The organism is Streptomyces sp. NPDC088261 (assembly GCF_044740805.1).
Lineage (GTDB): Bacteria > Actinomycetota > Actinomycetes > Streptomycetales > Streptomycetaceae > Streptomyces.
Genome location: NZ_JBIURL010000007.1, coordinates 1 through 115,343, shown reverse-complemented (window position 1 = coordinate 115,343; position 115,343 = coordinate 1). Strand labels below are relative to the sequence as shown.

General features: G+C 71.3%; 85 protein-coding genes, 1 tRNA gene, 1 rRNA gene and 2 pseudogenes (1 of these 89 running past the window's edge). 26 read left to right on the top strand and 63 right to left on the bottom strand.

Annotation, left to right across the window (positions count from 1 at the left end):
• A protein-coding gene (locus ACIODU_RS16080; RefSeq protein ID WP_401767977.1) for an ATP-binding protein crosses the window boundary here: on the top strand, positions 1–912 show its 3' portion. The gene continues 756 nt to the left of window position 1, outside the view; the window shows 912 of its 1,668 coding nt (coding positions 757–1,668); its start codon lies beyond the left edge, outside the window; it ends in the stop codon at positions 910–912.
• The gene (locus tag ACIODU_RS16075; protein WP_401767976.1) at positions 909–1,583 is read left to right on the top strand and encodes a response regulator; all 675 of its coding nucleotides are present in this window, start codon (positions 909–911) and stop codon (positions 1,581–1,583) included. Before ACIODU_RS16080 ends, ACIODU_RS16075 begins: the two co-directional genes overlap by 4 nt.
• Positions 1,584–1,691: 108 nt before the next feature.
• Here the strand turns inward: ACIODU_RS16075 and ACIODU_RS16070 are convergent, their stop codons facing one another.
• From ACIODU_RS16070 to ACIODU_RS16045, 6 genes are all read right to left on the bottom strand, one after another.
• Entirely contained in the window at positions 1,692–3,311 is a 1,620-nt protein-coding gene (locus ACIODU_RS16070) for a cation acetate symporter (protein WP_401767975.1), read from the bottom strand.
• Positions 3,308–3,853, bottom strand: a complete 546-nt coding sequence (locus ACIODU_RS16065; RefSeq protein ID WP_401767974.1) for a DUF485 domain-containing protein — start codon at positions 3,851–3,853, stop codon at positions 3,308–3,310. The genes ACIODU_RS16070 and ACIODU_RS16065 overlap by 4 nt, the downstream gene beginning before the upstream one ends.
• 97 nt (positions 3,854–3,950) lie before the next feature.
• Positions 3,951–4,667 (bottom strand): response regulator, encoded by a 717-nt coding sequence (locus tag ACIODU_RS16060; RefSeq protein WP_401767973.1) that lies wholly within the window; start codon positions 4,665–4,667, stop codon positions 3,951–3,953.
• A complete protein-coding gene (locus ACIODU_RS16055) occupies positions 4,664–5,839 on the bottom strand; it encodes a sensor histidine kinase (RefSeq protein ID WP_401768273.1) in 1,176 nt (391 codons plus the stop codon). The genes ACIODU_RS16060 and ACIODU_RS16055 overlap by 4 nt, the downstream gene beginning before the upstream one ends.
• Entirely contained in the window at positions 5,839–6,348 is a 510-nt protein-coding gene (locus tag ACIODU_RS16050; protein WP_401767971.1) for a DUF1453 domain-containing protein, read from the bottom strand. Before ACIODU_RS16050 ends, ACIODU_RS16055 begins: the two co-directional genes overlap by 1 nt.
• Positions 6,349–6,528: 180 nt before the next feature.
• The gene (locus tag ACIODU_RS16045; protein WP_401767970.1) at positions 6,529–8,655 is read right to left on the bottom strand and encodes a type IIA DNA topoisomerase subunit B; all 2,127 of its coding nucleotides are present in this window, start codon (positions 8,653–8,655) and stop codon (positions 6,529–6,531) included.
• Positions 8,656–9,112: 457 nt separating this feature from the next.
• Between ACIODU_RS16045 and ACIODU_RS16040 the strand changes: the two genes are divergently transcribed.
• Positions 9,113–9,343, top strand: a complete 231-nt coding sequence (locus ACIODU_RS16040; protein WP_167025966.1) for a hypothetical protein — start codon at positions 9,113–9,115, stop codon at positions 9,341–9,343.
• Positions 9,344–9,509: 166 nt separating this feature from the next.
• Here ACIODU_RS16040 and ACIODU_RS16035 read toward each other — a convergent pair whose 3' ends face one another.
• From ACIODU_RS16035 to ACIODU_RS16015, 5 genes are all read right to left on the bottom strand, one after another.
• Positions 9,510–10,364 (bottom strand): S1 family peptidase, encoded by an 855-nt coding sequence (locus tag ACIODU_RS16035; protein WP_401767969.1) that lies wholly within the window; start codon positions 10,362–10,364, stop codon positions 9,510–9,512.
• Positions 10,365–10,533: 169 nt separating this feature from the next.
• Positions 10,534–12,087 (bottom strand): RNA polymerase sigma factor, encoded by a 1,554-nt coding sequence (locus tag ACIODU_RS16030; protein WP_327234126.1) that lies wholly within the window; start codon positions 12,085–12,087, stop codon positions 10,534–10,536.
• 340 nt (positions 12,088–12,427) lie between these two features.
• Positions 12,428–13,315 (bottom strand): FCD domain-containing protein, encoded by an 888-nt coding sequence (locus tag ACIODU_RS16025; RefSeq protein WP_161311003.1) that lies wholly within the window; start codon positions 13,313–13,315, stop codon positions 12,428–12,430.
• A 160-nt stretch (positions 13,316–13,475) separates the two neighbouring features.
• Positions 13,476–15,251 carry an ATP-binding cassette domain-containing protein gene (locus ACIODU_RS16020; protein ID WP_401767967.1) on the bottom strand — a complete coding sequence of 592 codons (1,776 nt, stop codon included), beginning with the start codon at positions 15,249–15,251 and terminating at the stop codon, positions 13,476–13,478.
• A gap of 140 nt (positions 15,252–15,391) precedes the next feature.
• Positions 15,392–16,204: an NUDIX domain-containing protein gene (locus tag ACIODU_RS16015; protein ID WP_356427777.1), complete on the bottom strand. Its 813-nt coding sequence runs from the start codon at positions 16,202–16,204 to the stop codon at positions 15,392–15,394.
• A gap of 87 nt (positions 16,205–16,291) precedes the next feature.
• On the opposite strand from ACIODU_RS16015, the gene ACIODU_RS16010 reads away from it, so the two are divergent.
• From ACIODU_RS16010 to ACIODU_RS16000, 3 genes are all read left to right on the top strand, one after another.
• Positions 16,292–16,606 (top strand): hypothetical protein, encoded by a 315-nt coding sequence (locus ACIODU_RS16010; protein ID WP_401767964.1) that lies wholly within the window; start codon positions 16,292–16,294, stop codon positions 16,604–16,606.
• Between the two features lie 11 nt (positions 16,607–16,617).
• Positions 16,618–17,514 carry a hypothetical protein gene (locus ACIODU_RS16005; RefSeq protein ID WP_401767963.1) on the top strand — a complete coding sequence of 299 codons (897 nt, stop codon included), beginning with the start codon at positions 16,618–16,620 and terminating at the stop codon, positions 17,512–17,514.
• Between the two features lie 96 nt (positions 17,515–17,610).
• Positions 17,611–18,540 (top strand): hypothetical protein, encoded by a 930-nt coding sequence (locus ACIODU_RS16000; RefSeq protein ID WP_401767961.1) that lies wholly within the window; start codon positions 17,611–17,613, stop codon positions 18,538–18,540.
• 83 nt (positions 18,541–18,623) lie between these two features.
• Here ACIODU_RS16000 and ACIODU_RS15995 read toward each other — a convergent pair whose 3' ends face one another.
• Positions 18,624–19,958, bottom strand: coding sequence for a DUF4192 domain-containing protein (locus ACIODU_RS15995; RefSeq protein ID WP_401767959.1), 1,335 nt, complete (start codon positions 19,956–19,958; stop codon positions 18,624–18,626).
• A 96-nt stretch (positions 19,959–20,054) separates the two neighbouring features.
• Positions 20,055–22,214 (bottom strand): RecQ family ATP-dependent DNA helicase, encoded by a 2,160-nt coding sequence (locus ACIODU_RS15990; protein WP_401767958.1) that lies wholly within the window; start codon positions 22,212–22,214, stop codon positions 20,055–20,057.
• A 332-nt stretch (positions 22,215–22,546) separates the two neighbouring features.
• Between ACIODU_RS15990 and ACIODU_RS15985 the strand changes: the two genes are divergently transcribed.
• Positions 22,547–23,173: a hypothetical protein gene (locus ACIODU_RS15985; RefSeq protein WP_356427792.1), complete on the top strand. Its 627-nt coding sequence runs from the start codon at positions 22,547–22,549 to the stop codon at positions 23,171–23,173.
• A gap of 212 nt (positions 23,174–23,385) precedes the next feature.
• Here ACIODU_RS15985 and ACIODU_RS15980 read toward each other — a convergent pair whose 3' ends face one another.
• From ACIODU_RS15980 to ACIODU_RS15970, 3 genes are all read right to left on the bottom strand, one after another.
• Positions 23,386–24,024, bottom strand: a complete 639-nt coding sequence (locus ACIODU_RS15980) for a hypothetical protein (protein WP_356427795.1) — start codon at positions 24,022–24,024, stop codon at positions 23,386–23,388.
• A gap of 107 nt (positions 24,025–24,131) precedes the next feature.
• On the bottom strand, positions 24,132–24,842 hold the full coding sequence (locus tag ACIODU_RS15975) for a ribonuclease HII (protein ID WP_356427798.1): 711 nt from the start codon (positions 24,840–24,842) through the stop codon (positions 24,132–24,134).
• Between the two features lie 140 nt (positions 24,843–24,982).
• Positions 24,983–25,636, bottom strand: coding sequence for a TetR/AcrR family transcriptional regulator (locus ACIODU_RS15970; protein WP_356427801.1), 654 nt, complete (start codon positions 25,634–25,636; stop codon positions 24,983–24,985).
• Between the two features lie 161 nt (positions 25,637–25,797).
• Here ACIODU_RS15970 and ACIODU_RS15965 point away from each other — a divergent pair, with 161 nt between their 5' ends.
• Complete coding sequence (locus tag ACIODU_RS15965; protein ID WP_401767955.1) at positions 25,798–27,348, top strand: MFS transporter; 1,551 nt, start codon at positions 25,798–25,800, stop codon at positions 27,346–27,348.
• A gap of 160 nt (positions 27,349–27,508) precedes the next feature.
• Here the strand turns inward: ACIODU_RS15965 and ACIODU_RS15960 are convergent.
• The 3 genes and pseudogenes from ACIODU_RS15960 to ACIODU_RS15950 all read right to left on the bottom strand — a co-directional run bounded on the left by ACIODU_RS15960 (position 27,509) and on the right by ACIODU_RS15950 (position 29,902).
• Positions 27,509–28,376: pseudogene (locus ACIODU_RS15960) on the bottom strand (ADP-ribosylglycohydrolase family protein).
• A gap of 140 nt (positions 28,377–28,516) precedes the next feature.
• The gene (locus tag ACIODU_RS15955) at positions 28,517–29,176 is read right to left on the bottom strand and encodes a histidine phosphatase family protein (RefSeq protein ID WP_356427810.1); all 660 of its coding nucleotides are present in this window, start codon (positions 29,174–29,176) and stop codon (positions 28,517–28,519) included.
• A gap of 120 nt (positions 29,177–29,296) precedes the next feature.
• Entirely contained in the window at positions 29,297–29,902 is a 606-nt protein-coding gene (locus ACIODU_RS15950) for a YdbC family protein (RefSeq protein WP_356427812.1), read from the bottom strand.
• Positions 29,903–30,038: 136 nt separating this feature from the next.
• Here ACIODU_RS15950 and ACIODU_RS15945 point away from each other — a divergent pair, with 136 nt between their 5' ends.
• Entirely contained in the window at positions 30,039–30,998 is a 960-nt protein-coding gene (locus ACIODU_RS15945; RefSeq protein ID WP_401767953.1) for a DUF1152 domain-containing protein, read from the top strand.
• A 142-nt stretch (positions 30,999–31,140) separates the two neighbouring features.
• Complete coding sequence (locus tag ACIODU_RS15940) at positions 31,141–31,665, top strand: TerD family protein (protein ID WP_401767951.1); 525 nt, start codon at positions 31,141–31,143, stop codon at positions 31,663–31,665.
• Positions 31,666–32,755: 1,090 nt separating this feature from the next.
• On the opposite strand, the gene ACIODU_RS15935 is transcribed toward ACIODU_RS15940, so the two are convergent.
• The 6 genes from ACIODU_RS15935 to nrdR form a co-directional block, all read right to left on the bottom strand.
• Entirely contained in the window at positions 32,756–32,998 is a 243-nt protein-coding gene (locus ACIODU_RS15935) for a hypothetical protein (protein WP_401767949.1), read from the bottom strand.
• Between the two features lie 100 nt (positions 32,999–33,098).
• Positions 33,099–33,416 carry a hypothetical protein gene (locus ACIODU_RS15930; protein ID WP_365902878.1) on the bottom strand — a complete coding sequence of 106 codons (318 nt, stop codon included), beginning with the start codon at positions 33,414–33,416 and terminating at the stop codon, positions 33,099–33,101.
• A gap of 28 nt (positions 33,417–33,444) precedes the next feature.
• The gene (locus ACIODU_RS15925; protein ID WP_401767946.1) at positions 33,445–40,404 is read right to left on the bottom strand and encodes a polymorphic toxin-type HINT domain-containing protein; all 6,960 of its coding nucleotides are present in this window, start codon (positions 40,402–40,404) and stop codon (positions 33,445–33,447) included.
• 186 nt (positions 40,405–40,590) lie between these two features.
• Positions 40,591–44,295, bottom strand: coding sequence for a LamG domain-containing protein (locus tag ACIODU_RS15920; RefSeq protein ID WP_401767945.1), 3,705 nt, complete (start codon positions 44,293–44,295; stop codon positions 40,591–40,593).
• 418 nt (positions 44,296–44,713) lie between these two features.
• Entirely contained in the window at positions 44,714–47,617 is a 2,904-nt protein-coding gene (locus tag ACIODU_RS15915; protein ID WP_356427821.1) for a vitamin B12-dependent ribonucleotide reductase, read from the bottom strand.
• Between the two features lie 179 nt (positions 47,618–47,796).
• A complete protein-coding gene (gene nrdR, locus ACIODU_RS15910) occupies positions 47,797–48,306 on the bottom strand; it encodes a transcriptional regulator NrdR (RefSeq protein ID WP_161309412.1) in 510 nt (169 codons plus the stop codon).
• A gap of 479 nt (positions 48,307–48,785) precedes the next feature.
• Between nrdR and lexA the strand changes: the two genes are divergently transcribed.
• The gene (lexA, locus tag ACIODU_RS15905) at positions 48,786–49,571 is read left to right on the top strand and encodes a transcriptional repressor LexA (RefSeq protein ID WP_161309411.1); all 786 of its coding nucleotides are present in this window, start codon (positions 48,786–48,788) and stop codon (positions 49,569–49,571) included.
• 111 nt (positions 49,572–49,682) lie between these two features.
• Here lexA and ACIODU_RS15900 read toward each other — a convergent pair whose 3' ends face one another.
• The 5 genes from ACIODU_RS15900 to ACIODU_RS15880 all read right to left on the bottom strand — a co-directional run bounded on the left by ACIODU_RS15900 (position 49,683) and on the right by ACIODU_RS15880 (position 57,695).
• Positions 49,683–51,653 (bottom strand): ATP-dependent DNA helicase, encoded by a 1,971-nt coding sequence (locus ACIODU_RS15900; protein ID WP_401767942.1) that lies wholly within the window; start codon positions 51,651–51,653, stop codon positions 49,683–49,685.
• Positions 51,654–51,691: 38 nt separating this feature from the next.
• Entirely contained in the window at positions 51,692–53,509 is a 1,818-nt protein-coding gene (locus tag ACIODU_RS15895; RefSeq protein WP_401768271.1) for an IucA/IucC family protein, read from the bottom strand.
• Between the two features lie 142 nt (positions 53,510–53,651).
• On the bottom strand, positions 53,652–54,329 hold the full coding sequence (locus ACIODU_RS15890) for a GNAT family N-acetyltransferase (RefSeq protein WP_356427827.1): 678 nt from the start codon (positions 54,327–54,329) through the stop codon (positions 53,652–53,654).
• Positions 54,330–54,372: 43 nt separating this feature from the next.
• The gene (locus ACIODU_RS15885) at positions 54,373–56,298 is read right to left on the bottom strand and encodes an IucA/IucC family protein (protein ID WP_401767940.1); all 1,926 of its coding nucleotides are present in this window, start codon (positions 56,296–56,298) and stop codon (positions 54,373–54,375) included.
• 32 nt (positions 56,299–56,330) lie between these two features.
• Positions 56,331–57,695: a diaminobutyrate--2-oxoglutarate transaminase family protein gene (locus ACIODU_RS15880; protein WP_161309408.1), complete on the bottom strand. Its 1,365-nt coding sequence runs from the start codon at positions 57,693–57,695 to the stop codon at positions 56,331–56,333.
• 287 nt (positions 57,696–57,982) lie between these two features.
• On the opposite strand from ACIODU_RS15880, the gene ACIODU_RS15875 reads away from it, so the two are divergent.
• Positions 57,983–59,200 carry a trypsin-like serine peptidase gene (locus ACIODU_RS15875; RefSeq protein WP_401767937.1) on the top strand — a complete coding sequence of 406 codons (1,218 nt, stop codon included), beginning with the start codon at positions 57,983–57,985 and terminating at the stop codon, positions 59,198–59,200.
• A 108-nt stretch (positions 59,201–59,308) separates the two neighbouring features.
• On the opposite strand, the gene hflX is transcribed toward ACIODU_RS15875, so the two are convergent.
• The 6 genes from hflX to miaA form a co-directional block, all read right to left on the bottom strand.
• The gene (gene hflX, locus ACIODU_RS15870) at positions 59,309–60,820 is read right to left on the bottom strand and encodes a GTPase HflX (RefSeq protein ID WP_401767935.1); all 1,512 of its coding nucleotides are present in this window, start codon (positions 60,818–60,820) and stop codon (positions 59,309–59,311) included.
• Between the two features lie 159 nt (positions 60,821–60,979).
• Complete coding sequence (locus ACIODU_RS15865) at positions 60,980–62,509, bottom strand: M1 family metallopeptidase (protein WP_401767934.1); 1,530 nt, start codon at positions 62,507–62,509, stop codon at positions 60,980–60,982.
• Between the two features lie 249 nt (positions 62,510–62,758).
• Positions 62,759–64,834, bottom strand: a complete 2,076-nt coding sequence (locus ACIODU_RS15860) for an HD domain-containing protein (protein ID WP_356427845.1) — start codon at positions 64,832–64,834, stop codon at positions 62,759–62,761.
• A 194-nt stretch (positions 64,835–65,028) separates the two neighbouring features.
• Positions 65,029–65,943 (bottom strand): diaminopimelate epimerase, encoded by a 915-nt coding sequence (gene dapF, locus ACIODU_RS15855; protein WP_401767933.1) that lies wholly within the window; start codon positions 65,941–65,943, stop codon positions 65,029–65,031.
• A 119-nt stretch (positions 65,944–66,062) separates the two neighbouring features.
• Positions 66,063–66,500: a hypothetical protein gene (locus ACIODU_RS15850; protein WP_161309421.1), complete on the bottom strand. Its 438-nt coding sequence runs from the start codon at positions 66,498–66,500 to the stop codon at positions 66,063–66,065.
• A 107-nt stretch (positions 66,501–66,607) separates the two neighbouring features.
• Positions 66,608–67,546 carry a tRNA (adenosine(37)-N6)-dimethylallyltransferase MiaA gene (miaA, locus tag ACIODU_RS15845; RefSeq protein WP_401767931.1) on the bottom strand — a complete coding sequence of 313 codons (939 nt, stop codon included), beginning with the start codon at positions 67,544–67,546 and terminating at the stop codon, positions 66,608–66,610.
• 157 nt (positions 67,547–67,703) lie between these two features.
• Between miaA and ACIODU_RS15840 the strand changes: the two genes are divergently transcribed.
• Complete coding sequence (locus ACIODU_RS15840; RefSeq protein WP_356427854.1) at positions 67,704–68,003, top strand: antitoxin; 300 nt, start codon at positions 67,704–67,706, stop codon at positions 68,001–68,003.
• A 30-nt stretch (positions 68,004–68,033) separates the two neighbouring features.
• Here ACIODU_RS15840 and ACIODU_RS15835 read toward each other — a convergent pair whose 3' ends face one another.
• Both ACIODU_RS15835 and miaB read right to left on the bottom strand, forming a co-directional pair.
• Positions 68,034–68,801, bottom strand: coding sequence for a class III extradiol dioxygenase subunit B-like domain-containing protein (locus ACIODU_RS15835; RefSeq protein WP_401767929.1), 768 nt, complete (start codon positions 68,799–68,801; stop codon positions 68,034–68,036).
• Between the two features lie 32 nt (positions 68,802–68,833).
• Entirely contained in the window at positions 68,834–70,351 is a 1,518-nt protein-coding gene (miaB, locus tag ACIODU_RS15830) for a tRNA (N6-isopentenyl adenosine(37)-C2)-methylthiotransferase MiaB (RefSeq protein WP_401767927.1), read from the bottom strand.
• Between the two features lie 99 nt (positions 70,352–70,450).
• Here miaB and ACIODU_RS15825 point away from each other — a divergent pair, with 99 nt between their 5' ends.
• Complete coding sequence (locus ACIODU_RS15825) at positions 70,451–71,452, top strand: TAXI family TRAP transporter solute-binding subunit (protein WP_401767925.1); 1,002 nt, start codon at positions 70,451–70,453, stop codon at positions 71,450–71,452.
• Between the two features lie 63 nt (positions 71,453–71,515).
• Here the strand turns inward: ACIODU_RS15825 and ACIODU_RS15820 are convergent, their stop codons facing one another.
• On the bottom strand, positions 71,516–72,913 hold the full coding sequence (locus tag ACIODU_RS15820; protein WP_356427866.1) for a HAMP domain-containing sensor histidine kinase: 1,398 nt from the start codon (positions 72,911–72,913) through the stop codon (positions 71,516–71,518).
• A 6-nt stretch (positions 72,914–72,919) separates the two neighbouring features.
• On the bottom strand, positions 72,920–73,636 hold the full coding sequence (locus ACIODU_RS15815; protein ID WP_356427868.1) for a response regulator transcription factor: 717 nt from the start codon (positions 73,634–73,636) through the stop codon (positions 72,920–72,922).
• 317 nt (positions 73,637–73,953) lie between these two features.
• Here ACIODU_RS15815 and ACIODU_RS15810 point away from each other — a divergent pair, with 317 nt between their 5' ends.
• The 8 genes from ACIODU_RS15810 to ACIODU_RS15775 all read left to right on the top strand — a co-directional run bounded on the left by ACIODU_RS15810 (position 73,954) and on the right by ACIODU_RS15775 (position 80,605).
• The gene (locus ACIODU_RS15810; protein WP_356427871.1) at positions 73,954–74,739 is read left to right on the top strand and encodes an amino acid ABC transporter ATP-binding protein; all 786 of its coding nucleotides are present in this window, start codon (positions 73,954–73,956) and stop codon (positions 74,737–74,739) included.
• A 124-nt stretch (positions 74,740–74,863) separates the two neighbouring features.
• Positions 74,864–75,691 (top strand): glutamate ABC transporter substrate-binding protein, encoded by an 828-nt coding sequence (locus tag ACIODU_RS15805; RefSeq protein ID WP_356427874.1) that lies wholly within the window; start codon positions 74,864–74,866, stop codon positions 75,689–75,691.
• A gap of 127 nt (positions 75,692–75,818) precedes the next feature.
• Positions 75,819–76,493 (top strand): amino acid ABC transporter permease, encoded by a 675-nt coding sequence (locus ACIODU_RS15800; protein ID WP_327234167.1) that lies wholly within the window; start codon positions 75,819–75,821, stop codon positions 76,491–76,493.
• Entirely contained in the window at positions 76,490–77,401 is a 912-nt protein-coding gene (locus ACIODU_RS15795; protein WP_161309392.1) for an amino acid ABC transporter permease, read from the top strand. Before ACIODU_RS15800 ends, ACIODU_RS15795 begins: the two co-directional genes overlap by 4 nt.
• Before the next feature lie 230 nt (positions 77,402–77,631).
• Positions 77,632–79,305 carry an FAD-dependent monooxygenase gene (locus ACIODU_RS15790; RefSeq protein ID WP_401767922.1) on the top strand — a complete coding sequence of 558 codons (1,674 nt, stop codon included), beginning with the start codon at positions 77,632–77,634 and terminating at the stop codon, positions 79,303–79,305.
• A 55-nt stretch (positions 79,306–79,360) separates the two neighbouring features.
• Positions 79,361–79,447: a putative leader peptide gene (locus tag ACIODU_RS15785; protein ID WP_401768269.1), complete on the top strand. Its 87-nt coding sequence runs from the start codon at positions 79,361–79,363 to the stop codon at positions 79,445–79,447.
• Between the two features lie 76 nt (positions 79,448–79,523).
• Positions 79,524–80,159, top strand: coding sequence for a cysteine dioxygenase (locus ACIODU_RS15780; RefSeq protein WP_401767920.1), 636 nt, complete (start codon positions 79,524–79,526; stop codon positions 80,157–80,159).
• Positions 80,160–80,194: 35 nt separating this feature from the next.
• Complete coding sequence (locus ACIODU_RS15775; protein ID WP_401768267.1) at positions 80,195–80,605, top strand: rhodanese-like domain-containing protein; 411 nt, start codon at positions 80,195–80,197, stop codon at positions 80,603–80,605.
• 113 nt (positions 80,606–80,718) lie between these two features.
• Here ACIODU_RS15775 and ACIODU_RS15770 read toward each other — a convergent pair whose 3' ends face one another.
• The 4 genes and pseudogenes from ACIODU_RS15770 to recA form a co-directional block, all read right to left on the bottom strand.
• A complete protein-coding gene (locus ACIODU_RS15770; protein WP_401767918.1) occupies positions 80,719–83,283 on the bottom strand; it encodes an ABC transporter permease in 2,565 nt (854 codons plus the stop codon).
• A complete protein-coding gene (locus ACIODU_RS15765; protein ID WP_401767916.1) occupies positions 83,280–83,930 on the bottom strand; it encodes an ArsR/SmtB family transcription factor in 651 nt (216 codons plus the stop codon). Before ACIODU_RS15765 ends, ACIODU_RS15770 begins: the two co-directional genes overlap by 4 nt.
• A gap of 131 nt (positions 83,931–84,061) precedes the next feature.
• A pseudogene (gene recX / locus ACIODU_RS15760) lies at positions 84,062–84,754 on the bottom strand (recombination regulator RecX); the annotation flags it as partial.
• Positions 84,655–85,800: a recombinase RecA gene (recA, locus tag ACIODU_RS15755; RefSeq protein ID WP_356427890.1), complete on the bottom strand. Its 1,146-nt coding sequence runs from the start codon at positions 85,798–85,800 to the stop codon at positions 84,655–84,657. The gene recA and the pseudogene recX, both read right to left, overlap by 100 nt.
• Positions 85,801–86,147: 347 nt before the next feature.
• On the opposite strand from recA, the gene ACIODU_RS15750 reads away from it, so the two are divergent.
• Entirely contained in the window at positions 86,148–86,285 is a 138-nt protein-coding gene (locus tag ACIODU_RS15750) for a hypothetical protein (RefSeq protein WP_356427893.1), read from the top strand.
• The gene (locus ACIODU_RS15745) at positions 86,285–86,458 is read left to right on the top strand and encodes a hypothetical protein (protein WP_401767914.1); all 174 of its coding nucleotides are present in this window, start codon (positions 86,285–86,287) and stop codon (positions 86,456–86,458) included. Before ACIODU_RS15750 ends, ACIODU_RS15745 begins: the two co-directional genes overlap by 1 nt.
• 76 nt (positions 86,459–86,534) lie before the next feature.
• On the opposite strand, the gene ACIODU_RS15740 is transcribed toward ACIODU_RS15745, so the two are convergent.
• The 6 genes from ACIODU_RS15740 to ACIODU_RS15715 form a co-directional block, all read right to left on the bottom strand.
• Positions 86,535–86,870 (bottom strand): YnfA family protein, encoded by a 336-nt coding sequence (locus ACIODU_RS15740; RefSeq protein WP_401767912.1) that lies wholly within the window; start codon positions 86,868–86,870, stop codon positions 86,535–86,537.
• Positions 86,871–86,961: 91 nt separating this feature from the next.
• Positions 86,962–88,215, bottom strand: coding sequence for an AI-2E family transporter (locus ACIODU_RS15735; protein ID WP_401767910.1), 1,254 nt, complete (start codon positions 88,213–88,215; stop codon positions 86,962–86,964).
• A 153-nt stretch (positions 88,216–88,368) separates the two neighbouring features.
• Complete coding sequence (locus ACIODU_RS15730; RefSeq protein WP_161309381.1) at positions 88,369–88,563, bottom strand: DUF3046 domain-containing protein; 195 nt, start codon at positions 88,561–88,563, stop codon at positions 88,369–88,371.
• A 26-nt stretch (positions 88,564–88,589) separates the two neighbouring features.
• Positions 88,590–88,898, bottom strand: a complete 309-nt coding sequence (locus tag ACIODU_RS15725) for an AzlD domain-containing protein (protein ID WP_356427901.1) — start codon at positions 88,896–88,898, stop codon at positions 88,590–88,592.
• Positions 88,895–89,548 carry an AzlC family ABC transporter permease gene (locus tag ACIODU_RS15720; RefSeq protein WP_356427951.1) on the bottom strand — a complete coding sequence of 218 codons (654 nt, stop codon included), beginning with the start codon at positions 89,546–89,548 and terminating at the stop codon, positions 88,895–88,897. Before ACIODU_RS15720 ends, ACIODU_RS15725 begins: the two co-directional genes overlap by 4 nt.
• Before the next feature lie 250 nt (positions 89,549–89,798).
• On the bottom strand, positions 89,799–90,638 hold the full coding sequence (locus tag ACIODU_RS15715) for an AraC family ligand binding domain-containing protein (protein WP_401767908.1): 840 nt from the start codon (positions 90,636–90,638) through the stop codon (positions 89,799–89,801).
• Positions 90,639–90,755: 117 nt separating this feature from the next.
• Between ACIODU_RS15715 and ACIODU_RS15710 the strand changes: the two genes are divergently transcribed.
• A complete protein-coding gene (locus ACIODU_RS15710) occupies positions 90,756–95,438 on the top strand; it encodes a DEAD/DEAH box helicase (protein ID WP_401767906.1) in 4,683 nt (1,560 codons plus the stop codon).
• 51 nt (positions 95,439–95,489) lie between these two features.
• On the opposite strand, the gene ACIODU_RS15705 is transcribed toward ACIODU_RS15710, so the two are convergent.
• The 10 genes from ACIODU_RS15705 to ACIODU_RS15660 all read right to left on the bottom strand — a co-directional run bounded on the left by ACIODU_RS15705 (position 95,490) and on the right by ACIODU_RS15660 (position 110,537).
• Positions 95,490–95,732 carry a hypothetical protein gene (locus ACIODU_RS15705; RefSeq protein WP_401767905.1) on the bottom strand — a complete coding sequence of 81 codons (243 nt, stop codon included), beginning with the start codon at positions 95,730–95,732 and terminating at the stop codon, positions 95,490–95,492.
• A gap of 223 nt (positions 95,733–95,955) precedes the next feature.
• Positions 95,956–96,426: a Dps family protein gene (locus tag ACIODU_RS15700; RefSeq protein ID WP_161309326.1), complete on the bottom strand. Its 471-nt coding sequence runs from the start codon at positions 96,424–96,426 to the stop codon at positions 95,956–95,958.
• 170 nt (positions 96,427–96,596) lie between these two features.
• A complete protein-coding gene (locus tag ACIODU_RS15695) occupies positions 96,597–96,980 on the bottom strand; it encodes a helix-turn-helix domain-containing protein (RefSeq protein ID WP_161309327.1) in 384 nt (127 codons plus the stop codon).
• Positions 96,981–97,089: 109 nt separating this feature from the next.
• Complete coding sequence (locus ACIODU_RS15690; RefSeq protein ID WP_356427912.1) at positions 97,090–97,602, bottom strand: nicotinamide-nucleotide amidohydrolase family protein; 513 nt, start codon at positions 97,600–97,602, stop codon at positions 97,090–97,092.
• On the bottom strand, positions 97,599–98,324 hold the full coding sequence (gene pgsA / locus ACIODU_RS15685; protein ID WP_401767903.1) for a CDP-diacylglycerol--glycerol-3-phosphate 3-phosphatidyltransferase: 726 nt from the start codon (positions 98,322–98,324) through the stop codon (positions 97,599–97,601). Before pgsA ends, ACIODU_RS15690 begins: the two co-directional genes overlap by 4 nt.
• Positions 98,321–99,889: a 30S ribosomal protein S12 methylthiotransferase RimO gene (gene rimO / locus ACIODU_RS15680; RefSeq protein ID WP_401767901.1), complete on the bottom strand. Its 1,569-nt coding sequence runs from the start codon at positions 99,887–99,889 to the stop codon at positions 98,321–98,323. The genes pgsA and rimO overlap by 4 nt, the downstream gene beginning before the upstream one ends.
• A gap of 49 nt (positions 99,890–99,938) precedes the next feature.
• A complete protein-coding gene (locus ACIODU_RS15675) occupies positions 99,939–100,769 on the bottom strand; it encodes a helix-turn-helix domain-containing protein (protein WP_401767899.1) in 831 nt (276 codons plus the stop codon).
• A gap of 267 nt (positions 100,770–101,036) precedes the next feature.
• Positions 101,037–103,949, bottom strand: coding sequence for a DNA translocase FtsK (locus tag ACIODU_RS15670; RefSeq protein ID WP_401767898.1), 2,913 nt, complete (start codon positions 103,947–103,949; stop codon positions 101,037–101,039).
• Positions 103,950–104,086: 137 nt separating this feature from the next.
• Positions 104,087–104,755 (bottom strand): two-component system response regulator, encoded by a 669-nt coding sequence (locus ACIODU_RS15665; RefSeq protein WP_161311384.1) that lies wholly within the window; start codon positions 104,753–104,755, stop codon positions 104,087–104,089.
• Positions 104,756–105,032: 277 nt separating this feature from the next.
• Positions 105,033–110,537, bottom strand: coding sequence for a HAMP domain-containing protein (locus ACIODU_RS15660; RefSeq protein ID WP_356427925.1), 5,505 nt, complete (start codon positions 110,535–110,537; stop codon positions 105,033–105,035).
• 269 nt (positions 110,538–110,806) lie between these two features.
• Here ACIODU_RS15660 and ACIODU_RS15655 point away from each other — a divergent pair, with 269 nt between their 5' ends.
• Positions 110,807–113,458, top strand: a complete 2,652-nt coding sequence (locus ACIODU_RS15655; RefSeq protein WP_401767895.1) for a SpoIIE family protein phosphatase — start codon at positions 110,807–110,809, stop codon at positions 113,456–113,458.
• A 69-nt stretch (positions 113,459–113,527) separates the two neighbouring features.
• Here the strand turns inward: ACIODU_RS15655 and ACIODU_RS15650 are convergent, their stop codons facing one another.
• The 3 genes from ACIODU_RS15650 to rrf all read right to left on the bottom strand — a co-directional run.
• Complete coding sequence (locus ACIODU_RS15650) at positions 113,528–114,934, bottom strand: FG-GAP-like repeat-containing protein (RefSeq protein ID WP_401767894.1); 1,407 nt, start codon at positions 114,932–114,934, stop codon at positions 113,528–113,530.
• 196 nt (positions 114,935–115,130) lie between these two features.
• Positions 115,131–115,206, bottom strand: a tRNA-Thr gene (locus ACIODU_RS15645).
• 50 nt (positions 115,207–115,256) lie between these two features.
• Positions 115,257–115,343 (bottom strand): 5S ribosomal RNA (gene rrf / locus ACIODU_RS15640); the annotation flags it as partial.

Sequence of the window (115,343 nt, the reverse complement as noted above, 5' to 3'; positions counted from 1 at the left end):
CGGCTGATGAACGACGAGGCGCAGCGGCTCCTGGGCGTCGGCCCGGAGGCGACGGGCCTGCCGCTGGCGGAGGCGCTGGGCGGGGGGCGTACCACCGACGTCCTGTCCGGGCGCGTCCAGGGCGAGGACCTGCTGACCGTACGGGGCAGCCGCGTCCTGGTCGCCAACCGGATGCCCACGGACGACGGCGGCGCCGTCGCCACCCTCCGTGACCGTACGGAAGTGGAGCAGCTGAGCCGGGAGCTGGACGCGACCCGGGGGCTGATCGACGCCCTGCGCGCCCAGGACCACGAGCACGCCAACCGCATGCACACCCTGCTCGGGCTGCTGGAGCTGGACATGCACGACGAGGCGGCCCAGTTCGTGACCGAGGTGGTCGGGGTCCACCGGGTCACCGCCGAGCAGGTCACCGAGCGGATCCACGATCCGCTGGCGGCGGCGCTGCTGGTCGGCAAGGCGACGGTCGCCGCCGAGCGCGGTGTCTCGCTGCGGCTCTCCCCGGAGACCTTCCTGCCGGACCGGCTGGTCGATCCGCAGGGGCTCGTCACCGTCGTGGGCAATCTGGTCGACAACGCGCTGGACGCCGCGGCGGGCTCCGGGGAGGCGCGCATCGAGGTGGAGTTGCGCGCCGAGGGCCGTACGGTCGTGCTGTGCGTCTCCGACAGCGGCCCGGGGGTCCCGGACCATCAGCGCGAACTGGTCTTCTCCGAGGGCTGGTCGACCAAGGCCCTGCCGTCCCACGGCAGGCGCGGCCTCGGGCTCGCGCTGGTGCGCAGACTCGCGGAACGGCAGGGCGGCGGCGTACGGGTGGGTGAGTCCGCGGACGGCGGCGCGGAGTTCACCGTGGTCCTCCCGGAGGCACTGGCGCCGGACGAGCGGGCGACCGAGCGCGGGACAGCGGGGGAAGAGTGATCGACGTACTGGTCGTGGACGACGACATCCGGATCGTGGAGATCAACACGGCGTACGTGGCGAAGGTGGCGGGCTTCCGGGTCGTGGCCCGCGCCCACTCCGCCGCCGAGGCGCTCGCGCGGCTCGCCGAGCGCCCCGTCGACCTCGTGCTGCTCGACCACGGCCTGCCCGACGAGAACGGGCTGACGGTCGTACGGGAACTGCGGCGGCAGGGCCGCGAGACCGACGTGATCATGGTGACGGCGGCCCGTGACATGGCCACCGTCCAGGCGGCGATGCGGCACGGCGCGGTCCAGTACCTGGTCAAACCGTTCACCTTCGCGGGCCTGCGGGCCAAGCTGGAGGCGTACGCGGCGCTGCGGCGCGCCCTGGAGAGCGGCGGCGAGGCCGAACAGGCCGAGGTGGACCGGATGTTCGGGGCCCTCTCCGCGTCCGCCGTCCCCGCCCTCCCCAAGGGCCACTCCCCCACCACGGCGGAGGTGGTCCGGCAGGTGCTCCTCGGCGCCGGGGGCCCGCTCTCCGCCCAGGAGATCGCGGCGCGGGCGGGCATGAGCCGGCAGACCGCGCAGCGCTACCTCAAGCTGCTGGAGCGGTCGGGGCGGGTACGGCTGACGCTGCGGTACGGCGAGACGGGCCGCCCGGAACACCGGTACGCGTGGCCGCACGGCTGAGGACGGCCCGGCGGCCTCCCGTCCGGGGCGCCCGCCTCCGACAGCTTCGATTCCGGGGCGCCCGCCCCCGTACCCCCACCGCTCACACCGCCCCCGTACCGCCACCGCTCACACCGCCCCCGCCCCGGTCAGCGACCGCACCTCCGCCTCGGCGTGTTTCGCGGCGTCCGGCGGCTCCGACGAGGTGACCGTACCGATCCAGCCGGCCAGGAAGCCCAGCGGGATCGAGACCACACCCGGGTTCTGGAGCGGGAAGACGTGGAAGTCGGCGCCGGGGAAGATCGCCTCGGGGCCGCCCGAGACGACCGGCGAGAGCACCACGAGCAGAACGGCCGGAATCAGCCCCCCGTACACCGACCAGACGGCGCCCCTGGTGGTGAAGTTCCGCCAGAACAGCGAGTAGAGCAGGACAGGCAGATTCGCCGAGGCGGCGACCGCGAAGGCCAGCCCGACCAGGAACGCGACGTTCAGGTTCTGCGCCAGCAGGCTCAGCCCGATCGCCACCGCCCCGATGCCGGCCGCCGCCACCCGAGCGACGGCCACCTCGCCGCGCTGCTCGGCTTCGTCGGCCCGCGCGGCTGGTTTGGCTTGTTTACGCCGCAGCGACGCGTACAGGTCGTGCGCGACGGACGCCGACGAGGCGAGCGTGATGCCCGCGACGACGGCCAGGATCGTGGCGAAGGCGACCGCCGCGACCACCGCGAACAGAACCGTTCCGCCGGTCGAGCCCGCCCCGCCGCCCAGGTCCAGGGCGAGCAGCGGTACGGCGGTGTTCCCCGCCGCGTTCGAGGCCCGTACCGCTTCCGGGCCGACCAGCGCCGCCGCGCCGAACCCCAGCACGATCGTCATCAGGTAGAAGCTCCCGATGAGCCCGATGGACCACACGACCGACCGGCGGGCGGCGCGGGCCGTGGGCACGGTGTAGAAGCGGGACAGGATGTGCGGCAGCCCCGCCGTGCCGAGAACCAGCGCGAGGCCGAGGCTGATGAAGTCGAAGCGCGCGGTCCAGTCCCCGCCGTACTTGAGCCCCGGCGCCAGGAACTCCCTGCCGTGGCCGCTGTGCGCGGCAGCACTGGTCAGCAGCGCGTCGACGTTTCCGTGGAAGCGGGCGAGCACCAGCACGGTCAGCGCGAGCGCGCCCGCCATCAGCAGCACGGCCTTGACGATCTGGATCCAGGTCGTCGCCCGCATCCCGCCCAGCGACACGTACACGACCATCAGCGCGCCCACCCCGATCACGGTCCACGCGCGGGCCGCCCCGCTCGTACCGCCCAGCAGCAGCGCCACCAGACTGCCCGCACCGACCATCTGCGCGACCAGGTAGAGCACGGAGACGGTGACCGAGGACGTCCCGGCGGCGATCCGCACCGGGCGCTCCCTCATCCGCGCGGCGATCACGTCGGCGAGGGTGAACCGCCCGCAGTTGCGCACGAGTTCGGCGACGAGGAAGAGCACCACCAGCCAGGCGACGAGAAAGCCGACGGAGTAGAGCAGGCCGTCGTACCCGAAGAGGGCGATCACCCCGGAGATCCCGAGGAAGGAGGCGGCGGACATGTAGTCGCCCGCGATGGCGAACCCGTTCTCCATGGGCGAGAACAGCCGGCCGCCCGCGTAGAACTCCTCCGCCGAACCGCGGCGGTGGCGGCTCACCCACGTGGTGATGCCCAGGGTGACCGCGACGAACGCGCTGAACAGCACCAGCGCCAGGGTCTGGTGGTCGCCGTTCACCGGTCCGTCCCCCGCGTCATCTCCTGGGTCTCCCAGCGCAGTTCGAGAGCCGCCCGGTCCCGGTGCAGCCGGGCGTGACGCGCGTACGCCCAGGTCAGCAGGAAGGTGGAGAGGAACTGGCCGAGTCCGGCGACCATCGCCACGTTCACCGCGCCCGCCACCGGCCTGGCCATGAACTCCGGGGCGGCGGTCGCCGCCACCACGTACGCGAAGTACCAGACGAAGAAGGCGACCGTGGCGGGGACGACGAACCGGCGGTAGCGGCGGCGCACCTCCTGGAAGGCGGGGCCGCGCTGCACCTCCCCGTAGATGTCGGCGGCGCTGTGAACGGGGGCGCCGTGGCCGGCGGCGCTGTGGCCGGCGGCGCCGTGACCGTGCCCGGGAGCCGGCGGTCCGTCCGGTACGGCGGGGGCGGCCGGGTCGGTGGGGGGCTCGGCGGGGAGGCCCGTACCCTCCAGGTCACCCCAGCCGTCGGCCAGTGCGTCGTACCACGGGTCGCCGAGCCGCACCGCTGCGGCGTCACGCCCTTCCTGCTTCTCCACCGGTCAACTCTCCTTGTCAGCGAACCGTTTCGGCCGCGCCCCAAGGATGGACAGAGGGGGAGGATCCCGGACTCTCCTCTCCGGCGACTTCACTCCATCAGGTGACAGTGGTCCCCTGCCCGGGGGGTGGGATGAGTCCGCGCTGGTACGCGTAGCGCACCGCCTGCGCGCGGTCCCGTACCCCGGTCTTGGCGAAGAGGTTGTTGATGTGGGTCTTCACGGTGGCCGCGCCGATGTGCAGCCGCCCGGCGATCTCCTGGTTGGAGAGCCCCTCGGCGACCAGGGTCAGCACCTCGGCCTCCCGGGCGGTGAGCCCGTCGGGCAGCGCGCCGGGCCCCGGCGCGGCGGGCGGCGCCGTGACCCGCTCCAGCAGCCGGCGCTGGACGGCGGGCGCCAGCCCGGCCTGGCCCGCCAGGACGTCCTCCACGGCCCGGACGATCTCCTCGCCCCGCGCGTCCTTGGTGAGATAGCCCCGGGCGCCCGCCCGCAGCGCCGCGAAGAGCGAGTCGTCGTCGGCGTAGGTGGTGAGCACCACGACCTGGGTGCCCGGATGGTCGGTACGGATGCGGCGGGTGGCCTCCACGCCGTCGCAGCGCGGCATCCGCAGATCCATCAGCACCACGTCGGGGGCGAGTTCCGCGACGAGGGCCACCGCCTCCTCGCCGTCCCGCGCGGCTCCGACGACCTCGATGCCGGGCAGCATCCCGAGCAGCATCACGATGCCCTCGCGGACCACGGACTGGTCGTCGGCGACGACCACGCGCGCCGGTGCCCGGCCGGTCACGCCGGTGCGCGCGGCCCCGTCGCCGGTCACGCCGGTACCCGCAGCCGCACGCTGAATCCCTCCCCGCCGGGGCCCTCGGAACCGGCCTCCAGCGTGCCGCCGAGCAGTTCGGCCCGCTCGCGCATCCCCAGCAGACCGTACCCGGAGCCGGAGGTGCCGAGCCCCGCCGGGCCCGTGCCCGTCCCGCCCGTGTCCCGTACCTCCAGCGCCACGTCGTCCGTCCCGTACGTGAGGCGGATCCGGACCCGCGCGCCCGCCGCGTGCTTGCGCGCGTTGGTCAGCGCCTCCTGGACCACGCGGCGTACCGTCTGCGAGGCCTCGGCGCTCAGCGCCCTGGGGGCTCCGGCGATCCGGACCTCGGCGCCGTCCGTCGCGGCCAGCTCCCGCAGGTACTCCCCGAGGGGGGCCATCTCGCCGCGCAGCGCGGAGAGCGCCTGGCGCGTCTCGGCCAGTCCCTCGCGGGCCATGGAGCGGGCGCCGACCACCCGTTCGAGGATCTGGTCGCGGAACGGACCGTGCGGTTCCTGCTCGATCCGCAGCCGCGCCGCCTCCAGGTGCACGAGCTGCGCGGAGAGGCTGTGCGCCAGGACGTCGTGGATGTCCCGGGCGATCCTGGCCCGCTCGGCGAGCGCGGCGGACTCCGCCTCGGCCGCGCGGGCGGCCCGTTCCTGCGCGAGCAGCCGTTGCGCGGTCCCGCGCGCCTCCGCGTCGAGCCGCAGGACGTACCCGGCGAGCAGCAGCCCGGCGGCGGTGAGGAGCGTGGTGAGCCAGGCGTCGTGGTCGACCGTCGCGAAGGCGCCGAGCGCGACCAGGCCGACCGGCAGTCCGGCCGCGAACGGCAGCCGCTCCAGGGCGCTGACCGCGCAGACGCACCACAGCACATTGGCCAGGACGTCGAGCCCGGCCTGGTGGGCGACGACCCCCGTGCCCATCAGCAGCGCCAGCAGCCCGAGCGACGGCCACAGCTGGTGCCTCAGGGTGCTCCGGTGGAACGCCCAGACGCAGCCGGCGACGGCGAGGAGTCCCGCGGTGGCCGCGACGGCGCCCCAGCCGGAGACCTCGTCACGCGCGAACGTCGACCAGAAGAGGCCGCCGAGGACGAGCAGCCGGATCACGTGGGCGACGCGGCGCCTGGAATCCGTCCGGCCCTGCCCGGTCAGTGCCTCCCGGGAGGGCCAGGCGGTCCAGTCCTTGGATGTGATCACACACGGTCCTTCCACGACACGGCCGGTGCGCCGTCTCCGTACGACGGCCGCAGGGCACCGGACCGCACCACCAGCATGCCCCTGCGGACGAGGACGGAGGCGGCGAGGGCGAGGAGCAGCGCCCCGGTGCCCTGGTGGACGCCGTACAGCGCGCCGAGGCCGGCCAGTCCGAGCCGTACGGCGATCCCGGCGGCCCAGACGGCGGCGGTGGCCCTGGTCCCCCTGGACCAGAGCGAGCCGTCGGGCTCGGCCCAGATCCTGCTGGTGGCGGCCCAGCCGGCGCCCATCAGGAGGCCCACGACCAGTTCCGTGCCGAGCAGCAGTCCGGAGAGGGCCTGGTGGTGCGCGTCGACGAGGCCCGGCTGGCGCAGGGCGAGGACGACGAGGACCGCGGGGAGGACGAGCCAGCGGCGCCCGCCGCCGGTGATCCGCTGGGGACTCGTCTGGCGCGCGACGATCAGGGCGACGACCGCCGCCGCGACCAGGACGTCGATGAGCGTGGACATGAGGGGCCTCCCGCGGTGAAGTGGTGCGACACCGCCGACGCTACGGAAGCGCACGCTCCGGAACATCGCCGCAGGGGTGGAACGGAGGAGGACCGGCTTCTCCACCCGTGGGTGGAGAAGCCGGTCCTCGGGTCCGTTCCGGCGACTCAGCCGTCTCAGGCGTCTCGGCGTCTCGGCGTCTCAGGCGTCGATACGGGAGCGGTCCAGCGTCGCCGCCGAGCTGGTGATGAACTCCTTGCGGGGGGCCACCTCGTTGCCCATCAGCAGGTCGAAGACCTGCTCGGACGATTCGAGGTCCCCGATGTTGATCCGCCGCAGCGTGCGGTGGCGGGGGTCCATCGTGGTCTCGGCCAGCTGGTCGGCGTCCATCTCGCCGAGGCCCTTGTAGCGCTGGATGGCGTCCTTGAAGCGCACGTTCTTGCGCTGGAACTGGGCCATCGTCTCGCGCAGCTCGTTGTCCGAGTACGTGTACACGTACTTGTCCTGGCCCTTCTTGGGCTGGACCAGCTCGATCCGGTGCAGCGGCGGCACGGCGGCGAAGACCCGGCCCGCCTCCACCATCGGCCGCATGTACCGCTGGAAGAGCGTCAGCAGCAGGCAGCGGATGTGCGCGCCGTCGACGTCGGCGTCGACCAGGAGCACGATCTTGCCGTAGCGGGCGGCGTCGATGTCGAAGGTCCGGCCGGAGCCCGCCCCTATGACCTGGATGATCGCCCCGCACTCGGCGTTCTTGAGCATGTCCGAGACCGACGACTTCTGGACGTTGAGGATCTTGCCCCGGATGGGCAGCAGCGCCTGGAACTCACTGTTCCTGGCGAGCTTCGCCGTACCGAGCGCGGAGTCGCCCTCCACGATGAACAGCTCGCTGCGGTCCACGTCGTCGCTGCGGCAGTCGGCCAGCTTGGCGGGGAGCGAGGAGGACTCCAGCGCCGTCTTCCTGCGCTGCGCCTCCTTGTGCTGGCGCGCCGCGATGCGCGTACGGGCGGCGGCGACGGCCTTCTCCAGGACGGCCCGCGCCTGCGCCTTGGCGTCGCGCTTCGTGGAGGTCAGGAACTCCTTGAGCTCCTTGGCGATGACGTTCGCGACGATCCGGTTGGCCGCGGACGTCCCGAGGATCTCCTTGGTCTGGCCCTCGAACTGCGGCTCCGCGAGCCGTACGGTCACGACGGCGGTGAGGCCCTCCAGGGCGTCGTCCTTGACGATGTCGTCCTCGGCGACGCGCAGCATCTTGGCCGAGCGCAGCGCCTCGTTGACCGTCCTGGTCAGGGACCGCTCGAAGCCGCTCACGTGGGTGCCGCCCTTGGGGGTGGCGATGATGTTCACGTACGAGCGGATCGTGGAGTCGTACCCCGTGCCCCAGCGCAGCGCGACGTCGACGCCCAGCTCGCGGGTGACCTCGGTGGGGGTCATGTGGCCGCGGTCGTCCAGGACGGGCACGGTCTCCTTGAACGTGCCGGAGCCGGTCAGGCGCAGCACGTCGCAGACGGCCTTGTCCTGCGCCAGGTACTCGCAGAACTCGCTGATGCCGCCGTCGAAGCGGAACGTCTCCTCGACCGTGCCCCCGCCCTCGCTCTCGCCGGCCGCCCGCTCGTCCCTGACGACGATGGTGAGGCCGGGGACGAGGAAGGCGGTCTGGCGGGCGCGCTGGTGCAGGTGCTCCAGGGAGAGTTTGGCGTCCTTGAGGAAGATCTGCCGGTCGGCCCAGTACCTCACCCGGGTGCCGGTACGGGTCCTGGGGACGCGCTTGCCCTTGAGGAGGCCGTTCGCCGGGTCGAAGGGCGCGTCGGGGCCCTGCTCGGTGAAGATGCCGGGGACCCCGCGCCGGAAGCTGATGCCGTGCGTGGCACCGTTGCGGTCCACCTCGACGTCGAGCCGGGCGGACAGGGCGTTGACCACGGAGGCCCCGACGCCGTGCAGACCGCCGGAGGCGGCGTACGAACCGCCGCCGAACTTTCCGCCCGCGTGCAGCTTGGTCATCACGACCTCGACGCCGGAGAGGCCGGTCTTGGGCTCGACGTCGACCGGGATGCCCCGGCCGTTGTCCTTGACCTCGACGGAGCCGTCCTCGTGGAGGGTCACGTCGATGTGGTCGCAGTAGCCCCCCAGGGCCTCGTCCACCGAGTTGTCGATGATCTCCCAGAGGCAGTGCATCAGCCCCCGGCTGTCGGTCGACCCGATGTACATCCCGGGTCGCTTGCGGACCGCTTCGAGCCCCTCAAGGACGAGCAGGTGCCGCGCGGTGTAGTTGGAACCGTCACGGTCTGCGGTCAGCAGCGCACTGGACGGCACGGACGTATCGGCGGTCACGCGGTTCGCTCCTCGCTGAATTTGAGATGGGCCCAAGTGGGGTAAAGGCCCGGCGTCTGTCACCGGTCAGAGGGTACAGACGCCTGGTAGAGCCGTTGTCACGCCACCCTCGCGAATTCTCATGCTAGTCCAAGGTCGCATAGGTGTTCGATCCCTCGATGGAGTGAAGCACACATCACGTTCCCTTCCAGGCATGAACCATTTAGGCTCCGGGCACGTCCTCATCAACAACCGGCAAGCCGGCCGGGAGGGCTCCCCCACCTGTGACAAGCAACGTCAAGCAACGCGAACCCCGTAGTGCGAAGCCCAGCGAGCAATACGGCTCATTCGCCGCCATCCGCCAGCACCCGACCACCACGAGAAGAAGTTTCGAGGAAAAGCCGCGAGCGGGAACGTTTTCGGCCTGGTTGGATGTTGACCCTGGTACGACAGCTCGTCGAGCTAGAGAAGAGGCGACGTGACTACTGTTCTGACCCCCGCGAGCCCGCTGACCGCGGCTGACCGCTGCGACCGGTGCGGCGCCCAGGCCTATCTGCGCGTTGTCCTGTCCAGCGGTGGTGAACTGCTCTTCTGCGCCCACCACGGACGTAAGTTCGAGCCGGAACTCAAGAAGATCGCCGCGGAAATACAGGATGAGACCGACCGGCTGACGGCCGTCCCTGCCGTCCCCGGTGAAGAGGAACACTGACACCTCGCATCCACGACGAGCCAAGGGCCGGTCCTGGACCGACCGACGGGCGACCGCCTCTGCACAGCAGGGGAGGCCGCCCGTTCTCGTCAGGGCGGGGAGCACGCAGGGCGCCGGCGGAGCCGCCGGCGCCGTTTGTGCTGTCCGCGTGGGGTCCGCGAAGGCCTCAGCGCCGCGCCCCCGCCCCGGCCTGGAGGGCCTCCGCGACCGGCTGGAGGGCCGTCGTGACCCGGGTGTACACCCCGGGACTCTCCGCCCGCCCGCAGCCGCTCCCCCACGACACCAGGCCGACCAGCCGCCCACGGGCCACCAGCGGCCCGCCGCTGTCTCCCTGGCACGCGTCGTGCCCGCCGGCCGTATCGCCCGCACAGAGCATCGTGGAGGCCTCGTAGCGGCCCCCCGGGCCTCCCGGGTAGGCCCGCTCGCACGCCGCGTCCGGGAGGACGGTCACGGGCGCGGAGCGCAGCCCGTACGCGTACCGCCCCTGCCCCGTGGTGTCGCCCCAGCCGTAGACGGCCGCCGGGGTGCCGGGAGCGGCCGCCTCGTCGCCCGGTTCCGCGGTCGGGATCACGTACGACGCGGGCAGCGCGTCCGCCAGGGTCAAAACGGCGAGGTCCGACGCGTTGGTGGCCGGGTCGTACGCCGGGTCGACCAGGACCGACCGTACGGCGATCTCCTGGCCGTCCGCCCCCAGCAGCCGCTCCCGCCCCGCGACGACCCGCAGGTCCGGTACGGACTCCGGCGCGGCACCCAGGACGGACCGGCTCATGCAGTGGGCCGCCGTCAGGACTTTCGTCGGCGCCACCACCACACCTCCGCAGAACTGGCCCGCCCGCGATCCGCCGAAGCGGGCACGGCTGGACAGGGCCACGACCCACGGACTGTCGGTGATCCGTACCGCCTGGCCGCCGATGACCACACGGTCCGCGGCGGCGGGCACGGGTGAGGCGAGCGGCAGCACGGCCCCCGCCGCGATCACGGCCAGTCCTCCGGTCAGCGCTCGGGCAACAGGACGACGCATACAGGCTCCTGACTCTCCGGTGGACTCTGGTACACCCAGAGTCATCCCACCGGCCGAGTCTCGCACCCCCGGACCGCGCGAAGGCCCGGTCCCGCGGAGCTCAAGTCTCCGGGGACCGGGCCTTCACACAGCTGTACGGCTGTACGGATACGTCCTGGCCGCGCGTGTCCTAGTCGAGGTAGTCGCGCAGCACCTGCGAACGCGACGGGTGGCGCAGTTTCGACATGGTCTTGGACTCGATCTGGCGGATGCGCTCGCGCGTCACGCCGTAGACCTTGCCGATCTCGTCCAGCGTCTTGGGCTGTCCGTCGGTGAGGCCGAAGCGCATGGACACCACGCCGGCCTCCCGCTCGGAGAGGGTGTCGAGCACCGAGTGCAGCTGCTCCTGGAGGAGGGTGAAACTCACGGCGTCGGCCGGCACGACCGCCTCGGAGTCCTCGATGAGGTCTCCGAACTCGCTGTCGCCGTCCTCGCCCAGCGGGGTGTGCAGGGAGATCGGCTCACGACCGTACTTCTGGACCTCGATGACCTTCTCGGGGGTCATGTCGAGTTCCTTGGCCAGCTCCTCCGGGGTGGGCTCGCGGCCCAGGTCCTGGAGCATCTGGCGCTGCACGCGCGCGAGCTTGTTGATGACCTCGACCATGTGCACCGGGATACGGATGGTGCGGGCCTGGTCGGCCATGGCGCGGGTGATCGCCTGGCGGATCCACCAGGTGGCGTACGTGGAGAACTTGTAGCCCTTGGTGTAGTCGAACTTCTCGACCGCGCGGATCAGACCGAGGTTGCCCTCCTGGATCAGGTCCAGGAAGAGCATGCCGCGGCCGGTGTAGCGCTTGGCCAGCGAGACCACCAGGCGGAGGTTGGCCTCCAGGAGGTGGTTCTTGGCGCGGCGCCCGTCCTCGGCGATGATCTCCAGCTCGCGCTTGAGCTTGGGGGCGAGCTTGTCGGCGTTGGCCAGCTTGTCCTCGGCGAAGAGACCGGCCTCGATGCGCTTGGCGAGTTCGACCTCCTGCTCGGCGTTGAGGAGCGGGACCTTGCCGATCTGCTTGAGGTAGTCCTTGACCGGGTCGGCGGTGGCACCGGCGACGGCGACCTGCTGGGCGGGCGCGTCGTCCTCGTCGTCGTCGGAGAGGACGAAGCCCTTGTTCTCGCCCTCGGTCTCCTCCTCCTCGCCCTTGCCGGCCTGGACCTCTTCGGCCGACTCCTCGCCGTCGGCGTCGTCGGCGTCCTTCTTGGCGCTGGTCTTCTTGGCGGCCGTCTTCTTCACGGCGGCCTTCTTCGCGGTCGCCTTCTTGGCCACGGTCTTCTTCGCCGCCGCCTTCTTGGCGGGGGCGGCCGTGACGTCGTCGGCGCCCGCGTCGACGGACTCGGCCGACGGGGTGGCGGTGGCGGCCGCGACGGTCTTCGTCGTGGTCGTCTTGGCGGCGACGGCCTTCGTGGTGGCGGTGCGCTTGACCGGGCTCTTCGCAGCGACGCTCTTGCGGGCGCGCTTCGGCGACTCCGCGGCACTGACCATCAGCGTCACACCCTCTTCCTCGAGGATCTGGTTGAGGCTGCGCAGAACATTCTTCCACTGGGTTGGCGGAATCTGGTCAGCGTCGAAGGCCCGACGCACGTCATCGCCGGCGATCTGCCCATCAGCCTTTCCCCGCTCGATGAGCGCCATCACAGACTCGGACTCGGCGATCTCCGGCGGGAGCGTACGGGATGTGCTGGCCGACACGAACAACCTCTCGGAACGATGGAAACGGCTTCCGGCCCCGCCCAGGATCGGGCCGGAGCCGACGACCGGCGGCTGGGGATGTCGCCGACGGCGCGGGCTAGGACCTCAGAGGTGAATACAGCGCCATGCGCGGCGGACGTATTCCCTCCTCGGCTCTCACCTCTTAGGTCATCGCACGGTGCCGAGGAGTGTTACGCCCAATCCACGTGGCCCGAGTCACACCCCATTTGCGACAAGGTGGCCAGAAGGGGATCTAAGACCCCACATTCGAGTCGCCGGGCCCGGTGGGCCCGGCGACATACGACGCGTACATCCCCGTACGCCCTGACCCGAGCGCTGTTCAGTGCTCGCGCGGCGCCGGAACGACGCGCTCCACTTCCGGGTGGACCGTGAGCAGTTGGCGCATGGCCGCCTCGGCCGCGTTCGCGTCCCCGGCGGCGAGCGCCTCCAGGATCCGCCCGTGGTGCGCGATCGAGGCCTCGGTGGGGCGGTCACAGCCGGTGACGGGGGACCCGGAGACCTGGAGGGCGGCGGAGACGATGCCGGAGAGGTGCTCCAGCATGCGGTTGCCGGCGAGCTGGATCAGCAGGTTGTGGAATTCGGCGTCGGCGCGGGCGAAGGTGATCGCGTCACCCTGGGCCAGGGCGTGGCCCATGATCTCCACCATGTCGGTGAGCCGCTGCTGCACGTCCTCCCGGCCGTGGCCGGCCGCCAGGCGGGCGGCGAGGGGCTCGATGGTCCAGCGCAGCTCGGCCAGCTCACGGCGCTGGTCGTCGCGGGAGGGGCCAAAGGCGCGCCATTCGATGATGTCGGGGTCGAGCAGGTTCCAGTCGCTCACGGGGCGGACGCGGGTCCCGACGTTGGGGCGGGCGCTGACGAGCCCCTTCGCCTCCAGCACGCGCAGCGATTCCCTGACCACCGTACGGGAGACCTCGAAACGCTGTCCGATCTCCTCCGGTACGAGCGGCCGGTCGGCGCCCAGGTCGCCCGACACGATCATCTGGCCGAGCTGCTGGACGAGTTGGCCGTGCAGCCCGCGGCCGCGGCTGCCCGCCGTACGGCGGCCGACCCGGCCGAGGTCGGTATCCGCCCCGTCCCAGACGGGCGAGGCCGCGCGTTCGGCGCCGGGCGCCTCGGCGAAGGGGTAGCGGTCGAGTTCACCCGGTCCGGCGAGGCCGGGGTCGACGGAGCGGGCGGCGGTCATCATGGTGTGCGCAAGGGTACTCACGCATCCTTTGTCGGCGTTGATTCCACGAGCCTTGAGGTCTTTGGTGAAAAGCACACGAAAGGGTGATCGGCGCCCGCCCCTCGATTGACGCCTTATCGGAAAGAAGCGGCCGTTTTCAGGGGAGTTGTGCCCACTGTGGCACGCTTCCCGCCACCTTCGGTCACCAACGGGCCCTTCGGCGAAGGCCGGTGAGCAAATACGCGCAGAGGAGGGCCAGGAGCGACAGCGTGAGCGCCGCCGCGACCGGCTGGGCGACCAGCCGGACGGTCGCCGGCAGCCAGCGGTCGGCCTGGTGGGGCCAGGCGGGCCAGGCCAGCTCCCGCAACCGGCCCGGGAGTCCGGCGATCGAACGCGCGGACGGGCCCGCGAGCGCCTTCTGGACCAGCGGTACGACCGCGACGGGTACGGCGAGGACCGCCGCCATCCCGGCCGCCGTGACCCGGAAGACCCCGGCGCCCAGCAGCCCGGCCCAGGCGCAGCCGACGGAGAGCAGCGCCCAACCCGCGCCCAGCGCGAACCAGTTGTCCGGTACGGGCGCGGCGTCCGCCCCGTACGCGAGCCGCAGCGCCCCCGCGTCGGCGGCCACCACGAGGGCGGCGAGCAGCAGCGCCGTACCGGCGGTCACGGCGAGCTTGGCGAGAAGGAGGCCGAGGCGGCGCGGGACGGTGCCGCGGGCGCCGGCCAGGGCGGGGTAGCGGAACTCGTCGCCGAACGACAGCGCGCCGAGCAGTCCCGCGCCGAGGGCGGCGGGCGGCAGGGGCAGGATCCCGGGCCAGGCGGCGAGCAGGGCGGGCAGCGGGGTCCCGCCGGTCCTGGCGAGGGGCACGGCGAGCGCCACCGACGCGACGAGCACGACGACCGCGATCACCGGCGCGGTCCGTACCCCGAACATGCGGCGCAGCTCGTACCGCACGGGTCTGAGCGGGCTGCGGGCAGGACGGGACGCCAGCGCCCTCGGCCGCGGCACGGGCCGGGTGTCGTACGCCTCCTGGCGTTCGGCGGGGCCGGCGGAAAGGGTCCCGTCGGGGGCGCCGGCGGGCGAAGGGATCAGCGGCGGTACGGGACCGGCGTCGCCGATCTCGTCGGCGAGCTGGTGGACGAGGACGCCGTGCCGGAAGGCGGTCTCGCCGATCTCCGGGCAGCTGCTCCCGTACACGGTGAGCCGGCTGCCCGCCTCGGCGATCACCTCGACGGAGCGCCTGCCCGCCCTGGCCTCGCGGCTCAACGCGTCGGCGAGGCGCGCGGCGTGGGGCGTCCTGACGGCGACCCGGGGGCGCAGCCGCGTACGGGAGAAGGCGGCGTGGTCCTGGTCGGCGACGAGGCGGCCCTTGTCCACGGTCACGACGCGGTCGGCGGTGCGGGCCGCCTCCTTGGGGTCGTCGGTCGTGTAGAGCACGGTGCCACCGTGGGCCGCGTGCGCGGCGAGCAGTCCGAACAGCCAGCTGGTCTCACGGGGCGAGAGGCCGGCCGACGGCGCGTCGAGCAGCAGCGTGTGCGGGTCGCCCAACAGGGCGGAGGCGAGGCCGAGTCTGCGGTCCATGCCGAGGGAGAGCGCGCCGAGGGGTTCGTCGCGCAGGGCGGCGAGGCCGACGACTTCGAGCAGTTCGTCGGCGCGCGAGGCGGGCACGCCGGCGGCGGCGCTGAGCATCCGGAGCTGGCCCCGGGCGGTTCTGGCCGGATGGCCCGGCACATCGCCGAGGAGCACGCCGATCTCGCGGGCGGGGTGGGCGATGCGGTGGAGGGGGCGTCCCCGGAAGTAGGTGACCCCGCGGCCGCGTTCGAGGTCGAGCATGAGCCGCAGGGCGGTGGTCTTGCCCGCGCCGGGGGCGCCGAGCAGCGCCGTGACACAGCCGGGCCTGGCCTCGAAGGTCAGGTCGTCGACGGCGGGGGTGAGGTCTCGACGGGGGGCGCTGGTCAGTCCGATGGCCTGGAGCATCGCTTCTCTCGCGGGGAAGGTGTGACCGCTCGGCGGCAGAGTGGTTACCCAGCAAGATAACGCGATATGTCCGACTTGTTGCGTAGGGTGAGCATGTGGTGTCCCACCAGCTTTCGCCTGCGATCGGTTTTCGCCCGCGATCAGACCTCGGGGCGCAGCATCGGCGGATTGAGCACGGTCGCGCCGCCGGCCCGGAACAGCTGGGCGGGCCTTCCGCCCTGCCGGGTGGTGGTGCCGCCGGACGGCACCAGGAAGCCGGGGGTCCCGGTCACCTTGCGGTGGAAGTTACGGGGATCGAGGGCGACGCCCCACACCGCCTCGTACACCCTGCGCAGCTCGCCGACGGTGAACTCCGAGGGGCAGAAGGCGGTGGCGAGCGAGGAGTACTCGATCTTGGAGCGGGCGCGCTCGACGCCGTCCGCGAGGATCCGCGCGTGGTCGAAGGCGAGCTGCGCGGGCTGCTCGTCCTCCCTCGCGAACCCGCCCTCGCCGTGGAGCAGCGCGTCGACCGGCGCCCACCGGGCGCTGTTGGCGTCGCCGCCCGCCCGGGGCGCGGGCAGGTCGGGCGAGAGCGCCAGATGCGCCACGCTGACCACCCGCATCCGGGGGTCCCGCCCGGGATCGCCGTAGGTGGCGAGCTGTTCGAGGTGGGCGGTGTTCCCGGGCGCCGGGGACGCCGGGTCGTGCGCGGGCAGCCCGGTCTCCTCGGCCAGCTCCCGCGCGGCGGCCGCGGCCAGGTCCTCGTCGCCCCGGACGAACCCGCCCGGCAGCGCCCACCGCCCCTGGAACGGCGCCTCCCCGCGCCGGACCACGAGCGCGCAGAGCACGTGGGCCCGCACGGTGAGCACGACCAGGTCGACGGTGACAGCGAAGGGCGGAAAAGCTGACGGGTCGTAGGGCGACATGCCGCGATCATAGTCGTCTGCCTGACGATAAACACCCGTTACGCCCATCGCGCCGCCCGCGCCGGTGCCGCGGCTCCGCGAGCACTTCGCGTACCGGGCACGCTGGAGATCCGGACGGGCCAGGAACGGTTACCGGTGCCAGGAGCGCGGCGGCAGCCCATCCTGGCCGCCTTGCTGCTGGCCCCGAACTCGGTGGTGCCGCTGTCCGGGCTCGCGGACATGACCTGGGACGACGAGCCGCCCGCGACGGCCGTCAAGCAGGTGCGGAACTCGGTCCCGGCGCCGCGCGAACGGTTGGGCAACACCGCCCAGCGACTCATCCGTACCGAGGACACCGGCTATCTGACCGTATCGGGGATCGGGATCTCGACTCGCTCCGGTTCGCCTCCGGCGTCGCGGACAGCCGTCGCCACGCGGCGGAGGGGAGGCTGGAGCAGGCAGTCGGGGTGATCCGGAAGGCGTTGGGCTCTGGCGGGGGCCCGCGCTGGACTGGAACTGGGCGAGCACCACAAGGTCGCCGACGACCTGGCGGCTCTCGTGCACGACCCGTCGACACCGCCGGCGCGGGCCGGCTCGCGGCACGGCGGTCCGGTCCGACCGTCCACGAGGCGAACGCCCTGCTTGCCCGCGGAGAGGCGCTGGCGCACCTCCAGCACCCCGAAGCGCAGGCGGACCTCACCGGTGCCCACCGGCTCGCCCAGGAGGCCGGCAACCGCCACGTCCAGATCGCCGCCCGCGTCGAACTCGGCCAACTGCTGCGCCGGCAGACCCGCTTCACCGAAGCCCGGCACCACTTCGACGACACCGGACAGTGGGAGGCGGTGGCGGAGGGCCATCTCGCCGCACTCCATTCCGATCTGGGCCGTCATCACCAGGCCGTCGACCGCGGCACACGCAGCGCGGCACCGCGCCACCAACTCGGCGACACGGACGGCGAAGCATGCGCCCTCGCGACCATCGCCCTGGGCCGGCAGGGCATCGGCGACCACGACACGGCGATCGTTCACTGCCGACGCGCCGTCGCCCTCGGCCGCGCGTCCCTGGGCAGCCAGGAGGAGACCCTCGCCCGGCCCCCCACCGTCCTCGCCACCTCGCTGCACGCCCTCGGACGCGTGAACGAGGCGGTCGACTGCCGGCAGGAAGCCGACTCCCTCAACACCACCCCACGCGCCGGACGCGACCCGAGGGACCACCGCGTGGTGATTTCCCAGCGCGCCGGCGTCGTGACCGACCGCCCCGCGTACTCCGCCCGGTTGGCTTCCGGCGCCAATGCCTCCCTTGTGCGCCTGTGCGCCCTTTCTGCTCCCGCACGCCCCCCGACACCCGGTTGGCATGCCGGATGCGCCGCGCGAAGGTGAAGCCCGCGCCGATCGGCGCCCGTTCGCCGCCGTCCGGCCTGGGGTGGGTCCCGGCGGCACCAGAGGCGGACGGACGGAACGAGGGGGGACACCACCATGCCGTGGGACGAGCTCAAGCAGGCACTCGCCGCGCAGAAGGCCGCGTACGCGCAGGCCGATCCGTTGTGGACGGTCACGGGGACGAACGGGGCGTCCTTCCGTGCGCACCCGGCGTTCCTGGAGGAGGTCCGGCTCGGTAACGGTCTGCCCGACCTGCTGACCGCGACCGACCGGCAGACGTTCGGCGTCGCGCTCGGGAGGTGGCGGGTGACCCTGGACAGTCACCTCGAGGAGATACCGGAGGTGCGCACCGCCCTCGGGCTCGCCGCCGGCCGCTTCGACTCCGTGGACGACCAGATCACGCTGCTGCGCCACCGCGACGCCGTGAGGTCCCTGCGGGTGGGCTCCGACCGGGTGATCGCGGCGGCCGGGACGGCGTTCGCCGACCGCCGCGGGGCGAGGACGGTGCACGACTACGTCCACCTGCACTCGTTCTTCCTGACCGCCGTGAACAGCTTCGGCGGGAACTACGACCCGAACACGCACCCCGGGCGCGTGGACGCGCTGTACGCCCTGGCGGTCGGCTCGCCGGCGGCCGTGGGGGCGGGGACGGCACACCTGGGCGGGGAGACGGACTGGAAGACCCATCAGCCGGGATTCGCCCTGGCGGTCCACGCCGAGGCGGGACGGCTCAACTTCCGCACACCCGAGGCCCTGGTGGGCCACGCCCTCAAGCACGTCCGGCGCGGCGGCCCCCCGGTGCCGACCGACGCGGCCGGCGTCCACGCCCTGGTCGCCGACTACCTCGCGGAGGCCCGCCAAAAGATCATCACCACCCCCACGAACGACGTCTGGAGCGGCCTGGCGCAGACCGGCGCCACCCGCACCTACTACTTCGGCGTCCTCAACAAGCACGCGTGCATGGTCGCGGTCGACCCCGCCGGCCTCGCCTGGATCAGCACCTACTACGCACCGGACCGCATCTGATCGCCCCGCCCCCGGCCGGCACCCCCCTCCCGCACCGGCCGCCGCACCGGTCACCGGGCTGACGGAGCAGGACGTGCGCGCCGTCACCGCCCGCTCCTCGTGCCGCGCCGACCGGTGCGGCGGTCGGGGCCGCGGTCGGGGCGGCGGTCGATTCCCCTGCGGTCCGCCGGTGCCTCGGGGCGTGTGGCAGCGGCGGGCGGCAGCGCCTTGCGCGGGGCGGGGGGCCTGATGGGGCGGGCCTTGGGGCGCCGGGCCGCGCGACGCGGGTCCGACCGGTCCCGCGCCGCGCGCTCCCGGCGCAGGCAGTGCCGCAACTCCTCCGGATCCATACCCTGGTTGCAGGCCTGGTGGAGCAGGCGCGCGAAGACGTACCGGGGATCGACGCGCAGCGCCAGGCCGAGCGCGACCCGGGCCGCCGGCTCGTCCCCCAGGGACCAGGCAACCCAACCGGCCAGGCTCAGCGGCGCCGCCCCGTGCTCCACGTAAGGCCCCGCACAGCGGCGGGCCAGCGCCCGCCACAGCCGGAGCGCGGGCTCCGCCTCCGCCCCCTCCATCCATTCCGCCGCCCGGTCGCGGGTGACCCGGTCCTGGAGCCCGAGGATCACCGCCGCGGCCTCGTCGTCACCGATGAGCCGGTCGTCCGCCGCGTCCAACTCCCCCGCGCCGCTGTCCGGGACCCCCCGACGGGGCGCGCCCTCCAGCCGCCGCATCAGCACCCGCGCCAGCCGTAAGGTCTCCGCGCCGACCCGCTCCCGGTCCCCGCCGCCCAGGATGCGGGGCACGAGAGCCGCGCCCGCGTCGTCCAGCGCCCGCGCCTGCCCGTCGCCCGCCGGGGCCGGCCGGGGTTCCAGGCGCGCCTCCATCTCCCGCAGCGATCCCCGCACCCGGATGCCGGCGTAGGCGGCGGCCGCGGCCATCACCGACGTACCGGGCAGGGCCAGCCCCGTACCCTCCGGCGGACAGCAGCGGACGTCGGGGCAGCAGTACGACCAGTACCGCCCGTCCGAGATGCAGAGCGCCTCGTACACCGGCACGTCCAGCGCGCCGCAGGCCAGGCGCAGCCGCTGGGCGAGCGGGCGCAGGCGCTCCATCACCCGCCGGCCGCTCTCGCCCTCCGCCGGGTCCTGGCAGAGGAAGACGACGATGCCGTCCGGCCGGGTCCCGCGCCGCTCGCTCCCCTCGACCAGGCATTCGGCGAGCTGCTCGGCCACCGGCGGCCACTCCCCCGGCGAGCGGGGGATACCGAGCCTCAGCCGCCCCCCGAACCTCCCGCGCCCGCCGTGCAGCGCGACCATGACGACGGAGTCGGTGGGATGGAATCCGAGGAGATAGGGCAGGGCGTCGGCGAGTTCCGCGGGACTGCGCAGGGTGATCTGCTGCTCGTCGGCGGTTCCGGTCGGTTCGTGGTGCTTGTTCATGGCATGACCGTCTCGCGGAAGTACCTGATCCCGCGACCCCTGTGGATAACTTTGTCCACAGGCGGCCTTCGTGCCATGTCCCGGCGGCGAAGTCCCCTACCCGGCCTGGGCGAGGACCAGCGGGAGCACCTGCTCGGCTCCGGCCCGGCGCAGAAGACGCGCGCCGACGGCCAGGGTCCAGCCGGACTCCGAGTAGTCGTCGACGAGGAACACCGGACCGGGGGTACGGGCCAGGGCGGCGGCGAGTTCGCCGGGCACCGTGAACGAGGCGACCAGGGCGCGCAGCCGCTGCGCGGAGTTGCTGCGGTGTGCGACGTGCTCGTCGGCCTCCGGGGTGTAGGCCAGACTGCCCAGCATCGGGAGCCTGCCGACCCGGGCCACCCCCTCGGCCAGGGATGCGATCAGCTGGGGGTGGGTACGGGACGGCATCGCGACGATCCCCACGGGCCGCGCCGTCGCGTCGGAAGAGCCGCCGGCCCAGCCCTCCGGCGAGCGGGACCAGTCGGCCACCACGGTCACGACAGCGGCCAGCACCTCCTCAGAAACCGGCCGGTCCGTCGCCTGCGCCGAGAGGATCGGACGCAGCCGGTTGCCCCAGCCGATGTCCGACAGCCTGCCCAGGGCCCGCCCCGCGAGCGCCTGCTGGCCCACCGGGATACGCCCCTTGAGGTCGATGCCGACCGCGGCGAGCCCGGTCGGCCACATCTTGCGGGGCTCGATCTCGACCCCCGGCCGGTCCAGCTCACCCCTGGCCGCCGCCAGGGCCCCCGGAGAGACGGCCGGGTCGAGCCACGGCCCGACGCAGCGGTCGCAGCGGCCACAACGGACCGCCTCCTCGTCGTCGAGCTGCCGCTGCAAGAACTCCATCCGGCACCCCGCGGTCGCCACGTAGTCCCGCATGGCCTGCTGCTCCGCCTCCCGCTGCCGGGCCACCCACGCGTACCGCTCCGCGTCGTACGCCCACGGCCGGCCCGTGGAGGTCCAGCCGCCCTTCACGCGCTCGACCGCCCCGTCCACGTCCAGGACCTTCAGCATCGTCTCCAGCCGCGAACGCCGGAGGTCGACCAGCGGCTCCAGAGCGGGCAGCGACAAGGGACGCCCCGCCTGTTCGAGAACGGCGAGCGTGCGCCGTACCTGCTCCTCGGGCGGAAAGCCCACCGAGGCGAAGTACGCCCAGATCGCCTCGTCCTCCCTGCCCGGGAGCAGCAGCACGTCCGCGTGGTCCACTCCGCGCCCGGCACGCCCCACCTGCTGGTAATAGGCGATCGGGGACGAGGGCGAGCCCAGGTGCACCACGAAGCCCAGGTCCGGCTTGTCGAATCCCATGCCCAGCGCGGAGGTCGCCACCAGCGCCTTCACGCGGTTCGCGAGGAGATCCTCCTCGGCCTGCAAACGGTCGGCGTTCTCCGTCTTCCCCGTGTAGGAGGACACCGGATAGCCGTGCCCGCGCAGGAACGCCGCGACCTCCTCGGCCGCCGCCACCGTCAGCGTGTAGATGATCCCCGAACCGGGCAGATCCCGCAGACGCTCCCCCAGCCACGCCAGCCGGTGGGCCGCGTCCGGCAGCTCCAGTACGCCCAGCCGCAGGCTCTCCCGGTCCAGCGGCCCCCGCAGCACCAGCGCGTCCCCGCCGCCCGTGCCCAGTTGCTCGGCCACGTCGGCCGTGACGCGCGCGTTGGCGGTCGCGGTGGTGGCCAGCACCGGCACGCCGGGGGCGAGTTCGGCGAGCATGGTCCGCAGCCGCCGGTAGTCCGGGCGGAAGTCGTGGCCCCAGTCGGAAATGCAGTGCGCCTCGTCGACCACCAACAGGCCGGTGGTGGCGGCGAGCTTGGGGAGTACGTGCTCCCGGAAGTCCACCGAGTTCAGGCGTTCCGGACTGACCAGGAGGACGTCGGTCTCCCCCCGCTCGACCTCGCCGTAGATCGTCTCCCACTCCTCGGGGTTGGCCGAGTTGATGGTGCGCGCCTGGATACCGGCCCGCGCCGCCGACTCGACCTGGTTGCGCATCAACGCCAGCAGCGGCGAGATGATCACGGTGGGACCCGAGCCACGCCGCCGCAACAGGGCGGTGGCCACGAAATACACGGCGGATTTGCCCCAGCCCGTCCGCTGGACCACCAGCGCGCGACGGCGCTCCTCCACCAGGGCGGACACCGCCTGCCACTGGTCCTCCCGCAGCCGCGCCGACCCCCCTGGGGCACCGACGAGCTCAGCGAGAACGGCATCGGCTTCGGTACGGAGCTCCAGGTTGTCCATCCCCCCATGCAACCCGATGGCAGTGACAATCCACGAATCCACCACGCGCGGACCCCGGCGGCCGAGTCCGGGGCGCCGCGGGTGTTTCCGCTGGTCCTCACGGTTCGGAGGGGACGATAATCGGCGCTCGTGGCCGGTCTCCGCAGGGATATGGCACACATAGCCCCGCATTACGGTCAGTCGGGCCAATTGCTCGTTGCCGCATGCCGATACGCCAGCGAGAATTGGAGAGTCTCCCCGCACGGCCCCCCTGCGGTCCGCAAGGGCTGTGCTGCGGTGCGCCCCCCACCCGACCCTGCCCGTACCGTGGGCGTGAATGCGAAGGGAGGATCGTGACCTTCGGATTCGCTCCGTCCGCAGCCACTTCGATCACCACATCACCGGCCGGCTCCGTCAGCGGCCTCACCAGAATGCTGGAGCCGGCCGAATGGGCGGCGGCGGGCATACCCCTGCTCAGCAACCCCCGTGAGGTGGTCAGCGGCCTGCACAGCCGCCACCGCCCGAAGCCCGCGACGGCCGTCGTGGCCGTGCTCGACCATGAGGAACGGCTCGCCGCCAGCGCCTCGTTCGTCCCCCGCGCGGCACCCGTGGACGGCTGGGAGTTCCGCAACGCCCTCCTCGCCCACCTGCGCCGGGTCATCCCGCACGACCTGCGCCGCCGTACGCCCGTACGCACCGCGGTCCTGCTCTACTGCCGCGAGGGCGACGAGCGGTGGACGGAGGAGGACGGGGCCTGGATGTGGGGGCTGCGGGACGCCTGCACCCTGCACGGGCTGCGGTGCGGCGCGTACATCACGCTGACCCGCGGCGGCTGGCAGGTGCTGGGCGAGGGCCGCGGCGGCCGGCGCCCCAACTCCGAGTCCGCACCGGTCGATCTGGCCGACACGGCGTCCGATCCCGAGGTGACACCGCTCCGCAGCGGGGCGGTGGAGGCGCTGCGGCGCACGGCCGCGCGCTGAACCACCGTACGGCCGAACGCGCCGTACGACCGCGTGCCGACCATGCCGTACGACCACGAGCCCGGCGCGCCCCGCGCCACCGCGAGCCGGGCGCGGCGCACGGCCGCGCGCCGAAGCCACCCGCGCGCGGGCAGCAGTCACCCGCGCACGCCGGACGGCCTCAGCGGCCCGGCCGCCCCCTGACGGGCAGCCGGGTCACGACAGGGTGAGGCTCAGACACCCGCGCCGAGCACGGCGTTGACCCGCTCGGGGTCACCGCACACGACCAGCAGCGCCGTGGCCCGCTCCCGGGCCGCGGGCAGCACGCGGGCGTAGACCTCGTCACCGCCCCCGTTGACCACCACGACGACCACCGGACGGGGCTGGGCACGGGCGACGGCGGCGGCGTCCGCGAAGAACACGTCTTCACGGGCGTCGTGCTGCGCCCAGTAGGCGGCCTCGCCGAAGGACAGCTCGTGGGTGGCCCACGGGTGCTGGTCGCCGGTGGTGAGCACGAGGATGTCGCCCGGCGCCCGACCGGAGTCGAGCAGCAGGTCGACGGTCTCGTCGGCGGCGTCGAGCGCGCCGTCCACCGACGCCGGGGTCAGCTGGATCTTGGGGGTGGAAGGGGTGGCGGGCCGGGGTGCCTGGGGCACTCCGGCGGAGCCGGCCGAGCGCTGCGCCGGCGGCGCGGGCCTCGCGGGACCGGGACCCGGACGACCGGGACGCGGGGTCGCCGCGGAGCGCGGCCCCGGTACGGGACGCGGGCCGGGTACAGGACGGGGGGTCTGCGCGGTCCGGCCGGTGGCCGGGGTGGCGCTGGGACCCTGGGCTCTCTCGTGAATCTGAGGCTCCTCGGGGAAGAGAGGCATAACTGGATGTCTATCAAATACCGACGCGAAAAGCATCGGCGGGTTGGCACATTTGTACCCATGTCCGCGGTCGGATGACACACGGGCCGGAGGGTTCACCGGAAGTTTCAGAATTCGAAGCCGAGTTGGCCCCCGCTTTCCATCGCGGCCGTCTCCGCGGAGACCCTGACCTTCTTGAGGTGCCGCCAGCGCGGCAGGCCGTCGAGGTAGGACCACGAGAGCCGGTGCTGGGCCGTCGGACCCCGCTCCTCCAGCGCCGCCTTGTGCACCGGCGAGGGATAGCCGGCGTTGGCGCCGAAGGCGAACGGGACGTACTCCTCGGACCCGGCGCCCAGTTCGGCCATCATGGCGTCCCTGCGCACCTTGGCGAGCACCGAGGCGGCCGCCACCGAGACGCAGGACTGGTCGCCCTTGATGACCGTACGCACCTGCCAGGGCCCCCCGAGATAGTCGTGCTTGCCGTCCAGGATCACCGCGTCGGGCCGAACCGGCAGCGCCTCCAGGGCGCGTACGGCGGCGAGCCGCAGGGCCGCGGTCATCCCCAGCTCGTCGATCTCCTCCGGGGAGGAGTGTCCGAGCGCGTGCGAGGTGACCCACCCCGCCAGCTCACCGGCCAGCTCCGTACGGCGCTTGGGGTTGATGAGCTTCGAGTCGGTGAGGCCGGCCGGAGCCCTGCGCAGTCCGGTGACGGCGGCGCAGACGGTGACGGGTCCGGCCCACGCTCCGCGTCCGACTTCGTCGACGCCGGCGATGATCCTGGCGCCGGTGGTCGCTCGGAGCGATCGCTCGACAGTGTGCGTGGGTGCTTCGTACGGCATGGCGTTCGCAACTTTACGCCGACCCGACGCGACGCGACAGGGCGGGTACCCACTGTCGCGCCGCGCGCCCTCACGGACCGGCCCAAACCGGCCGCGCCCTCACCGACCGGCCCAAAGCGGCCGTGCCGTCCCGGACCGGCTCAACGGGCCGTACCGTCCCGGGCCGGCCCCACGGGCCACGCACGCAGCAGCGGCACCATGACCCGGTCGATCATCTCGGCGATCTCCTCGTCGGGCAGTTCGCTGGCGCACATCTTGGAGCGGTACATCATCAGGGCCGGGATCACGTCGAAGACCAGCTCGCCGACGGCGTCGGAACGGACCTCCCCCCGCCGGATCCCCTGGCGCACGACCTCTCCGAAGAGGCGGTTGGACGGTTCGATGAGACCGCTGAAGATCAGCCCGTGGAAGCGTTCGGCGGTCGGCGCGTCGCATTCGTGAACGACGGCGCGCAGCGCGGCCCCCGGCAGGGAGAACATCGCGTCCCGCATCCGCCGGCACAGTTCGTACAGGTCCTCGCGCACACTCCCGCGGTCGGGCGCCTCCCCGACCGCGGGCAGTCCGGCCTGGAGGGCGTCCGCGACCAGATCCTCCTTGGACGGCCAGCGCCGGTAGACGGCGGCCTTTCCCGTCCGGGCGCCCGCGGCGACCCCCTCCATCGTCAGGCCGTTCCAGCCGACCCTGCTCAACTGCTCCAGCGCCGCCTCGAGAATGGCCCGTTCCAGGACGGGCCCCCGCCGGCGCACGGACACGGATTGCGGCCGGGCCCCGGCGGCGGGACGCGAAGAAACCATCAGTAACTCTCCATCGGGGGACGGCTCCTGGGAGGACAGCACCCAGTGAACGCCTGCGAGACAGCACCCAGTGAACGCTTGCGTTCCTTGAAGGGGACTCACTACCGTGTACGGGACAGTGAACGGATGCGTTCACTAATTCACTTGTGGGGGATCCAGCAGTGACAACCTCTCAACTCGACACACCCGGCACCGCACCGGGCGCGGCCCGACGGAGCGGGCGCCCGGGAATCGCGCTCGCCGTCATCGCGGCCTGCCAGCTCATGGTGGTGCTTGACGCCACCATTGTGAACATCGCGCTCCCGCACATCCAGAACGCGCTGAGCTTCTCCACCACAGATCTTTCCTGGGTGCTGAGCGCGTACACCCTCACGTTCGGCGGTCTGCTGCTGCTCGGCGGCCGGGCAGGCGACGTCCTAGGACGCCGCCGGGTCTTCATGGCGGGCATCCTGCTCTTCACGTTCGCGTCCCTCCTGGGCGGTTTCGCCCAGGAGCCGTGGCAGCTGCTCGCCGCCCGCGTGCTCCAGGGGGTGGGCGGCGCGATCGCCTCCCCCACCTCGCTGGCGCTCATCACCACCACGTTCGCCGAAGGCCCGGAGCGCAACCGGGCGTTCGGAGTGTTCGCCGCCGTCTCCGCGGGCGGCGGCGCGGTCGGGCTGCTGGCCGGCGGCATGCTCACCGAGTGGCTCGACTGGCGGTGGGTGTTCTTCGTCAACGTGCCGATCGGCGTACTGATCGCCGTGCTCGCCCCGATGTACATCAAGGAGTCGGAACGGCACCCGGGGCGCTTCGACCTCACCGGAGCCGCGACGTCCACGCTGGGCATGGCGTCCCTCGTGTACGGCTTCATCCGGGCGTCCGAGGAAGGCTGGAAGGACTCGGTCACCATCGGCTCGTTCGCGGCGGCCGTCGTGCTGCTCGCCGCGTTCGTCCTGGTCGAGTCGCGGGCGAAGGAACCGATCACGCCACTGCGGATGTTCGCCGACCGGAACCGGTCGGGGACGTACGTCATCATGCTCAGCCTCGCGGCGGCGATGTTCGGCATGTTCTTCTTCATCGTCCTCTTCGTGCAGAACGTGCTCGACTACAGCCCGATCACCTCGGGCCTGGCGTTCCTGCCCGTGACGGTCGCGATCGCCGTGGGCGCCGGGCTCTCGCAGCGGCTCCTGCCGGTCCTCGGCCCCAAGCCGTTCATGGTGGCCGGATCGGCGTTCGCCGGGGTCGGGCTGCTCTGGCTGACCCTGATCGACCCGGGGAGCACGTACGTCGGCGGTGTCCTCGGCCCGCTGGTGATCTTCGGCTTCGGCATGGGGCTGAACTTCGTCACCCTCACGCTGACCGCGGTCTCCGGGGTGGCGCAGCACGAGGCGGGCGCGGCGTCCGGTCTGCTGAACGCGAGCCAGCAGGTGGGCGGTTCGCTCGGGCTCTCGATCCTGGTCACCGTCTTCGGTACGGCGAGCCGCGACGAGGCCGACAAGCAGCTGCCCTCGTTCCTGGCGCAGGGCAGCGCGGCCGAGAAGGCGGAGCTGGCGAAGACGCAGCAGCTGCCGGGGCACTGGGGCCACGCGGTGCTGACCCAGGGCATCTCGACCGCGTTCATGGCGGCGGTGGCGATGGTGGTGGTCGCGCTGCTGACGGCGGTGCTGGTGATACGGGTGCGGAAGAGCGACCTGGAGGCACTGAGCGGCAAGGCGGCGGGGCCGGTCGCCTGAGGGCTGCCGTACGTACGGAGGCGGTACGGGACGCTCCCGCGTGGAGCGCCCCGTACCGCTTTCGTACCGCTTTCTTGCCGCTTTCGTGCGCCACGCCTCTACGGCCCGTCCAGCGCGCGGCAGCCGACGCGTGCGGGACCCACCGCAGGCCCGCGACAGATCAGGCGAGGTGACGCCCGGCCGTGTTCCCCCACGCGGGCAGCTCTTCCGTCCGCTCCAGCCACTCCGGCGGCGGCGCCCCGGCGCGCCCGGAGGCGACCACTCCGCCGACGATCGCGCAGGTCGTGTCCACGTCGCCGCCCACCTGCGCGGTGGTCCAGAAGGCCCGCTCGAAATCACCGAGCCCCCGGGCCGCCGACCACAGGGCGAACGGCACCGTGTCGAGCGCGCTGGTACGCCGCCCGCAGCCGAGGACGGCCGCCACCGTGCTCGCGTCGTCGTAGTCCAGCATGTCCCGGGCCCGCCGCACCCCCGCGCCCACGGCGCTGCGCGGCACGAGCGCGATCACACCGTCGAGCAGCGCCTCCGGGGAGGGCGGCCCGGCGGGATCCGCCGCGAGCGCCGCGGCCACCGCCACGGCCACGGCACCCATGACGGCCTCGCGGTGCTGATGGGTCGGGTACGCGGACAGCTCCGCCTCGCGCGCGGCCCGCTCGGGGTCGTCGGCGAACCACGCGCCGAGCGGCGCGACCCGCATGGCCGCGCCGTTGCCCCAGGAGCCCTGTCCGTCGAAGAGCCCGGCGGCCAGCTCACGCCAGTCGCCGCCCTCCCGGACCAGCCGGAGCATGCGGTTCACGGCGGGGCCGTATCCGCGGTCGAAGTCGTGGTGGTCCGCGAACGAGTGCGCGAGGGCGTCCTCGTCGATCCGGCCGTGCGCGGCGAGCACCGCCAAGGACGGACACGGCCATCTCGGTGTCGTCGGTCCACTGCCAGGAGCCGGGCGGCGGCTCGCGGCGCGCCAGGAGCGGATAGTTCGAAGGGACGAAGAACTGGGAGCCGAGGGCGTCTCCTACGGAGAGGCCGCGCAGGCTGTCGAGGGCGCGTGCGAAGCGACCGTCCCGGGTCGCGTCTTCGCGGTAGGAATCAGAGTGAGGATCGGGGTGGGAATCGGGGTGGGAAGAGGAATTCACGGTCATCGCGAGGCACTCTACCGGGTGAATACCGCCGGTTACTTGGTCATTCCGTACGGCTCCGGGGTACGCCAGTGCGCGAACGGCCGGTCCAGGGCGTACCGCCCGTCCTCCCCGAGGAGCAGCATCCTGGTCTCCGCGTTGTCGGGGTTGGAGAGGGACTCGAATTCCGCGACCGACCAGTGGAACCACCGCATGCAGAACAGCCGCATGGTCAGCCCGTGGGTCACCAGCAGGACGTTCGACGGCGAGTCCGGCGCCTCGAAGCTGCGATAGAGGCTCTCCAGGAACGCGCCGACCCGGTCGTACACGTCGGCACCCGACTCCCCCTGCGCGAAGCGGTAGAAGAAGTGCCCGTAGGCGTCGCGGTAAGCCTTCTGGAGGCGCACGTCGTCCCGGTCCTGCCAGTTCCCCCAGTCCTGCTCGCGCAGCCTGGGCTCTTCCCGTACACGCACCAGGTCGGGGTCGAGGGAGAAGGCGTGCAGGGTCTCGTGGGCCCTGCGGTACGGCGACACGTACACGCTGACCTGTTCCCGCCCGAACAGCTCGCGCAGCTCGGCGCCGGTCTCCTCGGCCTGCCGCCGGCCCCTCTCGGTGAGCTTCAGGGCATGGTCGGGCTCGCGCTCGTACACGGTGTCGTCGGCGTTGCCCTCCGACTCGCCGTGCCGGACCAGAACGATGCGCCGCGGTCGTGCCATGCCACGACCCTAGATCGGTCCGGATCCCCCCGGCACGCGGGGAGGGCCCTTGGGCACGCTCCAGGACGATTTACGTACCGCCGTCCCCCGCACCCACACCGGCATCCGTAGGGTGCGCCCCTACACCGTCCAGGAGGGTTCGAGCGCGATGATGTCCCCCGCGAGGGCCGCCACGTCGGCGGCCGTCTGGGCGCGCAGGGTCAGCCGCTCGACCCGTTCCGCCCGGTATTTCCCGTGCTCGGCGGCGGAGTGCCACATCGACAGGACGATGAACTCGTTCCCCGGCGCCTCGCCGAAGAGCCCGCGCAGCATGCCGGGCGATCCGGCCATGGCGGGGTTCCACACCTTCTCCTGCATCAGCGCGTAGTGCTCGACCCGGTCCTCATGGACCTTGCAGTGCGCGACGCGCACCACGTCGGCGTCCGTGAACCGCGGCTCAAAGCCGGTCTTCACATCGAACCGATGATCGAACAACTTCACCTGAATGTCCCGGTACGTCCCCGACTGCGCGGCGGCCAGCCGGTCGTGCGAACGGGCCATGAAGGAGTCGTAGAACGCCCTGCTCTCCCAGAACGAGAAGACATGGGCCACCCCGGGCCGCACCCTGCTCCATCCCCCGCCCTGCCCCCGGAACCCCGGCTCACCGAGCAACCCCGCCCATTTCCGCTGTCCGCGTTCGTACCCTCTACGGTCGATCACGGTGCAGCGGGTCCACTTGACCAGCACCGCGCCATCGTACGGTCCCCGGCGTGTCGCCGGTCACTCCCGCGCGCCTCCGTCTAAGCTGCCCGCCCCGCTCCACCCCCGTCCCCCTCCCCCTCCCCGCCCCCGCCCCCGCCCCCGCCCCCGCACAATGATCGCCATGACGGCACTGCACACCCCTGAACTCTTCGCACGGCTGGAGCCGGCCGAGCGAGTCCTCGTCGCCGGGGCGGGCGGCGGATTCGACATCTACGCGGGGCTGCCCCTCGCGCTGTCCCTCCTGCACCAGGGCAAGGAGGTCCATCTCGCGAACCTGACGTTCAGCGCGATCGAAGGACTCCCGCTCGACGCCTGGCTCGCCCCGGACGTGGCCGTCGTCACCCCGGAGACGTCCCTCCACCAGACGTACTTCCCGGAGCGCACGCTCGCGCAATGGCTGGACCTCCACGGCTACCCGAGCACCGTCCACGCGTTCGCACGCGTCGGGGTCCAGCCGCTGCGGGCCGCCTACCGCGCGGTGATCGAGGCGTACGGCATCGACGCGGTCGTCCTGGTGGACGGCGGTACGGACATCCTGATGCGCGGCGACGAGTCGGGGCTCGGCACCCCGGAGGAGGATCTGACGAGCGTCGCCGCGCTGGCCGGGATCGACGACGGCCCTCAGCGGCTGGTGATGTCGATCGGCTTCGGCATCGACGCGTACCACGGGGTGAGCCACGGTCTGGTGCTGGAGAACATCGCCGCGCTGGAGCGCGACGGCGCCTACCTGGGCGCGTTCTCGATCCCCCGTGCGTCCAAGGAGGGCGCGCTCTTCCTCGACGCGGTGGCCCACGCGCACGCGAACACCCCGGTCCGTCCGAGCATCGTCAACGGGTCGATAGCGGCGGCGGTCCGGGGCGACTTCGGGGACGTACGGTTCACGTCGCGCACCCGGAACAGCGAACTGTTCGTCAACCCGCTGATGTCGCTCTGCTTCGCCTTCGAACTGGCGGGCCTGGCCCGGCGCTGCCTCTACCTCGACCGGATCGAGGACACCCACCTCATGCGCCAGGTGAGCAGCGCGATCGAACTGTTCCGCGAGGAGATCCCCCAGCGGCCACCGCTCCGCATCCCGCACTGACCGCCCTCGCGGCCGGCTGGCGAGTACCGGCCATCGTGGCGTCAACTGGCCATATGTACGCCTCCGTTGTCAGCACCCGGGTCTAGCCTTGCGTACAAGGCCCGGGGATCCGCGGCCCGGTTCGGACAAGGGGGACAAACAAGTGAGCGGTTTCAACAAAGGGGTGTCGAAGGTCGAGGTGACCCTCAAGTGGAACCCGAGCGCCCTCGGCGAGGCGGACCACGACCTCGACATCGTCGCGGCGACCTACACAGCGGCCGACCCGACGGGCAAGCCGGTCTACCTGGTCCACTTCGGCAGCCGCTCCCCCGACGGCACGATCACCCTGAACCGCGACAGCCGCACGGGCCAGGGCTTCGGCACCGACGAGGAGATGACCCTGGAACTGGACCGCATGAACGCGTCCTTGGGCCGGGTCGTCGTAGGCGTAGCCATCCAACAACACCACAGGCGCCGCACCTTCGCCGACATAGCCTCCCCCGAAATACGCTTCGCCGAGGGCTACACAGAACTCCTGGAACACACCTTCACAGAGGTCGCGGACTCCACAGCAGCCACGGTCGCGGAATTCCTCCGCACCCCCTCAGGCGCCTGGGAATTCCACCCGTCCCTCAAAGGCTTCGACGCAGACCCAGAACACTTCGCCACAATCATGGGCACCCGCTGACGCACTCGAAGCCCGCCGCCCCCAACGTCACCAATGCGCCGCAAGTGGAACCCGGCACCCGGTCAAAAAGGCCCAAGGTACTGGTGCCGCTCCCCCGCGCCCATGACATGCACCCCTCCGTCGCGAACCTGCCATTCAGTAAGGCCGTGGATCTCATGGCTCACCATGAACAATCCCTGAACCGCCCCCTCTGCGTCGCCCGACTCGGGAATAGCGGCAATCTCACGGATAACATCTAGCAGCCACTGAACCTGCCCCTCCTGAATGTCACCTCCATAAAAAACGAAGGACGTCCAATTGAAGGGCCCGGCCGGAAATCCCCACCCTCCCCCGTAGAGCCCATCACCCGCCCTCCCAACCACTTCCTTCGCACGCGCGAACTGCCAGCCATCGCACTCAATCCACCCTCTCACAGAAACATAAACAGACAACTCAACCTCCACAGCCCCACCGCCGAGTACGTTCTCATAGCATCCACAACTCCCGCCGAGACGGTCCATAGAATTCACAGATCAGCGGCGGTTTGGGATCCCACTGGTGTTGGTGGTTGAGCTGTCGGGGGTTTCGGCGCAGGGGCACTTTGGTGGCCGGTTCCTCTTCCGGGTCCGGAGGGGCCGCCCGCGCGAGTCGGCGACCCTGAGTGCGTCAGCGAGGTCCGGGTCAACCGGCAGTCCAGCCAGCGGTATTCGGAGGCCGACTGAATCTTTGCGCGACGGGCTGTGGGGTCGCGGGCGTACTCCAGCAGTTCCTTGCCCAAGCCCAGCCGCACCGACTCGATGTTGCCGGCGAGGCGAGAAAGGTAACCGTGACCGCGCATGGGGTCCGCGTCACTCCTGGGCTGGTTCACCGTGTACCCCGACCTTGGGTCGCTGATCGAGACACAATGGCCGTGGGTGATGATTGACTGTCACCCCAGTTACTAGCGAGCCAGCGGAACGCCATCGACGCCTTGGGCCACGCCCTCGGCAGTCAGGACGACGACCCTGACAACCCGCCCACCACGGTCGTCGTCCGCTGACGTTGCCGTCACCGTTGCCGTCAAACGGCACGAGGCCCTCCCGATGAATTCGGGAGGGCCTCGTTTCAATGGCTACAAGATTTCAGCGATCCATTCCCAGTCGCCGGGCCGGGAAAACAACCGGGTGAATCCCTGTTCGAGGCAGTCGCTCAGGCTGGAGGATTCAGCGCGGATGAACCCTTCGGGCCCCAGTCCCGGACCCGACATCACCAAAGTCCAGGGCTCGCCACCTTTCACCATTCTCTCGTCGTCCACCTTAAGGATCACGGTGACGCCTGAGCGGCCCAACTTCTCCATGAGCTGCTCAATAGGCATCCCTTGCAAGCTCACACAACACCCCTAAAGGCTGCCGAGATGTCGCTGACGTCGCGCATGATTCAGTCCGCCCGATCGCTCCGACCGGAAAGTGAATCTGCTATTGAAGCGGACGGCCCGCTTCAAGGAACTGCCGATAAACGAGATCGAGCAGCGCCGCGTATGCATGTTGCGAGCGAGCGACGGCTTGGTCGCCTCCCGATGCTGTGTCACCGATCCGATCGATTCGCTGCATCAGCGCTTGAAGCATCATGAGGACATCAACCGGCGCCGGCTTAAAGATCCCGCGTTCCACATATCGGATCACCGTCGTCACGTACTCGTCGGCTTCCGCCAGATCGCTGCGCGCCAGAATGAGGTCCTTACTCGATCCGCTCCGGGGGAACGGCAGGTTGCGCCACAGGATGTAGGCGTCCATGAAACTGAGCATCACGTCTTCCTTGCTCCTAGTGGGTCTCGTCGTACCAGAAGGAAACGACTCGTCCGTCCGGCCCAATAATCCCACCCATACCCCCGTTGGGATCCGAATACTTCACGCCCCACTTACCGTCGTCGAATGGCATTCTCTTTGCGTTGTACCCCTTCTTGCCCCCTGGCTCAGCCAGACGCTGAGCCCAGCCACTCGAATCTTGCAAGTACTTCTCGCGCGTAACGTTCAATGGACTGCCATGCTTTCCCCAGTGGTATTCGAAACTGCCTCCGGGGTTGTCGAACGTGCCCTCGTGCCAGGCATCGGCAACCGCCTTAGGGCATGCCCCCGAATTGTGCACCAAGACTGGAGTGGCGCCTGCCAGCACATAGTACGTGTGGAGCTCACCAACGGTGAGATTGTACATGTCGGCGGAGCCAGGAATTCGGCGTACCGCTGTGACACGTACATTTTGATTGATGGCGGTGGCAAGTTGATGGCCCGGGGTGAGCTTTCCGGCTGGCACCCACGTCTTGAGGGTTTCATCCCAGAAGGGATGCCGGGACGTTGTGTGAAGAACAGACGATTGGTCGCCCGACTTGATTTTTACATCGACAAGATCGTCGTCATGGTTTATGTGGGTTGCAGTAACCGGGCGACCCCCCTTGAGCTTTCCAGTTTCAGCGTCAGCGGCCTCGACCAGATCACCCTCTTTTACCTTTTCGATGGGCTTCTTTCCTCCATCACCCATCAACACTTCGGTATCCGGAGAGAAGCTACAATCGCTCCCCATCCACCTTTTTCCGATACCAATAATTTTGCTTAGGGACGAACCTCCTGACACCATGCCTGCTAGACCAAGGGCCACCCCGCCGGCGTCGCCGGCAGCGTAGGACTTCTTGATGTCGTAGGCGCTGCATGCAAGATTCACATAGGGGAGGGCGCAGGCCAGTGCGAGAACAGCAGTCTGTGCCTCGGCGTGCTTCACCGGATCCGGGATAGGACCTGCGGCAACATTTCCCACATTGTTGAACGGGTCTACATTCGCCCCTGCTGCAATCGCGGCATCGAATTGTGCTGCTTCAGCGGGGGTCAGGCTCCTACCTCCCCCGCCATCACTGCTGTCGTTGACTTGTCCGGTGTTACTCGTAGGGGCCGTGCCACCGAAGGCGGGATTGCCTGTTGGCCCGCGGCCCTGCCCGACATCGTGGTTGGTGTCGCTTCCTCCTGGCGTCGGCTGGCAGTGACCGTTGCCCGGGTCTACGCAGGTGCCCGTGGGGTCGCTGACTGTGGCGGGGTTGTTGAGGCTGTAGCTGTAACCGTTGAGTGTTTGGGGTTTGTCAGTTTCCAGGAGAGGGTCGACGCTGATGAATTGGCCGATGCCTGGGTCGTATTCGCGGGCGCGTATGTGGGTGAGGCCCGTGGTGGTGTCGGCCGGTTTGCCGAGGAAGCCCTTGTCGTCGGGCCAGGTGGTTGGCTTCGTGCCGCGAGGGGCGCCGAACGGGGTCGTGTAGCGCTTGGTGACGGCAAGGGTGGCGGAGTCGAAGGCGATGGAGGAGGTGCCGTGGTGGTCGCCCGCGAGGTAGCTGAGCTGGGTGCCGGTGACGCCCGCGGTGGCGGTGCGGACGGCGAGGGTCTGGCCTGCGGCCTGGTAGTAGCGGGTGCCGGTCAGGGCTTTGGCGGTGCCCTTGGTGGTGAGGCGGACCTCGGTGCCGCCCAGGTACAGGACGGTGTCGCCGTCTCCGGTGGTGTTGCGGCTGATCAGCAGTTCGCCGTTGGCGTCGTAGAGGTAGCTGGTGCCGGTGGCGGGCTTGGTGCCGGCTGCGGGCTCCGTGGCGGAGACGAGTTTGCCTTCGCTGTTCCAGGTCAGGGTCTGCTGCGCCTGGACTCCCGGACGGCTGGTGGTGTTGCCCGCCGCGTCGTACTGGTACGTGCCCGCCCTGGCCCCCGTGGTGCTGGTGAGCGGGTGCGGCTGGCCGGCGGGAGCAGGTGTGCCGTAGTTGTAGACAGTGGTGCTGTCACCCCCCGCCGCGTGCTGCTTCTCGGACGCCCGCTGACCCGCGTCGTTGTACGTGTAGCTCGTCCAGTACGGAGCGGCGCCGTCCAGGTTGGCTGTCGTGCGGCCGGAGGCAGCGCAGTCCTCTGTCTTCGGCGTCCAGGCTTCCGTCACGCGGCGGTAGCCGTCGTACGTGAAGCACTGGTAGTCGGCCTTACCCGTGCCGCCTTGCGTGGTGGCGTCGAAGATGGAAGTGACGTTGCCGGCGTCGTCCTGCTTGAACTGGAGTTCCAGCGGCATGTAGCTGTGGACGGTGTCGGTCACGGCGAAGCCAGTGAGGCGGCGGGTACCCAGCTCGTAGGAGTTGGTGAGGGACGCCCGCGTTCCCGCGCTTTCCGAGCCGACGATCAGTTGTCCGAGATCTCCGACGGGTTCGTACGTGGCACCGACCAGGTAGCTGTTCTTCCCTCCCGAGGTCAGCACCTGCCCGACGGCGTTGTACTTGTTTGTGGTCAGCTCACGCGCCAGGCCCGCGACGGCGGGAAGGTCCTCGCCCGTCAGGGTGCCGTCGATGCCGCTGTAGTTCGAACCGAACTGGAGCGTCTGAGGAACCCCTGCGGCGACGAGGGGGTCGTTGGCGGGGAGCGTGAGTTCGCTCAACTGGGCCCGGTAGGCGGCGTCGTACTTGGTGACCTTCTGGGTGTAAGCCTTGCTCGTGGCGGTGCCCACGCCGTTCTCGTAACGGACCGACGAGTCCAGCCGGCCCTTGGCCAGGGTGTCGAAGTTCCAGGCGGCGAGTTTGGTGGCATCGGTCTTGGTACCGTCCCACAGACCCGTCTGCCGTCCGAGGATGTCGTACTCGGAGACGAGCGTCTTGTTCCGGCCGACATCCTTGGTGGTGATGGCCTGGTCGAGTTCGTTGTACCCCGTGGTGCTCTTGCCCTTGTCCGGGTCCGTACTGCTGGTCTGGCGGCCGAACAGGTCATATCCGTAGGACCAGGTCGCGTCGCCGGGGCCGGTGACGGTTTCCTGCTGTCCGGCCGGGGTGTACGTGAAGTGAGTGGCGGTGAAGGCACTGCCGGTGGGCTGGGTGCCGGCGTACTGGCGGTTCTCGGTGGTACGGCCGAGGGCGTCGCTGATCACCGCCGTGGCCTGTCCTCCGGTCGGAGCCGTCGTGATGACGGTGTCGCCGGTGTAGGCGCTGTCCGTCGTCCATCGCGTCACGCCGAAGTTCTTCGACACCGTGCGGACGGCGCGGCCCGCGCCGTCATAGGTCGTGTCGGTCTGGGCCGGTGCCTCGGCGACATCGATCTGGACCATGGCGCTCGACGGGCCGGCCTTGTCGTCCCAGATGTCGGAATGCGAGGAGACCGCGAGGCCACGGTCGTCGTAGACGGTCTGGGCGATCATCCGGCCGCCGACCGAGGACGGCGACTGGACCTGGCGGGGTCGCAGGAGCGAGTCGTAGAGCTCGTACGTGGTGTTGTAGCTGCCCGGACTGCTGCCGCGCATCGCTCCCGTGGAGATCCACGGCAGATCCGTCGCGTTGGTGGGGATGCCGTAGTTGTACACGTAGGTCGGCGAGTTGGCGGGGAGCGCCTTGGGCATGGTGGGGAGCCAGACCTTGGTGATCCGACCGAGGCTGTCGTACTCGCTGTCGGTCGCCTTGTTGTTCGGGTCGGTGACACGGGTGACCGCGCCGGTCCCCGGATCCACCAGGGTGGTAGTGGTCTGGGATTTCGCGTTGGTGGCAGTCGTCTTGGTCAGAGGCCCTGCGTCTGTCGGCAGGTAGGTACGCGTGTCGATGAGGGTCTTGTTGGTGTTCCTCACGGTCATGAGGCGGCCAAGGCCGTCGTAGTCGGTGGTCGCGACCTCCTGCCAGGAGGGGGTGCCGTCCGCGGCGTAGCTCTTGGCCCGGCCTGTCCACCGGGCTTCGCCTTTGGTCGGCTGCTGGACGGTGGTGTAGGTCGTGGTGTCGTACGCGGTGGCGGTGTCGGAAATGAGGTCGCCCGGTCTGGTCGCGTCGGTGGGCAGGTCCAAGTTGGTCGTGGCGACCGAGCACAGCCGCGCGACGACCTGGCTGCGGGAGACGAGGCTGGTGATGCCCACCGCACTGTTGCGTGCGTAGGTGGTGCGCGCGCACGTCTCGTCACCGAAGACCGCGTCGTCGCCCTTGTCCTCCATGGTCACCGGCATGCCGTAGTCGTCGAAGGTCGTACTGGTGGTGCGAACGCGGTCCTTGGCCGTACCCGAGGTGGTGATGTTGGTACGTGAATGCGTGGCGGCGGTACGGACGAAGTACGCCTCCGTGTCCGCGTAGGACTTGTGCTGGGTGGCGGTTCTCTTCGACCAGGGGTCGTTGATCTGCCCGCCGACTTCCTGGGCTCCGTTGTAGGTGACGGTTTCCCGGGTGAAGCCGGCGTACGGGTCGGCGTCGGTGATCTCGCCGGCCTTGATCCCGGTCACTTTCGCCGTACGGCGCTGGTCGGGATCCGGGGTCTTGCCGTCGGCGCCCAGGACCCGGTCGCCGTTCATGCCGCGCAGGTAGACGCTGACCGTCCTGGACTGGGTCTTGTCGGCCGCGCCGGTCAGGTGGGTGACTTTGGCGTAGCCGCGCCAGATCGACCAGGTACGTTCCTTCTCCTTGGTCAGCGGGTCGTCGTTGTAGTGCCAGGCGCCTCCCCCCGCGTACTGGTAGGTGTGGAGCACCGCCTGTGAACCGCCACGGGGGTCGGTGGTGGACACCGAGGTGACCGGGTACTTCTGGAACCAGTCCAGCTGCGCGTCCTTGCCCCCGTTGGGGGACCAGTAGACGGGGTAGCAGTTACGGGTGTTCTCGTCGACCTTCGGCATCGTCTGCCCGGCGACACAGTCCTCGTCGGCGTAGTTGACGATCGTCTGCGCGCCGGCCTCGGAAATGATCTCGTTCAGACGTGGCCTGTTGAGCGGGAGAATGTCGTCGCTGCCGCTGTCCACGCGGTTGGCACGCATCTCGTGGTCGAAGGTGACCGGCGGCAGTGACAGGTCGGCGCCGCGTTTACCGGTGTGCCGGATCTCGTCCAGCCACAGGGACTGGTCGGTCGAGTCGCCGGTGTCCCCCGGGTCGAGGTAGGTCTGCTTGAGTGACCACGCGTCGACCGGTGTGAACGCGGGCGTGGAGGCCGCCGCGTCCCAGACGGACGTGGTGACGGCGACAAGGCGTTTGCGGGTGAAGAAGGTGGGGCCGACGTTGCCGGTGCACTTGGTGTCGCTCTTGCAGACGGCGTCGAAGGGGACGTCCGGCCAGTTGTCCCGGGTGTCCTCGGTCAGTTCGTCGCAGCCGGTGCCGGTGGCGACGCAGCGTTCCGAGTAAGTGAAGTTGACCTTGTCCGAGGCGGCCGGACTGCCGCTGAACAGGGCACCGGCGCGCTGGCCGTAGCGGATTTCCTTCAGGTAGCCGCCGCGGGTGTACGGGGTGCCTGTGTTGTCGTCGCCGAGGGTGTCGTAGTTGTTGGTCTCGGCGGCGTACCAGTAGGACATGGCGTTCTGGTGGAGGTCTTCGACGTAGTCGAGGTTCCAGCGCCAGGCCTGGGTCCTGTCCCGTCCTGACAGGCTGGTGCCGGCGGAGTAGCCGGGTTCGCCCTCGTCGTCACCGAAGACCGGGACGGTCCAGACGGACTGGGTGCGGTCGTCGGCTCCCGCGCCGTCGAGCTTGTTCAGGCCGAAGACGTACTTGGTGCCAGTGCCGGTGACGAGGGTCCAGTACTCACCGTTGTCGTCACCGTTCTCGGCACCGGTGGAGTGGGTGACGGTGGAGGCGTCGTCGTTCTTGAGCCGCCATTCGCCCGTGGTGTCGTCCTTGACGAGCTCGCTGGCCTTGCCGTTCAGCACGAGTGACGCGTTGTCGTACTTCCAGCAAAGATCGAACTTGTCGGCTTGCCCGTCGTCGTCACAGGACCCGTACTTGCGCTCGATGTAGGAGGAGGTGAGGTCGAATCCCTCACCGATCGCGGTGCCCTGGTTGTTGGTCGTGGCCGTCTTGCCGTCCACGCTGCCGGAGTCGTACGAGATCGACAGATCAGGCGCCGGGCCGGCGGCAGCGGGCGGGGTACGGAGGGGGTAGGACCAGGTGAAGCTGCCCGACGAGCCGCCCGCTTCCCAGGTGGAGGAGGCGGACAAGGGGGTGGCCTTGAAATCGCCCGCACCGGACTTGGTGCCGGCCGCCAGCGCCAGGATCATCGTGGTCGGCGCCGAGTTGGCACTCGGGTGCTTCGCCGCGGTCGAGGTGAAAGCGAGTTCCGTGCGCAGGGTCTGCTCGGGGCGGTCGTTGTCGAACTCCAGCGGGGTGCGTGTACGACACGCCGGCTTCTCGGAGTCGTCCCACGCGCAGTCCGGCAGGCGGAGTACCTGGAGGCGCCCGGCCCAGTCACCGCCGTACGCAGAGGCGAAAGCCGAGTAGTCGACGCCCAGGCGAGCACTGCCCCCGTCCTTCGGGCCGGTGACCTGGAGCACTACGCCCTTCACTCCCAGACGCTGGGCCGCCTTCTGGTCCAGTACGTCCACCGTCACGGTACGGGCGGTGCCCGCCGACGGCGCGGCGGCCTTCGGCGCGGCGGGCCGGGCCAGAGTGAGAGGCAATGAGCCCGGGTCGACCACGGCAGACCGTTCCCCGGCCGCAGGAAGTGTCAGCACCGCGGTACCGCCAGCCGGCCAGGTCACCGTCTCGGCCTGGTTGTCCTTCGCCCGTGCGACAGCGGCCCGGTCGGCCTGTTCGGCCTTCTTGCGCGCCGCGGCGGCTTCTCTGTCCACCTTCGCCCTGAAAGGGGTCACGTCTGCCGACCGGGGAGCGGGGAGCTTTGTGATGCCCAGCGGACGGGCTTCGTCCGCGAAGGCGACAGGGGTGATCAGTCCAGGAAGCAGAGCAAACCCGGTGACGGTGGCGACACGCCGGGACCACCTGCCTCTGCCTCTGGTGTGCCGGCTACGGCCGTGGAAGACCGTGGCCCATCCGAGCAATTTCATGACAGCTCTCCTTCACGCACTTCCTGATCGAGGAGTGCGTCCAGTGCCCCCGCGAACCGTCAAGGGAGCAAGAAATCGGGCAAGGAATGAAATAGGAAGAACTGAAGACCCTGCGGGAAACCGCCGGACCGAGGTCCGTGGGCCCGTGGGAGGAGCGGCGGCTTGCGCCACCGCTCCTCCGTACTCTCAGGACGCGGAACTCGTCGTCTCGTCCCCCGCACCGGGCAACACCTGACCGCCGATCTGATCAAGGGTCAGGGCGCCGGTCCAGATCCGCAGTCGTTCAAGGCCGCCGGGAAGGTAATAGCCGGTGGTGCCGCCTTGCGTGCCTCTGCCTGCGACAAGTTCACCGGCACCCTGCTGCACGCCGTCGAATCCAGGGCTGCTGGAGCTTTCGACGGGGAACGAACCGACGTACAAGTGAAGCGTTCCCCGCCGCTCCACCGTCTCGGACGGATTCCCCGGATCGGGGATCTCGAAGGTCTCCTGGGCATCGAAGACACCGGTCACATCCACCCACGTGTTCACCTCGGCCAGATCCGCGAGGGGTGTGATGGCGGTGTCCTTCGTCACCCTGCCCGAGGCGTCGACGGCGGTGCGGGTGAACTGCCACTGGTACGTGTCCTCTGCCGGCTTGATGACCCACAGCGCCCACGACGACTGTGCCGACTGCGCACCAGCGCGCTGCCCGGCGACCTGTGCCTTGTAGCCGACCGGTTTGGCCGCCAGTTTCTGCTCGGCCAGCTGCACATGCGCCGAGACGGTGAAGGAACCCGTCTCGTCCACCACAGGCCCCTGCGTGGAGGCGTAACCGGAGACGCCGTCCAGGACCAGCGCGTGGTCGTCGCCGTCGAGAACCGCGCCCGTCGCGGACAGATTCAGGGCGGCGTGGGGGTACGGAGACATCTCGCCGATCGTCGTCCCACTGGCGGTCGTCGCGTCCCAGTCCGCCACCAGCTCGTTGGCGGGCCCGTCGTCCTCCAGAAGCCTGGATTCCTCAAGGACCTGTTCCGCGTTGAGGGCGCGCTGCCACACCGCGGCCTCGTCGATACGGCCCCGGAAGTACAGCCCGCTCTCGCCACGGATGACGGACCGTCCGAACTGGAGGCCGCCGAGGGCCGTCCACGGCCTGTAGACGGCACCCTGCGCGGTGGCCGCGGCGGCCAGCTTCACCGGAGCGCCCTGGGGCCGGCCGTTGACGTACAGCTGAATCGTGTCGTTGGCCGGATCGAGGTCGGGCACTCCGTCGTCCCCTTCGGTCTTGAACACACCCGCCAGGTGGGTCCAGACCCCGAGCGGAGGGTTGGCGGTGTCCGCCTTCGAGGTGAGGATCACCGGCGTCGCGGAGTCGGCGGCGGTGTGGCTGAACACCCAGCCCTTCGTGGAGGACGAGTAGTACAGAGCGAAAGCCTGCGCCTGGGAACCCGGCGTTGTCATCACCATGTGACTGGACGAGGCATCCGTCAGATAGGCCCACGTCGAGAAGGTCAGCGAGTCCAGGGTGTTGACCGCCGCCACGCTGGTGGAGGCGTACGCCTGCTGGTTGGCGGGGTCGGCGCTGTCCAGCCACAGCGACTGGTCCGCCTCCCCGCGCCGGGCCATCGTCGACCAGCCCGCCCCCGCCGTACGCAACGTCGCGTCGTGACGAGGACCCACGGTCGCGGTGTCCTTGGCCACCGTCACCCCGGAACCGGCCACCCCGTCGTCGAAGTGCCACCGGCCCACCTCGCCCTCGGCCGGCGCCACGTTGAAGGTGAAGTCCTCCGGAGGCCCCTTCCGTTCACGGACGTCGATGGCCTCCACCGTCAGCACCTGGGTGCCGGCCAGCTTCGGAATCACCAGCCTCTCGGTGTACGTCGCGCCGCCGACCCGCTTCGTCTCGGACGCCGACCCGCTCTTCAGACGCCACCGGTAGCCGATGATGTCCGTGTCGGCCGCGTTGGGCGTGAAAGTGAAGGTTCCCGCGACGCCAGGACCGCCCTTGGCCTCGCACGCGTTGGCGGTGCACTTGGTGTAGGGGGTGCCGGCCGTGATGGTGGGAGCTTTCGGGGCCGTGGCATCAATCTTGAAATAGCACCACGGAGAGAAAGCGGAGATCAATTCACCGCTCTGGCCCCCGGACGACCACCGGGATTGCGTACGGGCCCGGTAGCGGTACACCGTGCCGTCCGTACGCTGCGTCGTGGGAGTTTTCTCCAGCGTGCCATGGGGATCGGACCCGCTCGACGTCGCGCTCCAGATCTCCTCCCACGTTCCGTCGGTCAGCTTGCGCGCGACGCGGAATCCGGCCTGGAGCGAGCCCTTCTCCTCGTCGTTCTTCGGCTTGACCTTCGTCACCACCCTCGCCTGCACCGTCGGCGTCAGGCTCGTCACGGTCAACGGGTCGTCGGGGTTGGTCCAGCACTGCCCCACGTTCCCCAGTCCCGGGATCACGCCGACGTCCTGGGGGACGCCCGGCTGAAGCACATACGTGACTTGTAGTTCGGCGTTCCTGTCGAAACGCTTCCAGGCCCGCGGGTCGTCCTCGTCCTTGGCCCACAGCATCAGCGTCAGCCGGGAGAACTTCCCGTCGGCGAACGCCCGCACGGTGGGGGTCAGGTTCTCGTTCGACTGGGCCGGATCGTCGTGGAATTCGACCCACTTGTCAGGCTGGGAAGGACTGCAATTGTCACCCCGGCCGGCCGACACCAGCCGGTCACCCATGTGGTCGATGACCCAAGGCCCCGGCCACCTGGTGCCCTCGGAGATATTGTTGGTACGGGCCAGGTTGAGCCACTTCGCGTCGCAGTTGAACGACCAGGTCTCGTGCGCGCGGAACGTCGCGTCGAGGACGTACTTTCCGTTCAGGTTCGTCGGCGCGAACTCGAACAGCATGCGGTCGATGTAATTGTCACCGCAGTAATAGCCGTCCGCGCTTCCGCACCTGCCGACGCCCTTGTCCCCGTCGAACTGCCAGAACTTGTCGCCGTCCGAAGAGATCTTGGTGCGCTCCACGGCGCCGCCCAGCCCGACCGGCGGATCGATGTACACCGGGTAGACCGTCTCGCTGCCCCGCAGCAGATCGAGGTCCGGCTTCACCTGCACCGTACCGGCGTCCACCGTCACGGGAAGCTCGGCCGTCGCGTCCCCGGCGCCCGGGAGGGAGGGATCGTCCACCCCGTCCGTCGCGGGACCGCCGGCCGCCGTCAGGGAACGCGTCACCGGGGCGCTCTCGTCCCCGGCGGAGTCCCACATCTGGCCGGCCGGACCGTTGAAGACAACGTTGCCGTCCTCGTCCACCGCCCGCAGACCCCCTCCGGCCCCGCCGGCCACCTCCAGGCCGTCGCCCGCAGCCGTGAAGGTGATCCGCTCCAGTTCCGCACTGGCCGCGGCCTGCGCCGACTTGACCGCCAGAACCTGCCGGTAGCCCTCGGACGTCGCCGTCAGCCGCAGGTCCACGCCCGGCAGCACCTCCGCGTACGTGGCGGTCGCACCGTCCAGCGTCGGAACGGGCAACGGGCCCGGCCAGTCCAGCGAGAAGGAACGCTCCCCGTCACCCAGCCGGATCATGTCCCCGGCCGCCGCTCCCCCGCCGGAGAACGACAGGGCCACCGCGGCGGCCTTCGGGCCCACACTGCCGTCCGCGCGGCGCTCCAGGTCCACATCGATCCCGGCCCACGAGCCGTCGGCCCGCTTCACACGCTGGGGAGTCGTCGACTGCGTCAGCGTGAACGTGCCGTCCGGATTCGCCAGCGTCGTCGAGTACGCGGTGCGCTGCGTCACCTCTTCGACCGCCTCACCCGAGGCGGCGGCCCGCGCCGACGCGCTCAGCACGGGCGACGCGGCGGCGGCCGTGGGGACGGCGGTCGGCAGCGCCACCACGGCCGCCCCGCCCAGAAGCGCCGATGCCACCGCCAAGGAAGCCGTTCGGCGCCATGCGTCGCGGCTTCTTCCGCGACGACTCCCACTCGCTGCCCCGCCCAATTTCCCCACCCCAGGATCACAAGATGCACACAGACTCGAGGACCCTAAGTGATCAACCAATCCCTCTGTCAACGGTGTTACGTGTCACCCGACGCCTGTCGAATCGGCCGCCGCATACGGACCGTCACCACAGGGGATCCACTGAAATCCACCATCCGATGCGAAACAGCACTTCCGACTCCCCGTCAGGAAGAACGCTTCATGAACTGCGGGGTAATGCCGGTGCAATGCGCATCGGACGACCCGAAACAAAAACTCGACCGAATATCTCTTTCCCCACGGCAAAAAAGGGAGGGGCGCCGGCTTGTGGCCGGTGCCCCTCCCTCGGAGAGACCGTGCTACTGGATCAGCTGCAGCCGCTCGTCGAGCCGCAGCCCTCGCAGATGTAGCAGGAGCCCGCTCGCTGCATCTTCGTGCCGCAGGAGAAGCAGAGCGGGGCGTCCGCGCTGATGCCGAGTTGCATCTCGACCAGTTCGGCCGAGGTGTGGGCCTCCTTGGGGGCCGGGATCACCGACGCGTTCGTCAGGGCCGGGGCCTTCGGGGGCTTCGGGGTGGTGGGGGTCTGGGACGTCGGGCGCGGGGCCGACTGGGCCAGGGTCTCGGTGTCCAGGTCGTCGTCCATCGACGGCACGTACGAACCGGTGTCCAGGTGGCGCTGGCGTTCGTCCGCCGAGTGGATCCCCAGCGCCGAGCGCGTCTCGAACGGCAGGAAGTCGAGCGCGAGGCGGCGGAAGATGTAGTCGACGATCGACTGCGCCATCCGCACGTCCGGGTCGTCCGTCATCCCGGCCGGCTCAAAGCGCATGTTGGTGAACTTGGACACGTACGTCTCCAGCGGGACGCCGTACTGGAGGCCCACCGACACGGCGATCGAGAAGGCGTCCATCATGCCCGCGAGCGTCGAGCCCTGCTTGGACATCTTGAGGAAGACCTCGCCGAGACCGTCGTCCGGGTAGGAGTTGGCGGTCATGTACCCCTCGGCGCCGCCCACCGTGAAGGACGTGGTGAGGCCCGGGCGGCCCTTGGGCAGCCGCTTGCGGACCGGGCGGTACTCGATGACCTTCTCCACCGCCGCGCGGATGGTCTCCTCGGTCTTCTCCGCGACCTTCTCGTCCTTCTTCTTCGCCGAGAGGGGCTGGCCGACCTTGCAGTTGTCGCGGTAGATCGCGAGCGCCTTGACGCCCATCTTCCACGCCTCGAAGTAGACCTCCTCGACGTCCTCGACGGTCGCCGTCTCGGGGAGGTTGACCGTCTTGGACAGCGCGCCGGAGATCCACGGCTGGATCGCCGCCATCATCCGCACGTGGCCCATCGCCGAGATGGAACGCTCGCCCATCGCGCAGTCGAAGACCTCGTAGTGCTCGGTCTTGAGACCAGGGGCCCCGACCACCACGCCGTTCTCGGCGATGTGGGCGACCACGGCCTCGATCTGCTCCGTCTGGTAGCCGAGCCTGCGCAGCGCCTGCGGCACCGTGCCGTTGACGATCTGCATCGAGCCGCCGCCGACGAGCTTCTTGAACTTGACCAGCGCCAGGTCCGGCTCCAGGCCCGTGGTGTCGCAGGACATCGCGAGACCGATGGTGCCGGTGGGCGCGATGACCGACGCCTGCGCGTTGCGGAAGCCGTTCTTCTCGCCGAGGCGGAGCACGTCCTGCCAGGCCTCCGTGGCGGCGGCCCAGACCGGGGTGTCCAGGTCGTCGAAGCGCACGGCCGCGCCGTTGGCGTCCGCGTGCTGCCTCATGACGCGCTTGTGCGGCTCGGCGTTGCGGGCGTAGCCGTCGTACGGTCCGACCACCGCGGCCAGTTCGGCGGAGCGGCGGTACGACGTGCCGGTCATCAGCGACGTGATGGCGCCGGCCAGCGAGCGGCCGCCGTCGGAGTCGTACGCGTGGCCCGTCGCCATCAGCAGGGCGCCGAGGTTGGCGTACCCGATGCCGAGCTGGCGGAAGGCGCGCGTGTTCTCGCCGATCTTCTGCGTCGGGAAGTCCGCGAAGCAGATGGAGATGTCCATCGCGGTGATGACCAGCTCGACCACCTTGGCGAAGCGCTCGGACTCGAACGACTGGTGGCCCTTGCCGTCGTCCTTGAGGAACTTCATCAGGTTCAGCGAGGCCAGGTTGCACGAGGTGTTGTCCAGGTGCATGTACTCGCTGCACGGGTTCGAGCCGTTGATCCGCCCGGACTCCGGGCAGGTGTGCCAGCGGTTGATCGTGTCGTCGTACTGGATGCCCGGGTCGGCACACGCCCACGCGGCCTCGGCCATCTTGCGGAAGAGGGACTTCGCCTCGACCTCTTCGATGACCTCGCCGGTCATGCGGGCGCGCAGTCCGAACTTCCCGCCGGCCTCGACGGCCTTCATGAAGTCGTCGTTGACCCGGACGGAGTTGTTGGCGTTCTGGTACTGGACGGACGTGATGTCGTCGCCGCCCAGGTCCATGTCGAAGCCCGCGTCGCGCAGCGCGCGGATCTTCTCCTCCTCCTTGACCTTGGTCTCGATGAAGTCCTCGATGTCGGGGTGGTCGACATCCAGGATGACCATCTTGGCCGCCCGGCGCGTGGCGCCGCCGGACTTGATCGTGCCGGCGGAGGCGTCGGCGCCGCGCATGAAGGAGACGGGACCCGAGGCGTTGCCGCCGGAGGAGAGCAGTTCCTTGGAGGAGCGGATCCGGGAGAGGTTCAGGCCGGCGCCCGAGCCGCCCTTGAAGATCATCCCCTCTTCCTTGTACCAGTCGAGGATCGAGTCCATCGAGTCGTCCACGGAGAGGATGAAGCACGCCGACACCTGCTGCGGCTGGGGCGTGCCGACGTTGAACCACACCGGGGAGTTGAAGCTGAAGACCTGGTGAAGGAGGGCGTACGCCAGCTCGTGCTCAAAGATCTCCGCGTCGTCGGGCGTCGCGAAGTAGTGGAAGTCCTCGCCGGCCTTCCGGTACGTCTTCACGATCCGGTCGATCAGCTGCCTGAGACCGGTCTCGCGCTGCGGGGTGCCGAGGGCGCCGCGGAAGTACTTGCTGGTGACGATGTTGACCGCGTTCAGCGTCCAGAAGTCGGGGAACTCCACGCCACGCTGCTCGAAGTTCACCGACCCGTCGCGCCAGTTCGTCATGACGACGTCGCGGAGTTCCCAGCTGACCTCGTCGTACGGATGCACGCCGGGGGAGGTGTGGATGCGGTCGATACGGAGTCCCTTGCCGGCCTTCGTTCCCTTGGTGCGGGTGCCTCGCGCGGGTCCGCTCGTCGTCTCTGTCATGCCGCCTCCTACGTACAAAACGCACTGAAGTGCCATGTTCTTCCCGTGGCACATGTGTATGTGATGCCTCGGGCGCGGTCGGTCGCGCCCGGGGCAGGCCTGTGTCGTCACGAAGCTGCCGCACGACGGCCGGGGGCAGGCCCTGAGGGCCGGGACCCGGTCGGTCGGTACGCGGTCGGTCAGTCGGTGACGGTGGCGGGGACGGGTCCCTCGAAGGTGTCGCCGGTCCCGCTTTCCTCCGAGAGAGGCCGCTCACGCAGCTCCGCGACGGCGGCCTCGAAGTCTTCGAGCGAATTGAACGCCCGGTACACGGATGCGAAGCGCAGGTACGCGACGAGGTCGAGTTCCTGCAACGGGCCGAGTATGGCCAGCCCCACGTCGTGGGTGGTCAGCTCGGCGCTGCCGGTGGCGCGCACCGCCTCCTCGACCCGCTGGCCGAGCTTGGCGAGGGCGTCCTCGGTGACGGGTCGTCCCTGGCACGCCTTGCGGACGCCGGAGATGACCTTGGTACGGCTGAAGGGTTCGGTGACGCCGCTGCGCTTGATCACCATCAGCGAGGCGGTCTCGACCGTCGTGAAACGGCGCGAGCAGTCGGGGCACTGACGGCGGCGGCGGATCGACGTCCCGTCGTCGGTGGTGCGGCTGTCGACGACCCGGCTGTCGGGGTGCCGGCAGAAGGGACAGTGCATGGTTCCCATCCCTCCTTCGCAGCGTGACTGAACAGCACCGTAGAGGCCCGGAACGAGCCCCTCGAAGCAACTCCCAGCATAGGCGATGGTTACCGGCCACGAGCACCGGGACCACAACTTCTGGGCGGCTGGAACAATCCAACCACTAGATCTGGGGTTTTCCGCATCTTAGGCCCCGGCGTGTTCCGCGTGTCGCCCCGGGGGGTCACCCCCGGGCGCGGGCCCCGGCGGGGGCGGGGTGGCGAGGACCGGCCACGAGGGTACGGGAAGGGCGCGGCGGCCCGGATTCCGGCCCGGCCGGTGGGAGGATACGGCGCGGGGACCGCCCTCGGGCCGGCCCGGACAGGACCGGCTATACACCTGGTAAGTCGCACGCGTAAGACACTCTTTGGTTTTTCACTCGAACGTGTGTTTGGCGCAACCTTTCGAAAGCAACTACCGTTGTCCAGCTAGGGAGAACATTTCGAGAGGGGCCCGACGTGACCACCACCGCAGACAGTGCCACCATCACTGCCCAGGACCGCTCCCAGAGCCGACTCGAGCCGGTGCATGCAATGAATGACGCAGTCACGAACCCGGAGGGGCCCAAGCCCAACCGGTCACTGCCCGGCAGGCCTCCAGGAATCAGGGCGGACAGCTCCGGTCTCACGGACCGGCAGCGGCGGGTCATCGAGGTCATCAGGGACTCGGTCCAACGGCGTGGGTACCCCCCGTCGATGCGGGAGATCGGCCAGGCCGTCGGTCTCTCCAGCACGTCGTCGGTGGCCCATCAGCTGATGGCACTGGAGCGGAAAGGGTTCCTCCGCAGGGACCCGCACCGCCCGCGGGCGTACGAGGTCAGGGGCTCCGACCAGCCCAGCACCCAGCAGACCGACACGACCGGCAAGCCCGCCGCGTCGTACGTCCCGCTGGTCGGCCGGATCGCGGCCGGCGGACCGATCCTCGCGGAGGAGTCCGTCGAGGACGTCTTCCCGCTCCCCCGTCAGCTGGTGGGGGACGGCGAGCTGTTCGTGCTGAAGGTGGTCGGTGACTCGATGATCGAGGCCGCGATCTGCGACGGCGACTGGGTGACGGTGCGCCGCCAGCCGGTCGCCGAGAACGGCGACATCGTGGCCGCGATGCTCGACGGCGAAGCCACCGTCAAGCGCTTCCGGCGCGAGGACGGGCACGTGTGGCTGCTCCCGCACAACGCGGCGTACCAGCCGATCCCCGGCGACGAGGCGACGATCCTCGGCAAGGTGGTCGCGGTGCTGCGCCGCGTGTGAGGCCACTGCCGGCTCCGAACGGGGCTCCCCGGACCTCAGGTCCCGGGAGCCCCGTTCACGTTCTGACACCGTCAGCGACCGACAGACACCGCCAGTGACCGACCGCCCCGCTCACAGACCGTCCGCCTTCGCCTTCGCGTCGATCGCGGCCAGGGAGCGCCGGACCTGGGCGCCGTCCGTCGTGTACCAGAACGCGGGCAGCGACGCCCGCAGGAAGCTGCCGTACCGCGCGTTCGCCAGCCGGGGGTCCAGGACCGCCACCACACCCCGGTCCCCGCTCGCCCGGACCAGCCGTCCGGCGCCCTGGGCCATCAGCAGCGCCGCGTGCGTCGCGGCCACCGCCATGAAACCGTTGCCGCCCGCCTCCTCCACCGCCTTCTGGCGCGCGCTCATCAGCGGGTCGTCCGGGCGCGGGAACGGGATGCGGTCCATCACCACCAGCTGCGAGCTGGGCCCCGGCACGTCGACGCCCTGCCACAGCGAGAGCGTGCCGAACAGGCACGTCCGGGGATCGGCCGCGTACGCCTTGATCAGCTCGCCGAGCGTCTCCTCGCCCTGGAGCAGGATCGGCACGTCCAGCCGTACGCGCAGCTCCTCCGCCGCCGCCTGCGCGGCCCGCATGGAGGAGAACAGCCCGAGCGTACGACCACCGGCCGCCTCGACCAGCTCCGCCAGCTCGTCCATCATGTCGCCGCGCGAGCCCTCCCGGCCCGGCGTGGCCAGGTGGCGGGCGACGTACAGGATCCCCTGCTTCGGGTAGTCGAACGGCGAGCCCACGTCGAGGCCCTTCCACTGCGGGACGTCGTCGCCCGCCGTGCCCTCCGGCGCCAGGCCCAGCGAGGCGCCCACCCCGTTGAAGTCCCCGCCCAGCTTGAGCGTGGCGGAGGTCAGGACGACCGAGCGGTCCGCGAAGAGCTTCTCCCGCAGCAGCCCCGACACGGAGAGCGGCGCGACCCTCAGGGACGCGCCGAACCGGTCGTGGCGTTCGTACCAGACGACGTCCCACTCGGACCCGTTCGCGATCCGCTCCGCCACGCCGTGGACGCTCTCGACGGCGGCGAGCGCCTGCTTCCGTACGACGTCCTCGTCCTGGACGGACTTGTCGCGGGTCGAGCCGAGCGCCGAGATCACCGCACGCGAGGCGTCACGCAGCGACATCAGCGCGTAACCGAGATCCTCGGGGACCTCTTCGAGGCGGCCGGGCAGGGCCAGCTCCATCAGCCGCTCGAAGGTCTCGGCGGCCGTCTGGAGCTCGTCGGCGACCTTTTCATTGACCAGCCGGGCGGCCCGCCGCACCGCGCGGTTGACCTGGCCGGGGGTCAGCTCGCCGGTGGCGACCCCGGTGACGCGGGAGACCAGCTCATGGGCCTCGTCGACGATCAGCACCTCGTGCTGCGGAAGGACCGGCGCGCCCTCGATCGCGTCGATCGCGAGCAGGGCGTGGTTGGTCACCACGACGTCGGCGAGCTTGGCGCGCTCACGGGCCAGCTCGGCGAAGCACTCGGCGCCGTAGGCGCACTTCGTCGCCCCCAGGCACTCCCGGGAGGAGACGGAGATCTGCGCCCAGGCCCGGTCGGAGACTCCGGGGGTGAGGTCGTCGCGGTCCCCGGTCTCCGTCTCGTCGGCCCAGTCCCGCATCCGGAGCAGGTCCTGGCCCAGTTTGCTGGTGGGCGCGGCCGCCTCGAACTGGTCGAAGAGCCCCTCTTCCTCCTCCTGCGGCATGCCCTCGCGGAGGCGGTGCAGACAGAGGTAGTTGGACCGGCCCTTGAGCATGGCGAACTCGGGCCGCCGCCGCAGCAGCGGGTGCAGCGCGTCGACCGTACGCGGAAGATCACGCTCCACGAGCTGGCGTTGCAGCGCCAGCGTCGCCGTGGCCACCACGACGCGCTCTCCGTGCGCCAGCGCGGGCACCAGATAGCCGAGGGACTTTCCGGTGCCGGTGCCGGCCTGCACGAGGAGGTGGGACGGGGTGTCGATGGCTTCGGCGACGGCCTCGGCCATGGTGACCTGGCCTGGCCGTTCCACGCCGCCGACCGAGGTCACGGCGGCATGGAGGAGCTCGGGGAGTGTTGGCTTCGTCATAGCCCGACCACCCTACGGTGCACCACTGACAACGGCGTTCACCCACCGCCCGGCGGGGAGGCCAGCGGGTTGGGAACCGTACCGTGCACGGCGGCGTGCGGGCGCTGCGCGCGGTCGCGGTAGCCGTCGAGGTGGAGCCGGTTCCGGTTGAGGCACAGGCGCGCGATACGGGGGGTGAGCAGGTCGAACGTCTCGAAGCGATCCCGGAGTTCGGGGAAGCGGTCCTGGTGCCGGACGACCTCCGCCCGTACGAGGGACCAGAACTGGTTCTCGGGCACGCCCAGTTGTTCCTCGCAGAGGGGCGCCAGATAGCGGAACACACCGACGAAGAGCCCGGAATGGATGAACTGCACCAGGAAGCCGGGTTCTTCGGTGAGCAGGATGTCCTTCACCTCGCGGGGCATCGTGTCGTGCTCGGGCAGCGGCAGGGCGCTGACGTTCACGTCGTCGACGAAGTCCTTGATCGCGAGCCGGACCGGCACGTCCTGGTCGTCGAAGACGACGATGGCGTTCTCGCCGTGCGGGGAGAAGACCGTCCCGTACCGGTAGAGGAAGTGCAGCAGCGGCGGCAGCAGGGCGGCGAAGAGCCGTTCGAGCCAGACGGCGGGCGCCAGTCCGGAACGGGCGACGAGCTCGGCGGTGAGGGCCCGGCCGCGCGGGTCGGTCTGGAGCAGGGACGCGAGGGTACGGGCGCGCTCGCCGGGGGCCAGCCGCGCGTCGAGGGGTTCGCGCCAGATCGCGCCGAGCAGTTCCTTGTACTGGTACGGGACCTCGGGGAGGTGGTCGTACAGCGGATGCTCCACGGCCACGGACGCCACCTCGCCGAGGAGGATCACCCCGCACTCGTCGCGCAGGAAGGGGTCGGCGTCGCGCAGTCCGTGCACCCAGGCGGTGACGGCGGGGGCGGCGAGGGTGCGTTCGGTGGGCAGGCCGCGCCAGACGAGGGTGTTGAGGACGGACAGCGGCAGTTTGACGGTGTGCCGGTCGGGCCGGTCGACGTTGAGGAAGGTCCTGACGGACTGCTGCGGCAGCCGGAGGTCGCCGTCGGAGGGCAGCGGTACGACGGCTCCGCGGGCTATCTCGGGCGTGTAGAGCGGGAGCAGCACCTCGTCCCACTGCCAGGGGTGGACGGGCAGATAGAGGTACGTGGCGGGGTCGAGGCCCCGGTCGCGCAGGACGCGGTCGTAGCGCTCGCGGACGGCCGCGTCGAGTTCGAGGGTGTACAGCAGGTCGGGGGCGTGCAGGGCGGGGACGCCGCGATAGGTGGCGAGCGAGGTGCTGACGGCGATCCACGGGAGCGCGGCGGGGGTGCGGGCCTCGGGGGCCCAGCGGGCGGCGTCGGGCGCGGAGAAGCCGATTCTGCCCTTGTTGAGGACGATCCAGGGGTGGCCGGTCTGGTGCCCTTCCAGTTCCGCGTACCCGAGGTCGGCGAGGCGGGCGGCGCTGAGGGCGGTGTGGTCGAGCCTGACGTCGGCGGCGAGGGTGGTGGTGAGTTCGCGCACCAGGTGGCCGAGGGTCGCGCCGTCGAGCGCGAGGAGTCCGCGGGCCAGGAGCAGGAAGCGCAGCGGGTCCGTGAAGGGCCGGCCCTCCGACGTGACGCTGTCGGCGTCGACGCGCCAGCTGCCGTACGAGCCGCGGGCGGCGCGGAAGATCAGCGTCCCGCCGGCGTCGAGCGTGAGGGTGTAGAGGCCGTCGGCCTCGCCGGGGCGCGGCTCGATGATCTCCTCGTACGCGAACTCCCCGAGCATCTTCGCCAGAAGGCGGGCGGCCGCGCGGTCCCAGGCCCGCGGGTTCAGCTCGGGCGGCGAGAACAGGGCGGCGGAGCCTTCGGCGGCGGATGGGCCCTCAGCGGCTATGGCCGCGTCGTGGCCCGCGTGATGGCCCGTGTCGTGAGCCGCGTCGTGGCTGGAGTCGTGGGTGACGGAGGACTGAGGCACGGGGACTCCTCGGGAGGTGAACCGGAAGGGATCGAGGGGTGTGTTCAAGGCGGCGGTCCGGTCAGAGCAGGTCACGGAGGGCGCGTTCGCGGACCATCAGGGCGGCTCTCTTGTCGGGGAGGTCGATCTCGGCGCCGAAGCGGAACCCGGCGCTGAGGAACGCGGAGACGGAGGGGGTGTTACGGAGGTCGGGTTCGGCGACGACGCGTCCGCAGCGGGGACGGTGGTCGAGCACCAGGTCGGCGACGGCCCTGAGGAGGGCGGTGCCGACGCCCCGGCCCCGGTCGGTGACGCCTCCCAGGAGGAGGTGGATCCCGGTGTCGTGCGGGCGGGCCGGGTAGTGGCGCGCGAGCGGGTCGAGATCGGCCCGGTAGATCTCCCAGTAGCTCATGGGGATCCCGCCGAGCACGCCGAGGCACGGGGCGCTGCGCCCGTCGCCGTCGAGCTGTGGCCGCAGGTGGTCGGCGGTGACGGACTCGGGCCCCGCCAGCTCCCAGAACGCGGCGACGGCAGGATCGTTCATCCACCGGCTGATCAGGGAAAGGTCGCGCTCGACTCGTACCGGGACGAGTTGGAAGACACCGACGGAGGTGGTGACGGGCCCCCACCCGGCGGGGGAATCGAGGAGCCGGCCGTCCGGGGCACGGCCGGGCGGATCCCCGTCCGCGAACAGCGCGACCAGCTCGTCGGTCAGCCGCAGGTCAAGGGTGTCCTCGGCGCTCGCATCGGTGGGAGGCACAGTGGCGCTCTCCTCTCGGCAGTTCGGACAGGGAGGTGTTCCTTCAACGGCGAAGGGGGTTGGTGATGGTGACGTAGACGGACTGGGTGTCGACGGGCCCGACCAGTTCGTCGAGGCCGTGCAGCCGGGTGAGCAGGTTGGCCTTGCAGCGCAGGGTGGGGGCTTCCAGGAGGAGCGCGGGCAGCGGCGAGCCGAGCGACGCCGCCCCGGCGAGGAACTGGCGCAGGGCGGCGAGGAGCACCCGCTCGTCGGCGAGCCCCTGCGCACCGAAGGCGCCGATCAGGCCGAGGACGTTGTTGATCCCGAGGTAGTAGGCGAAGCGTTCGTCGGTGACCGCGTCGGAGACGAAGGTGTCGCTGACCTCCCCGATGCCCGGGAGGCGGCGGTCCAGGGCGGCGCGGTACGACTCGCGGAAGTAGTAGCCCTGGTTGTCGCGGTAGCGTCCGCCGGCCGGCCAGCCGTCGGCGTCGAGCAGCACCAGGGTGTTCTGCTGGTGGGCCTCCAGGGCGATGCCCGCGGTGCCGTCCAGCCAGAGCACGGGGCGCACGACGTGGTCGAGGTAGCGCAGGAACCACTCGGCGGACACGGCGGCGGTGGAGCGGCCGGTACGGGCGGCCAGCGCGGCGACGGTCGCGGCGAGCCGGGAGTGCGTACCGGACCTGCCGGGGTACGGCCGGGGCGCGGTCAGCGCGGCGATGCAGACGGCGTCGTCACCGGGGCGGAACGGATTGTGGCGCAGCATGACGTCGAGTCCGGTGACGGGGTGTCCGTCCGGGGTGTCGACGGCGAGCCAGGCGGGGTCGCGGACGATGTCGAAGCCGGGGTGGGCGGCCTGCCACTCCTTGCCGAGCCCGCCGCGCAGCAGGCGGTGGACCTCGACGCCGCGGTGGAGTTCCTTGCGGAGGTTCTCCCGGCGGGAGTTGGTGATGCGCAGGCCGAGGGAGAGCTTGAGCATGGCCGGGGCGCCCGGCCGGTGCACGGTGCGGATCGAGGAGGTGGGGTGCCAGGAGTCGCCCTGCGGGCCGAGGTCGTGGAGGAGTCCCGCGTCGAAGAGGCCCGCGACTTCCTGACGGTGCCTCAGGTCCCGTGCCTGCCAGGGGTGGAGGGGCAGCGGGACGGTGTGGTCGGGGAGGGGCAGGTCGCCGAGGAGGCGGGCGGTGAGCTGTCCCGCCGTGATCACACGGCCCTGTTCGGTCCAGGCGGAGTCGGTGGCGAGGACGGACCGGTCGACGGCCATCCAGTGGAGCGGGAACGAGCCGCGCAACTCCGGTGAGTAGAGCCGGGCTTCGGCCTCGGAGAGCCCTTCGCGGCTCTTGGGGGTGGGGTGCAGGGGGTGGCCGAGGACGAGTGACTGCTCGGCGGTGAGGAAGAGGTCGGCGCCGGCGGTGGGCCCGGGGCGGCGGCGCCGGTCGGTGAGGAACGCGGCGGTGTGGCGTACGGAATCGGCGACCCTGCCGACGAGGTCGGTGCCCTGGAAGCGGCCCGACTCGCGGCCGAGGAGCGCCGCGAGGGTGACGGCCTCGACGGCCGGGGCGTCGCTCGGGGCGCTCTCCAGGAACGGCATGCCGAAGCGGTGCCAGCCGGTGGCGGACCAGTACCGGAGCGGTACGAGCAGGGCGGTGCCGCTCACGTGGAGCGGGACGCGCAGCACGTCGCCGTCGGGGCGGGCGATGCCGTTCTCCCGTACCCAGCAGCGCAGCAGGTTCTCGACCGCCGCCGCGTCGGCCGCCTTCTGCGGGTCGGGGTGGTCGAGGTGGTCGGGGCGGCCGGACCGGTCGCCGGGGTGGCCGGACCGGTCGCCGGTGGGGGCGGCGACAGCGGTGGGGGCGGCCGGGCCCGCGGACGGCGGGCGCGTCTCGGCGGGGCTCGCGACCTGTTGCCGCGGCACCGTCGCCGACTCGACGGTGAGGGGGGTCTCGGCGGAGGAACGGCCGTCGGCCTCGGGCGCATCGGGTGCGGTGGGGTTCACGAGTGGGGGCTTCCTTGTGAAGGGGTCCGGGGTCAGTGCGACGGACCGGATTCTGTCCGGAGGAGCGCTCCCCGCTCGGCCGCGGCCAGGGCGTCGGCGAACCGGTCGAGGACCGCCGCGGCCTGTTCGTCGGTGAGCGTGAGGGGAGGGAGCAGCCGGACGACGGCGGACTGCCGGCCGCCGAGCTCGACGATGAGCCCGCGGCGAAGGCACTCCTGCTGGACGGCCCTGGCGAGGACGGGGTCGGGCGGAGCGGGGGCGTCGGCCTCCGGGGAGACCAGCTCCACCCCGATCATGAGGCCCCGGCCCCGGACGTCCCCGATGCAGGGGTGGTTTGCGGCGAGTCCCTGGAGCTGTCCCAGCATGCGGGCACCGAGGAGCGCGGCGCGTTCGGCGAGCCGGTTCTCCCTGACGTACGCGAGGGTCGCCGCGCCCGCCGCCATGGCGAGCTGGTTGCCGCGGAACGTCCCCGCGTGGGCGCCGGGCGGCCAGCAGTCGAGATCCTCGTGGTAGACGATCACCGCCAGCGGGAGGGAGCCGCCGATCGCCTTGGAGAGAACCATGACGTCAGGGGTGATTCCGCTGTGCTCCACGGCCCAGAAGGTACCGGTCCGCCCGACTCCTGTCTGCACCTCGTCCGCGATGAGCGGGATGGAGCGGGCCGCCGTGATCTCCCGCATCCTGCGCAGCCACGCGTCCGGGGCGGGGATCACTCCGCCCTCGCCCTGCACCGGTTCGAGGATCATCGCGGCGGGCGCGGCCACCCCGCCCTTGGGGTCGTCGAGAAGGTTCTCGGTCCAGCGGGCGGCGAGTTCGGCGCCGCGCTCCCCGCCGATGCCGAACGGGCACCGGTAGTCGTACGGGTACGGAAGCCGTGTCACCCGTACGTCGGGGGCTCCGCCGGACGCCGCGAGGGCCCCGGCCGTCATCCCGTGGTAGGCGCCGGTGAAGGAGAGGAGGCCCGCGCGGCCGGTGGCGGTACGGACCAGCTTGAGCGCGGCCTCGACGGCGTCGGTGCCTGCGGGACCGCAGAACTGCACCCGCGCGTGGCGCGCGAACCGCGCGGGCAGCGTCGCGAACAACTCCGTGGTGAAGGCGTCCTTCACCGGGGTGGCGAGGTCCAGGACGTGGAGCGGGGCCCCGGAGTCGAGGACCTTCCTGATCGCCTCCAGGACGACCGGGTGGTTGTGCCCGAGCGCCAGGGTGCCCGCGCCGGACAGGCAGTCCAAGTACCGTCTGCCGTCGGCGCCTTCGATGGTCAGGCCCCGGGCGCGTACGGGGACGATGGGCAGCGACCTCGCATACGTACGAGCCGCCGATTCACGCAGCGCCTGGCGCCGCAGAATGCCCTCGTGTGCGACGGTCGGTGCCGCCGGAGCTGGTTCGGTCACGGCCACGGCTGATGGTCCTCCCGCAGTCACGGATACGTTGTCGGTCGGTACGGCGTCCGCCCGCCGGGGCCCGGCGGTGGACGCTGTTTGTCCCCGCACATGTCAACGACGGGGAACGCCCGGGATCACGGGCCCGTGGGAAGATCCTTGGGTCCGGAACCACGCCCCTGCCGTACGCCGTCCCCATCGGCAACGGCATAGTTGGGGGCGCGTCCGGCGTCCAGGACCGTGACCGGGGGCGCCGCCGGTTCCTACAGCTGAGAACAACTCCGAAGTCCCAGGGGGATTCACGCATGCGACCCATTCGCCCGACGTCCGCCGACCGCAGGGGAAGGCGCGCGGGGCGCGGGATGCCGTCCGCGCTCGCGGCGGTCTCCCTGGCCACGGTGCTGGCACTCACCGCCACGGCCTGCGGTTCGGGCGACGACACCGCGTCCGGCTCGTCCACCGCGAGCGCCGCGCCCGCCGACGGCAAGATCCGGATCCCCGACGATCTCAAGGAGCGCCTCAAGGAGCGCGGGATCGACATGGACAAGTGGAAGAACGGCGAGTGGAAGGACTGGGACAAGGACAAGTGGCTGCGTGAGGCCAGGGACTTCGTCAACCCGATCATCAAGGACCTCTGGGACCCGGACCGGATGCGCGACGCGCAGAAGCCCCCGGAGCAGCCGGTCGAGGCCCACGACATCTCGGGCGACGCGGGGGTCACCGACCCGACGCCGCAGCCGGTCGAGGCCCAGGCCGTGAGCACGCCGTACGACGCCGCCGAGCCCGCGTCGGGGAAGCTGTTCTTCGACGGCCCCAAGGGGTCGATGGTCTGCTCGGCGACCGTGGTCCAGGACCCGGCCCACCCCGGCAAGTCCAACATGGTCTGGACGGCGGGCCATTGTGTGCACGCCGGCAAGGACGGCGGCTGGTACCGCAACCTGGTCTTCGTCCCCTCGTACAACAACGACGGCCTGTCGGAGGCCGAGTTGCAGGCCGACCCCGACAAGCAGGCTCCGCACGGCCTGTGGTGGGCGGACGGGGCGCAGACGTCCGACCAGTGGATCGCGCAGGGCTCGTCCACCGGTGGTCAGGGCGCGCCCTACGACTTCGCGGTCATCCACGTGACGCCGGAGAAGGGCGGCACGGGCGCGTCCCTGGAGGAGACGGTCGGCGCGGCGCTGCCGGTCGACTTCGACGCCCCGGCCACGGCGGACATCACGAGCGTGACGGCCACCGGCTACCCGGCGGCGCCGCCCTTCGAGGGCCAGAAGCAGTTCCAGTGCGCGGACCGGCCGGGCCGTCTGTCGCTGAAGGCGGACGATCCGACGATGTACCGCATCGGGTGCACGATGACGGGCGGTTCGTCGGGCGGCGGCTGGGTCGCGGCGGGCGCGGACGGCAAGCCCGCCCTGGTGTCCAACACGTCGATCGGCCCGGTGAAGGCCGGCTGGCTGGCGGGCCCGCGCCTCGGTGACGTGGCGAAGGGCATCTACGACGCGGTCAGCGAGAAGTTCGCGGACTAGGCAGCACGGAAACCCGGACGAACGACGGCCAAGGGGCCCGATCCCTCGTGAGGAGGGATCGGGCCCCTTGGCGTGGAACGACGCTCAGTCCCATGCGCTTTCGTACGGTCAGGGCGCCACCGGCACCGGCACGTACGCGGACAGCGCCGCCGCCAGTTCCTCGTGGACCCGTGCCTTGAGAAGCGTGCCCTCCGGGGTGTGCTCCTCGGAAAGGACCTCGCCCTCGGCGTGCACCCGGGAGACGAGCGCGCCCAGCGTGTACGGCACGAGCACCTCGACCCCGACCTCGGGCCGGGGCAGCTCGGCGTCGATGAGCGCGAGCAGCTCGGCGATGCCCTGGCCCGTACGGGCCGACACCGCGATCGCGTACCGCTCGGCGCCCAGCAGCCGCTGGAGCACCACCGGATCGGCCGCGTCGGCCTTGTTGATCACGACGATCTCGCGCACGTCCACCGCGCCCACGTCACGGACGACCTCGCGCACGGCGGCCAGCTGCTCCTCCGGCGCGGGGTGCGAACCGTCCACCACGTGCAGGATCAGGTCGGAGTTGCCGACCTCCTCCATCGTGGAGCGGAACGCCTCCACCAGGTGGTGCGGCAGGTGCCGGACGAAGCCGACCGTGTCGGCCAGCGTGTAGATCCGGCCGCTCGGCGTCTCGGCGCGGCGCACGGTGGGGTCCAGGGTGGCGAACAGCGAGTTCTCCACCAGCACCCCGGCGCCCGTGAGGCGGTTGAGCAGGGACGACTTGCCGGCGTTGGTGTATCCGGCGATCGCGACCGACGGCACCCGGTTGCGGCGCCGCTCCTGCCGCTTGATCTCGCGGCCGGTCTTCATCTCCGCGATCTCCCGGCGCATCTTCGCCATCTTCTCGCGGATCCGGCGCCGGTCCGTCTCGATCTTGGTCTCACCGGGACCGCGCGTGGCCATGCCGCCACCGCCGCCGCCACCCATCTGCCGGGAGAGCGACTGGCCCCAGCCGCGCAGCCTCGGCAGCATGTACTGCATCTGGGCGAGCGCGACCTGCGCCTTGCCCTCACGGGACTTGGCGTGCTGGGCGAAGATGTCGAGGATCAGGGCCGTACGGTCGACGACCTTGACCTTGACGACGTCCTCGAGGTGGATGAGCTGGCCGGGGCTCAGCTCACCGTCGCAGACCACCGTGTCGGCGCCGCTCTCCAGGACGATGTCCCGCAGCTCCTGGGCCTTGCCGGAGCCGATGTACGTCGCCGGGTCGGGCCGGTCACGGCGCTGGATCACTCCGTCGAGCACCAGGGCGCCGGCCGTCTCGGCGAGCGCCGCCAGCTCCGCGAGGGAGTTCTCGGAGTCCTGCACGGTCCCCGACGTCCACACGCCGACGAGCACCACACGCTCCAGGCGCAGCTGCCGGTACTCGACCTCGGTGACGTCTTCGAGCTCCGTGGACAGACCCACCACACGGCGCAGGGCCGCGCGGTCGGAGCGGTCGAGCTGCTCGCCGTCCCGCTCCCCGTCGATCTCATGGCTCCAGGCGACGTCCTCTTCCATCAGAGCATCGGCCCGAAGGCTGTCCGTGCGGGTGTCCGCAGCGCTGTCGTCCGCGAAGGTCTGCGCGTTCTGGGAAGGGGAGGAAGAGGAGGTCATTGGATCCTTACGTCGCTGGGGGAAGTGAATGCGGGAGAAGCCTCGGCCCAGGGCCCCGGCTTTTCCCACTATCGTCACAACGCGTGACGGTCCGGATTGATTCCCGGCCGCGCCGCCCGCTGTCCGACCCGTTGATGGTGGCACGCTTCCGCCCGGCCGTCACTCCGGTTTCACGGGCTGTTCCCGTGCCGTGTCCGGGGCCGCCCCGGGGGCCGTGTCCCGGCCGCCGGGCCGGTTGGCGGGCGCGGTCCCGGCGCGCCAGTCCGGGTGCCCGGGCATCGGCGGCGTCTTCTTCCCGTACAGCCAGACCCGGAAGAAGCCGCTCAGGTCACGCCCCGCGACCTCCGAGGCCAGCGCGGTGAAGTCGGCCGTGCCGGCCGTGGCGTCCCGGTGCTGCCGCACCCAGAGCCGTTCCAGCCGCTGGAAGGCGCTCGCGCCGATCTCCTGGCGCAGCGCGTAGAGCACCAGGGCGCTGCCGTCGTAGACGACCGGCCGGAAGAGGCTGATCTGGTGACCCGGCGTGGGCGGCTCGGGGGCGGCGGGCGGCCCTCCCCCGGCGCGCCAGCCGTCGGACATCTCGTACGCGGCGCGCATCCGCTCCACCAGCGGCTTCTTGCCGTACCGCTCGGCGTAGAGGGCCTCGTACCAGCTCGCGTGTCCTTCGTTGAGCCACAGGTCGGACCAGGTGCGCGGGGTGACGCTGTTGCCGAACCACTGGTGGGCCAGTTCGTGGACCATGATCGCGTCGACGTACGACTCCTCGAACCCGGGCCGGGTGAAGAGGGCGCGTTCGAAGAGGGAGAGGGTCTGGGTCTCCAGTTCGAAGCCGGTCTCGGCGGTGGCGATCAGCAGTCCGTACGTCTCGAAGGGGTACGGGCCGACCTGCTCCTCCATCCAGCTGAGCTGCGCGGGGGTCTTCTTGAGCCAGGGCTCCAGCTTCGCCGTGTCGGCGGCCGGGACGACGTCCCGTACCGGCAGTCCGCGCGGTCCCTCCCGGTGCAGGACGGCCGACTTCCCGATGGAGACCTGCGCCAGTTCGGTGGCCATGGGGTGGTGGGTGCGGTAGGTCCAGGTGGTGGTCGCGCCCGAGCGGTTCTTCTCCTCCGGCAGACCGTTGGCCACGGCCGTCAGGTCCCCGGGGACGGTGATACGGAAGGTGAAGTAGGCCTTGTCGGCGGGGTGGTCGTTGCCGGGGAAGACGCGGTGTCCGGCGTCCGCCTGGTTGGCCATCACCAGTCCGTCGGTGGTGCGCACCCAGCCGCCCGCCGTGCCCCGGGGGTCGCTGGTGTGGCTGACGGTGACCGCCATGCGGGCGCCCGCGCCGAGCGGCCTGGCGGGGGTGACGACCAGGTCCTCCCCGGCGGTGGCGAAGGTGGCGGGCTCGCCGTTGACCCGCACCGAGCGGACCACACCGTGGGTGAAGTCGAGGTTGATCCGCTCCAGCCGCTGCGTCGTCACGGCGTCGATCTTGGTGACGCTGTCCAGCGGCTTGCTGTGGTCGCCGCCGTAGGTGAGATCGAGGTCGTAGGTGAGGACGTCGTACCCGGGGTTGCCCAGCGTCGGGAAGAGCGGATCGCCGATGCCGAGCGGCTCGGGCGGGGGCGGCGCCGCGGAGGGCGTCGCGGCGACGAGGGTGGCCGAGGCGGCGGCGAGCAGGGCGGCGCGCAGCCGGCGGGAGGTGAGCAGCATGGACCACCGCTACCAGCGCCGGGCCGCCCCGCCCCGGCGACCCGCGCGGATCCCACCCGAACGGGTGCGGGGGCCCTCCGGGCGGGGCGGGGCCTGTCGTTCGGGTCTCCGTGGAAGAAGGAGCGGTGTCCGGTGCGTGCAGCTGCAAGGCGGAGGAGGGAGGCGACGCGGAGCGTCGTTGACCGACGAGAACGCGGCAGATGCGCGTGCCGGACACCGCGACGCCACGGAGACCCGAACGACAGGCCCTCAGGCCGTGGCCGGCTGCTGGGCGCGGCTCACGTCGTACACACCCGGGACGTCCCGCATCGCGCGCATGAGGCTCGGCAGCCCCGCCGCGTCGGGGAGTTGGAGCGTGTACGTGTGCCGGACGCGCTGCTCGCTGGGCGGTTCGACGGTCGCCGAGACGATCGCCGCGTCCGCCGTGGCGATCGCCTCCGTCAGGTCCGCGAGCAGCCCGGGACGGCCGAAGGACTCGGCGTAGAGCGTGACCCGGCATTCGGCCGCGTCCCCCCAGCTCACCCCGACCGGCGCCCGGCCGAGCGCCTTCATCCGCCCGACGGCGGGGCACTCCTCGCGGTGGACGGTGACGGCGCCGCCGCGTACGGCGAAGCCGACGGCCGCGTCGGGCGGCACGGGCGTACAGCAGCCCGCGAGCCGTACCGTCGCGCCCGGCAGGTCCACCACGGCGTTGGACGCCCCGCGCCGGTCGGCGGTGAGGGCGGCGGGCGCCCGGGGCGTCGCGGCGGGCGCCTTGACGCTCTCCGGGTGCGCGGCCAGCCACCCGGTGATCGCGATCCTGGCGGCGGGGGTACGGGCGTGGTCGAGCCATTCCGGGGAGGGCCCGGACGCCGCGTCGTGGGACAGGAGCAGCTGGACGGTGTCCCCGTCCCGCAGGACCGTACTGAGCGTCGCCAGACGGCCGTTGACGCGCGCGCCGAGGCAGCTGTGCGCCGCCTCGCCGTACTGCGCGTACGCGGCGTCCACGCAGCTCGCCCCGGCGGGCAGCCCGAGCATGCCGCCCTCGGCCCGGAAGACCGTGATCTCGCCGTCCTGGGCGAGGTCCGCGCGCAGGGTGGTCCAGAAGGTGTCCGGGTCGGGGGCCGCCTGCTGCCACTCCAGGAGCCGGGAGAGCCAGCCGGGCCTCGTCGGGTCCGCCCGCTCGCCGTCCTGCGGCTCCGCCACGTCCACGGAGGCGTACGGGTTACCGAGGGCGACCACGCCCGCCTCGGCGACGCTGTGCATCTGGTGCGTACGGATGAGGACTTCGGCGACGGCGCCGTCCGGTCCCGCGACCGCCGTGTGGAGCGACTGGTACAGGTTGAACTTGGGCGCGGCGATGAAGTCCTTGAACTCGGAGATCACCGGGGTGAAGCAGGTGTGCAGTTCGCCCAGCACCGCGTAGCAGTCGGCGTCCTCGCCGACCAGCACCAGCAGCCGGCCGAAGTCGGTGCCGCGCAGCTCGCCGCGTTTGAGCCGGGAGCGGTGCACGGACACGAAGTGCCGTGGCCTGACCAGGACTTCGGCGGTGATGTCCGCCTCGCGGAGCACCTGCCTGACGTCCTCGCAGATCGCGGCGAGGGCGTCCCCGGCGGTGGCGTTGTCCGCGATCAGCGCGCGGGTGCGGGCGTACTCCTCCGGGTGGAGGATCGCGAACACCAGGTCCTCCAGCTCGGTCTTGAGCGCCTGGACGCCGAGCCGTTCGGCGAGCGGGATCAGGACGTCGCGGGTGACCTTGGCGATCCGGGCCTGTTTCTCCGGGCGCATCACCCCGAGGGTGCGCATGTTGTGCAGCCGGTCCGCCAGTTTGATCGACATGACCCTGACATCGTTGCCCGTCGCCACCAGCATCTTGCGGAACGTCTCCGGCTCCGCCGCCGCCCCGTAGTCGACCTTTTCCAGCTTGGTCACCCCGTCGACCAGATAGCAGACCTCCGCGCCGAACTCCGCCCGTACCTGATCAAGCGTCACGTCCGTGTCCTCGACGGTGTCGTGGAGCAGGGAGGCGGTCAACGTCGTGGTCTCCGCGCCCAGTTCGGCGAGGATCAGCGTCACGGCCAGCGGATGGGTGATGTACGGCTCGCCGCTCTTGCGGAACTGCCCGCGGTGCGAGGCCTCCGCCAGGACGTACGCCTTGTGCAGCACGGAGAGGTCGGCGTCCGGGTGGTGTGCCCGGTGCGCGTCGGCCACATGGCCGATGGCGTCCGACAACCGCCCTCTGGAGGCAGGCCCCAGCAGCGCGGCCCTGCCGATCCTGCGCAGGTCGATCCGGGGAAGGCCGCGTCTGCGGCCGTGGGCACCAGGGCTGGTGGCCTCTGCGCTCATGGGGCACCTCCGGCAGCTTCGACCGGCGGCGGAGGAGCAGGAGCGCCCTCCGGGCCGGTGCTTGATGCTACCGAGCCCACCACGTGGTCCGGACCAGCTCCCGCCCAGCGTGAAACTGATCACTCGTTCGAGCGAACATTCGGTGTCGATCCGTGCCCTCGCGACACCTTCGCGACACCCTCTCGGCCGGCTTCTCAGCCGAACAGCGTTGCCTGCCAGGCGGGTTCGAGGTGACCTTCCGCCACGATGACGGCGGGGCCGGTCATCTCGATGCCGCCGTCCGGGCGTTCCGTGACGACCAGCCGGCCGCCGGGGAGGTCCACGGTGTACGTGACGGGCTCTCCGGTCACCGCGGGGTCCACGCCGTCCCTGCGGGCGGCGGCGACGGCCACGGCGCAGGCGCCCGTACCGCAGGAGCGGGTCTCCCCCGAGCCGCGTTCGTGGACGCGCATGGCGACGTGGCGGGGACCGCGCCCGACGACGAACTCGACGTTCACCCCGTCGGGGTACGCGGTCGCCGGGGTGACGGCGGGCGCGGTGAAGAGCGTGCCCGCGTGGGCCAGGTCGTCGACGAAGGTGACGGCGTGCGGGTTGCCCATGTTGACGTTACGGGCGGCGGTGGCGCGGCCGTCCACGGTGACCGTCACCTCGCCCCCGGGGAGCACCGCGCGGCCCATGTCGACGGTGATGTCCCCGTCGTCGGCGCCCGGGCCCTTGGCGAGGTGCACCTTCTTCACCCCGCCCCGGGTGGCGACGGCGAGGTCGCCCGGCTCGACCAGCCCGGCGCGCCGCAGGTGGCGGGCGAAGACGCGGACGCCGTTGCCGCACATCTCCGCGACGGACCCGTCGGCATTGCGGTAGTCCATGAACCACTCGGCCTCGCCGGCCATGTCCCGCGCCTCGGGGTGCGCCGCCGACCGGACGACGTGCAGCAGCCCGTCGCCGCCGATGCCGGCCCGCCGGTCGCAGAGCGCGGCCACGGCGCGGGCGGGCAGGTCGATGACGTTGTCCGGGTCGGGAATGATCACGAAGTCGTTCTCGGTCCCGTGACCCTTGAGGAAGGCGATCGGTGCGGCGGATGCCGTCGGCGAGGTGCTCACGCCATCCATCGTACGAGGTCAGGCCCGCGAGGCCAGGCGTACCGGATCGGACGTACAGGATCAGGTGTACGGCATCACGCGCACGTAAGCACGGGGTACGGAATCGCGCGTACGGAATCGGGCACCGCTCAGCGCAGCCGGGCGACCCGCCACACGGCGAGGGCGACCACGGCCGCGCCCACGGTGACGTACAGGGCGATGACCCGCCAGTCGGGGCGCTCCCCGGAGGCCCGGGCGGGCAGCCCCGGCCAGGCGTGGCCCACCTTGCGGGCGGCCATCATGCCCCAGCCGGCGGCGCAGCAGCTGATCAGCAGCCCCAGCATCGCGACGACCGCGCCGCCGTCCCCCGTACCGAAGGCGAGCGGGAAGGCGAACATCAGGGACCCCACCGCGGCGAGCACCACGATCGGCGCGAGCTGCCAGATCCGCAGCCTGCGCTGCGGTCGCAGTTCGACCTCGACCTCCGGGGTGGTGGTCTCCTCGTCGGGCCCGTCGGGACTCAGGCGCGGCGCGTCCTCCTGGGTCTGCCGCGCCGCGGGGTCTCCGTCGCGAGGGCCGGCCTCCATCGCCACGCGCCCTCCCAACTCGGACTCCACTGGTCGATCGATGCTCGATGATGGCACGCTCGCGGGTACGGGAATGACGGCCTGAGCGTCCCGATGCCATCACGTGATCAGGCTGTGACCGCTCGTTCGACCAACGTCAATGCCCGGTGCGGGAGTTCCTCGCGGTGCTCCGTTCCGCCGCTCAGCCAGTGCACGCGCGAGTCGCGGCGGAACCACGAGTCCTGACGTCGTGCGAAGCGCTTCGTGGCCCGTACGGTCTCGGCCCGCGCCTCGTCGTCGGTGCACTCGTGCGCGAGCGCGGCGAGCAACTGCTGGTAGCCGAGGGCGCGGGAGGCCGTACGCCCGTCCCGTAGACCCCGCCCCTCCAGGGCGCGTACCTCGTCCGCGAGCCCCGCCTCCCACATGCGGTCGACCCGGCGGGTGATCCGTTCGTCGAGTTCGGGGCGGGCGACGTCGACGCCGATCTGGAGTGTGTCGTACACCGCTTCGTGGCCGGGGAGGTTGGCGGTGAACGGCTTGCCGGTGATCTCGATCACCTCCAGCGCCCGGACGATGCGGCGGCCGTTGCTGGGCAGGATCGCGCGGCCGGCCGGGGGGTCGGCGGCGGCCAGCCGGGCGTGCAGCGCGCCGGAGCCGCGGAGGGTCAGTTCGTCCTCCAGCCGCGCGCGCACCTCGGGGTCGGTGCCGGGGAAGTTGAGGGCGTCGATGGCCCCCCGTACGTACAGCCCCGAGCCGCCGACCAGCACCGGGGTACGGCCCGCGGCGAGCAGCCGGTCGATCTCCACCCGGGCGAGCCGCTGGTACTCGGCGACGCTGGCGGCCTCGGTGACGTCCCAGATGTCCAGGAGGTGGTGCGGGACCCCGGCGCGCTCCTCCGTCGTCAGTTTGGCTGTCCCGATGTCCATCCCCCGGTAGAGCTGCATGGAGTCGGCGTTGACGACCTCACCGTCGAGTTGCCGGGCGAGATGGACGCCCAGATCGGACTTGCCGGCCGCGGTGGGACCGACGACGGCGATGACCCGTGGTGCGCGAGCTGCGGTTCTCACCTGCTCAGTCTCGCAAACTCCGGGCCTCCGCCCGAACGAGTTGTGTGACGGAACGATTCCGGAGTGCGTTCGTGACGCTGAAGCGTAATCTGGAAGGGAGATATGAGCGTGATGGGCTTATTTGTCCACTCATGTGTCGTTCAAGGGAAGGTGGGCCATGGGCCTCATGGATACGTTCAGGGCCAGGCTGTCCCCGGCCAAGGACAAGGTCGCCGACCTCGCCCAGCAGCACGGTGGCAAGATCGGCGACGGGCTGGACAAGGCAGCCCGCACGGTCGACCAGCGGACCAAGGGCAAGTACAGCGACAAGATCGACTCGGGTGCGGGCAAGGCCAAGAGCGCGTTGGACCGTCTCGCGCACATGGACGACGGCGGCACGGCGTCCGGCGGCACCACCCCGGGGAGCGGCACGCCCGGGGGCACCCCGCCCGGAGGGACCCCGCCTCCCCCGGCCTGACCTGTCGGACCTGCCCAACCTGTCGGACGGTCAGGACCAGACCGCCACCAGATAACCCACGCCGTACGGCGCGCTGTCATGGAGCAGCGCGCCGTCGAGGCCCGCCCCCTCGGCGGCGCCCGCGAGGATCTGCCAGGGGGCCCGCCCGGCGGCCTGGAGGTCGTACGCCAGCTCCGCGTCCAGGGCCTTCAGGGCGGCCACGTCGGCGGACCCGAGCGCGCGTGCCACTTCCTCGTCGAAGGGGGCCGCCCGCTCGTCGAGATATCCGGGCGCCTGGAGCGTCCGGCACGCGCTGGCGTCGCCCATCACCAGCAGGGCCGTCCTGCCCGGCTCCCCGGCGATCTCCCTGCCCGTCTGGACGCACCGCTCGGTCGCGAGGGGTTCCCCCACACCGAGCCCGGTCACCGGCGCGGCCGTCCAGCGCGCCTGCTCCAGCAGCCAGGCGGCGACCGCGAGGGAGGCGGGCAGCGCGCGAGCCGACGCCGTACCGGGGCCCGCCGACGCGCCGGCTCCCCCCGCGCCGCTTTCGTCCGGTTCCGGTACGCGGCTCTCGCCGAGCCGGACCCGTACATCCACTCCGAAGCCCTCGAAGGACCCGCGGGCACCCCCCGGATACGCCCCGCGGGCGGCCTCCCCGGCGGGTCCGACGACGACCAGCCGGTCGGGCCGCGCGGCTGCCAGGACCCCGAGGGCGTCGGCGCACGCGGCACGCGTGCCGGCCAGTTCCGCCCGGGCCCCCGCCGCGACGGCGGGCACGAGCAGCGGCGGACAGGGGCAGACGGCGGCGGCGACCAGCATGTCCGCACCCTAACGCGGGCGCGGACGACGCCTCACCCGGCGGAGCAGCCGCCCGACATCGCGGGCAGCGGCGCCGGCACCCCGACCGTCGGCAGTCCCAGCAGGACCCCGGCGGGCTTCGGCGCCTGGGCGGCGTTCCGCCGCTCCCAGGCGTCTCCGGCGCGGGTCCGCCGTACCGCGTCCGTGGGCCCCTCGGCCAGCAGGTGGTGCGGCGCCGCGTACGTGATCGCGACGGTCACCACGTCGCCGGGGCGCACCTCCTCGCCGGGCTTGGTGAAGTGGACGAGCCGGTTGTCGGGCGCGCGGCCGGAGAGGCGGTGCGTGGCGCCGTCCTTGCGTCCCTCGCCCTCGGCGACCATCACCTCCAGCGTGCGGCCGACCTGCTTCTTGTTCTCCTCCCAGGAGATCTCCTCCTGGAGGGCGGACAGCCGCATGTACCGGTCCTGGACCACGGCCTTGGGCACCTGGCCGTCCATGTCGGCGGCGGGGGTGCCGGGGCGCTTGGAGTACTGGAAGGTGAAGGCCTGGGTGAACCGGGCCGCGCGGACCGCGTCCATGGTCTGTTCAAAGTCCTCCTCGGTCTCGCCGGGGAAGCCCACGATGATGTCCGTGGAGATGGCCGCGTGCGGGATCGCGGCGCGCACCTTGTCGATGATGCCCAGGTAGCGGTCCTGCCGGTACGAGCGGCGCATCGCCTTGAGCACCCGGTCGGAGCCCGACTGCATCGGCATGTGGAGCTGCGGCATCACGTTCGGCGTCTCGGCCATCGCCGCGATCACGTCGTCCGTGAAGTCGCGCGGGTGCGGCGAGGTGAAGCGGACCCGCTCCAGGCCCTCGATCGTGCCGCAGGCGCGCAGCAGCTTGGAGAACGCCTCGCGGTCGCCCATGTCGGAGCCGTACGCGTTGACGTTCTGGCCCAGCAGGGTGATCTCGGAGACGCCCTCGCCGACCAGGGCCTCGATCTCGGCCAGGATGTCGCCGGGACGGCGGTCCTTCTCCTTGCCGCGCAGCGCGGGCACGATGCAGAAGGTGCAGGTGTTGTTGCAGCCGACCGAGATGGAGACCCACGCGGCGTACGCGGACTCGCGGCGGGTCGGCAGGGTGGAGGGGAACGCCTCCAGCGACTCGGCGATCTCGACCTGGGCCTCTTCCTGGATACGCGCGCGCTCCAGGAGGACCGGCAGCTTGCCGATGTTGTGCGTACCGAACACGACGTCGACCCAGGGCGCGCGCTCGACGATCGTGTCGCGGTCCTTCTGCGCCAGACAGCCGCCGACGGCGATCTGCATGCCCGGCCGCCTGGTCTTCATCGGGGCGAGCCGGCCGAGGTTCCCGTAGAGCTTGTTGTCGGCGTTCTCGCGCACCGCGCAGGTGTTGAAGACGACGACGTCGGCGTCACCGTCGGCGTCCCGGGGGGCCCGGACGTACCCGGCGTCCTCCAGGAGCCCCGACAATCGTTCGGAGTCGTGGACGTTCATCTGACACCCGTAGGTGCGGATCTCGTAACTTCGGTTAACGCCCACTGACTGTCTCCGGTCGCCGCTGCTCATCGGACCAGGGTAGGCGGTGGCGGGGACACGCCTCGAACCCCGCTCCCCGGAGTGGGCGAAGCCTGGTCAGTGGCGGCAGCCGGGTGGCAGGATCGCGGCATGGTCTCCCCCTCCCCGGGCATCAGCCGCAACCGCGCCCTCCGGGGCGCCGCCGCGGCGCTGGTGGTGCTCGGCCTGCTGGCGTGGTGGCTGCTGCCGATCGGCGACAGCACGCCCAGCGGTGCGGTGACCTTCAGCACCGGGGTCAAGAGCGGGGTCTACTACCAGTACGGCGAGCTGCTCAAGGAAGACCTCGCCGCCGACCTGCCCGACGTGTCCGTCACGCTCAAGACCAGCCAGGGCTCCCCGCAGAACCTGACCTGGGTGGCGACGGGCAAGGCCGACTTCACCATCGCCACGGCCGACGCCGTCTCGAACTACATCACGGAGAAGAAGGCCGGGTGGGAGCGGCTGCGCGGCTGCGCCCGGCTCTACGACGACTACGTACAGCTGGTGGTCGCCAAGGACTCGAAGATCCGGTCGGTCGCGGACCTGCGCGGTGCGCGGGTGGGGGTCGGACAGCCGAAGTCGGGGGTACGTCTCGTGGCGGACCGGGTGCTGGAGGCCGCCGACCTGGACCCCGCGACCGGCGTCAGGGAGGTCTTCGCCGGGATCGACAAGATGCCGGGCAAGCTCGAACGGGGCGAGCTGGACGCCTTCTTCTGGTCCGGCGGCCTGCCCACCACGGCGGTGGAGGATCTGTCGAAACGCTTCGCCGTCCGGCTGGTGCCGCTGGACCCGTCGCTCGTCGCACGGCTGCACGCGGCGGGTCCGTCCGGCACCCGCTACTACCGCTCGGCGGCGATGCCCGCCGACGCCTACGTGGACGCCCCGAGCGCCCAGGACGTGCCGACCATAGCGGTGGCGAACCTGCTGGTCACCACGGACCGGATGGACGCCGCGCTGACCGAGGGCTTCACCCGCACGGTGATCGACAGCCGGGACGGGATCGGCAAGGAGGTGCACTCCGCGCAGCTGGTGGACCTGCGGACGGCGATCTACACGGACCCGCTGGACCTGCACGAGGGCGCCGTACGCTACTACGAGTCGGTCAAACCCTGAGGCGCGCGCCGGCGTGCGTTCCGTACGCCTGAACTCGCCGTACGCCCGGGCTCCCCGCCCCCGTCACTCCCGGTCGGACGACCTCGGCACGCGGAGCGTCACCCGCAGCCCGCGCGGCTCGCCGTGCGCGTACGCGATGGACCCGCCGCCCACCGTCAGCAGGGCCCGGGAGATCGACAGCCCCAGCCCGGAGCCCTTGACGTTCTGATGGCGGTTGCTGCGCCAGAACCGGTCGCCGATGCGCGTGATCTCGTCGTCCGTCAGCCCCGGCCCGCCGTCGTTGATGACCAGCGTGGACATCGCCCCCTCGCGCCCCGCCGTCACCGTCACCTCTCCGCCCGCCGGGGTGAACTTCACGGCGTTGTCGATCACGGCGTCCAGCGCGCTGGAGAGCGCGATGGGATCGGCCCAGGCCGTGACGGCGCCGCCCTCCCGGGTCAGCGTGACCCCCTTCTCCTCCGCGACCGGCCGCCACGCCGCGACCCGCTCGGCCGCCAGCTCCCCGATGTCCGTGAGCCGCAGCTCGGCGGAGGCGTGCTCGGCCAGCGCCAGGTCCAGCAGGTCGTCGAGCACCTGGGCCAGCCGCTTGCCCTCGGTGCGTACGGAGGCGATCTCCTCGTTCCCCTCGGGCAGTTCGAGGGCCAGCAGCTCGATCCTGAGCAGCAGGGCGGCGAGCGGGTTGCGCAGTTGGTGCGAGGCGTCGGCCACGAAGGCCCGCTGCTGCTCCAGCACGTCCTCGACGTTGTCGGCCATCTCGTTGAAGGAGATCGCGAGGCGCCGCAGCTCCGGCGGCCCGCCGGCGGCGGCGACCCGTGAGTTCATCCGGCCCGTGGCGATGTCGTGGGTCGCCGCGTCCAGCACCCGTACGGGCAGCAGCACCCAGCCCGTGAGCCGGATCGCCGCCCCGACCGCGACCAGCATCGCGGCCATCTCGCCCGCGGCGATGACCAGCCAGCTCCGGAGGACGCGCGACCGCATCCGGTCGGTGGGCGAATCGGTCACCACGACCGCGACGACGTCCCCGTCCCGTACGACGGGCGAGTCGACGATCAGCCGGCCGTCCTCCTGCCACGGCCAGACCTGCTCGGGGTCGTCGCTGCGGCGCCCCAGCAGCGCCTCGTCGAACGCCTGGCGGCCCTCACCGGAGGTCGGGATCGAGAACGTCCTCGGCGCGCGCGCCATGACCCCGTAGCCGTCGCGCAGGAAGACGCCCACCTCGATCCCGTACACCTCGTGGTAGCGCTTCAGCTCCTCCTTGAGCATGTCGAGCCGCTCGTCGGCGCCGTCGCGGCTCTCCGCGACGAACTGCGCGAGCGCGGCGACGCGCGCCGCGTCGTCGATGCGGTCGACCACCACCCGCTGCTGCTGCGAGGCGGCGAGGAGCACGGCCAGCGGGAAGCCGAGGGCGAGGAGCACACCGGCCATGAGCACGATGAGCAGCGGCAGGAGTCGGCTGCGCACGGGGCGTTACGCACCCTCGTGGGCGTCCGGGACAACCAGGCGGTAGCCGACGCCCCGGACCGTCTCGATCACCGCGGGCATGCCGAGCTTGGCGCGCAGGGACGCCACGTGGACCTCCAGCGTCCGGCCGGTGCCCTCCCAGCTGGTGCGCCAGACCTCGCTGATGATCTGCTCCCGGCCGAACACCACACCGGGCCGCTGCGCGAGCAGGGCCAGCAGGTCGAACTCCTTGCGGGTCAGCTGGACGAGCCCGCCGTCCACGCTGACCCGGCGGGTCAGCAGCTCCAGGGTGAGGCGCCCGAGCCGCCGGGCGGTCCCCTCGTCCTCCGCCGCCGACTCGTCGGCGCCCGCCTTGCGGCGGCTCACGGCGTGGATACGGGCGAGCAGTTCGCCGGTGTCGTACGGCTTGACGACGTAGTCGTCGGCGCCGAGGTTGAGGCCGTGGATCCGGGAGCGCACGTCGGCCCGCGCGGTCACCATGATCACCGGCGTCGTGGTGATCCGGCGTATCTTGCCGCAGACCTGGAAGCCGTCCTGGTCCGGCAGTCCGAGGTCGAGCAGCACCACGGCGAACGGCTCCTTGCCCGCGTTGGCCGCGGGCAGGAGGGACTGGAGCGCCTCCTCCCCGCTGCGGGCGTGCACCACCGCGAACCCGTGCTTGGCGAGCACCGCCGACAGCGCGGCGGCGACATGGTCGTCGTCCTCGACGAGCAGCAGCCTCATGGCCCCCCTCCACCCTCCTGATCACCGACTGACCACCGTCTGATCACGGTCCCGGACGCGGACCCCGACCCGTACCCGGTCACGGTACGGACGGGTCGTCCCCGCTCATGGTGTCGTCCCGGCCAGGACCGGGCCATGACAGCCGGGTTTCCGTTACCCACCCGTTCTCCTCCCGTTCCCCGCCCACCGCCCCTCTTCGCCCGGAGTGACCGGTTGAGGCCGGATCGTGATGCTCAAGTTCAGCTCAGATCTGCTGACGCTGATAGCGGTGCGTGATTAGGGTCCTCCCCAACCGAGTGGGACGGAGCAAAAAGCCGATGAGCGGAGTGTCAGTGACCAAGGGCCCCGAGGACGCCGTTGCGGCGTCGGACGACCTGGTCGTACTGAGCAACGTCAACAAGCACTTCGGCGCGCTGCATGTGCTCCAGGACATCGACCTGACCATCGCCCGGGGCGAGGTCGTGGTCGTCATCGGGCCCTCCGGGTCCGGCAAGTCCACACTGTGCCGCACCATCAACCGCCTGGAGACGATCGATTCGGGCTCGATCTCGATCGACGGCAAGCCGCTGCCGCAGGAGGGCAGGGAACTCGCCCGGCTGCGTGCCGACGTCGGCATGGTCTTCCAGTCGTTCAACCTCTTCGCGCACAAGACCGTGCTGGAGAACGTCACCCTGGGCCAGGTCAAGGTCCGCAAGACGGACAAGAAGGCCGCGGACGAGAAGGCCCGCGCGCTCCTGGACCGGGTGGGTGTGGGGACGCAGGCCGACAAGTACCCGGCGCAGCTCTCCGGCGGACAGCAGCAACGCGTCGCCATCGCCCGGGCGCTGGCGATGGGCCCCAAGGTCATGCTGTTCGACGAACCGACCTCCGCGCTCGACCCCGAGATGATCAACGAGGTCCTGGAGGTCATGCAGCAGCTGGCCCGCGACGGGATGACGATGGTCGTCGTCACCCACGAGATGGGCTTCGCGCGCTCGGCGGCGAACCGGGTCGTCTTCATGGCGGACGGCCGGATCGTCGAAGAGGCGTCGCCGGAAGCGTTCTTCAGCAATCCCCGCAGTGACCGTGCCAAGGACTTCCTGTCGAAGATCCTGCACCACTGACCGGTCGTCACCGACCGCCCCGCGCACCGGTCGCCCCGCGCGCACCGGTGGCCGGCGACCGCACGATCACCCTTTCGTTTCGTCAGAACCGTCCGTCACCGTCTCACTTGAGGGAAGTCCACGCATGAAGCTTCACAAGGCAGGCGCGTCCGCCGCCGCCGCTCTCGTCCTCGCCCTGACCGCCACCGCGTGCGGCGGCGACAGCAGTGACGACAGCGGCAGCGACGGCGGCGGCAAGATCGCCATCGGTATCAAGTTCGACCAGCCGGGCCTCGGCCTGAAGACGCCGGACGGCACCTTCACCGGCTTCGACGTCGACGTCGCCACGTACGTCGCCAAGGAACTGGGCTACGACGCCAAGGACATCGAGTGGAAGCAGGCGCCCAGCGCCGAGCGCGAGAACCTGATCGCCAACGGTGACGTCAAGTTCGTCGCCGCGAGCTACTCGATCAACGACGAGCGCAAGCAGAAGGTCGACTTCGCGGGGCCGTACTTCCTCGCCCACCAGGACCTCCTGGTCCGCGCGGACGACACCTCCATCACCAAGCCCGAGGACCTGAACTCCAAGAAGCTCTGTTCGGTCACCGGCTCCACCTCGGCGCAGAACGTCAAGGAGAAGCTCGCCCCCAAGGCCGGCCTCCTGGAGCAGGGCGGCTACTCCGAGTGCCTGACGGGCCTGGAGAACAAGACCGTCGACGCCCTGACGACCGACGACTCCATTCTCGCCGGTTACGCCGCGCAGAAGGAGCACGAGGGCAAGTTCAAGCTCGTGGGCCTCAAGCTCAGCGACGAGAACTACGGCATCGGCCTCAAGAAGGGCGACACCGAACTCCTCGGCAAGATCAACGACGCCCTCAAGAAGATGGAGTCGGACGGCTCCTGGCAGAAGGCCGTGACGGCCAACTTCGGCCCGGCCGGCTACAAGAACGAGCCCGCCCCCGCGATCGGCTGACACGGCCCGATCACCGATCACCGATCACTGATCACTGATCACCGACCAGCAGAGACAGCGGTGACGCGCCGCCGGGACGACCGGCGGCGCGTACCGGAAAGCCAACCTGGGGAGAGCGCGGGGCATCGTGTTCGACTTTCTTGATTCCGGGCGGTACGACCTGCTCGGCGCCTTCTGGGTGACCGTGCAGCTCGCCCTTCTTTCCGCGGTCGGTTCCCTGATATGGGGAACGCTGCTGGCCGGGATGCGCGTCAGTCCCGTGCCGCTGATGCGTGCCTTCGGCACCGCCTACGTCAACCTCGTGCGCAACACCCCGTTGACGGTGATCATCGTCGGCTGTTCGCTGGGTCTCTACCAGACGCTCGCGATCACGCTCGGCGGCCAGGACTTCAAGTCCATCGGTTTCCGGCTCGCCGTCCTCGGCCTGGTCGCCTACACCGGCACCTTCGTCTGTGAGGCCCTGCGCTCCGGCATCAACACCGTGCCGGTCGGACAGGCCGAAGCGGCCCGCGCGCTGGGCCTGAGCTTCTTCCAGGTCCTGACGCTGATCGTGCTCCCCCAGGCGTTCCGTTCCGTGGTCGCGCCCCTCGCGAACGTACTGATCGCCCTGACCAAGAACACCACCGTGGCCGCCGCGATCAGCGTCGCGGAAGCGGCCGCGCTGATGAAGACGATGATCGAGAACGAGGCCGACGCGCTCTTCGCCGTATTCGCGGTGTTCGCCTTCGGATTTGTCGTTCTCACCCTTCCGATGGGCCTCATCCTCGGCTGGGTCAGCAAGCGAGTGGCGGTGAAACGATGAGTGCCACCAACGTCCTCTACGACGTTCCGGGACCCGGCGCCAAGCGGCGCAACATCATCTACACGATCGTGTTCCTCGCCGTCCTCGGACTGGCGGTCTGGTGGGTCCTCTCCACCATGGCCGACAAGAACCAGCTGGCGTCCGAGAAATGGAGTCCGTTCGTCACGGATTCCCGGGTCTGGACGACCTATCTGCTGCCCGGCCTCGGGGTGACCCTCCAGGCGGCGGCGCTGTCCGTCGTGATCGCCCTGCCGCTCGGCGCGCTGCTCGGGATCGGCCGGCTCTCCGACCACCGCTGGGTCCGGGTGCCGGTCGGGGTGGTCGTCGAGTTCTTCCGCTCGATCCCCGTGCTGATCATGATGGTCTTCGCGAGCCAGCTGTACGTGCAGTTCACCGACATCCCGTCGGACAGCAGGCCGTTGTACGCCGTGGTGACGGGCCTGGTGCTGTACAACGCCTCCGTCATCGCGGAGATCGTCCGGGCCGGCATCCTCTCGCTCCCGTACGGGCAGACCGACGCCTCGAAGGCGATAGGGATGCGCAAGGGCCAGACCATGACGTACGTCCTGCTGCCGCAGGCGGTCACGGCGATGCTGCCCGCCCTGGTCAGCCAGCTGGTCGTGATCGTCAAGGACACGGCGCTCGGCGGCGCCCTGCTCGGCCTCCAGGAACTGCTCTCGCAGAACCGCACCATCACCGCGAACTACGGCGCCAACACCATCGCCGCGTTCACCGTGATCGCCCTGCTCTACATCGTCCTCAACTTCCTGCTCACGACGTTCGCGGGCTGGCTGGAGAAGCGGCTCCGCCGGGCGCGGAAGAGCACGGGCGCGGTCCTCGGGGCCGGCGACGCGGATCTGGCCAACGGTCCGGGCCAGTCGCAGTCGCACTCGACCACCGGCATCTGAGGCCGCGGCCTCCGAGCACGGCGACGTCCGAGCACGGCGACGTCCGAGCACGGTGGCGTCCTGACATTCAGCAGCGTCCCGGCCGGGGCGGCCGCGCCCCCACCGGGCGCGCGCCGCCCCGGCCGTCGCTTGACGGGGGCATCCCCAATAGGTTGCATACGTTCTGTGATCGCGTACCGGGCTCCAACCGCCACTGACCGCAGGACCGTACGGGCCGGAGGAGTCGCGCCGTGGACCCGGTGATCGTGGCGGGCGCGGGCCCCGTGGGGCTCGCCCTCTCCCTCGCCCTCGCCGCTCAGGGCGTCCCCAGCGTCGTCCTGGACGAAGGCCCCGGCACGGACGACCCGCGCCCGGCCCGTACCGTCGTCCTGCGCTCCGACACCGCTTCCTTCGCCGAGCGCCTCGGCTGCACCACCCTGCGTGACGAGGGAGTCCACTGGGTGGGCTGGCGGTCACTGAGGCGCAAGCAACTGATGCGACAGCAGCCGCTCGGGGAGGACGGCGGCCCGACCCCGCTGCACATCCCGCAGCACGCGCTGGCCCGCGGGCTGCGGGAGGCCATCGCCGGTCAGCCGTTGGTACGGGTCGTGACCGGCAACCGCCTCGACTCGCTGGAGCAGGACGCGCGCGGGGTCAGCGTGCACACGCGCGGCCCCGGCGCGACCTGGTGGCGCGGCAGTCACCTGGTGGGCTGCGACGGCGCCCGGTCCACCGTCCGCAAACTGCTCGGCGTCCGCTTCCCCGGCCGTACGGGGGTCGAGCGCCACGCCGTCGCCGCGCTGCGCGCCGAACTGCCCTGGCCCGGGGAGGCCGTCCTGCACCGGCAGCCGCCGTGGCGCTCCGGCGGCGCGGAGGTCTCCGCCCGGCCGCTGCCGGACGGGGTGTGGCGGCTCGACTGGCTGCTGCCCTCGCGGGACGAGTTGGTCACGCCCGACGCGCTGATCGCCCGTTTACGGGACACCCTGGCCGGCTGGTGCGGCGAGACCCCGCCGTACGAACTGCTCGACACCGGCGTCTACACCCTGCACCACCGGCTGGCCAGGCGGTGGCGGGTGGGCCGGGCGTTCCTCGCCGGGGACGCCGCGCACCTGCTGGGCGCCGTGGGCACGCAGGGCCTCGACGAAGGGCTGCGGGACGCCGACAACCTCGCCTGGAAGCTGGCCCACGCCTGGCACCACGGAGCGTCCGACACCCTGCTCGACAGCTATCAGGCGGAGCGGCGCACGGCCGTGGCCGCGCGACTGCGCGCCGCCGACCAGTCGTTGCCGATACTGCGCGGCGGCGGGGGGCTGCGGACCTATCTCCCGGGGGGCGTACGCGGGCACGACGCGCTGCTCTCGGACGGCCATCTGGGCTTCGGTCCGCTGGGGGCACCGCCGGCCTATCCGCACTCCCCCCTCGCGCCTCCGTACGCCGAGGCGCAGACGGCGGTCGGCACGCCCCCCGGCGCGCCGGTCGACAACGTGCGGGTGACCGCGCCGGACGGGACGACCGCCGGGCTGCGGGACCGGCTCGGGCGGGGACAACTGCTGGTCGTGCTCGTCGCGCCCGGCACCGGGGTGTGGGACCGGCGGCACTGGCTGACCGCGGGGGTCATGCCCCGGTTGGCGGCGGCGGTGACGGCTCTGCCGGTACGGGCGGAGCTGCTGGTCACCGAAGGCTATCCGGGCGCGTCGGCGCACACCGTGCTGCTGGTGCGGCCGGACGGCCATCTGGTGGCGGCCTTCGGTGGGGTGCGCCCCGCCGCGCTGTACGAGGCGGCCGACGCGGCGCGCGGGGGCGACCCGGCGGCGGCCGACGCCCCGTCCGTACCGCCTCCGGCCTCACCGTCCAAGCCGTCCAAGTCCACCAAGCCCTCCAAGTCGTCCAAGCCCTCCGCGCCGTCGGTCACCGGCGGCTCCTGACCACACCTTGAACATCAATTGACCGTCCGCGGGCTCACATGGTGTACTCCGCAACGTGACTGACACCGATGTGCGCCTGTGGCGGAGGGTCCATATGGACCTGGTCCGCTACGCGGGCTGCATCTGTCGCCCTTCCTGCTGATTCGCCCTTCCTTCCGCGCGCCGCCATGCCTCAGGGCGGCAGTGCCTTCCGCGAACTTCTCCAGGACGGTCACCCGATGTCTTCACCCGTACGTTCCTCCGCGCCCGCACAGTCCGCCGACGGCTCCTCCGCCGCGTCGGCGGCCGTCGCCACCGCGGAGATCCCCGCTCCCGCGCCCTCCGGCGTCGCGTCCACCACGCCGTCCGGCGCCTCGCGGCCCGGGCCCACGGCCGCCGAACTGCTCGACTTCGTCCGCCGTGCCGCCGCCGACACCGAGCTGATCGCGACGCTCCCCCTCGACCCCGACGGCCGTACGTGGATCCGGCTGGAGGGGCCCGCGGGCAGCGAGGCGTGGCTGATCGGCTGGCCGCCCGGCACGGGCACCGGCTGGCACGACCACGGCGGCTCGCACGGCGCGCTCGCCACGGCGGCGGGGACGCTCAAGGAGGACTCGCTGGCGGCCCGGCTGCCCACCGAGGGCTGGAAGACGCTGGAGCTGGCCGACGGGGTGGACCGCGAGCGGCAGCTGACGCCCGGGGTGGGCCGGGCGTTCGGCAAGCACCACGTGCACGAGGTGCGCAACGAGTCCGGGACCGAGCACGCCGTCTCCGTACACGCGTACTACCCGCCGCTGCCGATGATCAGGCGCTACAGCCGCAGCGGCGCCGTCCTCCGGCTGGAGCAGGTCGAGGTTCCGGAGGACTGGCAGTGAGCGGCCGCGAGGACACCCACGGCGACGACGCGGCGATAACCACCGGGTCCACGACCGCCGCCGGTGAGCGGGTCGGGATCGACGAGCTGCTGGAGCGGGTCCGCGAGGGCCTCGACCGGGTCGAGGCCCGGGAGGCCTTCGAGGCCGCCGAGGACGGCGCCCTGCTGGTGGACATCCGTTACCAGGCCCTGCGCGAGCGGGACGGGCTGATCCCCGGCGCGCTCGTCGTGGAGCGCAACGAGCTGGAGTGGCGTCTCGACCCGTGGGGCAGCCACCGGGCGGCGGAGGCCACCAGCCACGACCTGCGGGTGGTGGTGATCTGCAACGAGGGGTACGCGTCCAGCCTCGCGGCGGTGTCGCTGCGGCAGCTCGGGCTGCACCGCGCGACCGACCTGGTCGGCGGCTTCCAGGCGTGGAAGGCCGAGGGACTGCCGGTCACCCCGTGAGGTGACGGGCCCGGCCAGGTCTCCCGTACCGGATCGCCCGCGGGCCGGCTGATGTCCCAGCCGGCCCCCTCCACCACCTTTCTCCCCTGCCCTTTCTCCACCGCCTTCCTCCGCTACCGGGCGGCGACCACCTCCACCGGCCGGACCTTCAGTACGGATCTGCCGGGCAGCGCGGTCGCCACCAGCGCGAGCAAGGCGGCGGCGCCGACGACGGCCCCGTACAGCAGCGGTCGTACCGAGGGACCCGCCCCGCCAGTCATCCCGGCGCTGAACGCGGTCAGGACGGCGAGGGAGATGCCCGTGCCGAGCACGGTGGCCGTCAGCAGGAGCGTGAGCGCCTCGGCGCGCAGCATCCGCAGGACCTGGCGGCGCGTGCCCCCGGCCAGGCGGAGCATCGCGAACTCCCTGATCCGCTCCGAGACCGACATGGCGAGCGTGTTGACGACGGCGATCGCGGTGAAGGCCAGCACCAGCCCCATGGCGAGGAAGTTCACCTCGGCGTTGGCCTGCCCCCGTTCGGCCTGGAGGCGGTCGGCACCGGCCGGATCGAGGACGGTCACGCCGGGGAAGCCCGCGACGGCGGCGGTCAGCGCCGCCCGGCCCGCGCCCCTCGCGGCGTCACCCTTCGGCAGGCCCGCGACGAGGACCGTCGTGGCGAGCGGATTGTCCATGTGACCGGCCAACAGGTCGTGCGCGACGGTCAGATCGCCGAAGCCGAGACCGCGTCCGTAGACGGCGGAGACGGTGAGCGCGGCCGGCGTGCCGTCGCCGAGGGTCAGCCGCAGGCGGGATCCCACCCGCAGGTCCAGCTGGTCGGCGGCGAGTTCGCTGATGGCGACCGTGTCCGGGCCGAACCCCTGGAGCGAGCCTCGGAGCAGGTCCGGGTCCCAGGTGCGGTCCAGGCCGGCGGGGGTGACGCCCTGGGCCACGTACGTGTCGAGACCGACGCGGACCGTGGTCCGTACCACCTCGGTGACCGCCGTGACGCCCGGGACCTCACGGACCAGTCCGGCCGCTTCCGACGGGACCCCCGGGCCGCCCGAGGTGAGCACCCAGCCGGCCAGGGTCCCTTCGCGGGCCTGCGCGCGGGCGGCGTCCTCCAGCGTCGGCTGGACGAAGAGGACGGTGCAGGTCATCCCGATCAGCAGGGCCAGCGGGGTGACGGCGGCGGCCATACGGGTGGCGTACGCGCGGACGTTCGCGGCGGCGAGCCTGCCGCCGGGCCCGGCGAGCCGCAGGGGGACGGCGAGCGGCACCATGACCGCCCTCAGGAGCACCGGGCCGAGCAGGGAGACGGCCGTGGCCAGGACCACCACGGCCAGGAACGTCACGGGGGTCGACGCGGGCTCGGTGCGCAGCGTGCTGAGCACGACGACGAGGACCGCCCCGCCGGCCAGCAGGAGCAGTCCGGCGATCAGCCGGCCCCAGGCGGGACGGGTGCGCTCGACGGCGGCTTCGGCCATCGCCTCCGCCGGGCGGATACGGGCGACGCGGCGGCCGGAGATCCGGGCCGCCGCCCAGGCGCCGAGGACGGTGACGGCGACCGCGGCGAAGACCGGGAAGACGCCGGTGACGCGCTCCAGGGTGGCGGGGACGGCGCCCAGGGCGACGAACCGGCTGTGGAGCCAGGCCCCGAGGGGCAGTCCGGCGAGGGCGCCGGTCACTCCGGCCGCCGCGCCGACGAGCAGGGCCTCACGGCCGAGCAGGGCGCGGATCTGGCGGGGGGTGGCGGCGACGGCGCGCAGCAGGGCGAGTTCGCGGTGGCGTTGCTGGATGGAGAGGGTGAAGGTGGAGACGACGACGAGGATCGCGACGAGCAGGGACGTACCGCCCATCGCGCCGCCCATGGAGATGAGCTTCACCCGGGCGCCGGAGGCGTCGAGGAACTCGACGGGCCCGCGGTCGTCGCCGGAGGCGACCTGGGCGGTGGTGCCGTCCAGGGCGCGGGAGAGCGCGGTCTTCAACGCGGCCGTGTCGGTGCCGCGTTCGGGCACCACCGCGATCGCGGTGACCTGCCCGGGGCGGTCCGCCAGCCGCCGGGCCTCGGCCGTGGAGAAGAAGAGCGAGGTCTGCTGCCGCAGGTCGCCGCCTTCGGCGGCGGCGATGCCCGAGACGGTGTAGGTGCGCGGGGCGCGGGTGGACTGGACGGCCAGCCGGTCCCCCGGCCGCAGTCCGGCGCGGCGGGCGAGCGGGCGGTCGATCACCATCTCGTCGGCGGCCTTGGGGGCGCGGCCGCCGGCCAGGGTGAAGGGGGTGAGGGCGGCGGACTCCCAGGCGTGGCCGTACGAGGTCCCGTTCGTCGCGTCCGTACCGCCGCTCAACGGCTGGGCGGGGAAGGTCAGTTCCGGTACGGCGGACCGGACGCCGTCGACCGCGGCGACCCGGCCGACGATGGTGTCGGACAGCCAGGCGCGCTCGGCGACGGGCTTCGCCTTGTGCTTGGTCTTGGTCTCGCCGCCGCCCTTGTGCTTGACCGTCGTCTGATGGACGTTCTGGTCGGCGGAGACGATCAGCGGCGCGGCGGCGTAGCGCTCGGGGGCGATCCGGCCGCGTAAGCCGGTCTCCAGGAGGGTGCCGCAGGCGGTGATGAGCGCGGCGGCGCACATCAGGGCGGCGAAGGCCCCGACGAACCCGGCCTTACGGTGCTTGATCGTCTGGAAGGCGTACCGCAGCATCATGACGCGTCCGTCTCGTCGGTGGTACCGGGGACGCCGTGGGAGGAAACGGAGGCGCCGAGGGCAGGGGCGTCGGGGGCGGGGGCGTCGGGGGCGGGGAACGCGAGCAGCCGGGTGAACACGGGGCGCGCACCGGGCGGGGTCAGCGCGTCGGGCCGCTTGTAGCGGTTGAGGAGCGCGATGTACTCCTCGAAGAACTCGGCCAGTTCGTCACGGGTGAGCCGCATCGTGCCGCGTGAGTACGGGAACGCGTCCGCCCAGTCGCCGAGGTCGTCGCTCTCGCGTTGCAGCCTCTCAAAGAGGTCGAGGTCCGCCGCGTACGCCTGGTGGTTCAACGCGTCCATGAGAACGCGGGTCTCGGGGCTCTGGCGGCTGCGCGGCGGAAACCGCCGGTCGCCGGGCACGGCCCGCCACCAGCGCTCCCCGCGCGGAGTCGCGCCGTCGGTCTGCTCGACAAAGCCGTAACGGGCCAGCTCCCGGAGGTGATAGCTGGTGGCTCCGGTGTTGAGCCCGAGCGCGCGGGCGAGGATCGCGGAGGTCGCCGGCCCGTGCAGGGTCAGGCGTTCGAGTATCTGCTGCCGCCGGGGCTGCGCGAGCGCCTTGAGCGCGGCGAGGTCGGTCGTCGCGCGGCGGCCGGGTTCCTGTTCCATGCCGTCCACAGTGCTCTGTGCACATACCTCTGTGCACTGGAGCGACCCCGCGTCCTGGGGGTAGGGCCACCCCCCTACCGACCCGCTCCCCACCCTTGCCCGAGGCCCCCCGTCAGCGGAGGCGGAGCTTCTCAGTACAACTCCTCGTCCAGCCCTTCCGTGTCCTCGCCCTCCTCCTCCAACGCCTGTTTGACGACGCGCAGCGCCATGCCTTCTCCGTACCCCTTGCGGGCCAGCATGCCCGCGAGCCGGCGGAGCCGTTTGTCGCGCTCCAGGCCGCGGGTGGACCGGAGCTTGCGGGCGACCAGTTCGCGGGCGGTCGCCTCCTCCCGCTCGGAGTCGAGCTGTCCGACCGCTTCGTCGATCAGGGTCGCGTCCACGCCCTTGGTCCGCAGCTCACGGGCCAGGGCACGCCGGGCCAGGCCCCGGCCGTGGTGCCGGGACTCCACCCACGCGCCCGCGAACGCGGCGTCGTCGATGAGCCCCACGTCCTCGAAGCGGGAGAGGACTTCTTCCGCCACGTCCTCGGGGATCTCCCGCTTCTCCAGCGCGTCCGCGAGCTGTTTACGGGTGCGCGGGGTGCCGGTGAGCAGGCGCAGACAGATCGCCCGCGCCCGCTCGGCCGGATCCTGGGGCGGCTCCTGCCCGGCTCTCGACGCGTCCGGGTCGGGGCCGCCGCCCGGCCGGTCCGTTCGCCGCCTCTTCGCATAAGGCATCGGACGAACTAGCTCTTGGCCGCTACTGCCTTGGCCGACTTGGCCTTGGTGGCAGGAGCGGGCACCGACTTGGCCGGGTCCTCGGCCGCGGTGGCCGTACCCGACGCCGTGCCGGAGATCGCCGCGGCCGGATCAGCGGTGACGGCGGCCGCTTCCGGCCTGACACCGATGCCGAGCTTCGCCAGGATCTTCTTCTCGATCTCGTCGGCGAGGTCGGGGTTGTCCTTGAGGAAGTTCCGCGCGTTCTCCTTGCCCTGGCCGAGCTGGTCGCCCTCGTACGTGTACCAGGCGCCGGCCTTCCGTACGAAGCCCTCGTCCACGCCCATGTCGATCAGGCCGCCCTCGCGGCTGATGCCCTGGCCGTAAAGGATGTCGAACTCGGCCTGCTTGAAGGGGGGCGCGACCTTGTTCTTGACCACCTTGACGCGGGTGCGGTTGCCGACGGCGTCCGTGCCGTCCTTCAGCGTCTCGATCCGGCGGATGTCGAGGCGCACCGACGCGTAGAACTTGAGCGCGCGGCCACCGGTCGTGGTCTCCGGCGAGCCGAACATGACGCCGATCTTCTCGCGGAGCTGGTTGATGAAGATCGCGGTGGTCTTGGACTGGTTGAGCGCGCTGGTGATCTTCCGGAGCGCCTGGCTCATCAGCCGCGCCTGGAGGCCGACGTGCGAGTCGCCCATCTCTCCCTCGATCTCCGCGCGCGGCACCAGGGCCGCGACGGAGTCGATGACGATGAGGTCGAGCGCGCCGGAGCGGACCAGCATGTCCACGATCTCGAGCGCCTGCTCGCCGTTGTCCGGCTGGGACAGGATCAGGTTGTCGATGTCGACGCCGAGCTTCTTCGCGTACTCGGGGTCGAGGGCGTGTTCGGCATCGATGAAGGCCACCGTGCCGCCGAGCTTCTGCGCGTTCGCCACCGCGTGCAGGGTGAGGGTCGTCTTTCCGGAGGACTCCGGTCCGTACACCTCCACCACACGGCCGCGCGGCAGACCGCCGACGCCGAGCGCGACGTCGAGCGCGGTCGATCCGGTGGGGATGACCTCGATGGGTTCGTTCGGCCGCTCGCCCAGGCGCATCACCGCGCCCTTCCCGAATTGCCGTTCAATTTGTGCGAGAGCGGCGTCGAGCGCCTTCTCGCGGTCGGTTCCTGCCATGGGTTCCACCCGATTTGCTTGTGTCGATCGCTTCACGTCAAAGACGCTATCCCCTGCCACTGACAACGGGCTCCGGCGCCGTCCCAGCCTGTGGACAAGTCCGCCGGAAACGCCACCGGCCGACCCCGGGAAAACCGGTCCGCGCCCCATCAGAACGGATGTTCGATTTCACTGTCAAGCGTGACACGCCCCGCGCTCCCGACCCCGTAACTCACCGCCCGGCGGCGGAAGTACGGCCCACCGCCGCGTCGGCGCGGGGGAACCGGGTAGCCGCTCCCCCGGGGAGGGGCCGGCGATCTGACCCTCCCGGATCCGGCGGATGCGGCGCGGCGGAGGGGGAGAGCCCGGTGGAACTGGCAGACGGTCGTGGTGCGTGGATCCCGGAAGGAACGGCGGGGGTGGTGGTCGTCCTGCTCATCTTCACCTTCGTCCTCGGCATGTTCGCCTGGGGGATCTGGAAGACGTACGTCAGGGGGCGGCGCTGATGGCCACCGTCCTGGGAGTGATCCTGATCGTCATCGGCCTGGGCATCGGCACGACGGGCCGACTGGCGCCCCGCACGTACGGACGGGACTCCACCCCCCGCCGGATCGGTATCTGGCTGCTCTTCTTCGCCGTAGGCGTGGGCGTGGCCTCAGCAGGCTTCGCCCTCACCTGACGGGTCGCGGGGCTGGGCCCGGGAAGCCGCGCGGCGGAGGGGGAGAAGTGTCGCTGAATACGGGCCGCTCAGTGGCTCAGTGGCCGCGTGGCGCGAACATGAGGACGGCCATGCCGATCAGACAGATCGACGCGCCGGTGAGGTCGTAACGGTCCGGGCGGTAGCCGTCGGCGACCACGCCCCACAGGATCGATCCTGCCACGAAGACGCCGCCGTACGCCGCCAGGATCCGGCCGAACTGGCCGTCCGGCTGGAGGGTCGCCGCGAAGCCGTACAGGCCGAGCGCGATGACGCCCGCGCCGACCCAGATCCAGCCCTTGTGCTCGCGCACCCCCTGCCAGACCAGCCAGGCGCCGCCGATCTCGAACAGCGCGGCGACCACGAACAGGGCGAGCGAACGCGCTACGTACACGGAAGCGGGTCTTTCTCTCGGGGTGTCAGCCCCCAGCATGCACGGCCGGCGATCCGGCCGTATCACCCGGGTCGGCGGGCAGACCCCCCGCTCACCGCCGCCGCCCCAGCCTCCTGCGCCTCGCCCACCCCAGGACCGACCCGCCGCGCGGCCGCGCCCCCTGCACCCTCGGGTCGTCCATCACCGCGTACCGCTTCACGTACGCCCCCAGGAACGCCTGGAGCGTGGCGATCGCCGGGATCGCGATCAGCGCGCCGACCGCGCCCAGCAGGGCCGTACCCGCGATGACCGAGCCGAAGGCCACCGCCGGGTGGATGTCGACGGTCTTCGCGGTGAGCTTGGGCTGGAGGACGTAGTTCTCGAACTGCTGGTAGAGCAGCACGAATCCGAGCACCCACAGCGCGTACCAGGGAGCGACAGTGAACGCGATCAGCATCGGCAGGGCGCCCGCCAGATACGTACCGATGGTCGGGATGAACTGCGACACCAGCCCCACCCACACTGCGAGCACCGGCGCGTACGGCACCCCCAGGGTCGCCAGCAGGATGTAGTGCGCGATCCCCGAGATGAGGGCCATCAGCCCGCGGGAGTAGATGTAGCCGCCGGTCTTCTCGACCGCGATCTCCCACGCGCGCAGCACCTCGGCCTGCTTGGCGGGCGGCAGGACGGAGCACAGTCCGCGCCGCAGCCGGGGGCCGTCGGCCGCGAAGTAGAACGAGAACAGGAAGATCGTCAGCAGTCGGAACAGCCCGCCGAGGACGGTGGTGGAGATGTCGAGCACCCCGGTGGCGCTGTTCTGGACGTACCGCTGGAGCCAGTCGGAGTGCAGGAGGCTGTCCTGGACCGCGACCCGGGACAGCTCGGTGTGGAAGTTCTCGTTCAGCCAGTTGATCAGAGAGTCGAGGTACGCGGGGAAGGACTCGACGATCTGGATGATCTGGCCGGCCAGTATCGAGCCGAGCATCACGACGAAGCCGACGCTCGCGACCACCACCCCGAAGAAGACCAGGAAGGTGGCGAGTCCACGCCGCATCCCGCTCGACGCCATGCGGCTGACGGCCGGTTCGACCGCCAGCGCCAGGAAGAACGCGATCAGTACGTTGATCAGCAGTCCGATGAGCTGATGGAACGCCCAACTGCCCAGCTGGAAACAGGCGACGAGCCCCAGCGCCAGGATCATGGCACGCGGCAGCCAAGGGGGCATACGGGCGCGGCCGTCGTCGCCCCCGTCCCGGACGCCCCCGCCGGCGCCGGCGAGCGCCGGGACGGGGGACCGGGAGGAGGAGGGCGAGGGGGACGGAATCGGCGGATGTACGCCCTGCGGGGTCTCGTCTGTCGGTGCCACCGCCCAAGTGTCGCCTACCGCCGGGACGTCCCGACCCACCGAGGACGACGAGGCGCCCGTACGACCGGTCCGTTCATCCGCGCGTCGGCACAAACGCGATCGAATCGTGACGCGGTGCGAGGGACGCGTACGTACGGGCGCCCCCGGCCCGCCTCACCGCTTCTCCGCCGGGATGTCCATCGCGACGCAGACCGCCCGCCAGACGTCCTTCGTCTCCCAGCCCGCCTCCAGCGCGCCGTACACCGTACGACCCCCCAGCTCGGCCATCACGTGATCGCGGGCGAAGGACTCGGCGTACGCGACGCCGAAGTGGTCCGCCATCCGCTCCCAGAAAATCGTCAACCGCATGACACCAGTATCGCGCCCCCGGGGGCTCAGCCTCCCAGGGCCCGTACCCCCGCAGTGACCAGCACCGCCGCCCCCACGACCACCAGAAAGGGGGCGCGCAGGACCAGCGCGAGCGCCGCCGCCGCGACCCCCGCGCCCCGCGCGTCCACGACGAGCGAGCCGTCGAGCCCGAACGTCTGCTGCGCGGTGAGCGCGGCCAGCAGCGCGACGGGGAGCAGCGCGGAGAGCTTCTGTACGAGGGGTCGTTCGAGCGCTCCCTCGGGCACCAGCAGACCCACCAGCTTGACGAGATAACAGCCCACGGCGGTCACCCCGACGGCGATCCAGATGTTCAACGCCCTGCTTCCTTTCCACGGCCCCGAACGCCTTGGACGTAGAGCACGGCGGGCGCGGCCAGCGCCGCGACCAGGACGGGGACACCGCCGGGCAGCACCGGCAGGAAGCCCAGCCCGAGGACGACGGCGAGCCCCGCGACCGTCCGCTCGGCCGCCGTCCGCAGCATGGGAGCCAGCAGCGCGAGGAAGACGGCGGGGCCCGCCGCGTCGAGGCCCCACGCGTCGGTGTCCCCCAGGGCCTCGGCGCCGAGCGCCCCGGCGAGGGTGGTGAGGTTCCAGAGGAGGTAGAGGCTGAGTCCGGTGACGGTGAAGCCGATCCTGGCGCCGCGCCGGGTGGGCTGGGCGAGGGCGACCGCCGTGGTCTCGTCGATGACCCACTGGGCGGCGAAGGGCCGTACGGGACCGGGCAGCCGCAGGAGGTGCGACAGCCTGAGCCCGTAGAACGCGTTGCGTACGCCGAGGAAGAACGCGCCAGCCGCGGCGGTCAGCGGATTGCCGCCCGCCGCCAGGGCGCCGACCAGGGCGAACTGCGAGGCGCCGGTGAAGACCAGCAGGCTGAGCGCGCAGCTCTGGAGGACGGTGAGGCCGGCGCCGGCCGAGGTGACACCGAAGGCGAAGCCGGAGAGCCCGACGGCGATCCCGACGCCCAGCGCGTCACGGACGACGGCCCGGTCGGACTTCGGCTCGGGGGCCGGGTGCCCGGCGGGGCGCTCCGGTCTTTCGGTGCCCGACGCGCCCGGGGCGCCTGACGTGCCTGATGTGTCCGGTCCGTCCGATGGGCCCTGCGGACCCTCCGGCCTCGCGGGCCGGGGTGCGGATGCTGTCTGATCTGCCACGTCCCGGACGGTACGGGGGCCGGGACGCGGTCGTCTTGTACGTTCTTGCGCCGACCGTACGAGATCACTCCTGCGCTGATCGTACGGGCCTGCGCTCCCTGCGGTAGGCCCCCGGCGGCACCCCGACGATCCGGGTGAAGTGCCGGTTGAGGTGCGGCTGGTCGGAGAAGCCGACCGCGACGGCCGCCTCCGCCGGGGTGCTGCCCGCGTCCAGGAGACGGCGGGCCCGCCGCACCCGCGCGTCGGTCAGCCAGGTGTGCGGAGGCAGGCCGTACGTGTCCCTGAACGCCCTCAGCAGCGCGAACTGACCCGTCCCGAGGTCCGCCGCGAGCCGCTCCAGGGAGGGCGGGTCGGCCATCCGCTCCTCCAGCACGGCACGCGCGCGTGCCGCGATCCCGGCCCCCGCGCCCCGTACCCGCCGCTGCCGGAGCGGGCCGCCGTTGAGCCGCAGCAGGCGGGTCACGGCGACCCGCAGCAGGGTGTCGGCGGCCAGGGCGTTGCCCTCGTCGGCCGCGCGGAGCACCTGGTGCACCAGCCGGACGGTGTACGGGTCGTCGAAGACCGGGGCCGTGAAGCCGGGGGTCCCGCGGATCGTCGTCGTCTCGGCCGCGATGGCGGCGACCACGTCGGCCGACGGGTAGACGGCCCCGTACTGCCAGCCCTCGGGGTCCTTGGCGTGGCCGGTGTGCGGGGTGTCGGGGTTGACCAGCGCGAGGGACCCGGGCCCCGCGTACTGGTCGCCGCCGCCGTGGTGGAAGATCTCGACGCCCTCGGTGATCGCGGCGATGACGAACGTCTCGTGGGTGTGGCGCAGGAACGTCTTGTGGATGTAGTGCGCGCTCAGCAGGTCGACCCCGGGCAGGTCGGCGTAGTTCCAGTGCCGTGCCCGCTCCCGTGCCGCCATTCCCCCATTCTGCCGTCGCGCGTCCCGCCGTCACGCCGCAGCGGCGCGCGAACGGCGGACCGGTGCCGTTTCCCCGGCTCCCGGCGATTGTCAGTGGCCGGGTGCACGATAGGTGGCATGGCACGTACCGCGCTCGACTCCTTCTCCCCCGCGACCCGCGCCTGGTTCACGGGGGCCTTCTCCGCGCCCACCGCGGCGCAGGAGGGGGCCTGGCGTGCCATCCAGGAGGGCTCGGACGTGCTGGTCGTCGCCCCGACCGGGTCCGGCAAGACGCTCGCCGCCTTCCTCGCCGCCCTCGACCAGCTGGCGTCGAAGCCCCCGCCCGCCGAGGCCCGGAAGCGCTGCCGGGTCCTGTACGTGTCGCCGCTCAAGGCCCTCGCGGTGGACGTGGAGCGCAATCTCCGCAGCCCGCTCACCGGCATCAGGCAGGAGTCCGTACGGCTCGGCCTGCCGGAGCCCGAGGTGCGGGTCGGCATCCGCTCCGGGGACACCCCGGCCGCCGAGCGCAGGACGCTGGCGGCCAAACCGCCGGACATCCTCATCACGACCCCCGAATCGCTGTTCCTGATGCTCACGTCCGCCGCCCGGGACGCGCTCGCCGGGATCGAGACGGTGATCCTGGACGAGGTGCACGCCGTCGCCGGGACCAAGCGGGGGGCGCATCTCGCGCTCTCCCTGGAGCGGCTGGACGAGCTGCTGCCGCGCCCGGCCCGCCGTATCGGTCTCTCCGCGACGGTCCGTCCGGTGGAGGAGGTCGCCCGCTACCTCTCCCCGCAGCGCAGGGTGGAGATCGTCCAGCCGCCGTCCGGCAAGGAGTTCGACCTCTCCGTCGTCGTCCCGGTCGAGGATCTGGGCGAGCTGGGCGGCTCTCCCGCGACCGACACGAACGACGCCGAGAAGCCCTCGATCTGGCCGCACGTGGAGGAGCGGATCGCCGACCTCGTCCAGTCCCACCGCTCGACGATCGTCTTCGCCAACTCCCGCCGCCTCGCGGAGCGCCTGTGCAACCGGCTCAACGAGATCGCGTACGAACGGGCGACAGGGGAGGCGATGCCCCAGGAGCACTCCCCCGCCGAGGTGATGGCCCAGTCGGGCGCGGCCCAGGGGGCGCCGCCGCTGCTCGCGCGGGCGCATCACGGCTCGGTGTCCAAGGAGCAGCGCGCGCAGGTCGAGGAGGACCTCAAGGCGGGCCGGCTGCCCGCCGTCGTGGCCACGTCCAGCCTGGAGCTGGGCATCGACATGGGCGCGGTGGACCTGGTGATCCAGGTCGAGTCGCCGCCCTCGGTCGCCTCCGGCCTCCAGCGGGTCGGGCGGGCGGGCCACCAGGTGGGGGCGGTCTCCACGGGTGTGGTCTTCCCCAAGTACCGGGGCGATCTGGTGCAGGCGGCGGTGGTCACGGAGCGGATGCGCAGCGGCTCCATCGAGGCACTGCGGGTCCCGGCGAATCCGCTGGACGTCCTGGCGCAGCAGCTGGTCGCGATCGTCGCCCTGGACACCCGCCAGGCCGACGACCTGCTGGCGCTGGCCCGCCGGGCCGCGCCGTTCGCCTCCCTGCCCGAGTCGGCCTTCACCGCCGTGCTCGACATGCTCGCCGGCCGCTATCCGTCGGACGCCTTCGCGGAGCTGCGTCCGCGGGTGGTGTGGGACCGCGTGGCCGGTACGGTCACGGGCCGCCCGGGGGCGCAGCGCCTGGCCGTCACCTCCGGGGGCACCATCCCGGACCGCGGGCTGTTCGGCGTCTTCCTGGCCGGGTCCGACCCGAAGAAGGGCGGCGGGCGGGTCGGTGAGCTGGACGAGGAGATGGTGTACGAATCGCGGGCCGGCGACGTCTTCACGCTCGGCACGTCCTCGTGGCGCATCGAGGACATCACCCGCGACCGGGTGCTGGTCACCCCCGCGCCGGGCGCCCCTGGGCGGCTGCCCTTCTGGAAGGGCGACCAGCTGGGCCGGCCGCTGGAGCTGGGGCGTGCGGTGGGCGCGTTCCTGCGCGAGGTCGGGGCGCTCTCCGAGGAGGACGCCCGGCTGCGGCTGATGACGGCGGGCCTCGACCACTGGGCGGCGGGCAACCTGCTGGCGTATCTGGACGAGCAGCGCCGGGCCTGCGGTCACGTCCCGGACGACCGGACGATCCTCGTCGAGCGCTTCCGGGACGAGCTGGGCGACTGGCGGGTGGTGATCCACTCCCCGTTCGGCGCCCAGGTGCACGCTCCCTGGGCGCTGGCGCTCGGCGCCCGCCTCTCCGAGCGGTACGGAATGGACGCGCAGGTCATGCACGCGGACGACGGCATCGTGCTGCGCCTGCCCGACGCCGACCTGATGGGCCTCGACCTGCTCGACGCGGACCTCGGCGATGTCAACCATCCGGGCGGGACGGGGGGTACGGGTCCGGGCGGCCCCGGCAAGGAGCGCGACCGCCTCGACACCACCTTCGACAGCGCCCAGGCGCCCGTCGGAGCCGCCGATGTCGCCTTCGACCGCGGCGAGATCAGCGGGCTCGTCACCGAACAGGTCGGCGGCTCCGCGCTGTTCGCCTCCCGCTTCCGCGAATGCGCGGCGCGGGCGCTGCTGCTGCCGCGCCGCAGCCCCGGCAAGCGCACCCCGCTGTGGCAGCAGCGCCAGCGCGCCGCCCAACTCCTCCAGGTGGCGAGCGAGTTCGGCTCGTTCCCGATCGTGCTGGAGGCCGTCAGGGAATGCCTCCAGGACGTCTTCGACGTGCCGGGGCTCGCGGAACTGATGGGGGACATCGAGTCCAGGAAGGTCCGGCTGGTCGAGGTCACCACCACCGAGCCCTCCCCCTTCGCCCGCTCCCTGCTCTTCGGCTATGTCGCGCAGTTCCTGTACGAGGGCGACTCCCCGCTCGCCGAGCGGCGCGCGGCCGCGCTCTCCCTGGACTCCCGGCTGCTGGCCGAGCTGCTGGGCCAGGCCGAGCTGCGCGAACTGCTCGACCCGGACGTCCTCACGGAGCTGGAGCGCGAGCTCCAGTGGCTGACCGAGGACCGGCGCATCAAGGACGTGGAGGGGGTCGCCGACCTCCTGCGGGTCCTCGGGCCGCTCACGGACGCCGAGCTGGCGGAGCGCGGCGCGCTGGCGCCCTGGGCCGGGGAGCTGGCCGAGTCCCGCCGGGCCATCCGGGTCCGCGTCGGCGGCGCCGACCACTGGGCGGCGATCGAGGACGCGGGCCGGCTGCGGGACGCGCTGGGCACCGCCCTGCCCGTCGGCGTCCCCGAGGCGTTCACCGAACCGGTCAAGGACCCCCTGGGCGATCTCCTCGCCCGCTTCGCCCGTACGCACGGCCCGTTCACCTCCTCCCAGGCCGCCGCGCGCTTCGGCCTCGGCGCGGCGGTCACGGACGGCGCGCTGCAACGCCTCGCGGCCGGCGGCCGGGTCGTCCAGGGCGAGTTCCATCCCTCGGGCATCGGCCAGGAGTGGTGCGACGCCACGGTCCTGCGCCGGCTGCGGCGCCGTTCCCTGGCCGCCCTGCGCCAGGAATTGGAGCCGGTCGCGCCCGCCGCGCTCGCCACCTTCCTCCCCCAGTGGCAGCACCTGGGCAGCCACAGCCTGCGCGGGATCGACGGACTCGCCCGCGCCGTCGAGCAGTTGCAGGGCGCCCCGGTCCCGGCCTCGGCCCTGGAGCGGCTGATCCTGCCGTCCCGGGTCAGCGGCTACACCCCGGCGCTGCTGGACGAACTGACCACCACGGGCGAGGTGCTGTGGGCGGGCGCGGGCGCGCTCCCCGGCAAGGACGGCTGGGTCTCGCTCCACCTCGCCGACACGGCCCCGCTGTTGCTGGCGCCCCCGCACCCCCTGGAGCTGACCGCCCTCCACGAATCGGTCCTCACGGTCCTCGCGGGCGGCTACGGCCTGTTCTTCCGGCAGATCGCCGACCAGGTGCGCGCCACCACCCACCCGGACGCGGCCGATCCGCACCTGGCCGACGTCCTCTGGGACCTGTCCTGGTCCGGCCGGCTCACCAACGACACCCTCGCGCCCCTGCGCGCGCTGCTCGGCTCGGGCCGCACGGCGGGTTCCACCGCCCACCGGGCCAGGCGCCCGGTCCCGCGCGGGCGGTACGGCTCGCTCACGACGGCCGCGCGGACCGCCTCGCGGACGGGCCCGCCGACGGTCAGCGGACGCTGGTCGCTGCTCCCGGCCCCGGAGCCGGACCGTACGCACCGCGCGCACGCGCTGGCCAGGACCCTCCTCGACCGCCACGGCGTGGTGACCCGGGGGGCGGTCGCCGCAGAAGGGGTCGAGGGCGGCTTCTCCGCGGTGTACCGGGTCCTGTCGGCCTTCGAGGACAGCGGGCAGGCCCGGCGCGGCTACGTCGTGGAGGGCCTGGGGGCGGCCCAGTTCGCGATGGACGGCGCGGTCGACCGGCTCCGCGCGGCGGCGACGGCCCGCGACCGCGGGGATTCCGGCGCGGCGCCCCGGGCCGTGGTCCTGGCGGCCGCCGACCCCGCCAACGCGTACGGGGCGGCGCTCCCCTGGCCCGAGCCCCCGGACGGCGCCGGGCACAAACCGGGCCGCAAGGCGGGCTCCCTGGTCGTCCTGGTCGACGGCGAGCTGACGCTCTACATGGAGCGGGGCGGCAAGACCCTCCTGGCCTGGCCCAAGGACCCGGACGACCCCGCCCTCACGGCGGCGGCCCAGGCCCTGGCCGGAGCGGCCCGCGCGGGGGCCCTGGGCACGATCACGGTGGAGCGGGCGAACGGATCCCCGGCCCTGACCTCCCCCCTGGGCCGCACCCTGGAGACCGCCGGCTTCCACGCCACCCCGAGGGGCCTGCGCCTGCGCGCCTGAGCCCCCCCCGCCCGACGCCCCGCCCCGGCGCCCCGTGCCCACGCGCCGGAGTCAGCTCCGGCGACGCGGCGGGGAGGACACCCCGCCGGAACGGCCGGAAGCTGACGGGCCCGCCCCTCCGGGGGCCGTACGGGACGCGGCGTGCACCGGCAGCAGACTCAGCCCCCAGCCCCCCGCCGCCACCGCCCCCTCGACCAGGCCGGTGTGCTCGGGCACCAGCACGAGCCGCAGGACCGCCCACCACCACAGCCCGCCCAGCGCGAGCGTCGGCAGAAGGATCCATCGCCTCGCCATAGCCGCCGCAGCCTCCTCCGCCCGCCCCAGGACCACCCGGCCTCCGGTCGTCTCAGAAGTCTCCCCCGCCCAGTCCTACCCCGCATCCAGAACGCCCATCCCCACCCAAAAGCCGCCGCCCCACCCCCGGCAGCACGCGGAAGAGGGTCCCCCGACCGGTGGCCGGGGGACCCTCTTCACGTTCTCGCGGCGCGCAGCTCCTACCGACAGCCGCTCCGACCACTCAGACGCTCTCCGCCTGGAACATCCAGGCGTGCTTCTCCAGATCCGCCGTCACCTGGATCAGGACGTCCTGCGTGACGGGGTCGGGGTCGTCGGTCACCTTGACGCGGTCGCGCATCTGCCCGATCACCGCGCCGAGGCCGTCGACCATGAGGCGGACCGCGTCCGCGTCCTTGATCCAGCCGTCCGGGATCTTGCCGAAGGCGCTGGTGGCCGCCACCGTCCCGGCGCGGCCGTCCGGGGCCACGCCGAGGGCCGACGCCCGTTCGGCCACGGTGTCCATGTGCTGCCGCGCCGTGGTCACGACCTCGTCGAGCTGGAGATGCACCGAGCGGAAGCGGGGACCGACGATGTTCCAGTGCACCTGTTTGGCGACCAGCGCGAGATCCACCAGGTCCACGAGCGCGCCCTGGAGCGCCTCGCCGACCACCTTGAGGTCTTCCTCGGAAAGGGAACTCTTGACGACAGACATGCACGTCCTCCATTGCCGTTCGTACGTACCTTCAACCATGGCACAGATGCCCTGAAGAGGTCATTTCACTCCCGCGAACCGCGGAGGGAAGACAAAAACCCCGGCCGGTGAGACGCACCGGACGGGGCTCGCGCCGAACGTACGAACGGATGGGACAGTACCCGCGGAATCTAGGCGGCGACGACGTCCACCGCTTCCGTGGGTGCCTTGATGGTCACCCGTTCCGTCGGCACCTTGGCCACCGACGTCACGGAGACAGAGTTGAGCATCGGACGTACTGGCGCAGGCACCGGCTCGTTCGCCGCCGCCGACGCCGCCAGTTCGGCCAGCGACAGCTCGTCACTGACTTCACGCATGAGCTCGGACATCCGTACATCAAGCGCGTCGCAGATCGCGGAGAGCAGCTCGGAGGATGCCTCCTTCTGCCCCCGCTCCACCTCGGAAAGATAGCCGAGCGAGACTCGGGCGGACGAGGAGACTTCGCGCAGAGTACGGCCCTGGCGCTGGCGCTGCCGACGCAGCACGTCACCAAGCAGGCGACGGAGCAGAATCATCGGTGGCTCCCTCCTCGGACCGCGTAGCCGCATCCTTCTCGCACCACCGTACCGCCTCGCGCCGCGGCCGTGCGGGGAGCGATGCGGTGTTCACTCAGGGCTGCAAACATCAATTCCCCCCGTTCTGTTCCGTATCCTGTGCCCGCCCGTTCCCGGAAAGTTCGCTGCGGAGCAGTCCCAGCACGCTGACCACACTCTCTTTACGAATGTCCGCCCGGTCACCGTTCAACCGCAGAGCGACAACTTTCCCCGGACCGATCGGCCCTACGACCGCCACGTAGACGGTCCCCACGGGCTGCCCGTCCTGCGGTTCCGGACCCGCCACCCCGGTGGTCGCCGCGCCCCAGTCGGCGCCCAGGACCCGCCGTACCCCCGCCGCCATCTGCCGCGCGACCTCCGGATCCACCGCACCGCGCTCCGCCAGGAGGGGCGCGGCGACGCCCAGGACGTCCCGCTTGAGATCCGTCGCGTAGGCCGTCACGGACCCGCGGAAGCTCCGGGAGGCGCCGGGGACCGAGGTCAGCTCCGCGGCCACCAGACCGCCGGTCAGGGACTCCGCGACGGCGAGCGTCGCGGACCGCTCCTCCAGCAGCGCCAGCACCCGCGCCGCACCGCCGTTCACCGGGTGGACTCCGCCGCGGCGCTCTCGCCGGCCTCGTCGGGCTCCCCGTGACCAGGAGCCCCGGCCGCCGCCCGCCGCGCCACGAGCCCCCGCCGCCGGATGAGAACCGCGTCCCGTACGTAGTCCAGCCCGGTGAGCACCGTCAGGACGACCGCCAGCGCCATCACCCAGAACCGCAGCGTCGCCAGCGGCCCCGTCAGCGCCAGGACGTACATCCCCACCGCCACGCCCTGCGCCAGGGTCTTCGCCTTGCCGCCGCGGCTGGCCGGGATGACGGCGAGTCTGATCACCCAGAACCGCATCAGCGTGATGCCGGTCTCACGGAAGAGGATGACGCCCGTCACCCACCAGGGCAGATCGCCCAGCACCGAGAGACTGATCAGCCCCGCCGCCATGATCGCCTTGTCGGCGATCGGGTCGGCGATCTTCCCGAAGTCGGTGACCAGGTTGTACGTACGGGCCAGATGGCCGTCGAAGACGTCGGTGATCATGGCGACGGCGAACGCCGCCCACGCCCAGGCGCGCCAGGCCGGGTCGAACCCGCCGTCCTGGAACAGCAGCACCACGAAGGCGGGCACGAGCACCAGCCGCACCATGGTGAGTATGTTGGCGATGTTCCACAGGCTGGCCTGATTGACCGCAGCAGCCCCCAGCTTGCCCTTGGGCGCCGGTACCCGCTTCGCGCCGGTACCGCCCGCAGCGGACGCCGGGACTCCGGTCATCTGGCCGCCTCCTCACCCGGGGTCCGTGGGTCGTCCCCCGGAAAGTCGCAGGACTCGACGACCAGGTCCACGCCCTGGGTGCCGACCACCTTCGCCTCGACCATACGGCCGGGACGCAGGCCCGCGCCGGAGGTGAAGATCACCTGTCCGTCCGTTTCGGGCGCCTGGTGCGCCGCGCGACCGGTGGCGGCCTCCTCGTCGTCGTCCCCGCCCTCCGGGGCGACCGATTCCACCAGCACCTCAAGACTCTCACCGAGGCGCTCCTCGGCGCGCTGGGCCGTCAGCTCCTCGGCGAGCCGCGACAGGTGCGCCAGCCGCTCGTCGACGACGTCCTGGTCCAGCTTGTCGCCGTAGGTGGCGGCCTCCGTGCCGTCCTCGTCCGAGTACCCGAAGACGCCGATGGCGTCGAGCCGCGCGCCGGTCAGGAAACGTTCCAGCTCGGCGAAGTCGGCCTCCGTCTCGCCGGGGAAGCCGACGATGAAGTTCGAGCGCACTCCCGCCTGCGGGGCCTTGCCCCGGATCGTCCGGAGCAGGTCCAGGAAGCGCTCGGTGTCCCCGAAGCGCCGCATCGCGCGCAGCACACCCGGCGCGGAGTGCTGGAAGGACAGGTCGAAGTACGGCGCGACCTTGGGCGTGGACGTCAGGACGTCGATCAGGCCGGGGCGCATCTCGGCCGGCTGGAGGTAGCTGACCCGGATGCGCTCGATGCCGTCGACGGCCGCCAGCTCGGGCAGCAGGGTCTCCAGCAGGCGGATGTCGCCGAGGTCCTTGCCGTACGAGGTGTTGTTCTCGGAGACGAGCATGACCTCCTTGACGCCCTGGTCGGCGAGCCAGCGCGTCTCGGTGAGCACGTCGCCGGGACGGCGGGAGATGAAGGACCCGCGGAACGAGGGGATGGCGCAGAAGGAGCAGCGGCGGTCGCAGCCGGAGGCGAGCTTCACGGAGGCGACGGGGCTGCTGTCCAGGCGGCGCCGCAGGGGGGCGCGGGGGCCGGAGGCGGGCGCGAGCCCGGCGGGCAGGTCGGCGGGGAGCGTCTCGGGGTCCGGGGCGACGGCGGGGGCGAGCGCGGGAGCCGCCGTGGCGACCCCGCCGGCGTGGCCGTGACCGGGCAGGGCCACCCCGGCGGCATCCTGGCGCGCGGCCGGGCTGAGCGGCAGCAGCTTGCGCCGGTCACGGGGCGTGTGCGACGCGTGGATGCCGCCGTTCAGGATGGTCTGGAGCCGGTCGGAGATGTCGGCGTAGTCGTCAAAGCCGAGCACGCCGTCCGCCTCGGGCAGGGCCTGGGCCAGCTCCTTGCCGTACCGCTCGGCCATGCAGCCGACGGCGACGACGGCCTGGGTCTTGCCGTGGGCCTTGAGATCGTTGGCTTCCAGCAGGGCGTCGACGGAGTCCTTCTTCGCGGCTTCGACGAACCCGCAGGTGTTGACGACGGCGACGTCCGCGTCCGAGGCGTCCTGGACGAGCTCCCAGCCGTCCGCTGCCAAGCGGCCTGCAAGCTCCTCCGAGTCCACCTCGTTACGGGCGCAGCCAAGAGTGACAAGGGCGACGGTACGGCGTTCGGGCATGGCATCAGACTACTTTGTCCCGGCCGCGGCCCCTGCCGTGCAGGGTGGGTCAGCCGACCTCGGGGTCTCCCTGGGTGTACGAGAGCCGCTCGACCTGCCCGGACTCGAACGCGTCGCTGACCTTCTTGCCGTTGACGAAGAGCTCGGTGGCCCCGGCGTTGCCGAGGATCAGGTCGATCTGCTCGTCGTCCTGGAAGGTCTTCGACTCACCCTTGAGGAGGAGTCCGTCGAACAGCAGTTTCCCGTTGTGCGCCTTGGCGGAGATCCAGCTCTTGTCGTCCACGGCCGACAGCTTGACGGTCACCTTGTCGCGCGGCGCCGCCGCGATGGCGCTGTCCGAGGGGACGGGCTTGGGGTCGGCGCTCTTGGAGGCCGTGGGCTTGGCGTTGGTCTTGGCGGGCTTGGGGCCCTCGGCGGCCGTCTTCGTCTTGCCGTTGTTCTCGGTGCCGTTGAAGGCGGTGAACCCGACGAACCCGACCACCGCGACGATCGCGGCGACCATGGCGGCGGTCCAGTTCGGGCGGCGCCGTTCCGGCCGGATCCGTTCCGCTTCGAACAGCGGGGCCGCCGGCGTGGGCACCGGGTGCCCGCCGTGGTCGGCGTCGAACCGCTCCATCAGGGGCGCGGGATCGATCCCGACCGCCTGGGCGAGCATGCGGATGTGGCCGCGGGCGTAGACGTCGCCGCCGCTGCGGGAGAAGTCGTCCTGCTCGATCGCGTGCACGATGGGGATGCGCACCCGGGTCGAGCCGCTGACCTCGTCGACCGTCAGATCCGCGGCGACGCGCGCCTGCTGGAGGATCTGACCGATCGTGGGCCGGGCGTCGTGGGGGGAGGTACCGTCGGGGTCATTGCCGTCGGGAGAGTTGCCGATGGACACGGGGGCGCCTTTCGAGCGTGTAGCCACCTGCTGGACATTCAGTCTATGGGTGGTACGAAAGGGTGGGGCAACCGGGCGGATGCACTTTGTACGCCATCGGAATGGCCTTGCGGCGTCCGAGTGGCGGAGTGAGGGACATCATGCACTCCCTCACTCCAACTTGACGTGTGGCCAGGGGAAACGGTTGCGTTCCATTTCCCTCCGAAATTCACTGTGAAGCCCCACAGGGGTCCGTGAGGCGTCCTGTGAGGCCGGTACGGTACGGCCCTACACGACGGACTCCCCGCGGATCACGGCGAGCACGCCATCCAGTTCGTCCGCCTTCACCAGCACATCGCGCGCTTTGGAACCCTCGCTGGGGCCGACGATGTTCCGAGACTCCATCAGATCCATGAGCCTGCCCGCCTTGGCAAATCCGACACGCAGTTTTCGCTGGAGCATCGAGGTCGAGCCGAACTGCGTCGACACGACCAGTTCGGCCGCCTGGCAGAGCAGGTCGAGATCGTCGCCGATGTCCTCGTCGATGTCCTTCTTCTTCGCCGTGCCGACCACGACGTCCTCGCGGAAGACCGGTGCCATCTGATCCTTGCAGTGCTGGACGATCGCCGCGACCTCGTCCTCGGTCACGAAGGCGCCCTGCATACGGGTGGGCTTGTTGGCGCCCATCGGCAGGTAGAGCCCGTCCCCCTTGCCGATCAGCTTCTCGGCGCCCGGCTGATCGAGGATGACCCGGCTGTCGGCGAGGGAGGAGGTCGAGAAGGCGAGCCGCGAGGGCACGTTCGCCTTGATCAGACCGGTCACGACGTCCACCGAGGGCCGCTGGGTGGCGAGCACCAGGTGGATGCCGGCGGCGCGGGCCAGCTGGGTGATGCGGACGATGGAGTCCTCCACGTCACGCGGCGCGACCATCATCAGGTCGGCCAGCTCGTCCACGATGACCAGGAGGTACGGGTACGGCGACAGCTCGCGCTCGCTGCCCTCGGGGAGCTTGATCTTGCCCGCCCGGACCGCCGCGTTGAAGTCGTCGATGTGCCGGTAGCCGTACGCGGCGAGGTCGTCGTACCGCAGGTCCATCTCCCGTACGACCCACTGGAGCGCCTCGGCGGCCCGCTTGGGGTTGGTGATGATGGGCGTGATCAGATGCGGGATGCCCTCGTACGCGGTCAGCTCGACGCGCTTGGGGTCGACCAGGACCATCCGGACGTCCTCGGGGGTCGCCCGGACCATGACCGACGTGATCAGTCCGTTGATGCAGGAGGACTTTCCGGAGCCGGTGGCGCCGGCCACCAGCAGGTGGGGCATCTTCGTGAGGTTCGACATCACGTAGCCGCCCTCGACGTCCTTGCCGAGCGCGACGAGCATCGGGTGGTCGTCCTCCGCCGCGTCCGCGAGGCGCAGCACGTCGCCCAGGTTGACCATCTCGCGGTCGGAGTTCGGGATCTCGATGCCGACCGCCGACTTGCCGGGGATCGGGGAGATGATCCGCACGTCGGGGCTGGCGACGGCGTAGGCGATGTTCTTGGCGAGCGCCGTGATGCGCTCGACCTTCACGGCGGGGCCGAGCTGGACCTCGTAACGGGTGACCGTCGGGCCCCGGGTGAAGCCGGTGACGGTCGCGTCGACCTTGAACTCCATGAAGACGTTCGTGAGGGAGTGGACCACGGCGTCGTTGGCGGCGCTGCGGGTCTTGCCGGGGCCGCCGCGCTCCAGCAGGTCGAGCGAGGGCAGCGCGTACGTGATGTCTCCGCGCAGCTGGAGCTGTTCGGCGCGGGCCGGCAGCGGCCGGTCCTCGGCGGGGGCGGGCTTGGTCAGGTCGGCGACGACGGGCAGCGGCCGCTGCCCCGTACGCGCCGTCGGTACGGGCACCGAGCGCTCCGGGGGGCTCTCCCCCTCGGCGCGGTCCGGGGATCCGTCCTGAGCCCCACCGGGGGCGTCCTGGCCGTCGGGTACGTCCCGCCCGTCCCGTACGTCGTCGGCGCCCCGCTCGTCCTCCCCCGGCCCCTCCCCGCGCCGGCGTGCGCCGGTCACCGAGACGCCCTGCGTGAGGTCCGCGACGAGCGGCGAGGGAGGCATCCCGTTGAGGACCGCTCCGTCGAGCGCCGCCGCCGCGGCGGCGGCCACGTCGACGGCGTCCATGGGCCGCCCCAGCCCGTTCTCCCCCGCGCCCCGGCGACGGCGGCGGCGCGAGAGCGCCTCGGCCTCGGCGCGGTGCGGGTCGTGCGCGACCGGTACGCTCCGGCGCGCGCCCGGCGGCAGCGCCTCGCGCCACTGGTCCTCGTACCGCTCGTCGTCCTCGTACTCCCCGTCACCCGCGTCGTCCACCACCGGCGTGGGCGGCGGGTCGACGATCCCCAGCCGGGACCCGAGCAGCCGCAGCCGCTGCGGGATGGCGTTGACGGGGGTGGCGGTGACGACCAGCAGGCCGAACACGGTGAGCAGCAGGAGCAGCGGTACGGCGAGCACCTCGCCCATGGTGAAGATCAGCGGCTTGGAGGCGGCCCAGCCGATGAGCCCGCCCGCGTCCTGCATCGCCTCGGTGCCCTCGCCCCGGCCCGGCGAGCCGCAGGCGATGTGGACCAGCCCGAGCACCCCGAGGACGAGCGCGGACAGCCCGATGACGATCCGCCCGTTGGCCTCGGGCCGCTCCGGGTACAGGATCAGCCGCACGGCGACGGCGCCCAGCAGTATCGGGACGAGCAGGTCCAGGCGGCCGAAGGCGCCGGTGACGAGCATCTCGACCAGGTCGCCGACCGGCCCCTGGAGGTTCGACCACGTACCGGCCGCGATGACGAGGGAGATGCCGAGGAGCAGCAGCGCCACCCCGTCTTTGCGGTGGGCGGGGTCGAGCCCCTTCGCGCCGCGCCCTATCCCGCGGAAGACGGCCCCGACCCCGTGGGCCGTGCCGAGCCACAGGGTGCGGACGAGCCAGAACACGCCCCCGGTGGGGGACGGCGCGGGCTTGGGTACGGGCCGGGCGGCCGCCTTCTTGGCCGGAGCTTTCCTGGCCGGTGCCTTCTTGGCGGGTGCCTTCTTCACAGGCGGGGGGTTCTTCGCCGCCGTCTTCTTCGGCACCGGCTTCTTCGCGGGCGCCGCCTTCGCGGCGCCGGTCGTACGGCCGGCGCGCGGCTTCGCGGTGCCCGCCGTGTCCTGGGAGCCCTTGCCGGACGTACGTGAGGCCATGGTGGTGAGGTTACCGGTGTGGACGCCCGCGGACACGTGTGCCCACCGCTTCACCCGATCGTGTCGGCCTCGGCGCGGGGCCGGCGCCGCACGGGACCTGACACGCCGTCAGCCCCGCACGAGCCGGACGGCGCGGGTCAGTTCTGCGAGGGGAGGGCGGCGGGACCGCTTCCCGCGCCGGGCTCCAGCGCGTCCAGCGCCCGCCGCAGGCCGGTGAGTTTGCGCTCCAGGTGCGCCGCGGTCGCCACGGCGGACGCGTCGGCGGAGTCGTCGTCCAGCTGCTTGGAGAGCGCTTCCGCCTGCTCCTCGACGGCCGCGAGCCGCGCGGACAGTTCGGCCAGCACCCCGCCGGGCTCCCTGACCTCGCCCGCCCCGGCGAGCTGCCGTCTGAGCAGCTCGGCCTGCTCCTTCAACTGGCAGTTCTTCATGTACAGCTCGACGAACACGGACACCTTGGCGCGCAGCACCCAGGGGTCGAACGGCTTCGAGATGTAGTCCACCGCGCCCGCCGCGTACCCCCGGAACGTGTGGTGCGGGCCGTGGTTGATCGCCGTGAGGAAGATGATCGGGATGTCCCGCGTCCGCTCCCGGCGCTTGATGTGCGCGGCGGTCTCGAATCCGTCCATCCCCGGCATCTGGACGTCCAGCAGAATGACCGCGAAGTCGTCCGTCAGAAGCGCCTTGAGCGCTTCCTCCCCTGACGATGCCCGCACCAGCGTCTGATCGAGCGCGGAGAGAATGGCCTCCAGCGCCAGCAGATTCTCCGGCCGGTCATCGACCAGGAGGATCTTGGCCTTCTGCACCATGGCCGCCCGCCCTCCTCGCCCCGGCATGGGGCGTCCCCTGCTCGTGGAGCTCGGAACAGCACCGGGCGCCGTCCCAGGGGACGTCTCCGCTACGCCGTCCGTCCTTGTGCCGGTCATGGTAGCCGCACCCCGCCCGTCGCCACACCCTGTCACCGTGATGTCACTGTGCACGAACGAGAAACGTCACGGGCGACCAGAAGGTTCCCCGCATAGTGCGCCCTCACACGCCGCCGGGCACAGTCGCCCGGGACATCCTGGCGAATCGTGCACACATTGATCACTTGTTGTGCATCCACTGATCCATCACCGACAGCAGATGGTCCGGGTCGACCGGCTTCGTCACATAGTCGGAGGCACCGGATTCGATGGCCTTCTCCCGGTCGCCCTTCATGGCCTTGGCCGTGAGCGCGATGATCGGCAGCCCCGCGAACTGGGGCATCCTGCGGATCGCCGTCGTCGTCGCGTACCCGTCCATCTCCGGCATCATGATGTCCATCAGCACGACCGTCACGTCGTCGTGCTGCTCCAGGACCTCGATGCCCTCCCGGCCGTTCTCCGCGTACAGCACCGTCAGCCCGTGCTGCTCCAACACGCTGGTCAGGGCGAAGACGTTACGGATGTCGTCGTCCACGATCAGCACCTTCTCGTGCGTGAACGCGAACGCCCGGCGCGGCGGCGCCGCCTCCTGGCGGCCCGTACCGGCGGCTCCCGACGCCCAGGTCTCCGCCCGGCCGATCGGCACCCCGGAAGGCGCCGGGTAGCTCTGCCCGGTCGCCTGCGCCTCCTCCTCCGCGTTCTTGCGGCGGCGGCGGAACAGCGCGGCGGGCCCCGACATGTCCGGGGACAGCGGACCGCTGTCCGGGCGCACCATCCCGACCGTCTCCGCCGCGGCGGACGCGATCGAGGCCGGCGTCGACTGCGGGTCCATGCCCGCCGGAGTCAGCTGCGGATAGCCCTGCGGGGGCAGTTCGCTGGGATGCAGCGGCAGGTACAGCGTGAACGTCGAACCGCGTCCCGGCTCGCTCGCCGCGTGGATCTCCCCGCCCAGCAGCCGCGCGATCTCCCGGCTGATCGACAGACCGAGGCCCGTACCGCCGTACTTGCGGCTGGTCGTGCCGTCCGCCTGCTTGAACGCCTCGAAGATCACCCGCATCTTGCCCGCCGCGATCCCGATCCCGGTGTCCGTGACGGAGAACGCGATCAGGTCCCCGTCCGGGTCCCGCAGCGAACCGGCCTCCAGCAGCTGCTCCCTGATGGCGTCCGGCACGTCGGCCCCGGCCGGCCGGATCACCAGCTCCACGGCGCCGCTGTCGGTGAACTTCACCGCGTTCGACAGCAGGTTGCGCAGCACCTGCAACAGCCGCTGCTCGTCGGTGTGCAGCGTGGCCGGCAGCTCCGGCGACACCCGTACGGAGAAGTCGAGCCCCTTCTCCGCGGTCAGCGGCCGGAAGGTCGCCTCCACGTAGTCGACCAGCTGGACCAGCGCGATCCGGGTCGGGCTGACGTCCATCTTGCCCGCCTCGACCTTCGACAGGTCGAGGATGTCGTTGATCAGCTGGAGCAGGTCGGAGCCCGCGCCGTGGATCGTCTCCGCGAACTCCACCTGCTTCGGCGACAGGTTCGTCTCCGCATTGTCCGCGAGCAGCTTGGCGAGGATGAGCAGCGAGTTGAGCGGGGTACGCAGCTCGTGCGACATGTTCGCCAGGAACTCGGACTTGTAGCGCATCGAGACGGCGAGCTGCTCGGCCCGCTCCTCCAGCACCTGCCTGGCCTCTTCGATCTCGGTGTTCTTCACCTCGATGTCGCGGTTCTGCCGGGCCAGCAGCTCGGCCTTCTCCTCCAGCTCCGCGTTGGACTCCTGGAGCGCCTTCTGCCGGTTCTCCAGCTCCGCCGACCGCTCCCGCAGCTGCTCCGTCAGCTCCTGCGACTGCTTGAGGAGCACCTCCGTCTTGGAGTTGACGCTGATCGTGTTGACGCTCGTCGCGATCATCTCGGCGATCTGGTTCAGGAAGTCCCGCTGGATCTGCGTGAACGGCTGGAACGACGCCAGCTCGATCACCCCGAGGACCTTCCCCTCGAAGAGCACCGGCAGCACGATCACATGCGCCGGAGACGCCTCCCCGAGCCCGGACGAGATCTTGAGATAGCCCGGCGGCACGTTGACCTGGATCGTGCGCTTCTCCTCGGCGGCCGTGCCGATGAGCGTCTCGCCCGGCCGGAACGCCGTGGGCATCGCGCCCGCCGAGTAGCCGTAACTGCCGCGCATGCACAGCTCGTACGAACTGTCCCTGACGGCCTCAGAACCCACCTGGGGCGCGCCGCCGGTCTGCATCGCCAGGAAGAACGCGCCGTGCTGCGCCGAGACCGCCGGGGTCAGCTCGCTCATGATCAGCGAGGCCACGTCGTCCAGGTCGCGGCGGCCCTGCATCAGCCCCGAGATCCGGGCGAGGTTGCCCTTGAGCCAGTCCTGCTCCTCGTTGGCGAGGGTCGTGTCGCGCAGGTTCGCGATCATCGTGTTGATGTTGTCCTGGAGGACCTGGATCTCGCCCGCCGCGTCCACGTCGATCTTGAGGCTGAGATCGCCCCGGGTCACCGCCGTGGCCACCCCGGCGATCGCCCGCACCTGACGCGTCAGGTTCCCGGCCATCTCGTTCACCGACTCGGTCAGGTCACGCCACGTGCCGTCGACGTCCCGCACCCGGGCCTGACCGCCCAACTGCCCGTCCGTACCCACCTCGCGGGCCACCCGCGTCACCTGGTCGGCGAACGACGACAGCTGGTCGACCATCGTGTTGATCGTGTTCTTCAGCTCCAGGATCTCGCCCCGGGCATCGATGTCGATCTTCTTGGTGAGATCACCCTTGGCGATGGCGGTGGTGACCGTCGCGATCTGCCGCACCTGGCCGGTCAGGTTGTCGGCCATCGAGTTCACCGACTCGGTCAGGTCCTTCCACGTACCGGAGACACCCGGCACCCTCGCCTGGCCGCCCAGCTCACCCTCCGTCCCCACCTCACGGGCGACCCGGGTCACCTCGTCCGCGAAGGACGACAGGGTCGTCACCATCGTGTTGACGGTGTCGGCCAGCTCCGCGACCTCGCCGCGCGCCTCGACCGTCACCTTCTTCGTCAGGTCGCCGTTGGCCACGGCCGAGGAGACCCGGGAGATGTTCCGCACCTGACTGGTCAGGTTGTTGGCCATCGTGTTGACGTTGTCGCTGAGGTCCTTCCAGATCCCGGTGACCCCGCGCACCCGCGCCTGACCGCCGAGGATGCCTTCCGTACCCACCTCACGGGCGACCCGGGTGACCTCGTCCGCGAAGTTCAGCAGCTGGTCGACCATGGTGTTGACGGTCGTGACCAGGTCGAGGATCTCGCCCTTGGCGTCGACGGTGATCTTCTTCGACAGATCGCCCCTGGCGACCGCCGTCGTGACCTCGGCGATGTTGCGCACCTGCGAGGTCAGGTTGTTCGCCATGAAGTTGACGGACTGGGTGAGGTCCTTCCACGTACCGGACACCCCCTGGACCTCGGCCTGGCCGCCGAGCATGCCCTCGGTGCCCACCTCGCGGGCCACCCGCGTGACCTGCTCGGCGAAGTTCGACAGCTGGTCCACCATCGTGTTGAGGGTGTTCTTCAGCTCCAGGATCTCGCCGCGCGCGTCCACGTCGATCTTCTGCGACAGGTCACCGCGCGCCACCGCCGTGGCGACCTGCGCGATGTTGCGGACCTGGGCGGTCAGGTTCCCCGCCATCCCGTTCACGGAGTCCGTCAGGTCACGCCACACACCCGCGACACCCGGCACCTGCGCCTGGCCGCCGAGCCGGCCGTCCGTGCCCACCTCGCGGGCGACCCGCGTCACCTGCTCCGCGAAGGCCGACAGCTGGTCGACCATCGTGTTGATGGTGTTCTTCAGCTCCAGGATCTCGCCCCGGGCGTCCACGTCGATCTTCTGCGACAGGTCGCCCCGCGCCACCGCCGTGGTCACCTGCGCGATCTGGCGCACCTGGTCGGTCAGGTTCCCGGCCATGAAGTTGACGGAGTCCGTCAACTCCTTCCACGTACCGCTGACGCCGTCCACCCGCGCCTGGCCGCCGAGACGGCCCTCCGTGCCCACGTCCCGCGCCATCCGCGTCACCTGGTCGGCGAACGAGGACAGCTGCGACACCATCGTGTTCACGGTGTTCTTCAGTTCGAGCATCTCGCCGGCCACGTTCACCGTGACCTTCTGCGACAGGTCACCGTTCGCGACCGCCGTCGTGACCTGCGCGATGTCCCGCACCTGGCCGGTGAGGTTACGGAACGCGGTGTTCACCGAGTCCGTGAGGTCCTTCCACGTCCCCGCCGCCCCGGGCACCTCCGCCTGGCCGCCGAGACGGCCCTCTACGCCGACCTCCCGCGCGACCCGCGTCACCTCGGAACCGAACGACTGGAGCTGGTCGACCATCGTGTTGACGGTGTTCTTCAACTCCAGCATCTCGCCCGCGACGTCGACCGTGACCTTCTGCGACAGGTCACCGTTGGCCACCGCCGTCGTCACCTGCGCGATGTCCCGCACCTGCGTCGTCAGGTTCCGGAAGACCGTGTTGACCGAGTCCGTCAGGTCCTTCCACGTCCCCGCGGCCCCCGGCACCTGCGCCTGGCCGCCCAGCAGCCCCTCGGCCCCGACCTCGCTCGCCACCCGCGTCACTTCGTCCGCGAACGTACGGAGCGTCTCCGTCATCTGGTTGATCGTCTCGGCGAGCTGCGCCACCTCACCGCGCGCGCTGACCGTCACCTTCTGCGACAGATCACCGTTCGCGACGGCCGTGGTGACCTCCGCGATGCCCCGCACCTGGTTGGTCAGGTTCCCCGCCATCGTGTTCACCGAGTCGGTGAGGTCCTTCCAGACCCCCGCCACCCCCGGCACGGTCGCCTGACCGCCCAGCTCACCCTCGGTGCCGACCTCCCGCGCCACGCGCGTGACCTCGGAGGAGAACGACGACAGCTGGTCCACCATCGTGTTGACGGTGTTCTTCAGCTGGAGCATCTCGCCCGCCACGTGCACCGTGACCTTGCGGGACAGATCCCCCTTGGCCACCGCCGTCGTGACGAGAGCAATGTCACGCACCTGCGCGGTCAACCGGTACGCCATCGTGTTGACGGAATCCGTAAGGTCCTTCCAGGACCCGGACATACCGCGCACCTTGGCCTGGCCGCCGAGCTTGCCCTCCGTACCGACCTCCAGCGCCACCCGCGTCACCTCGTCGGTGAACGCGGACAGCTGGTCGACGAGGTTGTTGACCGTACGGGCCACCTTGAGGAACTCGCCGCGCAGCGGCCGCTCCGCCCCGTCCTCGGACTGCGAGCGCAGCTCCATGCGCTGCTCCAGGTCACCCTCGGCCACCGCCGACAGCACCCGGCCCACCTCGGACACCGGCCGCGCCAAGTCGTCCACCAGCGCGTTCGACGCGTCGATGGCCGTCGCCCAGGACCCCTCGCAGGCCCCGGTCTCCAGGCGCTCCGTGAGCTTTCCCTCACGCCCCACCATGCGCCGCACCCGCGCCAGCTCACCGGTCAGATGCAGGTTCCGGTCCGCGACCTCGTTGAAGACGGCGGCGATCTCCGCCATCTCGTCGTCACCGGAGACCGTCAGCCTCTTACGGAAGTTGCCGTCACGCATCGCCACCAGGGCGGCCAGCAGTCTGTTCAGCTCCGCCGAGTCCACCTCGGTGGTCCCGTTGTTCCGGGACCGTCCGCCTTTCGCGCGCGTGTTCACGCCACGCGCCGCCACGCCAGACTCCACCGTGTCCCTCCCGCAGGGTTCGAACGTACTGCCCGGGCTGTCTCCAAGAGCCTGCCCAGTGTTTCACCCCGGCCCAACCAGGCCATAACAGATCGGCAGCTTCGCATAGGGTCCCCGCAACCGGGGGACGGAAACAGTTGCAACCGGCATCCGCTCGGACCGTGAAGGTAAGTAACCTGGCATCCGGCTGTCCCACCGCCCCGGTCCGCCCGGCGGGGGTGGTGTGGCGAAGGTACTACCACCGGGCACCTGGAGGGGCGGGGCCGATCATGGCGGAGCCGGGTATCGACACGCGTACGAGGAGTTCTGTGATCACCGCCCGGGCGGCTGCCACCTTCGAACCTGTCGGGCGGTCCGTTGCGATCGCCCGCGCCTTTGTCCGCGACACGCTCCAGGGCTGGGGATACACGGACGTCGTGGACGACGCCGTCGTCCTGACCAGCGAACTCGTCACCAATGCCGTGGTCCATGCCGGTACCTCCGCCGATGTCCTCTGCCTCCGTACGGAGGACGGGGTCCGCGTCGAGGTCGCCGACCGCTACCCCGAGCGCGAGGTGCCCATACAGGGCACGGGACACGCGTTCGCCAGCACCGACAGCGAGAACGGCCGGGGCCTGCTCCTCTGCGCGGCCCTCGCCTCCCGCTGGGGCGTCGAGTACACGCCCACGTACAAACAGGTCTGGTTCCAGCTCGACCTTCCCGAACGCGCGATCGGCACCCGCTCCGCCGGCCCCGCCCTCCCCACCAGCATGCTCCCCGTCGCCGACGAACGCGTACGGGTCGCCGTCGTCCAGATCGACGCCACGGGCACCGTCGCCGGCTGGAACGAGGACGCCGAGCAGCTCTTCGGACACCAGGCCGAGAAGGTCGTCGGCAAGCCCCTCACCGACTTCGCGGCCTGGCCCCACACCCCCGGCCTCGGCTCCGGCATCGCCGAAGCGCTCCAGCTCTCCCGCTGGGAGGGCAGCTACGGCATGCGCGTCGCCGACGGCCGGGTGATCGCCGTCTACGCCTCCCACCTCCGCGTCCGCGACACCCACGGCGAACCGTCCACGGTCTGCCTCCTCGTACGGGACTACGAACGCGCGGTCATCCAGACCCCGCCCCGCATCCCGTCCACGGAAGCGGGCTCCGAGAACCGCGTCGCCGACCCCTTCGAGGTCTTCATCGGCTCCCCCGCCCCCGACGACCTCGACGGCCTCCTCCAGCGCACCGTCGAACGCGCCCGCGACATGCTCGACGGCGACTCCGCCTTCCTCCTGCTCGCCACCGACGACGAGACGGAACTGGAAGTACGCGCCAGCACCGGCCTCCCCTCCGCCCGCCAGCGCTTCGCCCGCGTCCCCGTGGAGGCCGGCACGGGCCGGTACGGCTCCGCCCGCATGCCGGCCGTCCACGACGACCTCATCGCCGTCCCCGGGGCCGTCCCGCTCCTCGGCGGCACCGGCATGCGCTCCGTCGTCACCGTCCCCCTCAAGGTCGAGGGCCGCCTCACCGGCTCCCTCGGCGTCGCCGCCGAAGCCGCGGGCCGCTACTCGAACGAAGAGGCCCTGCGCCTCCAGTTCGCCGCCGACCGCATCGCGCTGGCCGTCGAATCCGCTCGCCTCGGCGAGCTCGAACGCCTCCGCCGGGGCTCCCTGTCCTTCCTCGTCGAGGCCTCCGACCTGCTCGCCGGCACCCTGGACCGCGACCAGACCCTCGCCCTCATGGCCCAGATGACCGTCCCCACCCTCGCCACCTGGTGCGCCGTCTACACCATCGCCGACCAGTCCTCCGACCCGTACCTCTCCTACGTCCTGCACGAGGACGAGGACCGCATCGACAGCCTCAAGGCCCTCCTCGCCAAGATCGACCCGCCGGAACCGGTCCCCACCCCCGGCGCCCGCATCTGGACCGCCCCCGCCGCCGCGGCCCACGAAGCGGCCCTCCGCACCTCCATGCGCGAGCTGGGCGGCGGCTCGGCGCCGGTCTCCTCCGGCATCGGTACGACCCTGGCGACCGCGGCCGCCGTCGGCGGCGAGACCGTCGTCCTGCCCCTGGTGGCCCGCAACCGTGTCATCGGCATGCTGACCCTCGGCAAGCCCTCCGACGACCACTTCCGCCAGGAGATCCTCGAACTCGCCGAAGACCTCTCCCGCCGGGCCGCCCTCGCCCTCGACAACGCCCGCCTCTACTCCGAGCGCACCGCGATCAGCCAGGCCCTGCAACGCAGCCTGCTGCCCCCGGGCCTCCCCCAGATCCCCGGCGTCGAGGTCGAGGTCATCTACCGCGCGGCCGGCGAGGGCAACGAGGTGGGCGGCGACTTCTACGATCTGTTCCCCATCCGCGACGGCGCGTACGGCTTCGCCATCGGAGACGTCTGCGGTACGGGCCCCGAGGCGGCGGCCGTCACCGGCCTCGCCCGCCACGCCCTGCGCCTGCTCGCCCGCGAGGGCTTCGCCGGACCCGCCGTCCTGGAACGGCTCAACACCGCCATCCTCGACGAGGGCGCCCGCAGCCGCTTCCTCACCCTGCTGTACGGGGAGTTGTGGCCCCAGGAGAACGGCAGCGCGGTCCTCAAGATTGTCTGCGCCGGCCACCCACTCCCGCTGCGCCTGCGCCCCGACGGCACGGTCGAACCGGCTGCGGAACCGCAGCCGTTGCTGGGCGTCATGGACGATCTGGAGCTGTACGAACAGGTGATCACCCTCGATCCGGGGGACGTCCTGCTCTGCGTCACGGACGGCGTCACCGAACGCCGCGAGGGCACCAGGATGTTGGGCGACGACGGCCTGGCGGACGTTCTGGCCACCTGTACGGGACTGACGGCGGGCGCGGTCGCGTCGCGCATCCTGCGCGCGGTGGAGCGTTTCGCGGCGGAACCGGCCTCGGACGACATGGCGATCCTCACCCTCCGCATCCCGGAACCGCACCTGGCCTAGGGCGGGTTCGGCCCGGCCGCAGGCACGATGACCTGCGGCCGGACAGCTCCCGCCGTGTTCGCGCGACCGTCAGCGGTGGAACGCGGACCCGAAACGCGCGCCGGGGACGGGCGCGGCGAGCGTGCCGGGGCCGAAGCTCACCGAACCGGTCGCGGTGAGACCGGACGCGGTGCCGGGGAAGACCCACACGGACCCGTTGCCGCCGTTCTCCGCGGGCGCCCCGACGGCGACGTACGTACCGACGACGGCGGTACGGGTACCGAACCGGTCACCGTTCTCGGCCGCGCCGGGCACCCCGGCCGTGTCCTGGCTGAACGACTGGGCGCCGGTGCCGGTGACGCCGGCCGCGCTCCCGCGCAGGACGGTGAAGTTGCCCGCGTCGGTCACCGTGCCCAGGTCCTCGCCGGGAACCCCGGCGACGACGTCCGCGTACCCGTCGCCGGTGACGTCTCCGACGGAGACGTCGGTGCCGAAGCGGTCGCCGCTCTCGCCCGTCCCGGGGACGTCGGCGGTGTCCTGGCCGATGAGGGTGGCCCGCGCCGCGAGCCCGGTCGCCGTGCCCCGTACGACACCCACCAGACCGCCGCCCGCTGCTGTCGGGCGGCCGAAGACGACGTCCTGCCGTCCGTCGCCGTCGACGTCGCCGAGGGCGATGCTGTCGACGGACGCGGTGTCGGGGGACGCGATGAACTCCCCGGCCACCAGCCCGTTCTCCGTGCCCTTGAACAGCCGCAGCCGGGGCGGCGGGACCGTCCCGCCGTCGTCCGGGACCCCGGAAGCGCTGCTGACCACGAGGTCGGTCGTACCGTCGCCGTCGAGGTCGCCGGCTTCCATCGCGTACACGGGGACGTCCACGTCGGCGAGGGGTCCGGTGCGGGCCGCGCCGCCGTCGCGGGTGAAGGGCCCGTATCGCGTCCCATCGGCCGTCGCCAGGTCCAGGTGTCCGTCGCCGTCGAAGTCTCCGGCGCGGGTCTCCGCCCGGCCCTCGCCGATGTTGGCGGCGGTGGCGAGCCCGCCCACGCCTCCCCAGAGGACGGTGTGCAGCCCGACGTCCGGCGTACTGCCGATGTCCTCGCCGGGGGTGCCGACGATCAGGTCGGTGTATCCGTCGCCGTCCAGGTCGGCCGCGGTGAGCTGGGTGCCGAAGCCGTCGCCGGCCTCCGCGGTGCCGGGGATCGCGTAGCGGTCCTGGCTGATGATCTGTCGCTTGACGCCGTCGGGGCCGTCGGCCATGCCGTAGACGACGGCGAGGTACCCGGCGCCGGCCTGGCCGTTGACGGTGCCACCCGGGGCGGCGATGGCCACGTCGGGGTATCCGTCACCGTCGAAGTCGGCCCGCGTGGACACCGAGGCGTCGAGGGCCCGTGCGCCGGCCGGACGGTCGTCGGCGTACGACACCGCGGGGGCGGCCGCCGTCACGGCGAGGACGACGGCGGCGACAGCGGCGGCGGACAGGTGCGATCTGTGGGAGGACAAGGCAAACCCCTTGGGATGGCGAGCGGTTGGCCGCGATTGTCACGCGCTCGGCACCAACAAGACCCGCACCGGGCCTCAAGGGTTGTACGCCGTCCGGCCACCTCACGTTCACCTGAACCCACCCACCCGGCCGGCCTCACCCCGGGCACAACGCAAAAAAGGCCCCCGCCGGAGGCGGGAGCCTTCTTGTCACACATGGAGCCCCAATGCGGAATCGAACCGCAGACCTTCTCCTTACCATGGAGACGCTCTACCGACTGAGCTATTGGGGCTTGAAGAATTGCCCCGCACCATGAGGTGCGAGGCAATCCCTGCAAAGATTGTTCGGCGGCGTCCTACTCTCCCACAGGGTCCCCCCTGCAGTACCATCGGCGCTACGAGGCTTAGCTTCCGGGTTCGGAATGTAACC

Coding starts and splice junctions, on each gene's coding strand:
- ACIODU_RS15980 (WP_356427795.1), bottom strand. CDS start 24,024: ATGCCTCTCTTCCCCGAGGAGCCTCAGATTCACGAGAGAGCCCAGGGT.
- ACIODU_RS15945 (WP_401767953.1), top strand. CDS start 30,039: ATGACGGCACTGCACACCCCTGAACTCTTCGCACGGCTGGAGCCGGCC.
- ACIODU_RS15705 (WP_401767905.1), bottom strand. CDS start 95,732: ATGGCGAGGCGATGGATCCTTCTGCCGACGCTCGCGCTGGGCGGGCTG.
- ACIODU_RS15955 (WP_356427810.1), bottom strand. CDS start 29,176: ATGGCACGACCGCGGCGCATCGTTCTGGTCCGGCACGGCGAGTCGGAG.
- ACIODU_RS15975 (WP_356427798.1), bottom strand. CDS start 24,842: ATGCCGTACGAAGCACCCACGCACACTGTCGAGCGATCGCTCCGAGCG.
- ACIODU_RS15765 (WP_401767916.1), bottom strand. CDS start 83,930: ATGGAACAGGAACCCGGCCGCCGCGCGACGACCGACCTCGCCGCGCTC.
- ACIODU_RS16020 (WP_401767967.1), bottom strand. CDS start 15,251: ATGCTCCAGGCCATCGGACTGACCAGCGCCCCCCGTCGAGACCTCACC.
- hflX (WP_401767935.1), bottom strand. CDS start 60,820: ATGACCTCCTCTTCCTCCCCTTCCCAGAACGCGCAGACCTTCGCGGAC.
- ACIODU_RS15815 (WP_356427868.1), bottom strand. CDS start 73,636: ATGAGGCTGCTGCTCGTCGAGGACGACGACCATGTCGCCGCCGCGCTG.
- ACIODU_RS15930 (WP_365902878.1), bottom strand. CDS start 33,416: ATGGACGCCTACATCCTGTGGCGCAACCTGCCGTTCCCCCGGAGCGGA.
- ACIODU_RS15900 (WP_401767942.1), bottom strand. CDS start 51,653: ATGACGAAGCCAACACTCCCCGAGCTCCTCCATGCCGCCGTGACCTCG.
- ACIODU_RS16050 (WP_401767971.1), bottom strand. CDS start 6,348: ATGTCCACGCTCATCGACGTCCTGGTCGCGGCGGCGGTCGTCGCCCTG.
- ACIODU_RS15995 (WP_401767959.1), bottom strand. CDS start 19,958: ATGAACAAGCACCACGAACCGACCGGAACCGCCGACGAGCAGCAGATC.
- ACIODU_RS15860 (WP_356427845.1), bottom strand. CDS start 64,834: ATGAGCGCAGAGGCCACCAGCCCTGGTGCCCACGGCCGCAGACGCGGC.
- ACIODU_RS15730 (WP_161309381.1), bottom strand. CDS start 88,563: ATGCGGTTGACGATTTTCTGGGAGCGGATGGCGGACCACTTCGGCGTC.
- ACIODU_RS15925 (WP_401767946.1), bottom strand. CDS start 40,404: ATGAAATTGCTCGGATGGGCCACGGTCTTCCACGGCCGTAGCCGGCAC.
- miaB (WP_401767927.1), bottom strand. CDS start 70,351: ATGAGCAGCGGCGACCGGAGACAGTCAGTGGGCGTTAACCGAAGTTAC.
- ACIODU_RS15715 (WP_401767908.1), bottom strand. CDS start 90,638: ATGGCGGCACGGGAGCGGGCACGGCACTGGAACTACGCCGACCTGCCC.
- ACIODU_RS15770 (WP_401767918.1), bottom strand. CDS start 83,283: ATGATGCTGCGGTACGCCTTCCAGACGATCAAGCACCGTAAGGCCGGG.
- ACIODU_RS15700 (WP_161309326.1), bottom strand. CDS start 96,426: ATGTCTGTCGTCAAGAGTTCCCTTTCCGAGGAAGACCTCAAGGTGGTC.
- ACIODU_RS15655 (WP_401767895.1), top strand. CDS start 110,807: ATGGCGGAGCCGGGTATCGACACGCGTACGAGGAGTTCTGTGATCACC.
- ACIODU_RS16000 (WP_401767961.1), top strand. CDS start 17,611: ATGCCGTGGGACGAGCTCAAGCAGGCACTCGCCGCGCAGAAGGCCGCG.
- ACIODU_RS15825 (WP_401767925.1), top strand. CDS start 70,451: ATGGTCTCCCCCTCCCCGGGCATCAGCCGCAACCGCGCCCTCCGGGGC.
- nrdR (WP_161309412.1), bottom strand. CDS start 48,306: ATGCACTGTCCCTTCTGCCGGCACCCCGACAGCCGGGTCGTCGACAGC.
- ACIODU_RS15850 (WP_161309421.1), bottom strand. CDS start 66,500: ATGGAGGCCGGCCCTCGCGACGGAGACCCCGCGGCGCGGCAGACCCAG.
- ACIODU_RS15915 (WP_356427821.1), bottom strand. CDS start 47,617: ATGACAGAGACGACGAGCGGACCCGCGCGAGGCACCCGCACCAAGGGA.
- ACIODU_RS15865 (WP_401767934.1), bottom strand. CDS start 62,509: ATGCTGCTCACCTCCCGCCGGCTGCGCGCCGCCCTGCTCGCCGCCGCC.
- ACIODU_RS15670 (WP_401767898.1), bottom strand. CDS start 103,949: ATGGCCTCACGTACGTCCGGCAAGGGCTCCCAGGACACGGCGGGCACC.
- ACIODU_RS16035 (WP_401767969.1), bottom strand. CDS start 10,364: ATGCGTCGTCCTGTTGCCCGAGCGCTGACCGGAGGACTGGCCGTGATC.
- recA (WP_356427890.1), bottom strand. CDS start 85,800: ATGGCAGGAACCGACCGCGAGAAGGCGCTCGACGCCGCTCTCGCACAA.
- dapF (WP_401767933.1), bottom strand. CDS start 65,943: ATGGATGGCGTGAGCACCTCGCCGACGGCATCCGCCGCACCGATCGCC.
- ACIODU_RS15835 (WP_401767929.1), bottom strand. CDS start 68,801: ATGCTGGTCGCCGCCGCCGTCTGCCCCTGTCCGCCGCTGCTCGTGCCC.
- ACIODU_RS15805 (WP_356427874.1), top strand. CDS start 74,864: ATGAAGCTTCACAAGGCAGGCGCGTCCGCCGCCGCCGCTCTCGTCCTC.
- ACIODU_RS15695 (WP_161309327.1), bottom strand. CDS start 96,980: ATGATTCTGCTCCGTCGCCTGCTTGGTGACGTGCTGCGTCGGCAGCGC.
- ACIODU_RS15935 (WP_401767949.1), bottom strand. CDS start 32,998: ATGCCTATTGAGCAGCTCATGGAGAAGTTGGGCCGCTCAGGCGTCACC.
- ACIODU_RS15780 (WP_401767920.1), top strand. CDS start 79,524: ATGTCTTCACCCGTACGTTCCTCCGCGCCCGCACAGTCCGCCGACGGC.
- rimO (WP_401767901.1), bottom strand. CDS start 99,889: ATGCCCGAACGCCGTACCGTCGCCCTTGTCACTCTTGGCTGCGCCCGT.
- pgsA (WP_401767903.1), bottom strand. CDS start 98,324: ATGACCGGAGTCCCGGCGTCCGCTGCGGGCGGTACCGGCGCGAAGCGG.
- ACIODU_RS15840 (WP_356427854.1), top strand. CDS start 67,704: ATGGGCCTCATGGATACGTTCAGGGCCAGGCTGTCCCCGGCCAAGGAC.
- ACIODU_RS16015 (WP_356427777.1), bottom strand. CDS start 16,204: ATGGGCGTAACGGGTGTTTATCGTCAGGCAGACGACTATGATCGCGGC.
- ACIODU_RS15875 (WP_401767937.1), top strand. CDS start 57,983: ATGCGACCCATTCGCCCGACGTCCGCCGACCGCAGGGGAAGGCGCGCG.
- ACIODU_RS15810 (WP_356427871.1), top strand. CDS start 73,954: ATGAGCGGAGTGTCAGTGACCAAGGGCCCCGAGGACGCCGTTGCGGCG.
- ACIODU_RS15665 (WP_161311384.1), bottom strand. CDS start 104,755: ATGGTGCAGAAGGCCAAGATCCTCCTGGTCGATGACCGGCCGGAGAAT.
- ACIODU_RS15970 (WP_356427801.1), bottom strand. CDS start 25,636: ATGGTTTCTTCGCGTCCCGCCGCCGGGGCCCGGCCGCAATCCGTGTCC.
- ACIODU_RS15745 (WP_401767914.1), top strand. CDS start 86,285: ATGGCCACCGTCCTGGGAGTGATCCTGATCGTCATCGGCCTGGGCATC.
- ACIODU_RS15710 (WP_401767906.1), top strand. CDS start 90,756: ATGGCACGTACCGCGCTCGACTCCTTCTCCCCCGCGACCCGCGCCTGG.
- ACIODU_RS15990 (WP_401767958.1), bottom strand. CDS start 22,214: ATGGACAACCTGGAGCTCCGTACCGAAGCCGATGCCGTTCTCGCTGAG.
- ACIODU_RS15795 (WP_161309392.1), top strand. CDS start 76,490: ATGAGTGCCACCAACGTCCTCTACGACGTTCCGGGACCCGGCGCCAAG.